At 57.6% G+C, this 115343-nt stretch carries 107 protein-coding genes (2 of these 107 cut by a window edge); 73 read left to right on the forward strand and 34 right to left on the reverse strand.

Features of this window, described 5'->3' with window-relative positions; translation table 11 throughout:
* On the forward strand, window positions 1-165 hold the 3' portion of the coding sequence (locus G411_RS0109015) for a hypothetical protein (RefSeq protein ID WP_022958868.1). It extends 150 nt beyond the left edge of the window; the window shows 165 of its 315 coding nt (coding positions 151-315); its start codon lies beyond the left edge, outside the window; it ends in the stop codon at window positions 163-165.
* A gap of 54 nt (window positions 166-219) precedes the next feature.
* On the opposite strand, the gene G411_RS19935 is transcribed toward G411_RS0109015, so the two are convergent.
* Window positions 220-1128, reverse strand: a complete 909-nt coding sequence (locus tag G411_RS19935) for a LysR family transcriptional regulator (RefSeq protein ID WP_022958869.1) — start codon at window positions 1126-1128, stop codon at window positions 220-222.
* Between the two features lie 179 nt (window positions 1129-1307).
* Here G411_RS19935 and G411_RS0109025 point away from each other — a divergent pair, with 179 nt between their 5' ends.
* The 8 genes from G411_RS0109025 to G411_RS0109060 all read left to right on the forward strand — a co-directional run bounded on the left by G411_RS0109025 (window position 1308) and on the right by G411_RS0109060 (window position 7462).
* Window positions 1308-2828: a carboxylesterase/lipase family protein gene (locus G411_RS0109025; protein ID WP_022958870.1), complete on the forward strand. Its 1521-nt coding sequence runs from the start codon at window positions 1308-1310 to the stop codon at window positions 2826-2828.
* Between the two features lie 133 nt (window positions 2829-2961).
* Complete coding sequence (locus G411_RS0109030; protein WP_022958871.1) at window positions 2962-3567, forward strand: FMN-dependent NADH-azoreductase; 606 nt, start codon at window positions 2962-2964, stop codon at window positions 3565-3567.
* A gap of 29 nt (window positions 3568-3596) precedes the next feature.
* Window positions 3597-4463, forward strand: coding sequence for a pirin family protein (locus G411_RS0109035; RefSeq protein ID WP_022958872.1), 867 nt, complete (start codon window positions 3597-3599; stop codon window positions 4461-4463).
* 69 nt (window positions 4464-4532) lie between these two features.
* Window positions 4533-4946 carry a CBS domain-containing protein gene (locus tag G411_RS0109040; protein WP_022958873.1) on the forward strand — a complete coding sequence of 138 codons (414 nt, stop codon included), beginning with the start codon at window positions 4533-4535 and terminating at the stop codon, window positions 4944-4946.
* Entirely contained in the window at window positions 4931-5101 is a 171-nt protein-coding gene (locus G411_RS22105) for a hypothetical protein (RefSeq protein WP_022958874.1), read from the forward strand. The genes G411_RS0109040 and G411_RS22105 overlap by 16 nt, the downstream gene beginning before the upstream one ends.
* A gap of 132 nt (window positions 5102-5233) precedes the next feature.
* Window positions 5234-6457, forward strand: a complete 1224-nt coding sequence (locus G411_RS0109050; RefSeq protein ID WP_022958875.1) for a saccharopine dehydrogenase family protein — start codon at window positions 5234-5236, stop codon at window positions 6455-6457.
* 9 nt (window positions 6458-6466) lie between these two features.
* A complete protein-coding gene (locus tag G411_RS0109055; RefSeq protein ID WP_022958876.1) occupies window positions 6467-6886 on the forward strand; it encodes a CBS domain-containing protein in 420 nt (139 codons plus the stop codon).
* 126 nt (window positions 6887-7012) lie between these two features.
* Complete coding sequence (locus tag G411_RS0109060) at window positions 7013-7462, forward strand: c-type cytochrome (protein ID WP_022958877.1); 450 nt, start codon at window positions 7013-7015, stop codon at window positions 7460-7462.
* Here G411_RS0109060 and G411_RS0109065 read toward each other — a convergent pair.
* The 4 genes from G411_RS0109065 to G411_RS0109080 all read right to left on the reverse strand — a co-directional run bounded on the left by G411_RS0109065 (window position 7452) and on the right by G411_RS0109080 (window position 11040).
* Window positions 7452-8144: a cytochrome b/b6 domain-containing protein gene (locus G411_RS0109065; protein ID WP_022958878.1), complete on the reverse strand. Its 693-nt coding sequence runs from the start codon at window positions 8142-8144 to the stop codon at window positions 7452-7454. The two genes, G411_RS0109060 and G411_RS0109065, sit on opposite strands and share 11 nt — an antisense overlap.
* A gap of 79 nt (window positions 8145-8223) precedes the next feature.
* Entirely contained in the window at window positions 8224-8607 is a 384-nt protein-coding gene (locus G411_RS0109070) for a SpoIIAA family protein (protein ID WP_022958879.1), read from the reverse strand.
* Between the two features lie 103 nt (window positions 8608-8710).
* Window positions 8711-8998: a YheV family putative zinc ribbon protein gene (locus tag G411_RS0109075; protein WP_022958880.1), complete on the reverse strand. Its 288-nt coding sequence runs from the start codon at window positions 8996-8998 to the stop codon at window positions 8711-8713.
* The gene (locus G411_RS0109080) at window positions 8998-11040 is read right to left on the reverse strand and encodes a M3 family metallopeptidase (RefSeq protein ID WP_022958881.1); all 2043 of its coding nucleotides are present in this window, start codon (window positions 11038-11040) and stop codon (window positions 8998-9000) included. Before G411_RS0109080 ends, G411_RS0109075 begins: the two co-directional genes overlap by 1 nt.
* Before the next feature lie 138 nt (window positions 11041-11178).
* On the opposite strand from G411_RS0109080, the gene G411_RS0109085 reads away from it, so the two are divergent.
* A complete protein-coding gene (locus G411_RS0109085) occupies window positions 11179-11757 on the forward strand; it encodes a gamma carbonic anhydrase family protein (protein WP_022958882.1) in 579 nt (192 codons plus the stop codon).
* Here G411_RS0109085 and G411_RS0109090 read toward each other — a convergent pair.
* From G411_RS0109090 to G411_RS0109115, 6 genes are all read right to left on the reverse strand, one after another.
* The gene (locus tag G411_RS0109090; protein WP_022958883.1) at window positions 11725-12699 is read right to left on the reverse strand and encodes a calcium/sodium antiporter; all 975 of its coding nucleotides are present in this window, start codon (window positions 12697-12699) and stop codon (window positions 11725-11727) included. The genes G411_RS0109085 and G411_RS0109090 overlap by 33 nt on opposite strands.
* Window positions 12700-12723: 24 nt before the next feature.
* Window positions 12724-13557, reverse strand: coding sequence for a shikimate dehydrogenase (aroE, locus tag G411_RS0109095; RefSeq protein ID WP_022958884.1), 834 nt, complete (start codon window positions 13555-13557; stop codon window positions 12724-12726).
* A 4-nt stretch (window positions 13558-13561) separates the two neighbouring features.
* Window positions 13562-14458 (reverse strand): oxygen-dependent coproporphyrinogen oxidase, encoded by an 897-nt coding sequence (gene hemF, locus G411_RS0109100; protein WP_022958885.1) that lies wholly within the window; start codon window positions 14456-14458, stop codon window positions 13562-13564.
* An 8-nt stretch (window positions 14459-14466) separates the two neighbouring features.
* Window positions 14467-15033, reverse strand: coding sequence for an L-threonylcarbamoyladenylate synthase type 1 TsaC (gene tsaC, locus G411_RS0109105; protein WP_022958886.1), 567 nt, complete (start codon window positions 15031-15033; stop codon window positions 14467-14469).
* A gap of 71 nt (window positions 15034-15104) precedes the next feature.
* On the reverse strand, window positions 15105-16223 hold the full coding sequence (gene dprA, locus G411_RS0109110; RefSeq protein WP_022958887.1) for a DNA-processing protein DprA: 1119 nt from the start codon (window positions 16221-16223) through the stop codon (window positions 15105-15107).
* 59 nt (window positions 16224-16282) lie between these two features.
* Window positions 16283-17308 carry a LysM peptidoglycan-binding domain-containing protein gene (locus G411_RS0109115; RefSeq protein ID WP_022958888.1) on the reverse strand — a complete coding sequence of 342 codons (1026 nt, stop codon included), beginning with the start codon at window positions 17306-17308 and terminating at the stop codon, window positions 16283-16285.
* 203 nt (window positions 17309-17511) lie between these two features.
* Here G411_RS0109115 and def point away from each other — a divergent pair, with 203 nt between their 5' ends.
* The 7 genes from def to G411_RS19940 all read left to right on the forward strand — a co-directional run bounded on the left by def (window position 17512) and on the right by G411_RS19940 (window position 25692).
* Window positions 17512-18024, forward strand: a complete 513-nt coding sequence (def, locus tag G411_RS0109120) for a peptide deformylase (RefSeq protein ID WP_022958889.1) — start codon at window positions 17512-17514, stop codon at window positions 18022-18024.
* Between the two features lie 10 nt (window positions 18025-18034).
* Window positions 18035-18988 (forward strand): methionyl-tRNA formyltransferase, encoded by a 954-nt coding sequence (gene fmt, locus G411_RS0109125; protein WP_022958890.1) that lies wholly within the window; start codon window positions 18035-18037, stop codon window positions 18986-18988.
* Window positions 18985-20280, forward strand: a complete 1296-nt coding sequence (rsmB, locus tag G411_RS0109130; RefSeq protein WP_022958891.1) for a 16S rRNA (cytosine(967)-C(5))-methyltransferase RsmB — start codon at window positions 18985-18987, stop codon at window positions 20278-20280. Before fmt ends, rsmB begins: the two co-directional genes overlap by 4 nt.
* 69 nt (window positions 20281-20349) lie before the next feature.
* Window positions 20350-21723, forward strand: a complete 1374-nt coding sequence (gene trkA, locus G411_RS0109135; protein ID WP_022958892.1) for a Trk system potassium transporter TrkA — start codon at window positions 20350-20352, stop codon at window positions 21721-21723.
* Window positions 21724-21738: 15 nt separating this feature from the next.
* Window positions 21739-23187: a TrkH family potassium uptake protein gene (locus G411_RS0109140; protein ID WP_022958893.1), complete on the forward strand. Its 1449-nt coding sequence runs from the start codon at window positions 21739-21741 to the stop codon at window positions 23185-23187.
* A complete protein-coding gene (locus tag G411_RS0109145) occupies window positions 23187-23768 on the forward strand; it encodes a class I SAM-dependent methyltransferase (protein ID WP_022958894.1) in 582 nt (193 codons plus the stop codon). The genes G411_RS0109140 and G411_RS0109145 overlap by 1 nt, the downstream gene beginning before the upstream one ends.
* Before the next feature lie 61 nt (window positions 23769-23829).
* Window positions 23830-25692: a putative bifunctional diguanylate cyclase/phosphodiesterase gene (locus tag G411_RS19940; protein ID WP_022958895.1), complete on the forward strand. Its 1863-nt coding sequence runs from the start codon at window positions 23830-23832 to the stop codon at window positions 25690-25692.
* A gap of 9 nt (window positions 25693-25701) precedes the next feature.
* Here G411_RS19940 and G411_RS0109155 read toward each other — a convergent pair whose 3' ends face one another.
* Window positions 25702-28473 (reverse strand): PKD domain-containing protein, encoded by a 2772-nt coding sequence (locus G411_RS0109155; protein ID WP_037508458.1) that lies wholly within the window; start codon window positions 28471-28473, stop codon window positions 25702-25704.
* Between the two features lie 73 nt (window positions 28474-28546).
* Window positions 28547-29347 carry a co-chaperone DjlA gene (gene djlA, locus G411_RS0109160; protein ID WP_022958897.1) on the reverse strand — a complete coding sequence of 267 codons (801 nt, stop codon included), beginning with the start codon at window positions 29345-29347 and terminating at the stop codon, window positions 28547-28549.
* Between the two features lie 151 nt (window positions 29348-29498).
* Between djlA and glyQ the strand changes: the two genes are divergently transcribed.
* The 3 genes from glyQ to G411_RS0109175 are packed head-to-tail and all read left to right on the forward strand — an operon-like array spanning window position 29499 to window position 33273.
* Entirely contained in the window at window positions 29499-30449 is a 951-nt protein-coding gene (glyQ, locus tag G411_RS0109165; RefSeq protein ID WP_028968297.1) for a glycine--tRNA ligase subunit alpha, read from the forward strand.
* Window positions 30449-32533, forward strand: a complete 2085-nt coding sequence (glyS, locus tag G411_RS0109170; RefSeq protein WP_022958899.1) for a glycine--tRNA ligase subunit beta — start codon at window positions 30449-30451, stop codon at window positions 32531-32533. The genes glyQ and glyS overlap by 1 nt, the downstream gene beginning before the upstream one ends.
* Window positions 32534-32541: 8 nt before the next feature.
* The gene (locus tag G411_RS0109175; protein WP_022958900.1) at window positions 32542-33273 is read left to right on the forward strand and encodes a lysophospholipid acyltransferase family protein; all 732 of its coding nucleotides are present in this window, start codon (window positions 32542-32544) and stop codon (window positions 33271-33273) included.
* Between the two features lie 67 nt (window positions 33274-33340).
* Here the strand turns inward: G411_RS0109175 and gyrB are convergent, their stop codons facing one another.
* From gyrB to dnaA, 4 genes are all read right to left on the reverse strand, one after another.
* Window positions 33341-35761: a DNA topoisomerase (ATP-hydrolyzing) subunit B gene (gyrB, locus tag G411_RS0109180; RefSeq protein ID WP_022958901.1), complete on the reverse strand. Its 2421-nt coding sequence runs from the start codon at window positions 35759-35761 to the stop codon at window positions 33341-33343.
* A 39-nt stretch (window positions 35762-35800) separates the two neighbouring features.
* Window positions 35801-36949: a DNA replication/repair protein RecF gene (gene recF, locus G411_RS0109185; RefSeq protein WP_022958902.1), complete on the reverse strand. Its 1149-nt coding sequence runs from the start codon at window positions 36947-36949 to the stop codon at window positions 35801-35803.
* Window positions 36950-37028: 79 nt separating this feature from the next.
* Window positions 37029-38141 (reverse strand): DNA polymerase III subunit beta, encoded by a 1113-nt coding sequence (gene dnaN / locus G411_RS0109190; protein WP_022958903.1) that lies wholly within the window; start codon window positions 38139-38141, stop codon window positions 37029-37031.
* Window positions 38142-38242: 101 nt separating this feature from the next.
* Entirely contained in the window at window positions 38243-39715 is a 1473-nt protein-coding gene (gene dnaA, locus G411_RS0109195) for a chromosomal replication initiator protein DnaA (RefSeq protein WP_022958904.1), read from the reverse strand.
* A 570-nt stretch (window positions 39716-40285) separates the two neighbouring features.
* Between dnaA and rpmH the strand changes: the two genes are divergently transcribed.
* Genes rpmH through mnmE form a run of 5 tightly spaced genes read left to right on the forward strand, consistent with a single transcriptional unit; the run spans window position 40286 to window position 44138 of the window.
* Window positions 40286-40423: a 50S ribosomal protein L34 gene (gene rpmH / locus G411_RS0109200; RefSeq protein ID WP_022958905.1), complete on the forward strand. Its 138-nt coding sequence runs from the start codon at window positions 40286-40288 to the stop codon at window positions 40421-40423.
* A 29-nt stretch (window positions 40424-40452) separates the two neighbouring features.
* Window positions 40453-40830, forward strand: a complete 378-nt coding sequence (gene rnpA, locus G411_RS0109205; RefSeq protein WP_022958906.1) for a ribonuclease P protein component — start codon at window positions 40453-40455, stop codon at window positions 40828-40830.
* 4 nt (window positions 40831-40834) lie between these two features.
* Window positions 40835-41095 carry a membrane protein insertion efficiency factor YidD gene (yidD, locus tag G411_RS21860; protein ID WP_211218299.1) on the forward strand — a complete coding sequence of 87 codons (261 nt, stop codon included), beginning with the start codon at window positions 40835-40837 and terminating at the stop codon, window positions 41093-41095.
* A complete protein-coding gene (gene yidC / locus G411_RS0109215) occupies window positions 41092-42783 on the forward strand; it encodes a membrane protein insertase YidC (protein ID WP_022958908.1) in 1692 nt (563 codons plus the stop codon). Before yidD ends, yidC begins: the two co-directional genes overlap by 4 nt.
* A 2-nt stretch (window positions 42784-42785) precedes the next feature.
* On the forward strand, window positions 42786-44138 hold the full coding sequence (mnmE, locus tag G411_RS0109220) for a tRNA uridine-5-carboxymethylaminomethyl(34) synthesis GTPase MnmE (RefSeq protein ID WP_022958909.1): 1353 nt from the start codon (window positions 42786-42788) through the stop codon (window positions 44136-44138).
* A gap of 4 nt (window positions 44139-44142) precedes the next feature.
* Here the strand turns inward: mnmE and arsB are convergent, their stop codons facing one another.
* From arsB to G411_RS0109235, 3 genes are read right to left on the reverse strand one after another with little or no spacing between them, the layout of a single operon-like run.
* On the reverse strand, window positions 44143-45165 hold the full coding sequence (gene arsB, locus G411_RS0109225; RefSeq protein WP_022958910.1) for an ACR3 family arsenite efflux transporter: 1023 nt from the start codon (window positions 45163-45165) through the stop codon (window positions 44143-44145).
* Between the two features lie 9 nt (window positions 45166-45174).
* Window positions 45175-45882 carry an arsenical resistance protein ArsH gene (arsH, locus tag G411_RS0109230; RefSeq protein ID WP_022958911.1) on the reverse strand — a complete coding sequence of 236 codons (708 nt, stop codon included), beginning with the start codon at window positions 45880-45882 and terminating at the stop codon, window positions 45175-45177.
* Complete coding sequence (locus G411_RS0109235) at window positions 45879-46349, reverse strand: arsenate reductase ArsC (RefSeq protein ID WP_022958912.1); 471 nt, start codon at window positions 46347-46349, stop codon at window positions 45879-45881. The genes arsH and G411_RS0109235 overlap by 4 nt, the downstream gene beginning before the upstream one ends.
* A 188-nt stretch (window positions 46350-46537) precedes the next feature.
* Between G411_RS0109235 and G411_RS0109240 the strand changes: the two genes are divergently transcribed.
* The 27 genes from G411_RS0109240 (at window position 46538) to G411_RS0109375 (ending at window position 77066) form a co-directional block, all read left to right on the forward strand.
* On the forward strand, window positions 46538-48523 hold the full coding sequence (locus G411_RS0109240) for a TonB-dependent receptor plug domain-containing protein (RefSeq protein WP_022958913.1): 1986 nt from the start codon (window positions 46538-46540) through the stop codon (window positions 48521-48523).
* Window positions 48524-48565: 42 nt separating this feature from the next.
* On the forward strand, window positions 48566-49447 hold the full coding sequence (locus tag G411_RS0109245; protein ID WP_022958914.1) for a type 1 periplasmic-binding domain-containing protein: 882 nt from the start codon (window positions 48566-48568) through the stop codon (window positions 49445-49447).
* A 1-nt stretch (window position 49448) separates the two neighbouring features.
* Window positions 49449-51323, forward strand: a complete 1875-nt coding sequence (locus G411_RS19945; RefSeq protein WP_022958915.1) for a response regulator — start codon at window positions 49449-49451, stop codon at window positions 51321-51323.
* 416 nt (window positions 51324-51739) lie between these two features.
* Window positions 51740-53629: a tRNA uridine-5-carboxymethylaminomethyl(34) synthesis enzyme MnmG gene (gene mnmG, locus G411_RS0109255; RefSeq protein WP_022958916.1), complete on the forward strand. Its 1890-nt coding sequence runs from the start codon at window positions 51740-51742 to the stop codon at window positions 53627-53629.
* Window position 53630: 1 nt separating this feature from the next.
* A complete protein-coding gene (rsmG, locus tag G411_RS0109260; protein WP_022958917.1) occupies window positions 53631-54287 on the forward strand; it encodes a 16S rRNA (guanine(527)-N(7))-methyltransferase RsmG in 657 nt (218 codons plus the stop codon).
* Between the two features lie 10 nt (window positions 54288-54297).
* Window positions 54298-55113 carry a ParA family protein gene (locus tag G411_RS19950; RefSeq protein WP_022958918.1) on the forward strand — a complete coding sequence of 272 codons (816 nt, stop codon included), beginning with the start codon at window positions 54298-54300 and terminating at the stop codon, window positions 55111-55113.
* The gene (locus G411_RS0109270) at window positions 55106-56014 is read left to right on the forward strand and encodes a ParB/RepB/Spo0J family partition protein (protein WP_028968299.1); all 909 of its coding nucleotides are present in this window, start codon (window positions 55106-55108) and stop codon (window positions 56012-56014) included. Before G411_RS19950 ends, G411_RS0109270 begins: the two co-directional genes overlap by 8 nt.
* 266 nt (window positions 56015-56280) lie before the next feature.
* A complete protein-coding gene (locus tag G411_RS0109275; RefSeq protein WP_022958920.1) occupies window positions 56281-56700 on the forward strand; it encodes an ATP synthase subunit I in 420 nt (139 codons plus the stop codon).
* Between the two features lie 31 nt (window positions 56701-56731).
* Entirely contained in the window at window positions 56732-57670 is a 939-nt protein-coding gene (atpB, locus tag G411_RS0109280; protein WP_022958921.1) for a F0F1 ATP synthase subunit A, read from the forward strand.
* A 54-nt stretch (window positions 57671-57724) separates the two neighbouring features.
* Entirely contained in the window at window positions 57725-57964 is a 240-nt protein-coding gene (gene atpE / locus G411_RS0109285) for a F0F1 ATP synthase subunit C (protein ID WP_022958922.1), read from the forward strand.
* A gap of 57 nt (window positions 57965-58021) precedes the next feature.
* The gene (locus tag G411_RS0109290; protein ID WP_022958923.1) at window positions 58022-58492 is read left to right on the forward strand and encodes a F0F1 ATP synthase subunit B; all 471 of its coding nucleotides are present in this window, start codon (window positions 58022-58024) and stop codon (window positions 58490-58492) included.
* 11 nt (window positions 58493-58503) lie between these two features.
* Window positions 58504-59040, forward strand: coding sequence for a F0F1 ATP synthase subunit delta (locus tag G411_RS0109295; protein ID WP_022958924.1), 537 nt, complete (start codon window positions 58504-58506; stop codon window positions 59038-59040).
* A gap of 32 nt (window positions 59041-59072) precedes the next feature.
* Window positions 59073-60617, forward strand: a complete 1545-nt coding sequence (atpA, locus tag G411_RS0109300) for a F0F1 ATP synthase subunit alpha (RefSeq protein ID WP_022958925.1) — start codon at window positions 59073-59075, stop codon at window positions 60615-60617.
* 52 nt (window positions 60618-60669) lie between these two features.
* Window positions 60670-61536: a F0F1 ATP synthase subunit gamma gene (gene atpG, locus G411_RS0109305; RefSeq protein ID WP_022958926.1), complete on the forward strand. Its 867-nt coding sequence runs from the start codon at window positions 60670-60672 to the stop codon at window positions 61534-61536.
* A gap of 53 nt (window positions 61537-61589) precedes the next feature.
* Entirely contained in the window at window positions 61590-62987 is a 1398-nt protein-coding gene (atpD, locus tag G411_RS0109310; RefSeq protein ID WP_022958927.1) for a F0F1 ATP synthase subunit beta, read from the forward strand.
* A gap of 39 nt (window positions 62988-63026) precedes the next feature.
* Window positions 63027-63452: a F0F1 ATP synthase subunit epsilon gene (locus G411_RS0109315; protein WP_022958928.1), complete on the forward strand. Its 426-nt coding sequence runs from the start codon at window positions 63027-63029 to the stop codon at window positions 63450-63452.
* Between the two features lie 517 nt (window positions 63453-63969).
* Complete coding sequence (locus G411_RS19955; protein WP_022958929.1) at window positions 63970-64995, forward strand: hypothetical protein; 1026 nt, start codon at window positions 63970-63972, stop codon at window positions 64993-64995.
* 170 nt (window positions 64996-65165) lie between these two features.
* A complete protein-coding gene (locus G411_RS22110) occupies window positions 65166-65315 on the forward strand; it encodes a hypothetical protein (protein ID WP_211218300.1) in 150 nt (49 codons plus the stop codon).
* 85 nt (window positions 65316-65400) lie between these two features.
* Window positions 65401-65778, forward strand: coding sequence for a hypothetical protein (locus G411_RS21425; RefSeq protein WP_022958931.1), 378 nt, complete (start codon window positions 65401-65403; stop codon window positions 65776-65778).
* Between the two features lie 232 nt (window positions 65779-66010).
* On the forward strand, window positions 66011-66736 hold the full coding sequence (locus G411_RS0109340) for a spermidine synthase family protein (protein ID WP_245542376.1): 726 nt from the start codon (window positions 66011-66013) through the stop codon (window positions 66734-66736).
* Window positions 66737-66740: 4 nt separating this feature from the next.
* Entirely contained in the window at window positions 66741-67337 is a 597-nt protein-coding gene (locus G411_RS0109345; RefSeq protein ID WP_022958934.1) for a DUF2238 domain-containing protein, read from the forward strand.
* Window positions 67338-67490: 153 nt separating this feature from the next.
* Window positions 67491-68852, forward strand: a complete 1362-nt coding sequence (gene glmU / locus G411_RS0109350) for a bifunctional UDP-N-acetylglucosamine diphosphorylase/glucosamine-1-phosphate N-acetyltransferase GlmU (RefSeq protein ID WP_022958935.1) — start codon at window positions 67491-67493, stop codon at window positions 68850-68852.
* 25 nt (window positions 68853-68877) lie between these two features.
* Window positions 68878-70707, forward strand: a complete 1830-nt coding sequence (glmS, locus tag G411_RS0109355) for a glutamine--fructose-6-phosphate transaminase (isomerizing) (RefSeq protein WP_022958936.1) — start codon at window positions 68878-68880, stop codon at window positions 70705-70707.
* 285 nt (window positions 70708-70992) lie between these two features.
* The gene (locus G411_RS0109360; RefSeq protein WP_022958937.1) at window positions 70993-72174 is read left to right on the forward strand and encodes an acetyl-CoA C-acyltransferase family protein; all 1182 of its coding nucleotides are present in this window, start codon (window positions 70993-70995) and stop codon (window positions 72172-72174) included.
* Window positions 72175-72596: 422 nt separating this feature from the next.
* On the forward strand, window positions 72597-74993 hold the full coding sequence (locus G411_RS0109365; RefSeq protein ID WP_157581196.1) for a TonB-dependent receptor: 2397 nt from the start codon (window positions 72597-72599) through the stop codon (window positions 74991-74993).
* A gap of 168 nt (window positions 74994-75161) precedes the next feature.
* Window positions 75162-76019, forward strand: coding sequence for a TIGR03619 family F420-dependent LLM class oxidoreductase (locus tag G411_RS0109370; protein WP_022958939.1), 858 nt, complete (start codon window positions 75162-75164; stop codon window positions 76017-76019).
* Between the two features lie 135 nt (window positions 76020-76154).
* Window positions 76155-77066 (forward strand): pirin family protein, encoded by a 912-nt coding sequence (locus tag G411_RS0109375; protein ID WP_022958940.1) that lies wholly within the window; start codon window positions 76155-76157, stop codon window positions 77064-77066.
* Between the two features lie 3 nt (window positions 77067-77069).
* Here the strand turns inward: G411_RS0109375 and G411_RS19965 are convergent, their stop codons facing one another.
* Window positions 77070-78842: a monovalent cation:proton antiporter-2 (CPA2) family protein gene (locus G411_RS19965; RefSeq protein WP_022958941.1), complete on the reverse strand. Its 1773-nt coding sequence runs from the start codon at window positions 78840-78842 to the stop codon at window positions 77070-77072.
* Window positions 78843-78936: 94 nt separating this feature from the next.
* On the opposite strand from G411_RS19965, the gene G411_RS0109385 reads away from it, so the two are divergent.
* The 3 genes from G411_RS0109385 (at window position 78937) to G411_RS0109395 (ending at window position 83041) form a co-directional block, all read left to right on the forward strand.
* Complete coding sequence (locus G411_RS0109385; protein WP_022958942.1) at window positions 78937-79890, forward strand: quinone oxidoreductase family protein; 954 nt, start codon at window positions 78937-78939, stop codon at window positions 79888-79890.
* Between the two features lie 86 nt (window positions 79891-79976).
* Window positions 79977-82580, forward strand: coding sequence for an ankyrin repeat domain-containing protein (locus G411_RS21430; RefSeq protein WP_022958943.1), 2604 nt, complete (start codon window positions 79977-79979; stop codon window positions 82578-82580).
* Window positions 82577-83041: a hypothetical protein gene (locus G411_RS0109395; protein ID WP_022958944.1), complete on the forward strand. Its 465-nt coding sequence runs from the start codon at window positions 82577-82579 to the stop codon at window positions 83039-83041. The genes G411_RS21430 and G411_RS0109395 overlap by 4 nt, the downstream gene beginning before the upstream one ends.
* A 38-nt stretch (window positions 83042-83079) precedes the next feature.
* On the opposite strand, the gene G411_RS0109400 is transcribed toward G411_RS0109395, so the two are convergent.
* Entirely contained in the window at window positions 83080-83601 is a 522-nt protein-coding gene (locus tag G411_RS0109400) for a MarR family winged helix-turn-helix transcriptional regulator (protein ID WP_022958945.1), read from the reverse strand.
* Between the two features lie 218 nt (window positions 83602-83819).
* On the opposite strand from G411_RS0109400, the gene G411_RS0109405 reads away from it, so the two are divergent.
* The 8 genes from G411_RS0109405 to G411_RS0109440 all read left to right on the forward strand — a co-directional run bounded on the left by G411_RS0109405 (window position 83820) and on the right by G411_RS0109440 (window position 91278).
* A complete protein-coding gene (locus G411_RS0109405) occupies window positions 83820-85160 on the forward strand; it encodes an aldehyde dehydrogenase family protein (RefSeq protein WP_169530653.1) in 1341 nt (446 codons plus the stop codon).
* Window positions 85157-86416, forward strand: a complete 1260-nt coding sequence (locus G411_RS0109410; RefSeq protein WP_022958947.1) for a cytochrome P450 — start codon at window positions 85157-85159, stop codon at window positions 86414-86416. Before G411_RS0109405 ends, G411_RS0109410 begins: the two co-directional genes overlap by 4 nt.
* On the forward strand, window positions 86413-87246 hold the full coding sequence (locus tag G411_RS0109415; RefSeq protein WP_022958948.1) for an enoyl-CoA hydratase-related protein: 834 nt from the start codon (window positions 86413-86415) through the stop codon (window positions 87244-87246). Before G411_RS0109410 ends, G411_RS0109415 begins: the two co-directional genes overlap by 4 nt.
* On the forward strand, window positions 87243-87545 hold the full coding sequence (locus tag G411_RS0109420) for a 2Fe-2S iron-sulfur cluster-binding protein (protein ID WP_022958949.1): 303 nt from the start codon (window positions 87243-87245) through the stop codon (window positions 87543-87545). Before G411_RS0109415 ends, G411_RS0109420 begins: the two co-directional genes overlap by 4 nt.
* A gap of 10 nt (window positions 87546-87555) precedes the next feature.
* A complete protein-coding gene (locus G411_RS19975; protein WP_022958950.1) occupies window positions 87556-87951 on the forward strand; it encodes a nuclear transport factor 2 family protein in 396 nt (131 codons plus the stop codon).
* The gene (locus G411_RS0109430; RefSeq protein ID WP_022958951.1) at window positions 87941-88321 is read left to right on the forward strand and encodes a hypothetical protein; all 381 of its coding nucleotides are present in this window, start codon (window positions 87941-87943) and stop codon (window positions 88319-88321) included. The genes G411_RS19975 and G411_RS0109430 overlap by 11 nt, the downstream gene beginning before the upstream one ends.
* 57 nt (window positions 88322-88378) lie before the next feature.
* A complete protein-coding gene (locus G411_RS0109435) occupies window positions 88379-90745 on the forward strand; it encodes a TonB-dependent receptor (protein WP_022958952.1) in 2367 nt (788 codons plus the stop codon).
* Between the two features lie 101 nt (window positions 90746-90846).
* A complete protein-coding gene (locus tag G411_RS0109440) occupies window positions 90847-91278 on the forward strand; it encodes a hypothetical protein (protein WP_022958953.1) in 432 nt (143 codons plus the stop codon).
* Between the two features lie 62 nt (window positions 91279-91340).
* Here the strand turns inward: G411_RS0109440 and G411_RS0109445 are convergent, their stop codons facing one another.
* The gene (locus tag G411_RS0109445) at window positions 91341-92162 is read right to left on the reverse strand and encodes an ATP-grasp domain-containing protein (RefSeq protein WP_022958954.1); all 822 of its coding nucleotides are present in this window, start codon (window positions 92160-92162) and stop codon (window positions 91341-91343) included.
* Window positions 92163-92348: 186 nt separating this feature from the next.
* Between G411_RS0109445 and G411_RS0109450 the strand changes: the two genes are divergently transcribed.
* The 4 genes from G411_RS0109450 to G411_RS0109465 all read left to right on the forward strand — a co-directional run bounded on the left by G411_RS0109450 (window position 92349) and on the right by G411_RS0109465 (window position 95488).
* Window positions 92349-93782 (forward strand): SLC13 family permease, encoded by a 1434-nt coding sequence (locus G411_RS0109450; RefSeq protein ID WP_037508461.1) that lies wholly within the window; start codon window positions 92349-92351, stop codon window positions 93780-93782.
* A gap of 27 nt (window positions 93783-93809) precedes the next feature.
* Window positions 93810-94205, forward strand: coding sequence for an MAPEG family protein (locus G411_RS0109455; RefSeq protein ID WP_022958956.1), 396 nt, complete (start codon window positions 93810-93812; stop codon window positions 94203-94205).
* A gap of 11 nt (window positions 94206-94216) precedes the next feature.
* Window positions 94217-94639: a GFA family protein gene (locus G411_RS0109460; RefSeq protein ID WP_022958957.1), complete on the forward strand. Its 423-nt coding sequence runs from the start codon at window positions 94217-94219 to the stop codon at window positions 94637-94639.
* Between the two features lie 90 nt (window positions 94640-94729).
* Window positions 94730-95488 (forward strand): DUF3800 domain-containing protein, encoded by a 759-nt coding sequence (locus G411_RS0109465; protein WP_169530655.1) that lies wholly within the window; start codon window positions 94730-94732, stop codon window positions 95486-95488.
* A gap of 191 nt (window positions 95489-95679) precedes the next feature.
* Here the strand turns inward: G411_RS0109465 and G411_RS0109470 are convergent, their stop codons facing one another.
* From G411_RS0109470 to G411_RS0109500, 7 genes are all read right to left on the reverse strand, one after another.
* Window positions 95680-96999: a DSD1 family PLP-dependent enzyme gene (locus G411_RS0109470; protein ID WP_022958959.1), complete on the reverse strand. Its 1320-nt coding sequence runs from the start codon at window positions 96997-96999 to the stop codon at window positions 95680-95682.
* Window positions 96992-98380 (reverse strand): D-arabinono-1,4-lactone oxidase, encoded by a 1389-nt coding sequence (locus tag G411_RS0109475; RefSeq protein WP_022958960.1) that lies wholly within the window; start codon window positions 98378-98380, stop codon window positions 96992-96994. The genes G411_RS0109470 and G411_RS0109475 overlap by 8 nt, the downstream gene beginning before the upstream one ends.
* 9 nt (window positions 98381-98389) lie before the next feature.
* Complete coding sequence (locus G411_RS0109480) at window positions 98390-98785, reverse strand: c-type cytochrome (protein ID WP_022958961.1); 396 nt, start codon at window positions 98783-98785, stop codon at window positions 98390-98392.
* A gap of 139 nt (window positions 98786-98924) precedes the next feature.
* Window positions 98925-99755 (reverse strand): enoyl-CoA hydratase/isomerase family protein, encoded by an 831-nt coding sequence (locus G411_RS0109485; RefSeq protein WP_022958962.1) that lies wholly within the window; start codon window positions 99753-99755, stop codon window positions 98925-98927.
* Window positions 99756-99766: 11 nt separating this feature from the next.
* Window positions 99767-100528, reverse strand: a complete 762-nt coding sequence (locus G411_RS0109490; protein ID WP_022958963.1) for an SDR family NAD(P)-dependent oxidoreductase — start codon at window positions 100526-100528, stop codon at window positions 99767-99769.
* A gap of 41 nt (window positions 100529-100569) precedes the next feature.
* Window positions 100570-101817, reverse strand: coding sequence for a sulfotransferase family protein (locus G411_RS0109495; protein ID WP_022958964.1), 1248 nt, complete (start codon window positions 101815-101817; stop codon window positions 100570-100572).
* An 18-nt stretch (window positions 101818-101835) separates the two neighbouring features.
* Window positions 101836-102951 carry a DUF1214 domain-containing protein gene (locus tag G411_RS0109500; protein ID WP_022958965.1) on the reverse strand — a complete coding sequence of 372 codons (1116 nt, stop codon included), beginning with the start codon at window positions 102949-102951 and terminating at the stop codon, window positions 101836-101838.
* Window positions 102952-103221: 270 nt separating this feature from the next.
* Here G411_RS0109500 and G411_RS19980 point away from each other — a divergent pair, with 270 nt between their 5' ends.
* Genes G411_RS19980 through G411_RS0109515 form a run of 3 tightly spaced genes read left to right on the forward strand, consistent with a single transcriptional unit; the run spans window position 103222 to window position 106704 of the window.
* A complete protein-coding gene (locus tag G411_RS19980) occupies window positions 103222-105819 on the forward strand; it encodes a metallophosphoesterase (protein ID WP_022958966.1) in 2598 nt (865 codons plus the stop codon).
* Between the two features lie 16 nt (window positions 105820-105835).
* A complete protein-coding gene (locus G411_RS0109510; RefSeq protein ID WP_022958967.1) occupies window positions 105836-106285 on the forward strand; it encodes an SRPBCC domain-containing protein in 450 nt (149 codons plus the stop codon).
* Window positions 106282-106704, forward strand: a complete 423-nt coding sequence (locus G411_RS0109515; protein ID WP_022958968.1) for a GNAT family N-acetyltransferase — start codon at window positions 106282-106284, stop codon at window positions 106702-106704. Before G411_RS0109510 ends, G411_RS0109515 begins: the two co-directional genes overlap by 4 nt.
* Here the strand turns inward: G411_RS0109515 and G411_RS0109520 are convergent.
* The 4 genes from G411_RS0109520 to G411_RS0109535 all read right to left on the reverse strand — a co-directional run bounded on the left by G411_RS0109520 (window position 106701) and on the right by G411_RS0109535 (window position 111314).
* Entirely contained in the window at window positions 106701-106904 is a 204-nt protein-coding gene (locus tag G411_RS0109520) for a DUF2970 domain-containing protein (RefSeq protein ID WP_022958969.1), read from the reverse strand. The two genes, G411_RS0109515 and G411_RS0109520, sit on opposite strands and share 4 nt — an antisense overlap.
* Window positions 106901-108637 (reverse strand): SulP family inorganic anion transporter, encoded by a 1737-nt coding sequence (locus G411_RS0109525; RefSeq protein ID WP_022958970.1) that lies wholly within the window; start codon window positions 108635-108637, stop codon window positions 106901-106903. The genes G411_RS0109520 and G411_RS0109525 overlap by 4 nt, the downstream gene beginning before the upstream one ends.
* A gap of 79 nt (window positions 108638-108716) precedes the next feature.
* Window positions 108717-110405, reverse strand: a complete 1689-nt coding sequence (locus G411_RS0109530; protein ID WP_022958971.1) for a bifunctional protein tyrosine phosphatase family protein/NAD(P)/FAD-dependent oxidoreductase — start codon at window positions 110403-110405, stop codon at window positions 108717-108719.
* A gap of 18 nt (window positions 110406-110423) precedes the next feature.
* Window positions 110424-111314: an MBL fold metallo-hydrolase gene (locus G411_RS0109535; RefSeq protein WP_022958972.1), complete on the reverse strand. Its 891-nt coding sequence runs from the start codon at window positions 111312-111314 to the stop codon at window positions 110424-110426.
* Window positions 111315-111674: 360 nt separating this feature from the next.
* Between G411_RS0109535 and G411_RS0109540 the strand changes: the two genes are divergently transcribed.
* The 3 genes from G411_RS0109540 to G411_RS0109550 form a co-directional block, all read left to right on the forward strand.
* Complete coding sequence (locus tag G411_RS0109540; protein WP_022958973.1) at window positions 111675-113942, forward strand: TonB-dependent receptor; 2268 nt, start codon at window positions 111675-111677, stop codon at window positions 113940-113942.
* Window positions 113932-115236 carry a PepSY-associated TM helix domain-containing protein gene (locus G411_RS0109545; RefSeq protein WP_022958974.1) on the forward strand — a complete coding sequence of 435 codons (1305 nt, stop codon included), beginning with the start codon at window positions 113932-113934 and terminating at the stop codon, window positions 115234-115236. The genes G411_RS0109540 and G411_RS0109545 overlap by 11 nt, the downstream gene beginning before the upstream one ends.
* Before the next feature lie 77 nt (window positions 115237-115313).
* Window positions 115314-115343: the 5' end (the start) of a sigma-54 interaction domain-containing protein gene (locus G411_RS0109550; RefSeq protein ID WP_022958975.1), read on the forward strand. The gene runs 1287 nt beyond the window's last position; only the first 30 of its 1317 coding nucleotides appear in the window; the start codon lies at window positions 115314-115316; its stop codon lies off the right edge, out of view.

Consider the following 115343-nt stretch of genomic DNA (forward strand, 5'->3'; position numbering starts at 1 on the left):
GAACGTGTGAATGAATACATTGAAACGGCCAGCAAACGCCTGGAGTCTTGTCAGGCTCCGGATGCTTTTGTGTACAACTACGCCGTCGGACGCTTGGAAAGCTACGCCCAGCAGTACAACGGCCTAGCTCGCCAGTACAACCAGCGCGTTGCCGCGCTCGACTAAGTTTTTGCTCCACCCAGTGTCTTAACTTTATTTGAGGCCTTCGGGCCTCCTTTTTTATGCCTCTAAGCCGCAGTCCAGGCGACCAACTGCCGCTTTCAGTAATGCCTCTGCCCGGCGGGTCACCGGCCCTGCCAGTTCGCGATCAGGAAGCACGATAAACAAATCAGCAAAGCGTTCGCGGCCCTCTCGCAACGGCAATACCTGCAACTCACCACTGGCCAGCTGCTCATGCATGACCACTTCTGGCAGCCATGCAAAGCCCAAACCGCGGCAAACCGCCTTGAGCGACATATCCATGCGGCTAACCGTGAGACGCTGCGCAGCATCCAGCCAGCCAGAGTCCCGGCGGCGACGCACAGCCGAATCGCGCACAACGACCTGGCGGTGAGGGCGCAGGTCACGGTAACTCAGCTCTCGCTCCATTTGGTGAAGAGGGTGGTCTCGGTGGGCAACCGCCAGAAAGCGCACCCGCAGCAGGGGATCACCAAGAAACCCTGGCGGCACGATACCGGTGATCGCAATATCACAGCGTTGCTCAAGCAGCGCTTCTTCCGCACCACTTAACACGGTTTCAATGCTTTCAAGCCGAGTCTCCGGACATTCCTCAGCCAGCACAGCCAGGCAGTCCAGCATCGCACTCTGTGGAAACAACGTATCACTGACGATCCGCAACTGCGGCTCCCAGCCCGCCGACACAGCTTTGGCCGAGGTTTCCACCCGTACCGCCTCGTCCAGCAGCGCACGCCCGCGCCGATACAGAATTTGCCCAGCTTCCGTCAGCTCCGCCTTTCTGCCGCGAATTTCGAACAAAGCGACATCCAACTGCTCTTCCAGCTTCTGAATCGCATAGGTCACCGCCGACTGACTCTTGTGCAGGGCTTCCGCAGCACGGGCATAACTGCCTTCGTCCACGACGGCCATAAAGCAGTGCCACTGATCGAGGCTGGTTCGCGGTCCACGCATAATTAATCAACTTATTTGATATGAGATAGGCAAAAACTGCGCGCTTTGAACGAGAAAATCAATATTAGCAAGCTGGCATTACGCATCTTTTGGCTTTGCTCGCAAGATCAAACTTGCACACATGGTTAATATTATTCAGGATGTAGCGATTGAATAAGACAATAACAGGGTGCCATATCATGCCGATATTTCGAGCCAGCATAGCCGCTGTCGTGCTGGCTATTAGCTCAGCCACCATAGCCCAGAGTTCAGATCCGATCGTCGCCACGGACCTAGGAAAAGTCAGAGGCCGGGCGCTCGAGCAAGGTGCGGCTTATCTCGGTATTCCCTACGCGGCGCCCCCAGTCGGCACCCGGCGCTGGCAGGAAACCCAAGCCGCACAGCCCTGGGAAGGCATTCACGATGGCCGCGAGTTCGGCCCCGACTGCATTCAACCCCCGCGAAGAGGGAAAGCCCCGGCGCGACAGAGCGAAGACTGCCTGACGCTGAATATTGTTGTCCCAGAGCATGAAGGGCAGGACCTTCCCGTGTTGTTCTCCATCCACGGTGGCGCCTACTTTGTTGGCTCAGGCCGTTACATCGCCGAGCACATGCTGTCGCCCGTCGTGAAACGCGGCGTTATTCTGGTATCCCCAAACTATCGACTGGGGCGATTGGGCTTTTTCTCTCACCCGGCACTGACCGCAGAAGCTGGTCACGGCACAGGTAATTTCTGGCTCAGCGACCAGATCGCCGCTCTGCAGTGGGTAAAACGCAATATTCGCGCCTTTGGCGGTGACCCTGACAAGATCACCCTGCTGGGTTGTTCGGCCGGGGGCTCAAGCGTCAACGCACTGATGACATCGCCCGCCTCGCAGGGACTGTTTGCCGGTGCAGCCGCCCACTCTGCTGGCGGGCTTTTCAATGCCGCACGCCCGCTGGCGCGAGCCGAACAGGAAGGGCTGGCCTTTGCACAACGCGCCGGTATCGACGGGGAAGGTGAGGAAACATTGTCGTTACTGAGACAATTGAGCCCGACCGCCATCCTGAATGCCGACCCCGGCCCGCCAGACTACGGCGCCATTGTCGATCGCCACTTACTGCGCACATCGCTAGCAGAAGCCTTCGCCAGCGGACAGCAGTCTGCCGTGCCGTATATCTCGGGGTCGACCAGCGATGAAGCCAGCATCTTTGGGCTAATGGGCTTCGATGAGCAGGTGTTGAAGCAAAAGTTTGGCATTACGCTAAAAGACGTGGCGGAGATCTACCCAAATGCCTCATCGCCGCAAGACCTTCTGCGGCAGGTACAGACCGACTTCATGTTCACCTCAGCCGCCGTCGGCATGCCGGCTTTTGCCTCCCAGCGGGCACCAGCCTGGGCCTACCATTTTGACTATGTCCCGCAAGACAAACGCGAAACGCAAGCGGGGGCCGCTCATTGCGCCGATATGAATTACCTGTTCGGACTGACTCCAGCGACCAGTGACGGTGACCGCAAAACAGCCGAACGCCTGCGCGATTACTGGGCGGCATTCATCAAACACGGCAACCCTAATACCGGCTCAGAGCGCCCCCTTTGGCCTCAGGCGGCAGAACACCAAAGCCGAGTCCTCCTCATTGATCAAGATGGCGCCCACCCTCAAGCGAAATTTTCGCCAAAAGCGATGAATTTCTGGTGGCAGAAGTGGGCCAGCGATTCGGACTCAGACAGGCTGCCGTAGCAACAGATAGAGATAACGACCAGAAACAATCAAAATAATAGATCATATAGAGCATAAAAATGCGCTTTTTAACCAAATAAATAGATAGTTAACTAGTGCCATACCGACAGTGATTCCTCAGGAGGAACCTAGTATGAGCACACAGATTCTCTATCTCAGCAGCAGCCTGCGTGGCGCCGACAGCCAGTCTTCACAAATGGCCGACGAGTTCATCGCGCTGCGCAAAGAGGCCGGTGAAGACCTCACTATCGTGCATCGCGATTTGAATGCCGCACCTCTGCCACATATCGACGGTGAGCGCTTCGGCGCATTCACCACCCCCGCCAGTGAGCGCAGCAGCGCGCAGGCCGCCGTCGTGGCCGAGTCAGACGCGCTGATTCAGGAGCTGCGCGACGCCGATGAGCTGATTATTGCCCTGCCCATGTACAACTTTGGTATTCCTTCAACCTTCAAGGCATGGATTGATCACGTGGCACGGGCCGGGGAAACCTTCCGCTACACTGAGAACGGCCCGGTAGGCCTGGTGGGTGATAAGCCGGTGACCGTGCTGGCAGCCCGCGGCGGGCAATATGTCGGGACCGAGCTGGACACCCAAACGCTCTACGTGCGCCACATCTTCGGGTTGATGGGCGTCAGCAACATCCATTTTATCTACGCCGAAGGCCTGAACATGGGGCCTGAACACGCCAGCGCGGCTCGTCAGCAGGCCCGCGAAGCGATGCAGGCTCAGCTGCGCTGATATGGCCGCCCGCAGGAGGAGACAGTCCCATGAGTCACCGTAATATTGCACAGATCATTCCTGCCGTTGCGACATCCGATGGCGCCGGCGTGAAGCTCAAGCGCAGCCTTGGCCAATCGGCCGGGGTGAGGCTGGATCCGTTTCTGATGCTGGATGAGTTTTACTCCGACCAACCCGAGGATTATCTCGCAGGCTTCCCCTCACACCCTCACCGGGGGTTTGAAACGGTCACCTATATGCTCGCCGGCCACATGCTGCACGAGGACCATATGGGCAATCGCGGTGACCTCGGCCCCGGAGACGTGCAGTGGATGACCGCAGGGCGGGGCATTATTCACTCAGAAATGCCGCAGCAGGAGTCCGGACTGATGCGTGGCTTTCAATTGTGGGTCAACCTGCCTGCTGCCGAGAAGCTTTGCGCTGCCGACTACCATGATATTCCCGCCGCACAGATACCGTCCCTTTCCCCCGAAGCCGGCATCTCACTGCGGCATATTGCCGGGCGCTGCTGGCTTCCCGATTTCGGCCAGGAAAGTATCGGCTATGTAAACGGCCTGGACGGGCGGCAACTGCGCAGCGACCCACTGTATCTCGATATTGGGCTTGCGGCAGGTAACACCCTGAATATCGCGTTGAACCCGCAGCACAATGCCTTTGTCTATGCCTACGACGGCGAGATTCACATCGGCGACCGCCAACTTACAGAAGGACAGGCGGGCATCTTAACGCCGGGCGATCAGCTCTGCCTCAGTACCCCAAGCGGCGGCGGGGCATTAGTACTGGCAGGGCAGCCACTGAGGGAGCCGATCGTTCAATACGGCCCGTTTGTGATGAACAGCAGCGAGGAAATCGAACAGGCACTGCGCGATTATCGCGACGGCCGCTTGACCGCATAAGCTGATGAATAGCACTCACACTTTGCAGAAATAGCGGCGTATAGTGAACAGCAAAAGGAGGAGCATTCCATGAGTACAAGTATTCGCGTTCGGGACGTCATGATCAGCCCTTCGCCTTACGTTAAACACCATACGCCCCTGGGAGAAGTGGTAGACATTCTGCTGCGTAACCGCGTAATGGGCCTGCCCGTTGTAGCTGACAGCGGCGCAGTCGTCGGCTTTGTATCCGAGCAGGACTGTATTCACTCCATGCTGGTCAGCAGCTATCACTGTGAAGGCGCCCCCAATGTTGATGACGTGATGCATAACGAAGTACTGGCGGTATCTCCTGAGCAGAACATCGTCGATCTTGCGCAGAACATGGGCAAAAACAAGCCCAAGCTTTATCCGGTTATTGATGACGGCAAACTGGTCGGCCTGATCACGCGCAGCGCGATCCTTTCTGCTCTTTGGGAAAACCGAGCCACATGCGATATGCAGTAATCCTCTTCACACTGGCCAGCTGCGCAGGACTCAGTGCCTGCGCCAGCGGTCAGTACGATGCCGAGCGCGAATGGCGGCTCAGAGAGTGTGAAAAAATCCTCTATGAAGAAGATCGCTCTGCCTGCATGCGCAACACCCCCCACTACATTCAGTAAGCCATGACATACCGGGGCTGGCGCGCCCAGGACCAAACCGGACATCGCAGATCATGGCAATCGCAGCGGGTACAACTACACTGGCTGCAAACCCAAAAAGCATAGGGCTGAACCCCCACAGAGGAGTGATACGTGAGCGACACGCAATACGAGGTGATTGTTTTTGGAGCGAGCAGCTTTGTCGGACAGATTATCTGCGAATACCTGAGCAGCTATCGTGGAGAAGAACCCCCGCTCCGCTGGGCAATGGCGGGCCGAAATGAACGCAAGCTTCAGGAAACCCGCGACGCCCTGAGCGGCGACAAACCTGAATTGCTGATCGCAGACTCCAGCGACGAAGTTTCCCTGCGCGCCATGGCCGCCAAAACGCAGGTTGTGCTGTCTACCGTTGGACCCTATGCGCTGTACGGCGAGGCCCTGGTCAAAGTCTGTGCGGAAACCGGCACGGACTACTGCGATCTCACGGGTGAAGTCCACTGGATACGCGCCATGATCGACCGCTATCAGACAACCGCCAGCCAGAGCGGCGCCCGGTTGGTACACTGCTGCGGTTTCGACTCCATCCCTTCAGATCTCGGCGTGCTGTTTACCCAGACGCACTTCCGCGAGCGCTACGGCCACCCCAGCGAAGATATCCGCATGCGCGTCAAGGCAGCCAAGGGCGGCCTGTCCGGCGGCACCTTCGCCAGCCTGCTCAACGTGATGAAAGAAGCCTCCGAAGACCCCGCGCTGCGCAAGCAAATGGCAGACCCTTACCTGCTGTGTCCCGGTGCCGGCTTCCACGGCCGACAGCGCAACCCCGGCCTCGCCGAACTGGACGTCATCAGCGGCCGTTGGATGTCGCCCTTTATCATGGCGGCCATCAACACCCGAGTCGTACAGCGCAGCCATTATTTGCTGGGCAAAGCCTACGGCGATCACTTCCGCTACGAAGAAACCATGTTGACCGGTACCGGCCTTGCCGGACGACTGCGCGCCTCGGCTATCGGGGGCGGCCTCGCCGCCTTTATGCTGGGAGCCGCCATCAAACCGGGACGCTGGTTGCTGGAAAAACTGTTACCCGCTCCCGGTGAGGGTCCAAGTCCTGAAGCCCAGCAAAAGGGCTTTTTCGATATGCGCTTCTACGCACTGTCCGGCAACGGCGAAACACTGCAATGCAAGGTGACTGGCGACCGCGATCCCGGTTACGGCGCCACCGCCAAAATGATTTCCCAAGCCGCTCTCTGCCTCGCCCGCGATGTCAATGAATCACAGTGTGCCGGCGGCAGTTGGACGCCAGCCAGCAGCATGGGCGTTACCCTGATGCAACGCCTGGAACAACACGCGGGCATGCAGTTCGCCGTCGTCGAGGAATAGGGCGATACCATGCGGGTCGATGCGCTGATGAGCACCCCGGTGGTCACCGTCGACGCCGATGACCGCCTGGCAACGCTGAGGGAACTGTTTCAGCAGACGGGATTTCACCACCTTGTGGTAATGGACGCAGGGCAGGTGCGGGGCATTATTTCTGACCGCGACCTGCTCGCTGCCATCAGCCCCAATATCGGCACCCCCGCCGAGACGGCGAAAGACCTTGCCACGCTGAACAAGCTGGCTCACCAAATCATGAGTCGGGCACTGGTCACCCTGTGCCCAGACGAGGATTTGCAAACCGCGATCCAACGATTGAACGAACACCGGGTTTCCGGTCTCCCCGTTATCAACGACAAGAATCAGCCACTCGGCATTCTCACCTGGCGCGACGTTTTGCGTCAGGCGGAGAAAAGCGGCTTCAACGGCGACTGACTGCGGCATTCCAACCCACCCCAACGCCGCAGCGCTGTAGTATGGTAGGGCATTAATGGATTTGTTAGATCCGCTATCCAGTGGAGAGTGGATCATTTCCCTGTAATGAAGAGAGAGGAAATCACCATGAAGAAAATGGCCGTTCTCAGCCTAACCGCCGGCTTGCTGAGCGCCAGTACGCTGGCACTCGCCACTCCAGACCCGGAAGACGCCATCGACTACCGGCAGGGCATCTTTACCGCCATCTATTGGAATTTCGGTCCGATGGGCGACATGATGAAGGGCAAACTGGACTGGGATGGCAAAGATTTCAGCCGCCGCGCTGCGAATGTCGCCACCTTGAGCACCATGCCATTAGAGGGCTTCATTCCCGGCAGCTACAGCGATGATGACAGCGATGCACTGCCCGCCATAGAGAAGAACTGGGACGATTTCACTGAACGCATGACCGCTTTCCAAGAAAGCGCGGCCGTCCTCGCGGAAGCCGCTAAAAGCGGTGATAAAGCCAGTGTAGCGCCCGCGTTTATGGACGTCGCGAAAAGCTGCAAAGGCTGTCACGACAACTTTAAAGACTGATCAGCCCCCACACCAACAGCCCTGCCACAACGGCCACCACAATCCCCAAGCCGTTACGCGCTTTTGGCGCCGTGGCAGGCGCTGCGTCGACGGCGTCCGCCGCCGGCTTTCTGCCGTGGAGCATCGCCGAAATCAGATTTTCACGACGAATTACCTGGTGGTAAAACACCCCGAGAACATGCACAGCCACTACGGCCAGAAGGCCATTGAACAGTATTTCATGCCACTCGGTAATGGCGACGCTCAGGTCGTAATCCACCCAATGGGCCAGCGGGCCTTCATTGAAAATTTCATCGTTGGCGAACAGTCCGGTACCGGCCTGCAATGCACAGAACATCAGCAGCAAGATAACCGCCCAGCCGCCGACCGGGTTGTGCCCCACATAGTGAGGCTCACGACGCTTGATGAGTTCTCGCCCGTAGCGCAGCACGGTTGTTGGGGAGCGCACAAACTGGGCGAAGCGCGCGTAGAAGGGGCCAGCAAAGCCCCACACCAGTCTGAAGATCACCAGGCCCAGCACGGTATAGCCACAACGCATATGCCAAACCATCCACTCGCCGCCCTGCTCACCGCACCACCAAGCAAAAGCAACACAGGCCACCAGCAGCCAGTGAAATATACGGACAAAGCCATCCCAGACCTTGATAGAGGAATTCGCTGTTGCGGGAGAGGGAGATGCCATGCGGAGTCATTACCTTACTGCTGTCTGATTACTGCCTTGCGCCTTGCCATTCCGGCGGTTGATCGCGCCAGCGATCACATCAACCTGAAAACGCGCCAACATCGCGCTCGCTCACCCAAAGCAGCGCTTCGTCACGCTGGATATCGGTAAAGTGCTCAATTTCTGCATTGGGCATCCAGTGCGTTATCAACTGCGCCGCGCGGCTGTACCAGCGCGCTTCCCCCACCAGGGCCGTACGCGTAATCCGTTTAAAAAAGCTGGCGACAAAGCGCATCTCGCGCAACAAGCCACGCAGAGTGAAGCCCTGAAAATGCTCCAGCTCGATATAGATACCCAGATGATCTTCGCTCTCAAGTTTACGCGCCACACTGTCACGCAACTGCTCTACATCTGTGTGATTAACCTTGCCAGACACCCGCAGGCCCACCACGTGGGGAAAGGGAATAGGCAATAACTCCAACATGCTGCTACCTCCACAGCGGTCGAAACCGCGTCACGCCGTTACTCTAAGTATAGATAAGTGGCGCGGAAATACGTTCCACGGCGCAGAGCCTGCAATATTCCCATTAATGATCGCGGCGAGGCGGTTTTTCACGGGGGTCCAGCAAGGACACGATCGCGATTTCATCTTCGTGGGCCAATGGCTTTTCTCCCGGACGGGGCTGGTTCACACGCGTCGTCGGTTCGGCCACACCATCGGCATCATCGCGGATCGATTCCTTAAAGCCGCAGCGTACACACTCACGCACCTGCTCTACATCGGACACGCGGTACATGACCGTTTTATCCATTTCCGCACACTTGGGGCACACCGCTCCTGCGATAAACCGCCGCGGTCTGAATTCCGTCGCCATCACGCCGTCCCTCCCGAACGATTGGGTAGAATGCCACTGTGTCGCAGCAAGGCATCGTTCGCGGGCTCACGACCGCGGAAGTTGCGGAACAGTTCTTCCGCATCGCGCGCACCGCCCTGCTCAAGAATTTCCCGACGGAAGCGAGCCCCCGCACCGGGGTCCATGACGCCCTGCTCCTCAAACAGTGAGAATGCATCCGCCGACAGGACTTCTGCCCATTTGTAGCTGTAATAACCGGCCGCGTAACCGCCGGCAAAGATATGGGAAAAGCTATTCTGGAAGCGGTTGAACGCAGGCGGCAGCAATACAGCCACCTGGTCGCGGACCTCAGCCATGAGCTCGTCAATTTGCGCCTCATCACGAATGTCAGTTTGCATATGCAGGCGGAAATCAAACAGAGCAAACTCAATCTGACGCAACATCTGCATCCCCGACTGGAAGTTTTTCGCCGCCAGCAGTTTGTCCAGAAGGGCCTCAGGTAATGGCTCTCCTGTTTGATAGTGACCGGAAATCAGCGGGATCACAGATTTCTCCCAACACCAGTTTTCCAGAAACTGACTGGGCATCTCTACAGCGTCCCAGGCGACACCGTTAATGCCCGACACCGACAGGCAATCCACCTGGGTCAGCATATGATGCAGGCCATGCCCAAACTCGTGGAACAGGGTGGTCACTTCATTGTGCGTCAGCAGGGAAGGCCGCGATTCCGTCGGCGGGGTAAAATTGCATACCAGAAAAGCGACCGGGCGCTGTACAAGACCGTCCGCCAACTGTCGGCGCCCCCGGCAATCCGCCATCCATGCACCGCCTCGCTTGTTGGCCCGCGCGTAGATATCCAGATAGAACTGGGCGATCACCTCGCCATCGCGCAGCACATCAAAGCAACGGGCATCGGCGTGCCACAGCGGTGCTTCGCGCGGCGCAAAACTCAAGTCAAAGAGCTCGCCCGTCACCGTGAGAAGCCCATCCAGCACCCGCTCAGCAGGGAAGTAGGAACGCAGCTCCTCCTGGGATACCGCGTACTGCCTCTCGCGCAGTTTTTCGCTGAAGTAGGGCACATCCCAGGCCGCCAACTCGGCCTGCCCAAGGTCCGCAGCAAAGGCTTTCAACTCCGCCAGTTCGCGCTCGGCGACCGGACGACTGGCCTCGGCCAGCTCACCCAGAAAATTCAGCACGGTATCGCAACTCGGTGCCATTTTGCTGGCCAGCGAATCCTCTGCGTAATTGGCAAAACCCAGTAGCTGCGCCAACTCCTGCCGCAACTGCAGGATCTCGACCATCAGCGGGCCGTTATCCCACTGGGTGCCGCTGGGCGACAGGGCCGATGCACGGGTAACATAGGCTTCGTACAGTTCACGTCGCAATTCACGGTTGTTGCAGTACTGCATCACCGGCAGGTAAGAGGGAATATCCAGGCTCAGGCGGTAACCGGATTTCTCTTTGGCCTTGGCTGACGCCGCCAGACATTCGAGCACCGAATCCGGCACGCCGGCAAGCTGCTCGCGATCGTCGATAAACTTTTCCCAGCCATCGGTAGCATCGAGAACATGATTGGAAAAGCGTGTGGACAGCTCACTCAAGCGATGCTGGATGGCAGTAAAGCGCTGTGCCGCTTCCCCCTCCAACGCGACACCAGAGAGGGTGAAATCCCGCAGCATATTGCGTACCGCCTGCTTGCGAGGCTGGGACAAGTCGTTAAATTCAGGGCTGTCGGCCAAGGCTTTAACGCGCTCGTAGAGCGGGCGATTCTGTCCCATTTCACTGTTGTAGGCAGTAAGCAGCGGCAGGCACTCATCGTAGGCGGTTCGCCATTTTTCGCCGCTGATCACCGAGTGCAGGTGACTGAGTGGCGCCCAGAACTGGCCGATGCGGTCATTTACGGCCTCCAGCGGCTCCATGAGGCTGTCCCAGCTCGGCGTCCCGCTTTCTTCCAGCAGCGCAGCCACCGCCTCTCGGCTGTCATTCAATAGGGCATCGCACTGCACGGGGTAATCGTCAGGATTCAGTGCAGAAAAGTCGGGGAGTGATTGCTCGGCATACATATTCAGCTACTCTCAAATTGCCGTATTCAGGTGTCCAGCTTACCAGATAGTCCGGTACGACGGCTGCCTTCAGGCCGATTTCCGCCGGGGATTTGGCTGGTTACAATGGAGCAAATGCTTAACAACCGGAGCCACACCATGCCGTATTGCGCCAACGACTATATTCGTCGCTTTAATGGACAGACACCCCAGCTTGGCGAGCGTGTATTTGTTGACCCCAGTGCCGTCGTCATTGGCGATGTACATATTGGCCGGGACAGTTCGATATGGCCGAATACCACCGTGCGAGGCGATATGCATCGCATCCGCATTGGCGAACGTTGCAGCATTCAAGACAACTCGGTACTGCATATCACCCACGCCGGCCCCTACAACCCCGACGGTTATCCGCTGAGCATCGGCAATGACGTCACCGTTGCTCACAGCGTCACCCTGCATGGCTGTGAGATTGGCAGTCGTGTGCTGATCGGTATGGGCTGTATCGTGATGGACGGGGCAGTTCTCGAGGATGATGTGGTGGTCGGCGCCAACAGCCTGGTGCCACCGGGCAAGCGCTTGGCAAGCGGCTACCTCTACGTGGGCAGCCCCGCCAAGCCGGTGCGCCCACTGAGCGAGAAAGAGTTTGACTACTTTTGCTACAGCTCCGCCAACTACAGCCGCCTGAAGGACCAGCACATTGCCGAGTTAGACGGCGATGGCACCGGTGTCGACGAGTAGATAGCCGAGATACGCCAGATACACCAGCAACAGCAGGCCGCCCTCGTAGCGCCGTATTTCCGGCGCCTTGCGCGGGCCGAAAGCCACCAGATAAAAAGCCGCCGTGAGCATGATCATCAGCGGGTAATCCCGGCTGACCACCGCGCTGTCAATGGCCCCTGGCGACAGCAGGCCGGGCAATGCCATCACCCCCAGCAGATTGAACAGGTTGGAACCGATGACATTGCCGATCGCAATATCGTGCTCACCTTTGCGCGCCGCCGCGACCGATGCCGCCAACTCCGGCAGACTGGTGCCGATTGCCACCACGGTGAGGCCGATCACCAGATCGCTGACCCCAAAAGCCTGCGCCAACTCCACCGCCGACCAGACCAGCATTCGCGCCGAGCCCATTAGCAGCAGCAAGCCCACCAGCAGCCAGCCCAACGCCACCGGCAGTGACATATCGTGAGGGATTTCCTCTTCAAACTCGGCTTCGATGGCATCGCCGGGGCTGTGTTTGGCTTCCCATAGCTGACGCAAGATCACCGCGACAAAGCCGCATAACAGAATCGTTCCGTCGAGCACATCCAACACACCATCGCGCAACAGGAAGTAGCCAATCACCATCACCAGTAACAGTAAGGGCAGTTCGCGGGTAATCAGCTTGCTCTGCACACGAAGGGGAATGTACAAGGCCGTCAGGCCGAGAATCAGCGCAATATTGGTGATATTCGAGCCCAAGGCATTACCGACGGAAAGCCCCGACTGACCATCCAGTGCTGCCAGTGCCGACACCAACATCTCAGGCGCGGAGGTGCCAATCCCCACCACCAGAATGCCGACCACCAGGGTGGAAACACCGAGAATCGACGCGGTTGCCGACGCTCCCATCACAAAGCGATCAGCACTCCAAACCAGCAACACCAGGCCGACAATCAGCGTGGCCACAACAAGCAACATAATGGATTTCCTTTAGCGCCGCGCTCAGTTTGACAGCGACTGGCGAATCATTTCGATAACAGGTTTGGTATCGGGGCGAACACCCCGCCAAATACAGAAAGACTCGGCGGCCTGCTCAACCAGCATCCCCAAGCCATCTGACACCGCCCAGGCGGCTTCGGAGGCCGCCCACCGCATAAAGGGGGTGGGATCGGCGCCGTACATCATGTCATAGGCGCAGCAGTCATTACTGAGAATACTGCCAGGCAGTGGCGGCAAGTCGCCACTCATACTCGCACTGGTGCCATTCACAATCAGGTCAAACTGGCCCTCTGACAACAGCTCGTAGCCACCACCGCTTACATCGCCCATGTCGGCAAACAGTTCCGCCAGCGATTCTGCCTTGGATGCCGTGCGATTAACGACCAGCAGCCGTTCTGGTCGCTGTTTCAGCAGCGGCCCCAGAATCCCGCGTACCGCACCGCCAGCGCCCAGTACCAACACCCGGCGGCCACTGATCTGCCAGCCGAGGTTGTCGTTCATGTCACGGACCATCCCCACGCCGTCGGTGTTGTCGCCGTAAATACGGCCATCCTCACCACTCGCCAGGGTATTCACCGCACCGGCAAGCCGCGCTCGACCACTGAGCTCGTCGGCAAACTCAAAGGCATCCAGCTTGAAGGGCACCGTAATATTGAGTCCGCGACCGCCGTTGCGAAAAAATTCCGCGGCCACTTCGGCAAAACGACCCAGCTCAACCTTGTGGGCGCGGTAGTGAAGCGTCTGTCCGGTTTGCTCGGCAAACGCCGCGTGAATCTGCGGAGATTTGCTGTGTTTGATGGGGTTACCAAACACCGCGTACTGATCGACTGTATCCATAGGGCTAGGCTAACCAATCCCGAGGTGGCAGAAAGTCCCTGTACAGAGCCTGTTCAGGGCTGTTGTCTTCGGGTTGCCAATTATACTCCCATCGCACCAAGGGTGGCAGTGACATGAGTATGGATTCGGTACGGCCGCCGCTTTGCAGACCAAATAGCGTGCCGCGGTCAAACACCAAATTGAACTCAACGTAACGGCCGCGACGGTAGAGCTGGAACTGGCGCTCACGCTCGCCCCAGGGCATGTCGCGACGGCGCTGCAGAATCGGCACATAGGCTTTGCAGTAAGAATCGCCGACCGCCTGCATAAATCCAAAGCTGCGTTCGAAGCCGCCCTCGTTCAGATCATCAAAGAACAGGCCGCCAACCCCGCGCGCTTCATCGCGATGCTTGAGATAGAAATACTCATCACACCACTGCTTGTAACGGGGATACACCTCGTCACCAAACGGCGCACAGGCCTCGAACGCGGTCTGATGCCAGTGCCGACAATCCTCTTCAAAACCGTAATAAGGGGTCAGGTCATAGCCGCCGCCGAACCACCACACCGGCTCTTCGCCGTCTTTTTCCGCCACAAAAAAGCGTACATTCGCGTGGCTGGTCGGCAAATAGGGATTGAGCGGATGAATTACCAGCGATACCCCCATTGCCTGATACCGGCGCCCGGCCAGTTCCGGACGGTGTGCCGTGGCACTGGCGGGCATGGTGTCTCCCTGAACATGGGAAAAATTGACGCCACCTTTCTCTATCAGCGCCCCATCCGTCATCACCCGGCTGCGACCGCGTCCCCAGTCGTCTTCCACAAAACGGGCCTGGCCATCGCAGACCTCCAGCTCCGCGCAGATATGATCTTGCAACGACAGCAAGTACTGCTTAACAGCGGCGATATCGACGTGACTCATAGGGACTCCTAACCCGGTCGAAGAATGTCGCCCGTGAGGGCGTCGCGGATACAGCTCGGTTGCAGGCGACCGCCCAGCCGACCCGGCAAATAATAATCCACCGCGGTGGCAAAATAGCGTTGCGCCTGCGACTGACTGCGGGCCGGCTCCAGGCCTGCCGGGTTGGCTGAGGTCGACACCAGGCAACTGCCTGTCGCACGACACAAGGCTCCCGTAAGTGAGTGATCACTTACCCGAACAGCCACGCTGTCAAAGCGACCACGAACCCATTCCGGCACAAACTCCCGGTCAGGAATAACCCAGCTCACCGGGCCAGGCCAGCTCTGCAACAATGCCTGCTGACGCTCCTCCGGCAAGCTGGACAGCAGCGGCGCTATCCTTGCCACGCTGTCAGCCACAATCAGCAGCCCTTTGGCCAGATCGCGCTGCTTGAGTTCGCAGATACGGGCCACCGCCGCCGCATCGCCGGGTAGGCAGGCAAGCCCCCACACCGCTTCCGTAGGATGGCAGACAACGCCGCCAGCCAGCAGCACATCGGCCGCACGACGCAGGCGAAACTGGGAGATAGCATTCATGGCAAGCGGAAACCTGCGACAAGAGATGAGTAAACGCGGGCAAGTTACCCAAAGGCGGCAACCATTGCAAATCAGCGACAGCGCTGCCAGCCGCCGTGGGCCTGTTCGGCCCAACCATCCAATTCCAGTTCACTGAGCGCAGACAATAACGCGGCGACCGTCAGACTACTTCGCTGCGCGAGTTGTTCCAGACTCTGGGGCGCGTCATCCAGCAGGGTATACAGCGGCGGCGGGGCCCCAGATGCCTCGTTGTCGACAAGCGCACGGCCTTGCATCCCACCGGGCTGTGGCGGCAACTCACTGAGAACATCCTCGAGGGTCTCCACCAGTTTGGCACCTTCGCGAATCAGCGCATTGCAGCCCCGACTGGCCGGACTGTGGATCGAGCCGGGCAGAGCAAAGACTTCACGATTCTGTTCCAGCGCCTGCCTTGCGGTGATCAGCGAGCCGCTCCGTGTGGTTGCCTCCACCACCAGCACCCCGAGCGATAGACCACTGATAATGCGGTTGCGGCGAGGAAACTGGTGCCGCAGTGGCTCCGCCCCCGGTGGGTATTCACTCAGCAGTAAACCGTTATCAGCAATCGCCCCATACAAGTCGGCATTGCGTCTCGGGTAGCAGACATCCACGCCGCAGCCCAGTATGGCCACCGTGCTGGCATCGGCATCCAGTGCACCACGATGAGCTGCCGCATCAATTCCCAGCGCCAGACCACTGACGATAGTGAAACCGCTGTCGGCCAGTGCGCGGGCAAAGGCCTGGGCATCCTGCTCGCCACGACGGCTGGCCCGGCGGCTTCCCACCATCGCCAGCATAGCCTTACTGAGCAACTCCCGACGGCCACGGAGGTAGAGCAGCAGCGGCGGATCGTGAATTTCCCGCAGCAGAGCCGGGTATTCACGGTCCCCCAAGGACAGCAGGGAGCACTCTGCTGACGTCAGAGCGTCGCGCAGGCTCTCTCGCTGCGCACGGTTGGCAAGCCGCTGTGCGAACTCTCGACGCAATCGATCATCCAGGAGCCGTGACGCCTGCGCATTGAGCGGAACGGGCAGCCGCGCTTCCAGCTCTGCACGACTCGCGGATATCAATTCGTCAGGGTGGCGGAATAGCAGCATGAGCGCACGCCAGTGCGCACTGGGGAGTTTGATACTGCGCTGCAACTGCAGCCAGCAGAGAGCGGCTTCGTCCATGGTCTGCATCCTTGCATGACGGTCCGGCTAGCCTGAGCGCGCCACAGCGCGCTCGTTTATCAGGGATTGCGGACTTTATCGCCAACCTTGAGTGTTTGCTCCGCCTTGAGCACCAGAGCATAGCTGACTTTTTCAAATGTGCGGAACACCATCAGCACCCCAGCGCGTACATCGGGGGTTTGCAGGCGCTCGCCCGTTACCGGATCGCGAACCACGACACCGGTGGTATAAATCGCCAACACATCGCCACTTTGCAGCTCGTTGCGATCCCCCAGATTCAGCGTCACTACATCCATACTGCCAATCTGGGTCAGGCCACCCTCGACGGCAATAATGAAGCCATTCTGTGGGTCTTGCGGCGCACTGGGTTCAAACCGAGCAACCAGCTCACGACTCTCCAACGGCAGGAAGCGGTCGGCCCGACGAATCTCTTGCGTACTGCGATTCAGCGCCAAGGTGGCAATATCGCCTTCGCTCTGCAGCAAGTGGGCGGAGCCGATATCCATGGCTTCAACACCGAGCAACTCGCGGCTGCGGGGATCGACATAGACCTTGCCACGGCGGTAAATGCCGTAATTGTCCTGGCCGGAAAAATCGCCGCGACCGAGGATTTCGTCACCGGCACCCGCAACGATATTGCCGCGCTTGCCCGACAGCACATACGGCGCCGATTCCAGCTCCTCATTACTGACCACCCGGCTGCGGGTCATAAACGGGGCAATGACGTCCAGCGGAATGGCAGGAATGGCGTCGGCAATATCGGAAATCCGCATCTGCGGACTGAGCTTGACCACCGTATTCCCGGCCTCGGGGTTGCGCACCAGCACCGGACGGCCATCGACCCACATCAGTTTGAGCACGTCGCCCGGATAAATCAGGTGGGGGTTCTCAACCTGAGGGTTGTAGTACCACAGTTCCGGCCAGAGCCACGGGTCGTCGAGGAACATCGCCGAGATATCCCACAGCGTGTCACCGCGCTTTACCACATAGGTCTGTGGATGACCGGCTTTCAGCGACAACACATCGCCGGCCTGGGCAACACTGACCAACACCGCTAACAGCAAACCCAGCACGGTATTTTTCATACTTTCGGTCCTTAACACAGTTCATCGGCAATTATGGCCGACGAATCAGGAAATTCCACGGCGCTCGCGGTATACTAGGCGGCTGCATCAGCGTGGCACAAACGCCCCGCCTGTCAGGCCTGCAACGCCGCGCGGCGTTTGCGAATAATCCTTATATTAGCAATAGTTAGGCAACATACACGACAACTTGGTCACAATCACTTATGGCTGTCCTTGAGATACTGGAATTTCCCGACCCACGCCTGCGCACCGTCGCAAAACCGGTAAGCGAGGTAGACGACCGCATTCGTGCGCTGATCGACGACATGTTCGACACCATGTACGAAGCGCCGGGTATCGGGCTCGCTGCCAGTCAGGTAGATGTTCACGAACAAATCGTGGTCATTGATATCAGTGAAGACCGCAGTGAGCCGCTGGTTTTCATCAACCCCGAGATCACCGTGCTCGATGAAGAGCTGTTCCAATACGACGAAGGCTGCCTGTCTGTGCCTGGCTTTTACGAGGCGGTACAACGTCCACGCCACATTCGCGTAAACGCGCTGGACCGCGACGGCAAGCCCTTCGAGATGGAACCGGAGGGCCTGCTCGCCGTATGTATTCAGCACGAACAGGACCACCTGCTCGGCAAACTGTTTGTCGACTATATTTCGCCCCTCAAGCGCAACCGCATTCGCGGCAAGCTGGAGAAAAAACACAAACGCGAGGCGAAGGTATAGGAGACCGCTGGTGCCCGACTCCCGATTGAAGCTGGTTTTTGCCGGTACTCCTGAATTCGCTGCCCAGCACCTGAAAGCCCTGCTGGACGACGGTCGCCATGACGTTATTGCAGTCTATACCCAACCCGATCGCCCGGCCGGGCGCGGCAAGAAGCCACGCCCCAGCCCGGTGAAAGTCCTCGCCGAAGCGGCCGGCCTGCCGGTATACCAACCCCTTAACTTCAAAGCGCAGGACGACCGCGATGCTCTGGCGGCGCTGGGCGCCGACCTGATGGTCGTGGTGGCCTACGGCTTGATTCTGCCTCAGGCCGTGTTGGACCTTCCCCGCCTTGGCTGCGTGAACGTACACGCCTCCATCCTGCCGCGCTGGCGAGGTGCGGCGCCAATTCAGCGCGCCATTGAGGCAGGGGATGCGGAAACGGGCGTCACCATCATGCAGATGGCTGCGGGCCTGGACACCGGTGACATGCTGCACATTGTGCGCTGCCCAATCGGCCCCGAGGACACCTCGGCCAGCCTGCACGATCAGCTGGCAGTGCTCGGCGGTCCGGCGCTGCTGGATGCACTGGATCAGCTTGCCAGCGGCACCGCGCAACCCGAAGTGCAGGACGACAGTCTGAGCAACTACGCAGCGAAAATCGACAAGGCCGAAGGCGATATCGACTGGACGCTCAGCGCGACAGAACTCGACCGCCGCATTCGCGCCTTTGTGCCATTTCCGGTCTGCTACACCCAACTCGGTGAAGATCGGCTGCGCATCTGGCGGGCAACGCCGGAAACCGGCAGCGGCCAGCCCGGAGAAATCCTCAGCAGCGATAAAAGCGGTATTGTGGTCGCCTGTGGCGAAGGCGCCCTGCGTCTGCTCAGCCTGCAACTGCCCAACGCCCGCCAAATGGATGCCGCCGAACTGCTCAACGGCCATGCCGCGCGCTTCCAGCCCGGCACCGTGTTGGGCGCACGATGAGCTGCCCCCGCGTCGCCGCCGCCCGCTGCCTGGCCGCCGTGCGCAACGGCGAATCCCTGAGCCGCCAGCTCCCCATTGAAGAACGCACGCTGCCCGACAACCAACGCCCCCTTTACCGGGAGTTGTGTTACGGCACGCTGCGCCAGTTCTGGCGTCTCGACGCCGCCTTGAAGCCCTGTTTCAGCAAGGGCCTGAAGCACCGCGACGACGATGTGCGCATGCTGATTTATATCGGTGCCTACCAGCTTTTCCATACCCGGGTTCCTCCCCACGCCGCGATCAACAGCGCAGTGGACGGCTGTCGCAAGCTGAAAAAAAAATGGGCAGCGGGGATGTGCAACGCTATTTTGCGCCGCTGCCAGCGCGACGGCGAGGCGCTGTTTGCCGGACTGCCCCCCGCAGCGGCCAGCGCCCATCCCGAGTGGCTGTATAAGGCCATTACGCGTGCTTGGCCAGAGCAGGCCGAAGCGGTACTTGCAGCCAATAACAGTCACCCGCCATTCTGCCTCCGCGTAAACCGCCTTCACGCTGATCGGGACAGCTACCTTCAACAATTGAGCGCCGCCGATATTAGTGCCAATTGCTGCGACTTTGCCCCGCTGGGCCTGCGACTTCCGCAAGCCTGTGCGGTCGATCGCCTGCCCGGTTTCAACGACGGCGCGGTATCGGTTCAGGACGAAGCCGCTCAGCTTTGCACCACACTGCTCGACCTTCAGCCCGGTCAACGCGTACTGGACGCCTGCGCGGCACCCGGCGGCAAAAGCGGTGCCATTCTGGAAGCTGAGCCGCAACTCGACTCGCTGCTGGCACTGGACGTTGACGCCTCTCGCCTGACCCGCATTGAAGAAAACCTCGAACGCCTCGGTCTTCGCGCCGCCTGTATTGCCGCAGACGCCGCGAAGCCTGACGAGTGGTGGGACGGCCAGGCTTTTGACCGCATCCTGCTGGATGCCCCGTGCAGTGCTACCGGCGTGCTGCGCCGCAATCCGGATATTCGCCTGCACCGCCGCGCCGACGATATCCCCGCGCTGGCCAAGCTTCAGTCCCGCATCCTCGACGCCCTCTGGGAGTGTCTGGCACCCGGTGGTCTGCTGCTGTACGCCACCTGTTCCGTGCTCCCGCAGGAAAACGAACAGCAAGTTCAGGCTTTCCTGAAACGCCAGCCGAAGGCGCTTGCAGAGACTATTGATGCCGATTGGGGACTGGATCGCGGGGTCGGCCGACAGCTGCTGCCCAGCGTCGACGGCCCCGATGGCTTCTTCTATGCCGCGCTGCGCAAGGTAAATGGCTGAGGAATTGCTTGAGCCGGAGCGGCGAAACACCGCACAATTGCGCCATTGGTGCAGGGCAACTGAAAGCTTATGAAAATTATTATCCTTGGCGCCGGTCAGGTCGGCGGCACACTGGCGGCAAATCTGGCCAGCGAGCACAACGATATTACGGTGGTCGATAAGGACGCCGAGCGCCTGCGCGAGCTGCAAGACCGGCTGGATATCGGCACCGTCTGTGGCTCAGCATCTCACCCCGACGTGCTCTACAGCGCCGGGGCTGAAGATGCCGACATGCTGATCGCCGTGACCAGCTCCGACGAAATCAATATGGTGGCCTGTCAGGTTGCCTACAGTCTGTTCCGCACCCCCACCAAAATCTCCCGCATCCGCTCCAGCTCCTACACCTCGCGGGCCAAACTGTTCGGTGTCGACGCCATTCCCATCGACGTGTTCATCAGCCCCGAAGAGCTGGTCTGCCGCTATATCAAACGCCTGCTGCAATACCCCGGCTCGCTGCAGGTGCTGGATTTTGCCGATGGCAAGGTGCAACTGGTCGGCGTAAAGGCCTATTACGGCGGCCCGCTGGTCGGCAACGAGCTGGCGACCATCCGCGAACACATGCCCAAAGTCGACACTCGCGTCGCCGCTATTTTCCGGCGGGGCAATGCCATCGTGCCCACCGGCACTACCGTGGTAGAAGCGGGTGACGAGGTGTTCTTTATCGCCGCCAAGAAAAACGTCATGCCGGTCATGAGCGAACTGCGGCGGCTGGATACCCGTTACAAGCGACTGATTATTGCCGGGGGCGGCAACATCGGTGAACGTCTGGCCAGTGCGGTCGAAGGCCGCTACAACGTCAAGATTATCGAGCGCAGCTATGAGCGCTGTCGCACTCTGTCAGAGCAGCTCCGCCACGCCATTGTGTTGCACGGCAGCGCCTCTGACCACGAGCTGCTGGCGCAGGAAAACATCGAGGAGACAGATGTCTTTCTGGCGCTGACCAATGACGACGAGGCCAACATCATGTCCTCGCTGTTGGCCAAGCGCATGGGCGCGCGCAAGGTGGTCACCCTGATTACCAATCCGGCGTATGTTGATCTGGTGCAGGGCGGCGAAATCGATATTGCCCTGTCACCGCAACAGATCACCATCGGCAGTCTGCTCACCCATGTGCGTCGCGGCGATATTTACAATGTGCACTCGCTGCGCCGGGGCGCCGCCGAGGCATTGGAAATTATTGCTCACGGCGACAGCCGCTCATCGCGCGTGGTGGGGCGCCGACTGGATGAAATCGACCTGCCCGACGGTGTCACTATCGGTGCCATTGTGCGCGGTGACGAAGTGATGATTGCCCACAGCCACCTGACCGTAGAAAGCGAAGACCACCTGATTCTCTTCCTGGTCGACAAGAGCAAAATCAAGCTGGTGGAGAAGCTGTTCTCGGTAGGCTTCACCTTCTTTTAAGTAGCGGAGACCGGCATGCACCTGATGACGATCTGCCGCATTATCGGCATGTTGCTGATGATTTTCAGCCTGACGATGGCAATGCCGGCCGCACTGGCATTGATCTATCACGACGGCGCATTGCACGCATTCAGCTCTGCCTTTGTCGTTACCTTCAGCAGCGGCCTGCTGTTGTGGGGAATCAGCCGCGGCCGCCAGCCCGATCTCGGCATTCGCGACGGCTTTCTGGTGGTTTCCCTGTTCTGGACGGTTCTGGGTTTGTTCGGTGCACTGCCGTTCTATCTGTCGGACAGTCCGGGCCTGTCGGTCAGCGATGCGGTCTTTGAGTCCATTTCCGGCCTCACCACCACCGGCGCCACGGTAATCGTCGGCCTCGATGAGCTGCCGATTTCCATCCTGTTTTACCGCCAGTTTCTGCAATGGTTGGGCGGCATCGGGATTATCGTGATCGCCGTAGCGATCTTGCCCATATTGGGCATCGGCGGCATGCAGCTGTATCGCGCCGAAATCCCCGGCCCGGTGAAAGACAATAAACTCACCCCACGTATTACCGGCACCGCAAAAGTGCTGTTTTTAATGTATGTGGCGATGACGGCTGCCTGCACGCTGGCCTATTGGTTGGCGGGAATGACGCCCTTCGACGCCATCGGCCACGCCTTTTCCACCGTGGCGATTGGCGGCTTCTCTACCCACGATGCCAGCATGGGCTACTTCGACAGCCCGCTGATCCTGATGATATGCAGCGTGTTCATGCTGCTGGCCGGCATGAGCTTTGCGATCCATTTCCATGTGTGGCGCGCCCGCAGTTTGCGCCACTACCTGGCAGACTCGGAAACCCGCTTCTACCTCGGCGTGATGCTGATCGCGATGATTTGCGTGTGCGCCTACCTGATTTTCACTGGCGACCAGACACCTGGCGACGGATTGATTCACGGTATTTTCCACACGGTCTCCATTGCCACCACCGCGGGCTTCGGCGCCGACGACTTTGCGTCCTGGCCCAGCTTCCTCCCCATCGGCTTGTTAATGCTCTCTTTTATGGGCGGCTGCGGCGGCTCGACCGGCGGCGGGATGAAAGCCGTGCGCATCATGCTGATTGCCAAGCAGGGCATCCGGGAACTGAAGCAGCTCATTCATCCCAATGCGGTCATTCCACTGAAAATTGGCTCCACGCGCGTTGAGGCGAAAGTGGTCAGCGCGGTGTGGAGCTTTGTAGGCGTCTACCTGATTTCGTTTATCGGCATTACCTTGTTCATGATGGCCTGCGGGCTGGATTTTCTCTCCGCCTTTTCCGCAACGGCAGCCTCTATCAATAATATGGGGCCGGGCTTGGGCGAGGTCGCCGCCAATTACAGCAGCGTGACCGACATCGGCAAATGGATGCTCTGTTACGCGATGCTGCTGGGGCGACTGGAAATCTTCACCTTGCTGGTACTGCTGATGCCGGCTTTCTGGAGACGTTGATGCCCGTTGCCGACAAATGGGAGCGGCGCTATCAGCAGGCGAACCTCCCCGTCGACGCCTGTGCACTGCTTCAGCAACAGCAGGCACGACTGCCGACAAGCGGCCGGGCACTGGATCTCGCCTGCGGCCTCGGCGGCAACGCGGTGCTGCTCGCCCGCCACGGATTAGCGGTCGATGCAGTGGATAAGGCCGCCACCGCCATTCGCAAACTGTCGGAATACGCCGCACAGCAACAACTGCCGATTAACGCCCTGTGCATCGACCTGGAATGCACCACCTCGCGCTGGCTGCTCGAGCAGCATAGTCGCTATGACGTGATCGTTGTCAGCTATTATCTTCACCGTCCGATTCTGCCATTGATTGAAGCCGCGCTGGCGCCGGGAGGCCTGTTGTTTTACCAGACCTTTAATTCGCTGCGCGCCAGCCCTAGCGGGCCGCAAAACCCCGATTTTTTGCTGACGGAAAATGAGTTGGCTGATCGATTTTCCTCGCTTTCCACACGCCTCCATCGGCAGGACATCAATGCCGAAGAAACGACGAAACCTCTACAAACGCAGTATATTGGCCAACGGGATGCATAATCTTCTGGCGCCCTGTCAGTAGCCCTGCCATGATAGCTACGTCCTGTTAACCGAGTTCACTATGGAGTATCTGCGCTTCATCGTCGCCATAGCGATTGCCGCGATTCTGGCTGCGGGCAGTCTGCTGCTGCCCGAGCACCGATTCGACAGCAATGTGGTCGCACTGGCGGTATTTTCGACCGCACTGGCACTGCTGCTCGCCTATAGCAGTTTCCGTCTTGCACGCCTCAAACAACGCGCTGCCAGCAGCATAGAGGAGGCCGAGCGACTGGCCACCTTGCTGGAACACAGTCCGGCGGCGCTGGTCTTGCTGGACCAGCAATTTCAGCCTCTTTATATCAACAAAAAATTCCGCAACCTCAGCCGCCTGCCCGATAACAGCCGCCGCGAAGATATCGCCGACATGCTGGCCCGCGTCAGTGAAGATACTCGCCAACAGGCGCTGGCCACGCTTCAACAAGGCCGCGACTGGGAAGGGGAGCTGCATATGCAGCTGCAGGGCCAGGACGAGTATATATCGGCCGTGGCCAGTGCTATTTACGATGCCGAAGGAAACATCGAGCAGTATCTGATCAGCTGCGAAGATATCTCCGAACACAAGGCGATTGCCAACCGGCTGTTTGTTCGCGAGCACTATAATGTGCTGACCGGCCTGCCCAATCGACAGCTGGCCCTGAAGAACCTCCAGCACAGTATTGAACAACGCAACGGCTTTGGATTGCTGCATATCGACCTGGATCGCGTTCGCTATATCAACGACTCGCTGGGTCACTGGGTCGTCGACCGCCTTTTCCGCAGCACGGCCGAGCGCCTGCAACGCTGCTTGCGTAACGACCAGTTGCTGGCGCACCTGGGGGCCGATGAATTTCTGGTGGTCCTTGGCGATAACAGCTGCCGCGACGAAGCCCGTATTTTTGCCGACAGCTTGCTCGAGATAATCAGCGAGCCACTCGCCATCGACACTCACGATATCACCCTGTCCGCCAGCATCGGCATTGCCCTGTATCCGGATGATGGCGACGGCGCCGAAACCCTGTTGCGCCGGGCAGAAGCGGCCATGTTTACCGCTAAAAGCCGGGGCGGTGGTCAATTCTGTTTCTATGAAGCGGGCATGAGCAGCCAGGCCGAGCAGCGATTGGAAACCGAAGCTCAACTGCGGCGCGCCATTGAAAAAGATGAATTCAAGCTGCACTACCAACCCGTCGTCGACCTGAGTACCAACAAGCTGATCGGTGCCGAGGTGCTGCTGCGCTGGTATAACAACGAGCTGAAAAACCCCGGCCCTGACCGATTTATTGGCATCGCCGAAGAGTGTGGCCTGATCAACGGAATTGGCGAGTGGGTGTTGATCAACGCCTGCAAGCAGGCGGTGCGCTGGCGGCACGCCGGACTGCCCGAGATGAGTATTGCGGTGAATATCTCCGCCCGACAGTTCGAGGGCGCACAGGTGGTGGAGAGTGTTAAGAAAGCACTGAAACAGTCTGGGCTGCCCGCCAAACAACTCGAGCTGGAGATTACCGAGGGACTGCTGATTAACGACGATCCCAAAATCCGCGAGTGCTTCCAGCAGCTCAAGGCACTGGGAGTGAAGCTGTCACTGGACGACTTCGGCACCGGCTATGCGTCGCTGAGCTATCTTAAGCGCTATCCCTTCGATATTCTCAAAATCGATCGCAGCTTTGTTCACGACATCGACCGCAGCGGCGACAGCATGACGCTGGTGAACGCCATTATCGCCATGGCCCACAGCTTCAATATGTCGGTGATTGCAGAAGGTGTGGAAAACCTTCAGCAGCGGCGCCTGCTGCGCGATCATCACTGTGACAAGGTTCAGGGCTTCCTCTACGCACCGGCGCTCAATGCGGAAAGTTTTGAAGACTGGGCGAGCCGCTACCGTGAAATCCAGCAGGCCCGCCACGTCTGAGCGCCAGCGCTACGGCAGGCGGGGATGCAAGGCGCTATCTCCAGACCATATTGCGGGCGGCAGGCAGAGGGGCAGGGGAGACGCGCCCGGCAACAGCCAGACAGGCGCCGCAAAGGCAACAGGGCGATCACCGGCATCGCCATCCAGAACCCGCACAAAGGCATAGCGTTTTTCCGCCGACACGGTGAGTGTGCCCGTCAGTGTGTCGCCACGCCCTTCTGCAATCACTTCATTCCCCGGCCCCACCAGTTGAATTCGGGCACTGCTCATCGGCGCGCCGCTGTGGCGACGCACCGTCACAGTAAAGGGCAGAGTCGTTCCGGCAGGACGCTGTAATCTCGCACCCATGGCCTGACCATCAACGTGGTAGTCGAGGCGCAAATCATTGTAATGCTGCGCCACGGCGTACATGCGCCGGGCAAGCATGGCGTCGCGCAGATCGTCCAGCTTACGGGAGCGAGCGACAATCACCGTTTTAGGCAGATCGGGGTCACCCCAGGTAACCCCGTGATGATCTTCCGAGCCCACCGGCGCAAGGTGCCAGCCCTTGTCCAGAGCGTAGCTGAACCAACTGCCGAGCGGGCCATCGCTGTCATATTCACTGCCCTTGCCAAACACCTCCAGCCCTACCACCCGATAGTCGGCGTGGGGAACGTAGCGGAAGTCATTAAAGGTAAAGCCCGGGTCTCCACCGGCAAACTCAAAGGCACTCTCCAGATCATCTTCCCGACCCGGATGATTGAAGCTGAGCAGGCCATCGCTGCCGCCGCCAAACTGCGCGGGATAGCTGAACCACTCCCAGAACAGTGCCATGGTCACGGCGTAGCCGGGCCCGGTTTTAGCATTGACGTAATTGCGCGAGAAGAAAATATTGGCATGCCCGAAACGGTCAGAGGTCCACTCAAAACCACGAAACGCGGTAAAGCTGTCGTCGCTAGCCGCCTCACTCTGCGTCAGCGTTGCCGACCACTTGGCAAAGGCGTCCTGTGGCCGGTCTTTATCAACCAGAATCAGACAGTAGAGAAAGTCCTCGGCACTGCACTCCGCGCGACTCAGCCCCACTGAAAGCGGAATACCGATATTGTCAGAGTGGTCGGCGCTGCCAACAAAATCAAAACCGCTCTGTTTTACCCGGCGATAAACGTCTGCCGGGCGGGTCAACGGCGTGCCATCTGAATAGGCCGTGTGCTCATGAAGGCTACCCGCATAGTGGTAGAAACTGTCGGCGTCATAGGCGGGCGTGCACGCATCGGCGGGCGCTTCCGGACCGATCTGTTCCAACACATAGCTCGGGTCCGTGACATCCAGAAAGGCGTCGTAGCAACCCGCAGCCGTCGGCTCACTCAAACAGTTTCTTACCGAGGGACCGATCAGGTCGCCCAGCAGGCAGTCTGGGCTGAGAGGGTCATCGCAGGCGGCAAACGCGTCGGGATTCAATAACGCCGACATGGGGTAGAGGGGACAACCCATCTGCAAGGGATCCATCAGACAATTCAATGGGTCAACATCCGCCGCCTGTCGCGGCAGCAGTTGCAGGCGGCGCACGGCCGTCGTGGTATCGACGCCGTCACTCACACGCAGGGCCAAATCGACTTCGATCGGTGCATCCAGTGCCGGCACCGTCAGCTCGGCGTGTGTCTCTTGCGCGTTTCGCACCGCCAAGGGAGGCTGGCCTTCTTCCTGTAAGGGCTCCCAGAAATAACTCAACGCATCACCATCGGCATCGCTGGCATCCGCCTGCAGGCGGATGGTCTCGCCGCTGTAGGCAACAGCACTGCTTACCGCGGCGGTATGGATCAGCGGGGTCGCATTGCTGGCCGGTTGCAGCAGAATGTGAATATCATCGTGGGCTTCCGCAGCCTCGTTATCAATCGCGGTAAGCCGCAGAAGCATTTCACGCGGCACAGCCGTCAGTGGCGCCACAAACCGCGCGGTCAGACTGTCGGCATCAACAATCTCCAGGTCAGCGTCTTCTCCCAACGCGCGCCAGAGTACGGCGCTGATACTCCCATCGGGGTCAGACGCACGCCCTGACAAGCGAACCGTGTCGCGACTTTTCGCCGTCATATCTTCGCCCGCATCGACCTCAGGTAACTGATTAACGAGGTTGTCCAATACGTACAGGCGCAGGGTTTTACGAGCAACAAAGCCTCCGCTGTCACGTACCGCAAGCTCGAATACCAGGGTCTCGGGCTGATCCACCTGCGGTAGCTGAAGCTGGAGAGTATCCTGGTCGCTCGCACCGATAACGCTTGCCGCAGGCCCGTTGAGCTGTGTCCACCGCAGGGCCCGCACGCTGCGTCCGCCACGCGCTTGCGCCGAAGCATTGAGGTGGATCGCTGAGGCTTCATCGACGGTTCTGTCTTCACCGAGAGAAATGAGGGGTTTTTCGGCGGGATGCTCGGACGGGTAAACGTGGACGGTCTTTGTGGACTCACCCACAGTCACCCCCTCTTGCCGGGCCGCAGCTCGCACAACGAGGCTACTCGCCGCACCGGGCTCAACACTTCGGTAGCTGAAGCGCTCACCGTCTATCTGCTGCAAATCAAGAAGGCCATTACCCTCGAGAACCTGCCAGCGCCATTCCACGGCCTCGTCGCCATCAACGTCGGCGATCAGCGTTTGCACGTGGCCGGCGGCAATAGTGCCCGCGCCGGATATCACAATTCGGCGTTCAACTGGGTCGGGAGTCGTCTCGCTATTTGAACCGCTTCCAGAACCCCCACAGCCCAGCAGCATCGCCACGACGACAGTCAGGCCGCTCCATGTATGCGCGCGCATGTCTCACCCTCAATCCCAAGCCAAATAGCCGCGCAGTGTAGAGGTGAATCGTGACAGCCGTATTAAAAGAGGGTCAGGACAGGCCCCGGTGCCGCCGAATCAAATCGTAGGCCGCTCGGATGTCCTGCGACTTCTCCGTTGCCAGCTTGATCATGTCCTCAGGCACTCCTTTGGCGATCAGCTTATCGGGGTGATGCTCGCTCATTAGTCGCCGGTAAGCCTTTTTCAACTCGGCATCGCTGACCTCGGCGTTAATCCCCATCGCCTGATAGGCATCAGCCAGTTCGTCGTGACGGTCACGGTGCGCCTGCTCACGGTTCGAGGAGTATTGATAGTGGAAGTGGTGCTGGGCGCGGGTCATGTTCAGCAGCTGCTCGAAGCGCGCGCTATTGAAGCCGAGAAAATGCGCCACACGGCGAAGCACCTTTTCCTCCGCCGGATCGATGGTCCCGTCAGCAACGGCCATCGCCAACAGTGCCTCAATCAGCATCTGTTTGAGCAGTGGCTGACGTCCGCAGTGCTCGATGAAGGTCGAGACACAAGTCTCGAGTTCGAAACCGGCTTCGCTACCCTCTTTAAACCGGGCTATCGCCTGACGGCGGCGCTCACCACTCAACCCCAGTTGCGTAAATATCGCCTCGGCCTGCTGAACCTCCATCTCGCAGACGCGCCCGTCGGCCTTGGCGAGGTAACCCATAATGCGGAAAGTGCTGTCAAAGAAGACCTTTTGCAGCTGCTCTCGCTCAGCGACGTAATTGAAGCCCATGGCCCGCTTCAGGCCTCGGTCAAACAGGTGCCCGATAAGCAGGCCAACGGCAGCCAGAATGAGGCCTCCCGAAAAGTAGCCCAGCAAGGCACCAATGATTTTTCCCATGTTTCCGCTCCGCGAGGAATTTTGGGAATCATAGCAAGCCGCCCCAACACAGAGCCAACTGCGATCTCGCGTCGCCCCGCTGCTCACAAGCCTGTATAATCGCCGTCTTTCTGACACCGATTTGAGCACAGCGCACGAAGTGGGGATCACTGTGAACCAGGCAGATGTAAGCAGCTTTCAGGGACTTATCCTGAGCCTGCAGCAATTTTGGGCCAAGCAGGGCTGCGTCGTATTGCAGCCTCTGGATATGGAAGTTGGCGCGGGTACGTTTCACCCGGCCACTTTTTTGCGGGCAGTAGGCCCGGAGAGCTGGAACGCGGCATACGTTCAACCTTGTCGCCGCCCCACTGATGGTCGCTACGGTGAAAATCCCAACCGTCTGCAGCACTACTACCAGTTTCAGGTCGTGATGAAGCCCTCACCGGACAATATTCAGGAGCTGTACCTGGACTCGCTGCGCATGCTGGGTATTGACCCCACGGTCCACGACATTCGCTTTGTTGAGGACAACTGGGAGTCTCCCACACTGGGCGCCTGGGGCCTGGGCTGGGAAGTCTGGCTGAACGGCATGGAAGTCACCCAGTTCACTTACTTCCAGCAGGTGGGCGGCATCGAGTGCTTCCCTGTGACCGGCGAAATCACCTACGGCCTTGAGCGCATTGCCATGTACCTGCAGGGCGTCGACAGTATCTATGACTTGGTATGGACCGATGGCCCCGAGGGCAAAGTGACCTACGGCGATGTGTTCCACCAGAACGAAGTGGAAATGTCGACCTACAACTTTGAGGAAGCGGACGTTCAGCAGTTGTTCGCCAACTTCGACCACTATGAAGCAGAGAGCCAGCGTCTGGTCGCCAAGGGCTTGCCCCTGCCTGCCTATGAAATGGTGATGAAAGCGTCCCACGTCTTCAACCTGCTGGATGCCCGCCACGCCATCTCGGTGACTGAGCGCCAGCGCTTTATTCTGCGCGTGCGTGGCTTGGCCCGTGCGGTAGCCAACGCCTACGATGAGGCGCGCAACCAGCTCGACTATCCGCTGGCCAGCGACGAACGAAAAGCACTTTGGCGCGAGCAGTTTCGCGCAGAACAAGGAAACGCGTGATGAGCAAGCGAGATCTGCTGATTGAGATTGGCACTGAAGAACTGCCACCCAAAGCCCTGAACACGCTGTCACAAGCTTTCACGCAAAGTATTGCCGAGCAGCTCCAGAGTGAAGCGCTGCACAGCGACGCCATTACGGCCTATGCCTCACCTCGCCGGCTGGCCGTGCTGATCAGCGGTCTGGACGAACAGGCACCGGACAAGGCCATTGAGAAATGGGGCCCGCCGGTCAAAGTCGCGTTTAAAGATGGGCAGCCCACCAAGGCCGCAGAAGCCTTTGCCAGCGGCAATGGCATTGCACTGGAAGACTTGAACAATTACATCGCCAACGATGGCAAGCAGGATAAGCTCTGCTACCGCAGCACGCAGGCAGGCAGTCTGAGCAAGGCGCTGGTTGCAGGTATCACCGAGCAGGCGCTGGCATCGCTGCCCATCCCAAAGCGCATGCGCTGGGGCGCCAAGCGCGAGCAGTTTGTTCGTCCGGTCCACTGGATCATTATGCTGTTTGGCGACGAGGTCATTAGCGACAGCGTGATGGGCATTGAAGCCGGTCGCGACAGCCGCGGGCACCGCTTTCACAGCCAGGGTGCGATCAGCATTCAGTCTCCCTCAAGCTATGTCGAGCAGATGGAAAGCCAGGGCAAGGTCATTGTGGACAGCGAACGCCGCAAGGCGATGATTCGCCGTCAGGTGGAGGCGGAAGGGGAGCGACTGGGCGGCCAAGCCGTCATCGACGACGACCTGCTGGACGAAGTCACCGCGCTGGTTGAATGGCCGGTAGCGCTGGCGGGTAACTTTGAAGAACGCTTCCTGAAAGTCCCCGCCGAAGCCTTGGTGTCTTCTATGAAGGAGCACCAGAAGTACTTCCATGTCGTCGACCCTGACGGCAAACTTATGCCGCACTTTATTACCGTCTCAAACATTGAAAGCAGCGACCCGAAAAAGGTCATTGATGGCAACGAGCGGGTGATTCGTCCTCGCCTCAGTGACGCCGCCTTCTTTTTTGAAACAGACTGCAAAAGCTCTTTGGCTGAACGCCGCGAGCGCCTGAAAAGTATCGTTTTTCAGGAAAAGCTGGGCAGTATTTTTGACAAAACCGAGCGCGTCGCGACGCTGGCCGCCGCGATAGCTAATCAGCTCAGTTATAGCGCTGATGATGCTCGCCGGGCGGCGGAACTTTGCAAAAGCGATCTGGTATCGGAAATGGTGCTGGAATTTGACGATATGCAAGGTATCGCCGGTTACTACTACGCTGTGAATGACGGCGAGAACGACAATATCGCGCAGGCGATGCAGCAACAATACCTGCCCCGTTTTGCCGGCGACGCGCTCCCAGAGTGCGAAGCGGGTATTGCCGTTGCTCTGGCCGACCGGCTCGATACGATCAGCGGTATTTTTGGCATCGGCCAGCAGCCCTCGGGCTCTAAAGATCCTTTTGCGCTGCGCCGCGCGTCACTCGCCGTCATGCGGATTATTATCGAGAAAGGCCTGGATCTGGACCTGGGTGAGTTGCTGGGTGTCGCGCTTAAACAGCATGCCGCCGCAGACAACAGCGCTGAACAGCAACAGACCATTCTCAACTATATGTTTGAGCGCCTGCGCGCCTGGTATGAAGACCAAGGCATCAGTGCGGAAATTTTCCTCGCCGTCGGTGCCAAAGGCGTTACCCGCCCGACCGATTTCGACCTGCGCGTAAAAGCAGTACAGGCCTTCGCGCAACTGGAAGAAGCCAGCGCACTGGCCGCCGCTAACAAGCGGGTGTCCAATATTCTGGCGAAATCCGAGCTGGCATTGGGCGATGCTGTAGACGAAGCACTGTTGCAGGAAGAAGCCGAGAAAGGCCTGTTCGTCGCGATGCAGGCGAGCAACCAGCAAGTCGAACCGTTGTTTGCCAAGCACGACTACACCGAAGGCCTCAAAACACTGGCGGTACTGCGCACCCCGGTCGACCGCTTCTTTGACGAGGTGATGGTCAATGCCGAGGACGAGGCCCTCAAGAAGAACCGGCTGACCCTGCTCAGCCAGCTACAGGCTCTGTTCCTGGAGGTAGCGGATATTTCGCTGCTGGTTCCAGCCAAGAAATAAGGCAAAGCATGAAATCGCTGTACACCGGGATATTGGCCATCCGTTCGGCGGCATTTTTTGCCGCCTATGCGTTCATTACCCTGTTCTTCAGTATCAGCGGCATTCTTTTCACCTGGTTTTTGCCGTTCAGGCTACGCGGCCGGTATTTTGTTATTGGCAACACCCTGATCATCCTCTGTCTGCGACTATTCTGCGGCGTCCGTACGGAAGTTATCGGCGCGCTGCCTAAGGCGTCAGATGGCCCCTACGTCGCCTTGGCCAAGCACCAAAGCCAATGGGAAACCTTTTATCTGCAGTGGTTTCTGTTTCCCGTTGCCACCGTCGTCAAGAAGGAGCTGCTGTCGATTCCCTTCTTTGGCTGGGCGCTGCGCATGATGAATGCCATTGGTATTGATCGCAGCAATCCACGTACAGCCATGCGCCAGACCATGGAGAAGGGCACGCAGCGACTGCGCGACGGCTACAACCTGCTTATCTTTCCCGAAGGCACTCGAGTGAATCATGGTGAGCGCGGCAAGTATGCGCGCGGTGGCGCCGGTATCGCGGTGAAAGCTGGAGCGCCTATATTACCCATCGCGCACAATGCCGGGCGCGTCTGGCCGGCGAAAAGCCTGATTATTCACCCCGGTGTGGTCACTCTGCATATTGGCGCACTGATCAACACACACGACAGAGACCCGAAACAGCTTTCAGAAGAAGTGGGGGAGTGGATCGAAGCACGCTGTTCAGAAATGCCGTGAACAGAAACTCCGCCCATAAAAAAGCCCGGCATGTGCCGGGCTTTTTTATTTCTGACAGATGTCAGCATTACACGTCGAGGTTGGCCACCTTCAGTGCATTGCTTTCGATGAAGTCCCGACGAGGCTCTACTTGATCGCCCATCAGACAAGTGAATATCTGATCAGCGGCAATCGCATCCTCAATCGTGACACGCAGCATTCGGCGGGCATCCGGGTCCATAGTGGTTTCCCAGAGCTGATCTGGGTTCATTTCTCCCAGACCTTTATAGCGCTGAATGTTCACGCCGCGCTCCGCCTGAGCCATCAACCACTGCATCACCTCGTCAAACGACTCGACTTCCTGAGTTCGCTCACCACGCTTGATGTAGGCGCCTTCTTCGAGCAGCCCCTTCAGGCTTTCTCCCAGTTCAGCAATAGCCTGGTAGTCTGCGGACTTGAACAGGTCTCGCCCAAACCGATAGTTAGTGCTCACTCCATGCGAAGTAATCTGCACTTCAGGCACAAAAATCTGCAGTTCGGCGTCTTCCACAATCCGCACGTCGTAACGGTGCTGCGCATCGCGGGTTTCCAGTTCTACCGTCATTTCAGCCATCGCGGTTGCCCAGCTATCCATCGCGCTTCTATCAGAAAGCTGCTCCGGTGTTACCGTTGGCAGATAAACCAATTCGCGCAACAAGCGAGCAGGGTAGATGCGCGACAGCCGCTGAGTAATATCCTCAACTTTACGATAGCTGTTAACCAGGGTTTCCAATCCAGCACCACTGATCGGCGCAGCATCGGGATTCACATACAGTGAGGCGCCTTCCAGGGCGTTTTGCGTCAAATAGTTCGCCAATGCCCCTTCGTCTTTCAGGTACTGGTGTTGCTTGCCGCGACCAATTTTATACAAGGGGGGTTGAGCAATATACACATAGCCATTTTCGATCAGCTCAGGCATCTGTCTGAAGAAAAAGGTGAGCAGCAGTGTGCGAATGTGGGAGCCGTCGACATCCGCATCCGTCATGATAATAATCTGGTGGTAGCGAAGCTTTTCCAGATTAAACTCTTCTTTACCAATACCGCAGCCCAGCGCGGTAACGATGGTGCCCACCTCGGCGGAGGACAGCATCTTATCGAAGCGGGCTTTCTCAACATTAAGGATTTTACCTTTGAGTGGCAAAATGGCCTGCGTTCGCCGATCACGGCCTTGTTTAGCTGAACCACCGGCCGAGTCACCCTCCACCAAGTACAGTTCTGATAGGGCAGGGTCTTTTTCCTGACAGTCAGCCAGCTTCCCCGGCAGCCCGGCAATATCCAGAGCCCCTTTGCGTCGAGTCATCTCGCGGGCTTTGCGGGCAGCTTCTCTTGCACGGGCGGCATCCAGCATTTTCTGCACAATTTGCTTGGCTTCATTCGGACTTTCCAGCAGGAAATCGCCAAATTTAGCCGTCATCGCCTGCTCGACAACCGTCTTCACCTCACTGGAAACCAGCTTGTCTTTGGTTTGAGAAGAGAATTTCGGGTCGGGGACTTTCACCGAAACCACGGCCGTCAGACCTTCACGCGCGTCATCACCGGTCGTTGAGACCTTGGCCTTTTTAGCCAGGCCCTCGCTTTCAATGTAGTTGTTGAGATTGCGAGTCAGGCCAGCACGGAAGCCCGCGAGGTGCGTACCCCCATCCCGCTGGGGAATATTGTTGGTGTAGCAGAAGATGTTTTCCTGAAAGCTATCATTCCACTGCAATGCGACTTCGACACCAATGCCATCGGCTTCGGTATTGAAATGGAAGACATTGTTAATCGCCGACTTATTGTTGTTCAGGTAGCCAACAAAGGCACTCAAGCCACCTTCGTAACAGAAGGTTTCCTTTTCACCGCTGCGCTCGTCGTGAAGCTCAATATTGATGCCGGAGTTAAGGAAAGCCAGCTCGCGAATCCGCTTGGCAAGGTAGTCAAAATGAAACTCGATGTTGGTGAATGTTTCTTTACTCGGCTTAAAGCGCACTTCGGTACCGCTGCGCTCAGTATCGCCAATCACCTCCAGTGGAGCTTGAGGAACGCCGTGTTTATAAATTTGCTCATGAACCTTGCCACCGCGGCGGATAGTCAGACGCAGCTCTTCTGACAAGGCATTGACCACCGACACCCCGACGCCGTGAAGACCGCCGGACACTTTGTAGGTATTGTCATCAAACTTACCGCCTGCGTGCAGAACGGTCATGATTACTTCGGCTGCTGAAACCCCTTCTTCGTGAATTTCAGTCGGAATACCCCGGCCATCATCGCTAACCGTAATAGATTCATCGGGGTGAATGGTAATTTGTATTTTGCTGCAGTAACCGGCCAGGGCTTCGTCAATGGAGTTATCGACGACCTCAAACACCATATGGTGGAGCCCGGTTCCGTCGTCGGTGTCACCGATGTACATACCTGGCCGCTTTCTTACTGCGTCCAGACCTTTGAGCACCTTGATACTTGAGGAGTCGTAGTTCTTGTTTTCGTCAGTCATTCTTTGCCTCTAACACCAGCGCCTTGCCCTGCAGCAAGCCTATTTTTCTGCCTCGGCATTGCCTCGACAGCAATGTTCCACGTGAAACCTTTTCACTTTTTCAGCGCAAGCAAACCACGCCTCGTCCAGATCGGACTCATCTATGGATGTTGCAAAAACCTGCGCGCCCAACTGGGACACCACCGAAAACAGAGCAGCTCTACGCTGTCTGTCCAGCTCAGCCGGGAGGTCATCCAGCAGCAACGCCACATCCAAACCCTCGGCGATCAACATCTTCGCCTGCGCCAATTTCAACGCGCAAACAACGGTTTTTATCTGCCCTCTGGATAACACATCCTGAGCGGGCAAACCGCTCATGGAAAAGCGGATATCGGCACGATGAGGCCCAACTCGGGTAAATCCCTGCCTGGCATCCTGCTCCCGAGCCTGCTCCAAAATCTGGAGAAGGGAACTTTCACCGCCTTCACCCTCGCGATCATCCCAGCCGGGCGAAAAGCGCATCGACAAGGACACATCATGCCCCTGGAAAGACGCGTCACCCAAGCTTGCCAGCAATTCGGCGGAAATTGCCTGATACGCCTTTTCCGTCAACTCGAACTGCCGCCTGCGCATGGCCGTAATTTTAGCCCCTGTCAGCGCGATTTCTTCTTCCCAGGGCGCCAGCATGGAAGGGGATAGTTTACCACGTCTGAGGAGGGCATTTCGCTGTTTCAACGCCTTTCTATAACGACTCCACTCCTGATAAAAGCCTAGATGTTTCACGTGGAACACTGACCAGTCCAAAAACTGGCGCCTAACTGCTGGGGCGCCCTCCAGCAACATAAAACTATCGGGATTGATCAACTGAACCGGCAACAGACCGGAAAGATCGGTAAAGGAGCGCAATCGCTCGCCGCCGTATTTAAGCACCAGCGACTTATCCTTCCCCCGTTGAATACCGAGATTCCGACGGTCTCCCCCCGAATCAAGCAACGCGCGGACGACCAATGCTGGCGAGTCAAACTGGATGATGCTTTCCACCTGCCGCGACCGAAACGATCGCGTCAACGAAAGCATATGAATCGCTTCAAGGATAGAGGTTTTCCCACTGCCATTACGGCCATGGATTAAATTGAACTGATCCAGATCTTCCAAACTGGCTTGTGCCAGATTGCGGAAGTGAGACAGATGCAACTCACGGATCAACATGAAAATAGAAGGGCTACAATACAAAAACGGCTGCCCGAAGACAGCCGATTGACGTTATTGCGGGTCGCAATCGCTGGCATTACAGCCTCATCGGCATAACAACGTACTGGCTGTCGCTGTTTTCGGCTTCTTCGACCAACGCCGAGCTATTGGAATCAGACATGGTGAACTTCACCGATTCGCTATTGATCGCAGACAGCACGTCCAGCAGATAGCTCACGTTGAAGCCGATTTCCAGGCTATCGCCCTCGTAGTCCACGGCCACGATTTCTTCGGCTTCTTCCTGCTCGGGGTTGTTAGCCACAATCTGCAGGTTGCCAGAGGTCAGCAACAGGCGGATGCCGCGGTATTTTTCGTTCGACAAAATCGCTGTGCGCGCAAATGCCTGCTTGAGATCAGCACGGCTACCGAGAACCACCTTGCTACCACCGCGTGGCAACACACGCTCATAATCCGGAAACTTGCCGTCGATCAACTTGGACGTAAACGTGAACTCCGGCGTGACAACTCGAATATGATTACTGCCCACGAATAACTCGGCGTCTTCATTTTCATTGATGAGCAGCCTGCCCAACTCGATAACGCCTTTCCTTGGGAGAATGACCTGAGCCGTGTTGCTGACATTAATATCACCTTTGAGGCTAGCCATGGCCAGGCGATGCCCGTCAGTGGCCACCACCCGCAACATCCCGTTGCTCACTTCGAACAGCATTCCATTGAGGTAATAACGGACATCCTGCTGAGCCATCGCAAAACTGGTACGCTCAATCAGACGCTTAAGATCGCCTTGCTTGAGGGTAAAACGCTGCCCCCCGTGTCCTTGTTCAACACTGGGGAAATCACTGGCGGGAAGAGTGGACAGCTGAAACCGGCTGCGGCCGGACTTGATGATCAGCTTCTGTTCGTCTTGGCTGACATCAATAACCGCTCCATCAGGCAGCGCTTTACAAATATCCACCAGCTTTTTGGCAGGAACGGTAATTTCGCCCGTTTCCAGACCCGCTGATGCTTCACCCAGATCAACGCGACCGATAAGCTCAACCTCAAGGTCCGTCCCTGTCAGTGAAAGCTGTTGACCATCCAGCACTAGCTGCACATTGGCGAGAATGGGAAGGGTCTGGCGGCGCTCCACCACACCGGCTACTAGGTTCAGGGGTTTGATGAGGGCGTCCCTGGATATGGAAAATTTCATCGTCTATCGTCCCGTTATTCGTATTAACCGCCAAGCGCCGAGCTGCGCTGGTGAAAAAGCTGGAATCTCTACACTTTATTACAAAAAGTGCATTAAAAACATCATGTTGTCAGCAGCCGGATCAAATTCTTGTAGTCCTCGCGAATGTCACCATCGCTATCCCGCAACTCTTTGATTTTCCGGCAGGCATGAAGCACAGTGGTGTGGTCCCGACCACCAAATCCCTCGCCAATTTCCGGCAAGCTATGGTTCGTCAGCTCTTTTGACAGCGCCATGGCCAACTGACGGGGCCGCGCCACCGAACGACTGCGCCGCTTTGACATCAGATCAGAAATCTTGATCTTGTAATACTCCGCCACCGTCCGCTGAATATTATCGAGACTCACCTGTTTATCCTGCAAGGCAAGCAAATCTTTGAGGGATTCCTTAATCAGCGGAATATCAATGGGGCGCGCCATGAACCGTGAGCTGGCAATCACGCGCTTCAGCACACCTTCCAGCTCCCGCACATTGGAACGAACACGCTGCGCAATAAAGAAAGCCGCGTCGGAGGGTAGGGCGATCTTCTCTTGCTCGGCCTTCTTCAACAGAATCGCCACTCGGGTCTCAAGCTCCGGCGGCTCCACCGCTACAGTGAGCCCCCAACCAAAGCGCGATTTCAAGCGCTCCTCCAAACCCTTTATCTCCTTGGGATAGCGATCGCAGGTCAAAATCATCTGCTGACCACCCTCCAACAGGGCATTAAAGGTGTGGAAAAACTCTTCCTGAGACCGCTCCTTGCCGGAGAAGAACTGAATATCGTCAATGAGCAGCGCGTCCACCGACCGGTAGTACCGCTTGAATTCATTGATCGCATTAAGCTGTAGCGCCTTCACCATGTCGGCCACAAAACGCTCAGAGTGCAAATAGACAACGCGGGCATTGGGGTTTTGCTGCATCAGTGAATTGCCCACTGCGTGCATCAAATGCGTTTTACCCAAACCGACACCCCCATATAAGAACAAAGGGTTATAGGCTCGCCCGGGGTTTTCCGCTACCTGACTGGCAGCAGCTCTCGCCAACTGGTTGGATTTGCCTTCCACAAAGGTTTCAAACGTATAGGCATCCATCAGGGAGCTCTGGTGACGGATCCCCCCCTCAACCTCTACCTGGCGCTGAACTGCCGGCGCGACGGGCGAGCTTGCAACAACAGGCTCAGGTTCACGGTATCCGGGATCCTCTATAAATTCGTCCTGAACAGATGCTAGGGGTGCCATCGCCGCGCCAGGCGTCGACGCTAGCGCTGTGGTCACCGGGGGAGCGGGGGGCACAGAGACCGGCGGCGGCTGACGATCAGCGACTGCAAGCTCAATATTGATGGGCATTTCTTCGGGAGAAAACTCCGATACCAGCTCCCGAATACGTGCAAAGAAACGGTCATTGACCCAATCGCGCACGAAGCGGTTTGGTGCCAGCAAGCGGATCCAGCCGTCGCCAACTTCAAGCCGCAACGGACGAATCCAAGTGTTAAATTGCTGAGCTGGCAGTTCTTCTTGCAAATGACCGACGCAACGCTGCCATGTACCCTCAGACAAAATTTCGCTCCTACTTTCTTATATCCACGATAGACCCCGCCGTAAGCCCTGCGGCCAATAATCAAAGGGCCCAACAATCACAGGCGATACGGTCGGTCGGGTCGGGCTGTTCACTTTCGCTTACATGCCAACCCGGCATCCTCAATGCCCTGAAAACCCCAGAGCAGACCGCTGATTCTACGCCCAAGCAATGGGGTTATCCACACTTATCTTGATTTTATCAACAGCAAGAACAAACAAAAAAAGACTATTTTTTCAATGAGATATAGTAACAAAAAGGCGTTCACCAACGACGACACTAACAAAAATGTGGATAACTCTGTGACCTCCCTGTGGATACAATGTGCAAAGCATGTGACAAGGCGATATTCTGAGCAGCACAGGCGCTGCCCAGTCTCTTGCAAAAACCCCGCAGGCCGCAAAATTAAAGGCTCTGCAGGCATTGCTATTCCCTCAGCCCTCCACTAAAATTCGCGATCCGATTTTTTGCCGCCCAGGCCCGGCTTCCGGTCTGGCGTCAGCAAGCACGAGGTGCTCCTGGCGAATCCGACACCACGAACGGACAGAACGATGAGCAAAAGAACTTTTCAACCCAGCAACCTGAAACGCGCCCGTACTCACGGTTTCCGCGCTCGTATGGCAACCAAAAACGGCCGCAAGGTGATCAACCGTCGTCGTGCCAAAGGCCGCGCCGTACTGTCAGCCTAATCCATCACGCAGGTAATGCTGGTATTGCAGTGGACTTCTGCTTTGATAAATCACTGCGACTACTCAATGCCGGCGATTACCAGGCGGTCTTTGATCATTCTCGTCTGAAGGTCTCGACCGCCGAGCTGCTGTTTCTCGCCAACAATAATGGTCTGGATCACCCGCGTCTGGGCTTAGTGATTGCCAAAAAGAATGTGCGCCTTGCCGTTCAACGCAATCGCGTAAAGCGCATTATTCGAGAAAGCTTCCGCCTACAGCGGTCGCGATTGCCCGGTATCGATGTTATTGTGCTGGCTCGTCGGGGAGTAGACCAACTCGACAACGCCGAGCTTCACCGCTGCTGCAAGCAGTTGTGGCGACAGCTTGAAAAACGCGCCGAGAAGCAGCTTCGCCAGCGAGAGGACTGACGCCTTGCAGCGCCTATTAATTGCCTGCATTACGTTTTACCGGCTGTGCATCAGTCCGCTGATGGCACCGCACTGCCGTTTCTATCCCACGTGTTCACACTACGCTGCCGAAGCCATCTCCCGCCACGGCGCCTTGCGAGGCACCTGGCTCAGTGTGCGCCGCATCGGGCGCTGCCACCCCTTCCACCCCGGTGGCTATGATCCGGTTCCACCCTGTCCGCACTGCGACAACCATTCCAATTCCACCAAGGCTATCAAGCAATGATTGATATTCAGCGCTACCTTCTTATTGCCGCTATCGCCGCCTTATCGGTGATGCTGCTCGTCGAGTGGAAAAACTTCGACGTTTCACCGAACGCGCCGCTGGCGGCCGCCGCCGATGTTGATACAAACACCTCTGAGCCGGCAGCGGACCTGCCATCCACCGAGGCCAACGGCGAGCTGCCCGCGGCACACGATGATGTGGCCGAGGCAATGCCTGAGCTCTCGAGCGGCACCACCAGTAACGCCCGCTATGTGACGCTGAAAAGCGATGTGCTGGATCTGAAAATTGACCTTCAAGGCGGCGACATTGTGTACGCCGCCATGCTTGAGCACAAAGACGGCCTGGAATCAGACGATGCCTTTGTCCTGCTGGAGAACAACCAGCGCCGCCGCTTCACCGCCCAGAGCGGCTTGATCGGCAAAAATGCCACGGATACCGCTGATGGCCGCCCCCGCTTCCGCGCCGCCGAGGAAAACCTGACTCTCGCCGACGGTGAAGACAGTGTGAGCATTGACCTTCACTACGCCTACAGTGACGACATCAGCATTATCAAACGCTTTACCCTGCAGCGCGGTGACTATCTGATCGGCATGAAATACCTGATCGATAACCGCTCTACTGAGCCGTTCTCTGCGCAACTGTTCGGCCAACTGAAGCGCGGCAACAGCGCTGACCCCAGTGTCAATAACGACGGTCTGTTCGCCATGAAGCCGTTTATCGGCGTGGCCTACGCCACCAGCGAAGACCCCTACAATAAGCGTCCCTTCCAAAAACTGCGCGACAAGCCTGTTAAGGAAGAAATGGAAGGGGGCTGGATCGCTATCATTCAGCACTATTTTGTGAGTGCGTGGGTACCCGACCAATCGGCCAGCAACCGCTTCAATACCGTTGTCACCAGCAACGACATGAATATTGCCCGCTTTACCTCCCCCGCAACTAGCGTGGCAGCAGGCACGCAGGGTGACATCGACGCCGCTATTTATATCGGCCCCAAAGACCAGTATCGACTGGAAGAAATATCCCCCGGCCTCGAGTTGACCGTGGATTACGGCTGGCTATGGTGGATTGCCCAACCCCTGTTCTGGCTGCTGACAAAAATCCACGGTGTGTTCGGCAACTGGGGCTGGTCGATTATCGTACTGACGCTGATGGTGAAGATTGCCTTCTTCCAACTCAACGCCAAAGCCTTTACCTCAATGGCCAATATGCGTCGTGTTCAGCCCAAACTCATGGAATTGCGCGAGCGCTACGCCGACGACCGTCAGAAACAGTCGCAAGCCATGATGGAGCTGTATAAGAAGGAAAAAATCAATCCCATTGGCGGCTGCCTACCCATGCTGGTGCAAATGCCCGTGTTCATTGCGCTCTACTGGGTATTGATGGAGAGTGTAGAACTTCGCCACGCCCCATTCATGCTGTGGATTAACGACCTCTCGGCGATGGACCCTTACTTTATTCTGCCGCTGATCATGGGCGTCTCCATGTTCATACAGCAGAAGCTTAATCCGCCACCGGCTGACCCGATGCAGGCGAAGATCATGCAATGGATGCCCATTGTGTTCACCTTCTTCTTCCTGTTCTTCCCTGCGGGTCTGGTGCTGTACTGGGTCGTCAACAACACCCTGTCGATTGTGCAGCAATACATCATCACGCGGCGCATTGAAAAAGCCGGTCTTTCGACCCGCTGATTATGAGCCGCAGCGATACCATCGCCGCCATTGCCACGCCTCCCGGCAAGGGCGGCGTCGGCATCGTGCGTATTTCCGGCCCCGACGCTCTTCGCATTGCCCAGGCGCTGATGAGCCGGGCACCGGAACCACGCCGCGCCCACTTTGCCCACTTCCGGGAAGTGCTCGACGGCCAGACCGATGTGATCGATCAGGGCCTTGCGCTCTACTTTCCCGGCCCCAATTCTTTTACCGGCGAAGACGTGCTGGAACTCCAGGGTCACGGTGGCCCGGTAATTATGGATCGGCTGCTGAAAGCCTGTCTTCGCGCTGGCGCGCGCATGGCCCGACCCGGAGAGTTCTCCGAACGCGCCTTCCTCAACAATAAAATTGACCTGACCCAGGCAGAAGCCATTGCCGATCTGATCGACAGCGCGTCAGAACAGGCCGCCCGTCAGGCCATGCGATCGCTGGACGGCGCCTTCAGCCGCGAAATTGATCAACTGGTGGAAGCCGTTACCGTCCTGCGCATCTATGTTGAGGCCGCCATCGACTTTCCCGAAGAGGAGATCGATTTTATCAGCGACCGTCGCATCGCCGACGACCTCGACAACATCAAACACCAATTGGACCGGGTAAGGGCGTCCGCTCGACAGGGTAGCCTGATGCGCGATGGTATGACCGTTGTCATCGCCGGCAAGCCGAATGCCGGTAAATCCAGCCTTCTCAACGCCTTGGCCGGGAGAGAATCGGCCATCGTCACGGATATTGCAGGCACCACCCGGGATGTTCTGCGCGAAAATATTCTTATCGACGGTATGCCACTGCACATCATCGATACGGCCGGTCTCCGCGACAGCGATGATCCGGTAGAACAGGAGGGCATTCGCCGCGCCTGGCAGGAAATCGACAAGGCCGACCGCATTCTGTTGATTGTGGACAGCAACCAGAGCGACAACGCCAGCATACCGGAGGCGTTCCAAGCTCACGCCAACAACGGAAAACTCAGCCTGATTTTCAACAAATGCGATCTCAGCGGACAGACGCCGAGAGAGGAAGAGGGCGAACCACCACGACTCTACCTCAGCGCGAAGCAGGGTGACGGTATTGAACTGCTGCGGGAACATCTGAAAAAGTGTGTTGGCTTTGAAGACGGCGACAGTCCCTATATCGCTCGCCGCCGTCATATCGAAGCACTGGAGACCGCCCAGCAGCACCTCCAGGAAGGCGAGCAGCAACTGCGGGAATTTCAGGCCGGAGAGTTACTCGCCGAAGAACTGCGGCTGGTCCAGCAAAGCCTGTCGGAAATCACCGGCGCATTTAGCTCTGACGACCTGCTGGGCAGAATCTTTTCCAGTTTCTGTATCGGTAAATAAACAGCTATTTCTCGACAAAATACTGACGGCTGCGATTGGCAAAGGCCACCAGCGACAGCATCACCGGCACCTCCACCAAGACCCCGACGACCGTCGCCAGTGCAGCACCGGAGTGCAGTCCGAACAGGGAAATGGCAACAGCCACGGCCAGTTCAAAGAAGTTGGACGTGCTGATCATACTGGCGGGCGCCGCCACATTGTGGGGCAAGCGCAGACGCCAGGCAGCAAAGTAGGCGAGGGCAAAAATGCCGTAGCTTTGTATTAGCAAAGGTACGGCAATCATCAAAATAATCAGCGGCTGGGCAAACAGGCTCTGTGCCTGAAAACCGAACAACAACACAACGGTTGCCAGCAAGCCGATGATTGACCAAGGTTTCAGGCGCGCAACAAAACCATTGAGGCGCTGATGGTCGTCTGCACTATCCAGATGACGACGCGTGAGAATCCCGGCAACCAACGGCAACACCACATACAGACCCACTGATAACAGCAGGGTTTGCCAGGGCACTTGAATATCACTGATACCCAGTAAAAACGCGGTAATCGGCGCAAAGGCAAACACCATAATCAGGTCGTTCACCGACACCTGTACCAACGTGTAATTTGGGTCACCCTTGGTCAGTTGACTCCATACAAACACCATCGCGGTGCAGGGAGCTACGCCCAGCAGAATCATCCCGGCGATATATTCCCCGGCAGATTGCGGGTCAACCCAGTCGGCAAACACATACCGGAAAAACAACCAACCCAACAACGCCATGGTAAACGGCTTAATCAACCAGTTGATGGTCAGGGTTAACGCCAGCCCTTTGGGTTTTTTACCGACATCGCGCAGCGATGAGAAATCCACCTGAATCATCATGGGATAAATCATCAACCAGATCAGTGCCGCCACCACCAGATTGACGTGTGCATACTCCAGCGCAGCTATCTGCGCAAATGCTTCCGGCTGCCAGTTTCCCAACAGCACACCCACCACAATACACAGTCCGACCCACAGCGACAGATAGCGCTCGAAGATGCCCATAATCGTTCCTTAAATATCTGCTTGATTTACACGCGCCATTAATTGCTCTGCACTTTCCACACGTTCGGAATAGCGGTCCAGCAAGTACGGGTTATTGTCGCGAGTCAGCAGCGTAAACTTCATTAGCTCCTCCATCACATCCACGATTCGGTTGTAATAGGGTGAGGGCTTCATTCGATCGTTATCATCAAATTCCAGAAATGCCTTGGGTACCGACGACTGGTTGGGAATCGTCAACATGCGCATCCAGCGGCCCAGTACCCGCAGCTGGTTGACCACATTAAACGACTGAGAGCCGCCGCAAACCTGCATCACCGCCAGCGTTTTACCCTGTGTCGGCCGCACCGCGCCCAGTGACAGGGGAATCCAGTCAATCTGCGCTTTCATAATACCGGTCATCGCCCCGTGTCGTTCCGGGGAACACCACACCTGGGCCTCTGACCACATCACCCCCTCCCGCAACTCCTGCACCTTGGGGTGCTCGGCATCCTCGCTGTCTGGCAGTGGCAGGCCCGTCGGATCATAGATCCGCGTCTCCGCCCCCATCGCAGCTAGCAGACGGGCACATTCTTCTACGACCAGACGGCTGAATGAGCGGCTTCTCAACGAGCCATACAACAACAGGACCCGGGGCTTGTGACGACTAGGCACTTTGGCAAATCCATCCTGACCCGGCATATGAAATTGATCGGTCTGAATGTTGGGAAGTGCCGTCATGATGATTTGGCCCCCAGAGCCTGTAAGGCCGCGGACCAGCGCTCGGGTGGCAGCGAGGCGACATCCATCAAAACCTCCAGCCGTTGCCGTATCAGCGCGATGCAATCGCCAAAGGCCTGCAAACGATCTTCTTCCGTGCCGTCGAGCGCCGACGGATCTTTCAGTCCCCAATGAAGCTTGGGCGTAGCGCCCATCCAGAGCGGACATACCTCACCGGCAGCAGCGTCGCAGACGGTGATCACCACATCGGGATTGAAGTCGCTAAGATCCTGCCAGGAATCGCTTTGTAAACCCTCGGTCGAAATACCTTCCGCTGTCAGTGCCTTAAGCGACTCTGGGTGGACCTCTCCGGCAGGATCGCTGCCTGCACTGCGAGCTTCAATAAGCCCCTGACCAAAGTGATTGCTGACAGCCTCAGACAGAATGCTTCGGCAGCGGTTATGGGTACAGATATAAAGAATTTTCAAAACGCGTTCTCTGCTAACAGAAAATAGCCGGATGCGGGCCATAGCATGACAAGGGGAAAGCTATATATACGATATTACATATATGAAAAATCAAATACTATGGGAAAATGAGATTGCACAGTCATGCACCAGAAATGACGTAAGGCGCTACAATTAGCGTATCGATGTAGACGCATTCAGGATGAAATATGCCAAAGAATTCTCGCAGCGCCGCTTACAGTGCCCTATGCATTTGCCTTGGGACGACGGTTTTCACCGCACCCGACAGCCGCGCCCAGCTACTCAACGACCAACTGCCCGTTGTATTAACCCCAGCCCGCCTGAAGCAGAACCGCAGCGAAGTTCCCGCCAGCGTCAGTGTTATTGATAGAGAGATGATTGCCGCCTCCGGGATACGCCGCATTCCCGAGCTGTTTCGGCTGATTCCCGGAACGGCTGTCGGCGCCCGTGACGGCTGGAACCATGTTGTCAGCTACCACGGTACCAACTACCGCGACTCGCGCCGTATGCAGGTGCTGATTGACGGTCGCAGTATCTATCAGGCGGGCCTCGCGACGGTGAACTGGAACGATATCCCGCTGGCAATCGAGGATATTGAGCGCATTGAAATCGTGCGTGGCCCGTCCACCGCCAGTTATGGCGCCAACGCCTTCCTCGGGGTCATCAACATCATCAGTCGCCATCCGGAAGACAGTGACCGCTGGGCCGTAATGGCTCGACGTGGCAGCGGTAAGACTGAAGATTACCTGCTTAGTCATGCCGGCGACCTTGCCGACGGACAATTTCGTATCACCGCCCACAGCCGTCGTGACGACGGTTTTGATAAAAATGCCGACGGTGAGGATCGCCGCGACAGCGACAACAGTGATATGGCCAACCTCCGCTATGAAAAGAATTTTGGCAATGGCACCGCGCTGAGTTTCGGCAGTGGTTTCAAGCAGGGCTGGAATACCGATGACTTCGACGACGTCGATGTCACCTCGCCAGACACGCAGCACAAGAACCACTACCTCTCCGCCAAACTCAGCTGGGATCTTAATCGCAACCACAGCCAGCACCTGCGGCTCGACTATTCAGGTCAAAAGCAGATAAAAGAATGGCAGGCGATGATTCCGCCCGCGTTTATCGGTCGACCAGACCATCCCTCTCCGCTGGTCTTGGTGTCACCCAATGAAAACAGCAGACAATCGCGGCAAGACGTGGAGTTTCAGGACACCATGATCTGGAACAAGGCATTGCGAACCGTGGCGGGCGTCCACTATAAACACAATCGCGTCAGCTCCGACACCTATTACAATGGCAGCCGACGCAGTGACAGTGTTCAATTGTTCGGCAACTTGGAATACACCGTTAACGACGCGATCAGCAGCAACATCGGAGCCTCCTGGGAGCGCGACAGCAACGAAGGCCGCAAGCATTTTTCTCCGCGCGTCGCAGTTCACTACCACTTTACCCCCAATCACAGTATCCGCGCGGTGTACTCCGAAGCCGTCAGAACCCCCGACCTGCTGGAGACGTCGGCAGACTGGAGCTACCGGATCACGGATATCCAGCCATACGTTCCCGGCATAGATAGTGGCGAGTATGTGATCAAGGCCACAGGTAACCCTGATTTACGTGCTGAGCGCATTGCATCCAGCGAGCTGGGCTACTACGGTAATTTCCAGCAATGGGGACTGCAGTGGGACGTCAAAGTCTTTAACGACCGATTGAAGCGACTGGTTTCCGATTCCACATCACTGGAAAAATTTACCCCGGAAAACAACAACACGCTGCGCCAGCGAGGGATTGAAACAGAGATTGACTACCGTCCCAGCAGTGCATGGCTGATTCACGCCAGCTATGCCTACATCAATTCCGACAGCAGCAACTCAAATGAAGAGAGCTTTACGCCACAAAACTCGGGCAGCCTGTTAGTCAGTTACCAATGGCCGACACAAACGCGGCTATCGATAGCGCGGTACTACAGTGAAAACACGCGGCAATCCAAGGGACGAAACAATACCTTCTCCCGCTCGGATGTGCGCCTTGCCCAAAAGGTGGATGTTGGCCGCAGCGAACTCGAACTGGCCTACGTGCTGCGCTACCGACACGACCAGAACAGCGAGTTGCTGGCCGATAACTTTTACGATGACAGCACACGTCATCTAGTGAGTGTAAGCCTGCGCTTTTAACGCCATCACGGGATTCGATGGCATCGTCGACAAGGATGAGCCATGTTGAAAGGAGTGCAACACTGTCTGAGGATCGTCGTCTTCCTGTTTGCGACCAGCCTCAGCGTTGCCGGCGACCTGACTCAGGCCGCCGTCGACCTGATATTGCCTGCCGACACGCCCAACCTGCAATCACTCGCTAATGGCATTCAACAAAAAGCCAACTTCCCCATTAACACCTACATCGCTCAGCTTCCACCAGCCGAGCAGGCGGGCGATATTCTTCTCATCATCTCCGACGAGCTACTACACTTACTCGACAACAATCCGCCATATCGGGCCCGATTTGCGATGTATATCAACAGCGCCCGATTTGCCGCGTATCGAACCGGCACCAACAGCGCCGTTTATGCCGATCAGCCCTTGTCTCGACAGCTGAAACTCATCAACACGTTAATTGGTAAACGCCACGCCGATATCGCCATGGCATGGAAACATCCCGAGTACCGCATGCAGTATGACGCGCTGACCGCGCTTTATCCGGAGTACCGATTTGAAAGCCAGGAGGCCGCCAACAGTCCTGAACGCCAGATCAACCGGCTTATTCAACAGAGTGATGTTCTGCTCGCCACGCCGGAAACGGAACTGTACAACGCCAATAGTATTCGCAGCATTCTCCTCGCCGCCTACCGGCATAACACGCTGGTCATCGGCCCAAACAAAGCGTTTGTGACGGCGGGAGCACTGGCATCAGTAAACTCTGAACCTGAGCACTATATCGACGATATCGTCGATAGCATTCAACACTACATCGATACCGGAGAGATTCCCCAACCGCGCTACCCGAGCAAATTCAATGTGAGTATCAATCACCACGTCGCCGAGTCACTGGGCATCCCGATTCACAGTGAAACCGACTTGCTGCAGCAAATACGGCAGAACTGATATGCGCTGGCCCCCGCGACAAAGCCTGTTTCAACACATACTGCTGGTCAGCCTGCTGCCCATGCTGCTGCTGTTTATTGCCCTGTTCAGCTATACGCTCGCTGCAAGGCTTGACGACGCCAGACAAAGCCAGCTCGATATTGGCCACCGCATGACCGACAACCTGGCTGCCATGCTTGAGCTGCCGCTGATCAGCGGCAGTCGGGAACAGATTGAGGATATTATCGCCCCGGTACTTCGCGGCAATATCATCGCGATTCGGGTCTATACCAATGACAGTGAAAAACCCATAAGCATCAGTAAGCTCGAGTCGGAAGGCAGCGGCACCACGCTGGCTACCACCATCCGGCAAGCCCGTATTCCGCTGGAAGACAGCATCACCGGACAGCCACTGCCCGCCGGTCCGCAACGGGTACTGGGCCGACTGGAAATAGATCTATCTGACCGGGAGCTGGCCAACCTGCAGCAACGCATTGCTCTCGTCTCAAGCGCCATCGCCATCGTCACCGCCATACTCAGTATCTCGCTGGCGCTGTATTTCAGCCGCAAACTGTCCAAACCGCTCAGTGATATCGAACAGGTTACCGGGCGCATTGCCCGCGGCGACCACAGCAGCCGCATTCAGAAGTTGGCAACGGGAGAACTGGGCGAGCTGCAGAGCCATATTAACCAGATGGCAAGCAGCATCGAAGCCCAGCAGCGCGCCCTCAGCGAATACGTCGACGAGCTGAAACAAGCCAAGCAGCACGCCGAAGAGGCCAGTCAGGCAAAAACCCTGTTCCTCGCCACCATGACCCACGAACTGCGCACCCCAATGAATGGCGCCCTGGGCATGCTGCAACTGCTGGCCAACAGCCCGCTGGATGACGAGCAACGCCGCTACGTTAATATCGCCAAAAGTTCTAGCCAACACCTCCTGTATATCGTTAACGATATTCTGGACTTCTCCCGAATCGAAAAAGGCGATATGCAGCTCGAAGAGCGCTACTTTGCCGCCGACGAGCTGCTGGGTGATTACCTTGAACCCATGCGTCTTGAAGCCAGCACCAAGGACATTCAACTACACAGCGAACTGGACCCCGAGCTGAGCAGCATGGAGCTGTACGGCGATGAAACGCGCCTCCGTCAAATAGTGATCAATCTCTGCGCCAATGCGGTGAAATTCACGCACCGTGGCGAGGTCAGCCTGAAGTTGAGCATCAACGGCAAAACCGACCGACAGCTAGCCCTGCAACTGCAAGTGACCGACACCGGCATCGGCATCAGCCAGGAGCAACTTCCCCACATTTTCGAAAGCTTCCATCAGGCAGATAGCTCAACCGCAAGGCGCTACGGCGGTTCGGGGCTGGGACTGGCCATTGTCAAACGCCTGTCAGAGCTCATGGACGCCGAGGTCCGGGTCATCAGCCAGCCCGGCAAAGGCAGCCGATTCACCGTTCAATGGCGGTGTCCTTACCGCCAGTGCTCCCCCGCAAGCCAATCAACATACGCACACCCGCTGAAAGGTCTGCGGGTATTGGTGGTGGAAGATAATCCAGTCAACCAAATGTTGATCATCCGCAGTCTGGAGCAGTGGCAAGTGAATCACCTCGCGGCCAACAATGGGCGTGAAGCGGTGGAGCTGCTGGAAAAACAAGCCGTTGACCTGATTATCATGGACTTGCAAATGCCTGAAATGGATGGCTTTGAAGCCACTCAGGTGATCCGCCATAAGCTTCGAAAGATCACACCGATTATCGCCCTTACCGCCAATACTGACAGCGACACGCAACAGCGCTGTATTGAAGCCGGGATGGATGCCTTCCTGAGCAAACCTGTGTCGCTGAGCCGCTTGCAGGAAAAAATCAAAGAACTGCTGTCCCGTTCCACCGCCTGAACCCCAAAAAACTCGCCGGGATAACATCGGGACAGCTGCCCCCGAGACTGTGAACAAGCCGTCAGTAACTTGGCATTTACCCACAAGGTGAAAAAACCGACGAACTTATCCACATTTCATCCCCACGCAGGGCACAGGGAGGCAACAGGAAAATTGTGGATAAATCACCCATTTATACATCAAATTTTTCGAATAAAAACATAGCGTTAAATAACTTACCCACAAAAATAGCTATTCCTAATAGTTACATCAAAAATAAAAAAACATAAATCTATCAACATATATATTCATAAATTCTTTATTCCTTTTTTTCACAAGAAAGAGAATTGGCTAAAATTTCACCAATTCATTGCAGCCAAAGCAGAAGGCCGTATAATCTCGCTCCCCGAGAACTCTTCTTAAAAATCAGGTGCACCGTGGACTATCCGCAGCGTTACGATGTCATTGTTATAGGTGGCGGCCATGCCGGTACCGAAGCCGCGCTGGCTGCAGCGAGAATGGGCTGTGCCACCCTGTTGCTGACCCACAACATCGAAACACTGGGACAAATGTCCTGTAATCCGGCTATTGGCGGTATCGGAAAAAGTCACCTCGTAAAAGAAGTCGACGCCTTGGGCGGTGCCATGGGCCTGGCCACTGACCACGGCGGTATCCAGTTCCGCACCCTGAACGCACGCAAAGGTCCCGCTGTTCGCGCAACCCGTGCCCAAGCCGACCGCGTCTTGTACAAAGCCGCTATTCGGGAAATGCTGGAAAACCAGCCGAATCTGGCCATATTCCAACAGGCCGTCGATGACCTCATTGTTGAAGGTGACCGGGCCCGTGGTGTCGTCACCAACATTGGTCTGAAGTTTTACAGCGAAACGGTCGTTCTTACGGCGGGCACCTTCCTTGGCGGCAAAATTCACATTGGCCTGGATAACCACAGTGGCGGACGTGCCGGCGACCAGCCCTCTATCGCACTCGCCCACCGTTTGCGCGAGCTGCCCTTCAGAGTCGATCGCCTGAAAACCGGGACACCACCGCGGATTGATGCCAAAACCGTCAACTTTGAAGGCCTGGAGCAACAGTGGGGAGATGAACCTCGCCCGGTAATGTCCTATCTCGGCAGCCGCGACATGCACCCCGAACAAGTGTGCTGCTGGATTACCCATACCAATGAGCGTAGCCACGACATTATTCGCAGCGGCCTGGATCGCTCACCCATGTACACCGGCGTCATTGAAGGCATCGGCCCGCGCTACTGCCCGTCGATCGAAGACAAAGTTCACCGGTTTGCCGACAAGAACTCCCATCAGGTGTTTATCGAGCCTGAAGGTCTGAATACTCACGAGCTCTACCCCAACGGCATCTCCACCAGTCTGCCATTCGATGTGCAGCTGAATCTGGTGCGCTCCATCAAGGGCTTTGAGAACGCGCACATGACGCGTCCCGGTTACGCGATTGAGTACGATTTCTTCGAACCACGGGATCTGAAAAACTCCTTGGAAACCAAGTTCATCGGTGGCCTGTTCTTCGCCGGGCAAATCAACGGCACCACGGGTTACGAAGAAGCCGCCGCACAAGGCCTGTTGGCCGGTGCCAACGCGGCACTGCTTGCCCAGGGCAAAGACGCCTGGTGTCCCCGTCGCGACGAAGCCTACATTGGCGTACTGGTCGACGATCTGATCACCATGGGTACCAAAGAACCCTACCGCATGTTTACCTCCCGCGCGGAATACCGCTTGCTACTGCGGGAAGACAATGCCGATCAGCGTCTCACCGAGAAAGGTCGCGAATTGGGTCTGGTCGACGATGCCCGCTGGGCGGCCTTCTGCGAAAAGCGCGAAACCATTGAACGCCAGCGTCAGCGCATGGCCAGCACCTGGATTCAGCCCAACTCACCCCAAGCTGAACAATTGGCCGCCAAATTCAACAAGCCGATCAGTCACGAGTACAATCTGCTCGATCTGCTCAAGCGCCCGGAGTTGGGCTACGCCGATCTGGCCTCGATGATTAACGATGGCGAAACGGTTGACGCCACCGTGGCCGAGCAATTGGAAATCGGTGTGAAATACGCGGGCTACATCGAGCGGCAGAAAGACGAGATCGAGCGCCTGCGTCGGCATGAAGAAACGCCATTGCCGCTGGATTTCGATTACAGTGCCATCGACGGCTTGAGTAACGAAATCAAGCAAAAGCTCAGCGATTCCCGGCCGCAAACGCTGGCACAGGCTTCGCGCATTCCCGGCGTCACGCCTGCGGCGGTGTCGCTGTTGCTGATCACACTGAAAAAGCGCGGCCTGCTGGAACGGAAATCAGCCTGAGGTGAGCAGCGATTTTTCCCAAGCCCTCACCGACGGCGCCCGTCAATTACACCTTGAGCTCAGTCCGGTGCAGCAGCAATTGCTGTTGGATTATCTGGCGCTGCTGCACAAATGGAACCGCGCCTACAATCTGACCGCCGTGCGCGACCCCGCGCAGATGTTGAACCGCCATCTGCTCGACAGTCTCAGTATTGCCAGCTTGGTGCAGGGGCAACGAGTGCTTGATGTTGGCACCGGACCTGGTTTGCCCGGCATTCCCCTGGCGATTCTGTTTCCCGAGCGACAGTTTGAGCTGCTCGACAGCAATGGAAAGAAAACCCGTTTTCTGATTGAAGCCCGTGCGCAGCTTGGCCTGCGAAATGTCGAGGTGCACTGTGATCGGGTGGAAGCCCTGTGCGATGAACGCGGCTTCGATGCCATCACCTCGCGAGCCTTCGCCTCGCTGGCCGATATGGCTCAGGGGTGTGAGCACCTGCTCGCGCCTGGCGGCAAAATGTTTGCCATGAAGGGACTCTACCCCGAGCAGGAGTTGAGTCAGTTGCCAAAACGCTTTATCGTCGAGACCTGTCATACGCTGTCTGTTCCCGGTGTCGACGAGGCCCGCCATCTGCTGGTGATCTCGCCCCGTACCGGCGAACCCGCTGCAAGCGAGCAATAGGATCCGGGCCGTGGCCACCATATTCGCAATCACCAACCAGAAAGGCGGGGTGGGTAAAACCACTACCAGCGTCAATCTTGCGGCCTCGCTGGCGGCGACGAAACGCCGCATTCTGCTGATTGATCTCGACCCCCAGGGCAATGCCACCATGGGGTGCGGTGTCGACAAAAATGCCGTGGACTACAGCGTTTACGATGTACTGGTTGGTCAGCGCGGTATTGCCGAAACGGCGGTCCCCACGCCCGAAAGCGGTTTCGATGTGCTTCCTGCCAATCAGGATCTCACTGCCGCCGAGGTGGAGCTGATCAATGAAATCGGCCGCGAGTTTCGCCTTCGCGAAGCACTGACGCCGATCGCCGATCAGTACGACTATGTGTTGATCGACTGTCCACCGTCGTTGAACATGCTCACCGTCAATGCGCTGGCAGCAGCTCAGGGCGTCATCATCCCCATGCAGTGCGAGTACTACGCGCTCGAGGGGCTGACAGCGCTGCTCAACACCGTGAACCGGGTGACCCAGCTGATCAATCCGACGCTGCGCATCGAAGGCATTCTTCGAACCATGTTTGACGGCCGCAACAGCTTGACCAATCAGGTCACCGATGAACTGCGCCAGCACTTTGGTGACAAACTCTACAGCACGGTGATTCCCCGCAATGTCCGGCTGGCCGAAGCGCCCAGCCACGGACTGCCGGTGCTCTACTACGACAAGCAATCCAAAGGCGCGCTCGCCTATCTCGCGCTGGCTGGTGAAATTTTGCGCCGGGCACAACGCAGCAATAATGACAACCCGCAAGAACAACAGGTCGAACCGATCAATGGCTAAGAAACGAGGTTTGGGTAGAGGACTGGATGCCCTGTTGGGCGCTACAGCGGAACCGGTTGCAGTGGCTGACAGCAGCCCGGCATCGGAACCCGCGGCGACTGCGCAGAGCGAGCCTGTCGATGGTGAACTGAAAAACCTGCCCATCGAGTTTCTGCAGAGCGGTCGCTACCAGCCCCGCCGTGAAATGCCGCCGGAAGGTCTGGAAGAGTTGGCTAACTCCATTCGTTCCCAGGGTATTATGCAACCTATTGTGGTGCGCGGCGTCGGTCAGGATCGCTACGAAATTATCGCCGGTGAACGCCGCTGGCGTGCCAGCCAGCTGGCCGGGCTGGACACGGTTCCCGCGCTGATTCGCGATGTACCCGACGAAGCGGCGGCGGCCATGGCGCTGATCGAAAACCTGCAGCGCGAAGACCTCAATCCCATGGAAGAGGCCCAGGCACTGCTGCGCCTGCAGAAAGAATTCGAACTGACCCACGCCGAAATCGCCGGTCTGGTCGGCAAGTCCCGGACTACCATCACCAATCTCTTGCGCCTGACCGGCTTGCGTGACGATGTGCAAACTCTGTTGGAAAACGGTGATATCGAAATGGGTCATGGCCGAGCATTACTCGGTTTGCCACTGGAACAACAAAGCAGCGCGGCGGCGATGGTTGTCAGCCGAGGCCTCTCGGTGCGCCAGACAGAAGCGCTGGTGCGCAAACTGGTGGACGAGGCCAAACAGGGCAACAAGTCAGCCCCTGCCAAGCTCGATCCCGATATCAAACAACTTCAAGACAAGCTGTCGGAGACCATTGGCTCGCCAGTGCAGATTCAGCACGGGGCGAAAGGCAAGGGTAAGGTCACCATCAGCTACAGCAGCCTCGATGAGCTGGACGGGATTCTCGCCCATATCAAATAAACGGTTTCACCCAGGCTGATGGCCTATCTGGTGTACCGCGATGCGGAACGATACAGGATGTGGTGGTTGGCCGGCGACAGCCGCCAAATGGAAGTGCTAAATTCCTGATATTTATAGCGAATTGTGAAAAATTGTGGCATGTGCTTATTGCCGACTTTCGTCGCAATGCGACCCAAATCGGTTGATCCTTAGCCAGTGACCACCTATAATTCGCCCCGCTTTTCGGACAAGCAAAAGACGCGTTGCAGCAACAGGTGTAGAGGGCAATGACAGCGACACCACGGCGGCCGATTTCGGTGCGCGACAAGGTTCGCCCTCCACTGGCCACAATATACGGTTTGCAATGTGCCTTACTGCTAATGGCGAGCGGCATAACATATTTCGTCAACGGGGTTGCCGCCTATTCCCTGTTGATCGGTGGGCTGATTTCCGTTTTACCCAATGCGTATTTTGCGCGCCAGGCGTTTCGCTACGCTGGTGCGGCTTACGCGCGCGAGGTAACTCGTGCTTTTTACCGGGGTGAAGCGGGCAAGTTTCTGGCAACAATCGGACTCTTTGCCGGTGTGTTCGCCACAGTCAGGCCCCTGCATGTGCCAGTCTTATTTCTGGCATATGTGCTGGTTATGCTACTGAACGCCGCCCTCCTGGCAGGGTTTGCACAGCGGCGTCGGAAAAGCCGGGTTTAAGGTCAACGCTTAACAGAGTCGAGAGTGACACATGGCAGGGGAATCGCAGTCTACAGTTGGGTATATCCAACACCACTTAACCAATCTCACGTACGGTAAGCTTCCTGCTGGCTACGAGCGCCTCGATGCTGAAGGCCACGTACATGAAGTTTTGCCCGAAGCTACTTGGACCTTGGCACACAGCAGCCAGGAAGCAGCGGATATGGGCTTTATGGCCATTCACGTTGACTCCATGCTTTGGTCTATCGGCCTGGGCTTTTTGTTCCTGCTGATTTTCGCCCGCATCGCTAAACGTGCGCAAAGCGGCGTACCCCGCGGCGCACAGAACGCGATTGAAATGATCATTGGTTTCATCGACCAGACTGTAAAAGACGGCTTCCATCACAAAAATGCCATGATCGCGCCGATGGCGCTCACCATTTTTATGTGGATTTTCCTGATGAACACCATGGACCTGGTGCCCGTCGACTGGATTCCTCAACTGGCCGCCCTGATCAGTGGCGACCCACACTTCTTCTTTAAAGTCGTACCCACTACCGACCCCAACGTTACCCTGGGTATGGGCTTCACAATCTTTGGCTTGATGGTGTACTTCACCATCGCGAAAAAAGGCTTTATGGGCTTTGTTAAAGAACTTACCTTGCACCCGTTTCACCACCCCAAGTGGTACGTGAATATTCTGCTGGTGCCGATCAACTTCGCGCTGGAAGCCATTTCCTGGGTGTCCAAGCCGATCTCACTGGGTCTGCGACTGTTCGGCAACATGTACGCGGGTGAGATGATTTTCATTCTGATCGCCACTATGTTCGGCGCCGGACTGATTTTGGGACTGTTTGCAGGTGTATTGCAGTGGGCGTGGGCGGTATTCCACATCCTCGTTATCACCCTGCAGGCCTTCGTCTTCATGGTACTGACCATCGTCTACATGGCGACGGCACACCAGATCGAAGAAGAAGACCAGTTCCACTGAGGTAATTTGTTTTAACCAACTTTTCTTAACTTAAATAGATGTAGGAGAACTACCATGGGTTTGGCTCTGATTGCTGTTTCACTGATGATCGGTTTTGGCGCACTGGGTACTGCCATCGGCTTCGCTCTGCTGGGCGGTAAGCTGCTGGAAGGCTCTGCTCGTCAGCCCGAACTGGCTCCCATGCTGCAAGGTAAAATGTTCCTGATCGCCGGTCTGCTTGACGCCGTTCCGATGATCGGTGTTGGTATCGCTATGTACGTTCTGTTCGTTGTTGTTCCCGGCCTGCCCGCTTAATTTGCACGCATTCGGAATACGACACGTTCAGCAACTTGATATAGCAGAGGTATCGGCGTGAATATTAATCTCACACTGATTGGACAATCGATCACCTTCCTGTTCTTCATTTGGTTCTGCCACGCTTTTGTGTGGGGCGCCATTCGCAAGGCCATGGAAGAGCGTGAAAAGCAGATTGCTGACGGTCTTGATGCCGCTGACCGCGCGGGACGCGATCTTGAGCTTGCTCAAGAAAAAGCTGCCAAGCAGCTTGGCGAAGCGAAAGCGGAAGCGGCTTCCATCATTGATGCTGCCAACAAGCGCGCCAATCAAATTATTGATGAAGCGAAAGAGTCGGCACGAGCTGAGGGCGACCGCCTGAAAGCCGCTGCCCAGGCTGAGGTAGAGCAGGAAGTGAACCGTGCGAAAGAAGCACTGCGTTCACAGGTTGCCGCTCTGGCTCTGGCTGGTGCTGAGAAAGTGCTGGAAGCATCTATCGATGAGTCTGTTCATAAAGACATGGTCGACAAGCTGGCCGCTGGCCTGTAAGCGAGGTTGACATGGCTGAATTGAGCACGATGGCTAGACCCTACGCCAAGGCGGCTTTCGAGCACGCCCTGGCTTCTTCGGCATTAGGTGAGTGGTCACAAATGCTGGCAACGGCAGCGGCTGTCGCCAGCCAGGAAACGGTAGCCAAGCTGCTGTCTTCACCGGCCATCACCACCGAGCAGCAAGCGCAGAAATTTATCGACGTCTGCGGCGATGCACTCAATGCCGGCGGTGAAAATTTCATCAGGATTCTCGCAGAAAACAAACGCTTGGCACTGCTGCCAATCATCAGCGAGTTGTTCGAAGCCCAGAAAGCTGTCCAGGAACAGTCTGTCGACGTTGAGCTGACCACAGCCTTCGCCTTGGATTCAGAGTCCGAGCAACGTCTGGCCGATGTTCTGAGTAAAAAACTGAATCGTCAGGTAAAAGTCAGCAGCCACGAAGACCGCAGCTTAATTGGCGGTGTAGTGATTCGCGCTGGCGACCTGGTTATCGACGGCTCGGTGCGCGGTCGCTTGGCGAAACTCGCTGAAGCAGTGAACTCCTGAGCGTTATAGAGAATAGGATTGAGGAACAGAGCATGCAGCAACTGAACCCCTCCGAGATTAGCGATATTATCAAGCAGCGCATCGAAAAACTGGATGTGACCGCTGAAGCCCAAAATGAGGGCACTATCGTCTCGGTTTCTGACGGTATCGTACGTATCCACGGCCTGACCGATGTGATGTACGGTGAAATGATCGAATTCGAGGGTGGCCTTTTTGGTATGGCCCTTAACCTCGAACGCGATTCAGTGGGCGCGGTCGTCCTGGGCGATTACTTCGGTATCGCCGAAGGGCAAACCTGTAAATGTACCGGCCGCATTTTGGAAGTGCCGGTAGGCCCCGAACTGCAAGGCCGCGTTATCGACGCACTGGGTAACCCCATCGACGGTAAAGGCCCCATCGACGCCAAACTGACCGACGCTGTCGAGAAAGTTGCCCCCGGTGTTATCTGGCGTCAATCGGTAGACCAGCCCGTGCAAATCGGTCTGAAAGCCGTTGACTCCATGGTACCCATCGGCCGCGGCCAGCGTGAGCTGATCATCGGCGACCGCCAGATCGGTAAAACCGCCATCGCCGTCGACGCCATCATCAACCAGAAAGACTCTGGTATTAAGTGTATCTACGTTGCTGTAGGCCAGAAGGCCTCTTCTATTGCTGCCGTTGTGCGCAAACTGGAAGAGCACGGCGCCATGGATCACACCGTTATCGTTGCAGCGACCGCTTCTGATCCCGCGTCAATGCAGTTCATTGCACCGTTCACCGGCTGTACTATCGGCGAATACTACCGCGACCGCGGTGAAGACGCGCTGATCATCTACGACGACCTGACCAAGCAAGCTTGGGCTTACCGCCAGATCTCCCTGCTGCTGCGTCGTCCGCCGGGCCGTGAAGCTTACCCCGGTGATGTTTTCTACCTCCACTCGCGTCTGCTCGAGCGCGCCGCGCGCGTCTCTGCTGACTACGTAGAGAAGTTCACCAACGGTGAAGTGAAAGGCAAAACCGGTTCATTGACCGCCCTGCCGATCATTGAAACCCAGGCAGGTGACGTATCGGCCTTCGTACCGACCAACGTTATCTCCATCACCGACGGTCAGATCTTCCTCGAAACCGATATGTTCAACGCCGGTATCCGTCCGTCGATGAACGCCGGTATCTCGGTATCGCGGGTTGGTGGTGCGGCACAGACCAAAATCATCAAGAAACTGTCCGGCGGTATCCGTACTGCACTGGCACAGTATCGCGAACTGGCGGCCTTCTCTCAGTTTGCCTCTGACCTCGACGACGCCACCAAGGCTCAGCTGGATCAGGGTGAGCGCGTTACCGAGCTGATGAAGCAAAAGCAATACAGCCCGCTGAGCATTGCCGACATGGCACTGTCACTGTACTGCGCTAATGAAGGTCACCTGAAAGACGTTGAAGTCGCCAAGGTGCTGGACTTCGAATCTGCGATCCAATCCTTCGCGCACGCCGAGTACGGCGACGTGATGAAACAGATCAACGAGTCCGGCAACTGGAATGACGAGCTGGAAGGCAAGTTCAAAGAACTGGTCGAAAAGTTCAAGTCTACCCAGACTTGGTAAGACGGATAAAGCGTCCCTTCGGGGGCGCTTTGCTGCTTGAGGATTTTTAAACATGGCAGGTGCAAAAGAAATACGCACCCAGATCTCCAGCATCAAGAGCACGCAGAAAATCACCAGCGCCATGGAAATGGTGGCGGCGAGCAAAATGCGCAAAGCTCAAGATCGCATGGAAGTGGGTAAGCCCTACGCGCAGCGTATGCGCGCAGTGGTTGGGCATATCGCCAATGCCAATCCGGAATACCGCCACCAGTATATGGAAGAGCGGGAAGTCAAGCGCGTCGGTTTCGTTATCGTCTCCACAGACCGTGGTCTCTGTGGCGGTTTGAACACCAACCTGTTCAAAGCGGCCCTCAAGTCCATGCAAAGCTGGTCCGAGAAAAACGTCGACGTTGACCTCTGCCTCATTGGCGGCAAGGCAGCCGGCTTTTTCAAAAACTACGGTGGCAACACTGTGGCTGCAGTGCGCGACATGGGTGAAGCACCCAGCGTTTCCGATCTGATCGGCAGCGTGAAAACCATGCTGGACGCCTACAGCGAAGGCAAGATCGACCGTCTGTACTTGGTGGGCAATGAGTTCATCAACACCATGACGCAGAGCCCCTTCGTGCGCCAACTGCTGCCACTGGAAGCCGAGCAGGACGACAGCCTGAAACACCACTGGGACTATATCTACGAGCCCACTCCGGAAGAACTGCTGGAAGGACTGCTGACCCGCTACGTCGAGTCACAGGTTTACCAGACAGTGGTTGAAAACGGAGCCTGTGAACAGGCGGCCCGGATGATCGCGATGAAAAACGCCACCGACAACGCGGGCGAAATCATCGACGGTCTGCAATTGGTCTACAACAAAGCCCGTCAGGCAGCCATCACGCAAGAGCTGTCCGAGATTGTTGGCGGTGCGGCGGCGGTATCGTCTTAAGACGATACCGGCAACGGATTTTGAATTTTTAAGGTTTTTAAGAGGAACCTAACATGAGTAGCGGACGTATCGTACAAGTCATCGGCGCCGTTATCGACGTGGAGTTTCCGCGCGATGCCGTGCCTCAGGTTTATGATGCACTGACAGTTACCGACAGCGGTCTGACCCTGGAAGTACAACAGCAATTGGGTGATGGCGTAGTACGCGCGATCGCACTGGGTTCTTCCGAAGGTCTGCGTCGTGGACTGGACGTTGACAACACCAAAGAAAAAATCAAAGTACCCGTGGGTATCGAAACCCTGGGTCGCATCATGGACGTACTCGGCAACCCCATCGACGAGTGCGGCCCCATCGGCGAAAAAGAGCGCATGGAAATCCACCGCGCTGCGCCCAAATACGAAGAGCTCGCGGCCTCTGCCGACCTGCTGGAAACTGGAATCAAGGTTATCGACCTGGTTTGCCCGTTCGCCAAGGGTGGTAAAGTCGGTCTGTTCGGTGGTGCCGGTGTAGGTAAAACCGTCAACATGATGGAACTGATCAACAACATCGCTACCGAGCACAGCGGTCTGTCAGTCTTCGCCGGTGTGGGTGAGCGGACCCGTGAAGGTAACGACTTCTACCACGAAATGCAGGAAGCTGGCGTTGTAAACGTCAAAGAGTTCAGCAAATCGAAAGTAGCGATGGTCTACGGCCAGATGAACGAGCCGCCGGGCAACCGTCTGCGCGTGGCCCTGACGGGTCTGACCATGGCTGAGAAATTCCGTGACGAAGGTCGTGACGTACTGCTGTTCGTCGACAACATCTACCGTTACACACTGGCCGGTACCGAAGTATCTGCACTGCTGGGTCGTATGCCTTCAGCGGTAGGTTACCAGCCCACCCTGGCGGAAGAGATGGGTGTTCTTCAGGAGCGCATCACCTCAACCAAAACCGGTTCTATCACCTCTATCCAGGCGGTATACGTACCGGCGGATGACTTGACTGACCCGTCACCGGCCACCACCTTTGCTCACTTGGATTCAACGGTTGTACTGAGCCGTGATATCGCCGCCAAAGGTATCTACCCTGCGGTAGATCCGCTGGACTCCACCTCTCGTCAGCTCGATCCCCTGCTGGTCGGTCAAGAGCACTACGAAGTGGCCCGCGGTGTACAGACCGTACTTCAGCGCTACAAAGAGCTGAAAGACATCATCGCCATCCTGGGTATGGACGAACTGTCTGAAGAAGACAAAATGACCGTAGAGCGTGCGCGTAAAATCGAGCGCTTCCTGTCACAGCCTTTCCACGTTGCGGAAATCTTCACCGGCAGCCCCGGTAAGTACGTGTCGCTAAAAGACACCATTTCCAGCTTCAAAGGCATTCTGAACGGTGACTACGACCACCTGCCAGAGCAGGCTTTCTACATGGTCGGCACCATCGAAGAAGCCATCGAGAAAGCGTCTAAACTGTAAGTCCGCGCAAGCGGGCTTCACGCCTAAGAGGCAGAAGATATGGCTATGACTATACATTGCGACATCGTAAGTGCCGAAGAAGAAATCTTCTCCGGCCGCGCCAAACTGATCGTTGCCAATGGTATCCAGGGCGACCTAGGTGTGACCTACGGCCACGCGCCGCTACTCACCTCACTCGAGCCGGGTCCGGTTCGTGTCGTCATGGACAACGGTGAAGAGCAAGTTTACTACGTGTCCGGTGGCTACCTCGAAGTGCAGCCCAATGTGGTCAGCATTCTGGCTGATACTGCATTGCGTGCCGACGACCTCGACGAGGCAGCCGCGCTGGAAGCGCAGAAACAAGCGCAGCACGATATGCTGAATCAGAACGCGGATATTGATTATTCGCGGGCGGCAGCGCGGTTGGCGGCAGCCACGGCGCAGTTGCGGACCTTGCAGCAGATTCGCAAGGCGATGAGCAAGTAATTCCTTTATTGGAATTGCATGAGAAAGGCGGCTTCGGTCGCCTTTTTTTGTGTCTGGGTTTTGTGGAGGGGGGGTCGAAGGGGTGAAAGCGTTGTAGCGGGTATGTCGCGTTTCGGGGCTCCTAACCGGACAGGTTGATCAATCGCTTTATTCCTTCCTTGGATCATATTTTTTGTTTCGCCCTGCTGGGCGACTCACTTTCTCTTTGCGTGCCCAAAGAGAAAGTAAGCAAAGAGAAAGGGCACCCCGCATCACTGTCGTCGGCTAATCGCCGCCGATCCCTTGCGCGCGGCGCGGCCAGCTCGGGCGCTGCGGAACTCACCTGTCGGCTCAAACAGTCCTCGCGCAATTCCCGAACTGACCGCGCCGTGCTCAGCAGTGCTGAGGGGAGGGGAGAGCGAGTCCGTGCAAAGTTAGAGTAAGGCGAAGCAGTCTATGCAAGAAAAAACATCTGCATTAAGCTGAACTTAACAAAGGACTGTACGCGATATATAAGTGTTAGGAGACAGGAGATATCATGCCAAAGGTCGTTTATCCTAATTCATGCGACGCAAAATCCGTTTTCCAATTTTGCTCAGAGATATCCTCACTGAAGGGTGAAGATGAAGTCAAAATCGACTTTACCTCGATGGGAAGAATAGAGCCCTTCACAATGATTTACATTGCAAAATTTATAAGAGAGTTCAATCGGGCTAATCCGAAAACCTCTGTAAGGTGTGGTGGATTTCAAAACAAAGAATACGCCGCCAATATGGCCTTTTTTCGAGCATTTGGTTTGAAGCATGGAAGGGAACCGAATTGTGTAGATGGAAATGATCGATTCGTCCCTTTCACTATTTTAAGAGTTCAGACGATAGTTGATGAAGCAACTGAAGAGTGGAAAAACGAACAAGACATTATTGAAAAAAGAGCGGAGCATTTATCTAAAATACTATCTCAAAGCCAGACTGGAAATCTCGTTGATGCACTAACATTTTCAATCAGAGAGATCATGAGGAATGTATATGAGCATAGCAAATCGAAAAGCATAGAATATTGTGCGCAATATTGGCCATCGTATGAAAAAGTTGAAATTGCAATTGGTGATTCCGGTATTGGGCTACGGGAATCTTTGCAAGACAATCCTTATATACAGGTATCAAATGATAGCGACGCAATACAGCAGGCCTTAATGCCAGCTATATCAAGTAAGAATTATGAAGGTGCCATTATTGATACTAATGATCCTTGGCATAATTCTGGTTTTGGACTTTATATGATTAATCGAATATGCCGCCTTGGTGGTAATTTTCTAATATGCAGCGGTGATCATGCGATCAAACTGGATGAAAACGGTAAGGAGCATATTGATCTAGGGCATCGATGCAAAGGTGTCGTTGTCAGAATGGTATTAAATACAAGTAGGCTGATCGCATTATCGGAAATGCTCAAGAAATTTAGAAATGAAGGGTACGAGACAGCCAAAAAAATAAAGGGTGTTGGTCTATACGAAGCATCTGCGGCTTCACAAATGCTTTCTAGAGACTTTGATAACGGCGCTTAACAATGCCAAGTCCTATAGGGACAAAAAGTTGTTGCCGGAACTCATTTCAGTCCGCCCGTATTGTCGGTGTTAATCGCTGTCTCGTCGTTTAGAGCGGTTTTTCCCATCGCACTCTGCTATCTTCCCTCCGTGATTTCCACTGCCAATGAGCATACCCGCCTGTGTCGCTGATGTTTGAAGAGATTGATAGTCAGAAGTCGCCAATTGAGGAGATTTCGCTTCGCCGTCGCCGGATTCCGGCATTTGGGGAGCGGGACATCTATGAGGTGAAGCTCGGCGATGAGTTTTTGATGGTGTGTATGTTTTACACGGCAGATTAGGTTTTGTCGACGTTGGCGCTGCGGTGTTAAGCGTAGTATTTTTAATAATTAAATAGTCTTATTAGAGTCAGCTAAGGAGAGCGAGATGAAGAAGGTATTTGTACTAGCGATGCTTGTCGTTGTTACGGGCTGTACAACCTTGAAAGATGCCCAGAGCGCAAAGGGCACGGGGGAGTTTCGGAGTTACCCGCATTCCTATGACCGGGTATGGGGCGCCGCGCGGCAGGTGGTTGAGTCGTCTAAGTTGGATCTTATCGTCGCAGACAGGGAAGGGGGGAAAATCCTGGCGCAGAAGGGTATGTCGGCATTTAGCTATGGGGAGAATGTTGCGGTATTTGTTGATCCGGAGGGCGCTGATTCAACGAAGGTTGAGGTGGTTTCCAAGCGGTCGCTGCAAACGAATATTACGGCCAAGAACTGGAGCAGTTACATTCTCGATAAGATTTCGGAGATGCTTCAGTAGTCGGTCGCAGTCCCGAGACTTGGTTGGCGATGCAGGACATGTTTGACCTCTGGGCGGCGCGCAGGACGGTGAATCTCGATCAGCTGCAGCCTTTGGATTTTCAGGCCGCCTAGTCGCTGGCCCAATGGCGGCAAGCCTCGGCCTCCCGGTTCGGGGCGGCTTTCCTTGCTGCACTCTGTTATCTTCCCTCCGTGATTTCCACTGCCAATGAGAATACCCGCCTGTGTCGCTGATGTTTGAAGAGATTGATAGCCAGGAGTCGCCAATTGGGGAGATTTCGCTTCGCCGTCGCCGGATTCCGGCATTTGGGGAGCGGGACATCTATGAGGTGAAGCTCGGCGATGAGTTTTTGATGTCGAGTATGTTTTACGCGGCGGAGGAGGCATTGTCGACGCTGGGGCTGGCGGCGGTACAGGGGGAGGACTTACGTGTGGTGGTGGGCGGTTTGGGCCTCGGCTACACAGCGGTAAAGGCGCTGGAGGATGCGCGGATTGCCGAGTTGCTGGTGGTGGAGGCGCTGGATACGGTGATTGGCTGGCACCGGAATGAGTTGGTGCCGCTGGGCCGTGTGTTAAATGCGGATGCGCGCAACCGCTATGTGTTGGGCAGTTTTTTCGATCTGGCAACCTCGCCGGAGACCGGCTTTGATCCGGACTGTGACGGTCAGCGCGTCGACGCGATTCTGCTGGATATCGACCATTCCCCCACCGAGTATTTGAATTCGGCGAACGCGAGTTTTTATACGACGGATAATCTGTCGCTGATGGCGCAGCAGTTGCGGCCGGGCGGGGTGTTTGCGATGTGGTCGCAGAATTTGCCGGATGCCGAGTTTGAGGCGCTGTTGAAAACGGTATTTCCGTCGGTGGAATCCCATGTGGTGGCGTTCTACAACCCTTTTCAGAATAACGAAGCGACGAATTCGGTGTATGTCTGCGTAACGGCAGAGCAGGGGCGTTAAGACGATGGCAAAAGCACTGTGGTTGATCGTGTTTTTCGCGGTGCTGCTGTGGTCGGCGGTGAACCCCCACGATCGCATCACCTGGTGGTTGGAAGTTGCTCCGGCGCTGATCGGTTTTGGCTTGATAGTGACGACTTACAAACGCTTTCCGCTTACCCCACTGCTGTACGGCCTGGTTCTGGCGCACTGTGTGGTGCTGATGGTTGGCGGTCATTACACCTATGCCGAAGTGCCCGGTTTTACCGGTTGGTTCGGCAGCGAGCGCAATAACTACGACAAGATCGGTCATTTCTTTCAGGGCTTTGTTCCCGCCATCCTGGCGCGTGAAATCCTCATTCGTAAACAGGTAGTGAACGGTAGCCGCTGGCTGGCGCTGTTCGTGGTGTCGGTGTGCCTCGCCTTCAGCGCCTTTTACGAGCTGATTGAGTGGTGGGTGGCCGAACTGAGCGGCGAAGGCGCCGAGGCGTTTCTCGGTACCCAGGGCTATGTCTGGGATACCCAATCCGATATGGCGCTGGCGCTACTTGGCAGTATCGCGGCGCTATTGAGCCTGTCGGCAGTTCACACTCGCCAGTTGCAGCGATTGCCAAAAATGGCTTGATGCGTGGCCGTAGGCACTAACGCCGACGTTTTTGCTGTTAAATTCCGCCATTGTTACCGATTTTGCCCGCCTGCAGCGGCCTGCGCTGGTCGCCATGAGCCGCATTCGCTACCATTCACCCCTGTTTTTCAAACGCCTCGATAGGAAAATTCTGTGTCTCTGGAAGTGATTATTTTGGCAGCGGGTCAGGGCACCCGCATGCGCTCTAAAAAGCCGAAGGTATTGCACCCACTGGCGGGCAAGCCGATGCTTCAGCACGCCATTGATGCGGCCGCGCAAACGTCGCCGGCGGCGATTCATGTGGTGGTGGGGCACGGCGCCGAGCAGGTGAAGGTGGCGGTGGCGCATCCCGCCCTGCAATGGGCCTTGCAGGCCGAGCAAAAGGGCACTGGCCACGCGGTGGCGCAGGGGCTGGATGCGGTTGCCGACGAGGCCACGGTATTGATTACCTACGGCGATGTGCCGCTGGTGCGCGCCGAAACTTTGCAGAATATGGTGGATCGCTGTGCCGATAATTTGGTGCTGCTGACCGCCACGCTGGATAACCCCACGGGCTACGGCCGGATTATTCGCGATGCCTCCGGCGCGGTGCAGGCGATTGTCGAGCAGAAAGATGCGACCGCTGAGCAGTTGGCGGTGCAGGAAGTGAATACCGGCATGATGGCGCTGCCCGCCAAATACCTGCGCGAGTGGCTGCCAAAGCTGTCGGCTAACAATGCCCAGGGCGAGTACTACCTTACCGATATTATTGCCATGGCCGTGGCCCAGGGCGTGGCCGTAGAGGTGGCGCAACCGGCGGCGCTGTGGGAAGTGGAGGGGGTGAACAACCGCCTGCAGTTGAACGCGCTAGAGCGCCAATACCAGCGCCTGCAGGCCGAGGCGCTGATGACCGAGGGCGCGAGCCTGGCCGATGCCGATCGCATTGATATTCGCGGCGCGCTGCACATCGGCCAGGATGTCAGCATCGACGTGAACTGTGTGTTTGAGGGTGAGGTGACCCTTGGCGACGACGTGCAGATTGGCCCCAACTGCGTGATCAGCAATAGCCGCGTGGCGTCGGGCAGTGTGATTCGCGCCAACTCGGTGCTGGAAGATGCCGTGGTCGGCGAGGACTGCACCGTCGGGCCCTTTGCGCGGCTGCGTCCCGGCACCGTGCTGGCCAAGGCCGCGCGTATTGGCAATTTTGTCGAGACCAAGAACGCGCAGGTGGGTGAGGGCAGCAAGATTAATCACCTTAGCTATGTTGGCGATGCGACGCTGGGCAGCAACGTGAATATCGGCGCGGGCACCATTACCTGCAATTACGACGGGGTGAACAAATCCCGCACCGAAATCGGCGATAATGCCTTTGTCGGCTCAAACACCTCGCTGGTGGCGCCGGTGTCGGTGGGCCAATCGGCCACTGTGGCCGCAGGCTCGACCATCACCGGCAATATTGCCGACGGCGAACTGGGAGTGGCCCGGGGCCGACAGCGTAATATACGGGGCTGGAAGCGCCCCCAAAAGCGCTCCTGACAGCGACCAATAGAAGGCAGTAATTATGTGTGGAATCGTCGGGGCAGTCGCCCAGCGTGACGTGGCCGATATTCTGTTAGAGGGCCTGCGCCGCCTGGAGTATCGCGGTTATGACTCGGCCGGCATGGCGGTGATTTCCCCCGAAGGCTACAACGATCGCCGCAAGCGCGTGGGCAAGGTCGAGGCGCTGGCAGAGGCACTGAAAGCGCAGCCGCTGCCGGGGCGCATTGGGGTGGCGCATACCCGCTGGGCCACCCACGGCGAACCCTCCGAAGTGAACGCTCACCCCCATAATTCGGGCAAGCTGTCGCTGGTGCACAACGGCATTATCGAAAACCACGAAGCCCTGCGCGCGCGCCTGCGCAAGCTGGGCTACGAGTTTGTCTCGGCCACCGACACCGAAACCATCGTGCACTTGGTTCACCATTACTACCAGCAGCAGCGCGACCTGCTGGGCGCGGTCAAACTGGCCGTGACCGAGCTGGAAGGCGCCTACGGCCTGGCGGTGATTCACGCCGATCAGCCCGATAAATTGGTGTGCGCCCGCAAAGGCAGTCCGCTGGTGATTGGCATTGGTATTGGCGAAAACTTTATCGCCTCTGACCAGCTCGCATTGCGTCAGGTCACCGACCGCTTTGTGTATCTGGAAGAGGGCGATATTGCTGAAGTCAGCGCCGGTCATTACCGCATCTGGGATGCCCAGCAGCAGCCGGTGGTGCGTGAAGTCAGTCAGATTGATACCGCCGCAGAGTCGGCGGATCGCGGCCACTACCGCCACTATATGCTCAAGGAAATCTACGAGCAGCCGATGGTGATTCAGCGCTCGCTGGCGGCGCGTCTGGGCAGCAAGAAAATTCTGGTCGAAACCCTGGGCGCCCGCGCCAATGAGTTGTTGTCGACCGTGTCGTCGGTGCAGATTGTGGCCTGTGGCACCAGTTACCACGCGGGTATGGTCGCCAAGTATTGGATTGAAGGTGTGGCGGGCGTGCCCTGCCGCGTCGAGGTGGCCAGCGAATTCCGCTACCGTAAATTCAAGGTGCAGGAAAATACCCTGTTCGTGACCATCAGCCAGTCCGGTGAAACGGCCGATACCCTGGCGGCGTTGCGTCTCGCCAAAACATTGGGTTACTCCGCCAGTCTGGCAATCTGTAATGTAGCGCTCAGCTCACTGGTGCGCGAATCCGATATGTACCTGATGACCGAGGCCGGGCCGGAGATCGGTGTGGCATCGACCAAGGCGTTTACCACACAGTTGGTGGCGCTGCTGCTGCTGACCGTCGCGCTGGGTCGCCATCACGACCTCAGCGAGTCCGACGAGGAAGCGATTGTTGCCGCGCTGCACCGCCTGCCCGTTCAGCTCGACGAAGCCCTTGCGCTGGACAGTGCGATCCAGCAGATGTCCGAAGCCTTTGCCGACAAGCATCACGCCCTGTTCCTCGGGCGGGGTGCACAGTGGCCAGTGGCGATGGAAGGGGCACTCAAGCTCAAGGAAATTTCCTATATCCACGCCGAAAGCTATCCGGCGGGTGAACTGAAGCACGGCCCGCTGGCACTGGTCGACAGCGATATGCCGGTGATTGCGGTGGCACCCAACGACGAGCTGTTGGAAAAACTGAAATCCAATCTGCAGGAAGTGCAGGCGCGCGGCGGCCAGTTGTTTGTGTTTGCCGACAAGGCAGCGGGCTTTGAAGCCGCGGATGGCCTGCAGATTATTGAACTGCCCCACGTTATCGATATTGTCGCGCCCATCCTCTATACCCTGCCGCTGCAATTGCTCAGCTATCACGTGGCGATTCTGAAAGGCACCGACGTCGACCAGCCCAGAAACCTGGCCAAGTCAGTGACGGTTGAGTAAGCGCCTACTATCGGTAGTGTTTCCTTTTTATAAGGCTTTGTAGGGTGAGGAACACGTACGGCGCAGTGCATGCTCATCTTAGAAGTTTCACTGCCGGTGTATACTGAATAGTTGCGAACGTCCGCTGACTCGATAAATCCCGTGAATGCGCGGGATTTTCCCTGCTTATTGTATTGGTGTCGCTTATCGCTATAGTAGCGCCTATCCTTGTGACCCCCTCGTGCTGTATGCCTGCAGTGCTTGCGGAGCCTCTACGCTACCGTTGACCAAACAGGAGAAGAATTCATGACCCAGGAAGTAGTTGTATTAAGTGCGGCCCGTTCGGGTATCGGGACCTACGGTGGTGGCCTGAGCGGCATTGAGCCCCATGAGCTGGGCGGCCAGATCATGAAAGCGGCGATTGATCGCTCTTCTGTGGATCCGCAACACATCAATTACGTGACCGTCGGTAACTGCATTCCCACTGATTCCCGCTACGCCTACGTGGCGCGTGTTGCTTCCATCCAGGCTGGCCTGCCGATGGACTCGGTGGCGATGGGTGTAAACCGCCTGTGCAGCTCTGGCCTGCAGGCCATTGTGACCACCGCGCAGAACATCATGCTGGGCGACTGTGACTACGGCATCGGCGGCGGCGTGGAAGTCATGTCGCGCAGCGCCTACCTGTCCCCCAGCATGCGCAACGGCGCGCGCATGGGCAATGTCGAAATGCTGGACGCAATGACCTCGGCGCTGACCGATCCTTTTGGTGTCGGCCACATGGGCATCACCGCCGAAAACCTCGCCGAGAAGTGGGGCATCAGCCGCGAAGAACAAGACGCCTTTGCCGCAGAATCCCACCGCCGTGCAGCCGCTGCCATTGAAGCCGGTTACTTCAAAGAGCAGATTGCGCCGGTGACCCTGAAAACCCGCAAGGGTGACGTTATCTTTGACACCGACGAGCACGTTAAGCCGGGCACCACGGCTGAGACGCTGGCTAAACTGCGTCCGGCCTTCAAAAAAGACGGCACCGTTACAGCGGGCAACGCCTCCGGTCTGAATGACGGCGCGGCCTTCATGGTACTGGCCTCGGCGCAAGCGGCTGAGAAAGCGGGCCAAAAACCCATCGCGCGCGTTGTCTCCTACGCGGTAGCGGGCGTACCGAACCACATCATGGGCGAAGGCCCGATCCCGGCCACCATCAAAGCGCTGAGCAAGGCGGGCCTGTCTGTGGCAGATATGGACGTGATTGAGTCCAACGAAGCCTTTGCCTCCCAGGCGCTGGCGGTTGCCAAAGGCTTGGAGCTGGATCTCAGTAAAACCAACCCCAACGGCGGCGCCATCGCTCTGGGCCACCCAGTCGGCTGCTCCGGCGCGTTTATCGCCACCAAGGCGATTTACGAACTGCAGCGCACCGGCGGTAAGTACGCGCTGGTCACCATGTGCATTGGCGGCGGTCAGGGTATCGCGGTTATTTTCGAGCGCGTGTAAGCGCCTTTGCGGCGGCCACTCGGCCGCCGTGTCCCCCCATTTTTCCTGTCGGCCTCTGCCATAACGACTCTTCTCAGTCGTTAATTTTTGTATCGTTGCCTCCCTGTTTTGACGGTGTTACCGAAAACCAAGCAGCTAACGGAATAATTATTTCGCGTTACGTTGCTGGCAACTTGTGTAATCACGTTCCCTACTTGTTCTAACACTTTTGTTATTTATCGTGACATTTTCTGCACGAGTCGCTGCTGATGTCACTTATAAAACCGCCGCTATGTCACTCTAACGATCGTGGTTGTTCGTAAAACTACGTATGCCAATAGTGGTTACAGGTCAATAACTTGTGCCCCGCCTGAACACAAGCAGCCGCCGGCAAATGGCGGCTCGAATAAATCCATAGATTGCGGGCAGGGAGAAGCAAAATAATGAGAAACATGATGGGGACGCCGCGGTTGTTGGCCGCGGCGATATTGGCTGCGCCGATGGTCCAGGCTGCCGAGTCGGGTGCTTATGCATTGGAAGAGGTGGTGGTAACCGCGCAGAAGAAAGCCGAGTCTTTGCAGGATGCGCCTATTTCATTGACGGCCTTTGGTCAGCAGGAGCTGGAGACCAAGGGCATTAACAGCCTGTCGGATATTGGCGCGAATGTGCCGAGCATGAGCATTCAGCCGTTTCCGATTAACAACGCCACACTGCGAATTTTCATTCGCGGTATTGGTATTTCCGATGCGCAGATTACCCAGGACCCGCCGGTCGGCGTGTACATGGACGGGGTGTATATTGCCCGCTCCACCGGCACCGCGCTGGATGTGGCCGACCTGGAGCGCATCGAAATTCTGCGCGGCCCGCAGGGCACGTTGTACGGCCGCAACACGACCGGTGGCGCGGTGAACCTGGTCACACGCAAGCCCAGCACAGAGGCCTTGGAGTTTGAGCAGAAGTTCACAGTAGGCGACCGCAGCCTGTTTACCTCCAAGACCTCGGCCAATATTCCCGTAACCGACACGCTCGCGGCCAAGCTGGCATTCATGACGACACAGCAGGACGGTTTTATTGAGAACACCGGGCCGGGCGGCGACTATGGCGACCGCGAGGTACAGGGTTACCGCCTCGACGTGCGCTGGGATGTCAACGAGACCATGACGCTCGATTATGCCTACGACCGCTCAGAGCTGGATTACTACAACACCAGTTATCAGGCGGTGACCCGGCCGCTGGGTGACAAAGGTCAGGCCGAGCCGATTAAAGAACATGCCAGTGAGCAGACAGTTTACAGCAGTCGCCGCCTGGACAAGATGGCGACCGGCAAGCCACTGGAAGAGTCCAATACAGAGATTACCGGCCACGCGCTGACGTTCACCGCCGGTTTCGATGGCGGCGAATTCAAGTACATTGCGGCCTACCGGGAGTTGAGTGATGCGTCCTACGCCGATATTGGCGGTGGTGCCGGGTCCACCGAGTTTCGTCTGGATACGCACCGCTACAAGGGGCAGGCAACAAACGATGAGTGGACGCCCTTGGTAAAACCGCTGGTTACCCAGCGTCAGCGCTCCCACGAGCTTCAGGTGTCTGGCGATGCCTGGGATTCGCGTCTGGAGTATCTGGTGGGTGCCTATTATTTCAAAGAACGCGCGATCGAAGACAACTCGCCGCTGCACCACCAGTTGAGTGCTGATGCCCGCATTCCGGGGGTGCCGTTCCGGGTGCACGTGGTGAACCTGCTGTCGCAGCACTATGAGATTGAAAACGAGGCGATGGCCTTTTTCGGTCAGGCGACCTGGACGCCGAATGTGCTGGAAGATCGCCTGCAGCTGACATTTGGTGCGCGCCATTCCCGCGATAAACGCTCGGCCATTAAAAACCAGACCGACCTGAATATTGCCGAGCTTTACGGTCTTGCCCTCGACTTGCCCTGGGGCACCATCGACCAGAGCGATCCGGGGCGGCAATTCGACGATGTGGAAGCCTCGAAGAAGTTTGACGATAACTCCTTCAGCTTCGTGGCCGAGTACGACCTGACCGACAGTATCAATCTGTACGGCAAGGTCAACGAAGCCTACAAGAGCGGTGGTTTTAATACCCGCGATCCCCAGCGCGATGGCAATCAGGGTCCGGCCAGTGACGGCATCGACTATGGCTTCGGTTTTGTCGACGGATTTGATGAAGAGAAAGTGCGCTCCATGGAACTGGGTATCAAGAGCGAGCTGATGGATCGCCGACTGCGCATCAACGCCGATATCTTCAAAAGCGTCTACAGCGACATGCAGCTGAACTTCATTCTGGACGGCACCGTTGCCGATACCAAAATCACCAATGCGGGCGAAGCGGAAATGCAGGGGCTGGAAGCGGATATCACCTTTATGGCGACCCGCAATCTGCTGCTGATGCTCAACTACGCCTACCTCGATGCCGAAGTCACCAAGGCGCGCGATGTTAACGGCCAGGATGTGAGCGATCAGTTTGTGTTCTTTGCGGCACCGGAGCAGAGCTATACCGCCGTTGCCGACTGGACCATTGCCGATGCCGACTGGGGACGTTTGGGTCTGAACGTCAGCTACAACTACATGGATGAGCGCAACGGCGGCTCACTGGCGTCAAATGTGAAAAACACCCGGCTGGAGGCCTATGGCGTTTGGAATGCTCGCCTGGGTCTGAACGAGATGCCGCTGGCGGGTGGCATGCTGTCCGTCGCGGCCTGGGGTAAAAATCTGCTGGATGAAGAGTACGCGATCAGCGCTATCGACAATCAGCCCCAAGCCGACCGATCTGTGCTGTGGGGAGATCCGCGCAGCTACGGGGTAGACCTGATCTACCGCTACTGAGCTGAACTGGGTGTCCTTCACCCTCTTGCCGCCTGCGGGCGGCTTTTTTGTCTCTGCGCTACGGCCCTCTCCTCCATATGCCGTATTCCACCCGGCGGGGTCTTTCCCGCATGTTCTATGCTTGCACCGGCGTTCAACGCTGCGAATACATAATAATGGAGAATAACGATGCACCTGGGTTTCAGTTCCATGAACACGGTCCACGATCCTCGTCCGGCGGATCTGGCGAAAATCCTCGAAGAGGCCGGTTTCGAGTCGCTGTGGTACGGCGAGCACAGCCACATCCCCATGTCGCGTAAAACGCCCTATCCCCCCGGCGGAGAATTGCCCGAGCCCTACAAGGAAATGATGGACCCCTACATCTCGTTGATGGAAGCAGCTGCGGTAACCAGCAAGCTGAAACTGGGTACCGGCATTGCGCTGCTGCTGGAGCGGGAGCTGCTGTCCCAGGCCAAGACCATCGCAACCCTTGACCGTCTGTCTGAGGGGCGCCTGATCATCGGCACCGGGGTGGGCTGGAATGAAGAGGAATTCGAAAACGCGACAAAGCTGCCGTGGAAACGCCGTTATCTCGGTCTGAAAGAAACCGTCGCTGCCACTCGTGCGCTGTTCCGCGACGAGGCGCCGGAATACCACGGTGAGCTGATCGACTTCGATCCAGTGTGGTTCGAGCCGAAGCCCGTGCAGGCCGGTGGTCCCAAGTTTCTGTTCGGCGCAATGGGGCCGCTGGGCACCAAGCACGCCGCCATGTGGGCTGATGGCTGGATGCCCGTCGACGTGGTGATGCCGGATGTGGGCGAGGGCATTGCTGCCTTTCATCAGGCCGTAAAAGACTTCGGCCGTAACCCCGACGACGTGGAAATTACCATGGTCGCGATGGGCGAGATCACGGCCGACTTGCTCAAGCGCTACCGTGATTTGGGTATCCACCGCGTGAACATCGGTGTCGGCATGGAGAACTGGAACAAGCCCGAGATCATCATGCCGATGATCGAACAGTTCTCGAAAATCATCCCCGAGCTCTAGTCATACTTTTCCGCCGGGCGCGCTCTGCCCCCGGCTTTCGTTTTTTCGCTGGGGCACCGTTGGCAACAGTGGCGACCTGAAGCGCTTCGTGCACTACACTTTGTCCGGACAACTACTCTCTGGGGAGAGGAAACCATGAGTAACCTGGGCCGGGTGTGTGAACAGGATGGTGCGGTTCACGATGGCGGTGACCGCATCGAGATGGTTCTCGATGGCAAGGAGAAAGCACTGGGCGGTTTTTCCGTGCGTCGGGTGCTGCCGAGTGTGCGGCGCAAACTGGTGGGGCCGTGGATCTTCTTCGATCATATGGGGCCGGCGGATTTCCCCGCCGGGCAGGGGGTCGATGTGCGCCCGCACCCGCATATCGGTATTGCGACGGTGACTTATCTGTTTGAGGGCGAGATGCTGCACCGGGATTCACTGGGCAGCGAGCAGCGGATTCGTCCGGGTGATATCAATCTGATGGTTGCGGGCCGGGGTATTGTGCACTCCGAGCGCCAGCGCCCGGAAGTGCTGGCGGCTCCCCAGCGCATGCACGGACTGCAACTCTGGCTGGCGCTGCCCATTGGGCAGGAAGAGATTGATCCGGCGTTTTATCACTACCCCGATGCTGATATCCCCGCTGTTGATGTTGGGGGAGTGGCGGTGCGGGTGATGATGGGCAGCGCCTACGGGGTGACCGCGCCGGTGAAAACCTACGCAGAAACCCTGTACCTGGAAGCGCGGCTTGAAGCCGGTCAATCATTGGTATTGCCTGAGGCGGAGGAGCGTGCGGTCTACGTGGTGGAAGGGTCACTGACAGTTGGGGATCGTCATCTGCCCCAGCACAGCATGGCGATTCTCCGGCCCGGCGAGCAGTGTGTGGCGGCGGAGGAAGAGAGTCGGCTGGCATTGATCGGTGGCGAGTCCTTCGAGAAACGCTACATCGACTGGAATTTCGTTTCCAGCCGCAAAGAGCGGATTGAGCAGGCCCGCGACGACTGGCGCAACGGGCGCTTTCCCTCTGTACCGGGTGACGATGTCGAGTTTATTCCTCTGCCGGAATAGCCTTCAGTCCAGCGACAGGGGTTCAGGCTGCACCGGCCTGATGTGCAGTTTGTCGCTGCCGGCCATGATGCCTTCGTCCACTTGTTGGCGGAGGCGCTCCAGGTCACGGCGGCGAATGTCGGCGATAATGCGGCTGGCGAGTGCCTCGTCGGCGCCCATGCCGATCAGGGTTTGGCGGCTGAGCGCCAGTGCCGATTCAAAGCACTCCCGCACGCTGAAGTCGGCGTTCAGGGCTTTCAGCTCGATGGAGTGCAGGCGGTCGTAAGAGCGTACATAAACCCGCGCCTCCGGGTTCTCCTTTTTCACCAGTTCCACTATTTGACTGTTGCGCTGCGGGTTGTTGGTGGCGATCACCACGGCCTTCACATTGGCAATGCCCGCCGCCCGTAAAATCTCCCGGCGGCTGCCGTCGCCAAAGTGCACTCTAAAGCCAAAGCGGCGGGCGTCTTCAATGCGGCGACTGTCATTGTCCAGCGTGACCACTTGCAGGCCGTTGGCAAACAGCGGTTGCGAGACCATCTGCCCGAAGCGGCCAAAGCCGATAATCAGCACGCTGCCGACGGCGTCGGAGTAATCCTCTTCGGGGTCGCCGCTACGCTGCTGGCGCAGTAACAGCGGCAGCAATTTATCGGTGAGCCCGGCCAGTGCCATGGATACCGAGATGATGCAGATCAGCACCGATGACAGCTCGGCGCCCAGCAGCCCGGTTCCTGCGGCGGCGGCAAACAGCACAAAACCGAATTCACCGTGTTGGGACAGCCCCAGCGCGGTGCGCACCGAGGTATTGTGTTCGCTGCCAAACCATCGCGTGACCGCGTACAGGCCCAGGGCTTTCAGCGCCATCGCCAGCGGCGCGGCGGCGACAATAATCAACGCGTTGTCGAGGATGGTCTGAATATCGAGCGACAGACCGACGGCCATAAAGAACAGGCCGAGAAACAGCCCGCGAAAGGGTTCGATATCGGCTTCGATCTCGTGGCGGTAAGAGGACTCTGCCAGCATCACACCGGCGAGAAAGCTGCCCATCGCATAAGACATGCCCGCGACATCCATCAGCAGTGCGGCGGCGATGACAATGCCCAGGGCGGTTGCCGTCATAATTTCCGGCACGCCAGACTTGGACAGCAGGCTGAACATCGGGCTCAGCAAATACCGTCCGGTCAAAATCAGCAGCAGAATGGCAAGCAAGGCAATACCAATATTGGCAGCGCTGTCGGCCAGACTGAGCGAGTCGTTGGCGGGGGCCAGCAGCGCTGCCAGCAGCAACAGCGGTACGATGGCCAAATCCTGAAACAGCAGGATGCTGAAGGCCTTGCGGCCGTGCAGGGTATTGCGCTCGCGACGCTCATCCAGCTGCGTCATCACGATGGCGGTGGACGACAGCGCCAGGCCCAGGCCGACAATAATGGCGGCGGTGGGCGCAATCCCGCACAGCGCTGCGGCAACCGCGAGCAGTGCGCCGCAGCCCAACATTTGTGCGAGACCGAGTCCGAAAATATCGCCGCGCATTTGCCACAGGGTCTGAGGCTTCAGCTCCAGACCAATAACGAAGAGGAACAGCACTACGCCGAATTCGGAGAAGTGCAGCAGCTCTTCAGGGTGTTCAGAAAAATTGCCCGCATAGGCAAGGTTGACCACAATACCGGCTAACAGATAGCCGAGAATGGTGCCCAGCCCCAGCTTCTTCATCAGCGGGGTAAACAGGCAGGCCGCTGCAATCAGCGACAGGGTTTGCCAGAAGAGCAGTTCGAGGTGGCTAGGTTGGTAGTCGATCACGGGCGCGTCCTGAATGTAGGGTGGTGGGCTGGTGGGGGAAACGCAAAGTAAACAGGGTAGAAGTGTAGCCCGAGTACTGCCTCAGGGAGGCCGAATGAAAGCCGCAATTGTAGAAAAATTTGGTGAACTGCCGCACTACGGCGAGTTTGATGTGCCTCAGCCGGGTGATGGCCAGCAACGGGTATGGGTGAAAGCGGCGGCGCTGTCGCAACTGGTGCGCGCCCAGGCGGCGGGTCGTCACTACAGCAGTGCACAGCCGCCACTGGTGCCGGGGGCGGATGGTGTGGGTGTGCTGGAAAATGGCCAGCGGGTGTACTTCGCCTTTCCAGCGCCGCCGTTTGGCAGTATGGCAGAACAGGTGGTGGTGGACAGCGGCAATATCGTGGCCTTGCCGGACCACCTCGATGACATCACCGCAGCGGCGATGGCGAATCCCGCCATGTCTTCCTGGGCGGCGCTGGTGGAACGGCTGAATTTTCAGCCCGGACAGCGGGTATTGGTCAACGGTGCCAATGGTGCGTCGGGAAGGCTGGCGGTTCAGATTGCCCGCCATCTCGGCGCCGAACACATTGTGGCAACCGCGCGCTCACGCTCGGCGGAATCCGAACTGAAAGCGCTGGGCGCCGATGCCTTCATCAGCTTGGAACACCCCCACGACGAATTAACAGCCGCGTTCCAAGCGGTGCTCGCCGAAGGTATGGATGCCGTACTGGACTACGTTTGGGGGCCATCGATGGAAGCGCTGCTGGCGGCACTGCCGAAAGCCCGTGGGCGCGCGGCAGCGCCGCCGGTGCGAATCGTGAATATGGGCTCTCTGGCGGGGGAGCAGATTAGCCTCAAGGCGTCGATGCTGCGCAGTGCAGACCTGAAGATGATGGGCAGTGGCCTCGGCAGTGTTTCCCAAGCGGGTCTGCTGCGCAGTATCGCGGCCGCCTTTGCCGCCGCAGAAACGGCTGGACTGAAGATTGCAACCCAGGTTTTGCCTCTGGCTGAGGTTGCGCAAGCCTGGCGGATAACCGGACCCGAACGCGTGGTGCTGCGACCCTGACAGCGGCAGCGTATCCCCAATATAGGGGTTTCTTGGTGTTATAGCGCTGCTATGATGATTTTTTACCCTCCATAAAGGACCCTGCCATGACCCGCCTTGAGGACAAGCTACTTAAGGGACTGACCCTCCTGGCTTTCGCTCTCATTTCGGCCTGTGCCAGTTTCTCGCCGTATACCACCGCCGCTAATCAGGGCGATCTCAGTTTTATCGACAGCTATCTAGCCGAGGGTGGTGAGGTGGATCAGCGCGACGGCTTTGGCAATACCGCGCTGTATCAGGCGGCCAAGACCGGGCAGCTTGCCGTGCTTGAGCGCTTATTGGAGGCGGGTGCCGATCCGGGGCTGACGGTCGGTGAGCAGGGGGATACGGCATTATTGGCCGCGGCGGCTTCCACGGTGGATGGTGACAAGATGGTTGCCGCCCTGCTGCATGCGGGTGCGAATGCCGAACAGAGCGACATTTCCGGGGTCACGCCGCTGTGGTCAGCGGTGGAGGCGAACAACCTCGATGCTGCTCGCCTGTTGATCGATGCCGGTGCGAACCCCAATGAGATGGTGCACGGCTATACCCCGCTGATGCTGGCGGCGCATAACAAGTACAGCGATATGGTGAAATTGCTGCTGGTGCGCGGAGCGGATGTAGATGTGCTGAGCGATGGCGTAGAGGTGGGCTACAACGCGCTGTACTTTGCGGTTGAGCTGCGTCACTGGGAACAGAAAAGTGGCTGGCAAAGTGCCACGCCGCTGGGTCGTGTCAGCAAATACTATGATGGCAGCAATGGCGCAAATGCCATTTTCCTGCTCGACCAACAGCAGAAGGTGGTGGATATACTGCTGGCGGCGGGCTCTGACCCCGACGCGACTCGGGGGGAGTGGACGGCACTGACCCGTGCGGCGCGGCAGGGCGCTGATGCCTCGGTGGTTGAGGCGCTGCTGTTGGCCGGGGCCAATCCGAATTTGAAGTCGCGGGAAGATTATTCGCCGCTGTATCTGGCAGCGGGCTGGAATCGCGCGGCGCAGGTCGATGTCTTGCTGGCCTTGGGCGCGGATGTGGATCTGGGCAATGACAACGACAATGAGACGGCGATTTACAATGCGGCGAACAACGGCCACCTGGAGCCGGTAAAAAGTCTGCTGGCGGCAGGTGCCGATGTGAATATCGCTGATGGCAAGGGCTTCACCGCGTTGTACCTTGCCAGCTATGACGGCTATACCGAGGTGGTGCAGTACCTGATTGCGGCGGGTGCCAACATGGATACCCGCAGTGGCAAAGGGGGCTGGAGCCCGCTGCATACGGCGGCGGATAAGGGCAAAGAGGGTGTGGTCCGAGAGCTGATAGCCGCCGGTGCTGATGTCAATTTCCGCAGCAGCGGGGATTACTCCGCCATGTATTACGCCGCAAAATCCGGCAAGAAGGCCGCTGAAGATATCATTAAAATGCTGGCGGTGGCCGGTGGCGATGTGAACGCGCGCTGCAACGGCTACTATCCCCTGCACATGGCGGCCGATAACGGTTACTACGACGTTGTTAAAACACTGCTGCAATACGGTGCCAATCCCAATCTGCGTGACAAGGACGACGATTCGGCGCTGGATATCGCCATGCGTCACGGCTACCAAAAAACCACCAACTACATACAGCAGTACGGCGGGCAGACCAATTCCTACAGCAAGTCCTCCGGCGGCGGCGACATGTTCGGCAAGATTTTCGCTACCGTTGCTATTGGGGCTATCGCGGGCAGTGCCGATATTCCAATAGAAAACTCTCTCGATATTATGGGCGCCGCCGTGGGAGATATCTGGGTGGACGATGGTCAGGGCAGTCGGCTGGCGACCATGCAGCAGCAAATGGCGCAGGGCACTTATCAAATCAAAGATCCGGCGCTGCGCAGTCTGGCGGAAACCCGCATGCAGTTAGAAAAACAAAACCGCGACATTCAGCAGCAGGTCGCGGCCTATAACGCCGAGCAGAAGCGCCGTCAGGAAGAGCACCGACTGGCGATGGCGCAGCGACAGGCGGAATATGCCGAGCAGAAAGCGGCCTACGAACAGCGCCAGCGCGAAGCCGCTATTGCCCGGCAGGAAGCGGCTCGCGCTGCGGAGCAGGCCCGGCGCGACGCGGAAATTGAGCGCCAGAAACAGCGTGCCGAGGAGCAGGCGCGCCGTCAGCAGGAAGCCGATGACGCCCGGGAGCGGGAGCTGGCAAGACGTGCCGCCGAAGCCGCAAAACCCAAGCCCCTCAGTGGCAGTATTCGCAGCGGCCGAATGAATGAGGGTGAAGGCGCGGATTGCGACTGCGAAGGCACGCTGACCATGCAGAGCTTCAGTGTGGGTAGCTGCCAGGTGTCCTCGCTGGTTGTGGCCTATGAGGTCAGCCATTTCTTCGGTGAGCCCACCGTTAACGGGAAGTATAAATGGCAGACCAGTGGCGCCGATGATGATTGTCTGCCCAGCGACTTTAATCTCTGGCTGAAAATCCAGAACGGCGATGCCTACGGCTACATCGAAATCGATCCGGCCATTCCGCGTGCGGGTGCGGTGTCCTATTCGGGGACATCGGGCAGCCCCAACTGGGACAGCTTTATCTGCGGCTATCAAGGGGGTAAAGCGACAGCCTGTTTCGATGCAGCCAGCGCGAAAACGCTCTATAAACACGGGCGCATTGTCGGCGTGGAGGCATCACACCAGTGAGTGGCGATCCGATACCGTATGCACCGAGGCGCTGCCGGTTTCTGGATATCTGGGAGCTCGGCGACTGGCAGCTAAAGGTCTATGGCATTGTCTATGACGACGCGCCACTGTCCCCCGATCTGGTAGCGGCGGCCCGGCAGTTGGCTGAGGAGCGGCTGGCCCTGTCCGCCGAGCAGACGGGCCACTACAAGGTGGGATTTGTGGGTGTTCATCAGGGAAAAACATCCCACTTTGTTTTCGTAGACTGGTGGGCGGACAGCAACGAACTGCATCACCATGTGTATGTTGCGCCCCTCGATGCGCCGACGGCGTTCAGCTACACCAGCCCATCAGGCTTGATTGCCTGTGTGTGGGATTTGGAGTTGATGGCGTTTGAGCGAAAGGCCTGGGTGCACACCGCGATGTCACCGCAGGGCGATATCGCCGCGTATCTCAATCGTCACTTTAACGGTGATCTGTGAGGCGGTGTTTTGTAGGGCAGTGTTTTGTAGGACAGGGCTCAGTGGTCATCCGCTGAGGCCGAAAACTCTTCATCCATACGCATAAACATATAGACGCCCATCCGGTTTTCCTCGTCTGAGAAATTGTCGGTAATGCGTCGAATCACCTCACAGGCGCTGGCGATCATGGTTTTGCAGTGCTGTTTACCCGCAGGGGTCATGGTGACCAGTTTTTCGCGACCGGAGTTCGGGTCTTCGGTCAGCTCGATATAGTGCAGGGGCTCTTTCGCGAGTGCGCGCAGGGCCTTGGAGACACTGCTGCTGGTAATGTCGTACCAGTTGGTCATCAGCCGCACAATGTCCTTGCGGCTGATCGACGTTTCACCACTGCGCTGCATCTCTGAGCGCAGTATCCACATGATGACGGTCTGGTGGCGATCCAGTTGCCCGCAGCTCATCAATCCGGCTTCTATCTTCATGCCAATAGAGAAGTGGATGGGATAGAAATAATCCAAAAACATCTCTGGAGCATTGGCGCTGGTGGCCGGTACATCCTCGAATTTTTGCCATTCCTTGTCCAATTTTATCTCCAACGCACTGATTTTAAGCGCATTTTTAACCTGGAAACTGTTTTTGTCAAGAATAATGTCTTTGTAACGACTGTTGTGTTTTATTAATAGTGTCGAGTTGACACTGTTTCTAAAAGAAAATAATATCGCCTCAACAATAACAAACAGAGACGGTATTTCTGGTGGATGCTTCATCGCTTCATGCTGCGTATACAGGCCTGAAAAAGGGCGTGGCCAAAACGCCATACCCGACGGCGGCCCTGCGTCGTGACCGGCTGCGGCGGCTCAAACAATTGCTGGTGGAAAACGAGCAGGCGTTCTGTGATGCCCTGTCGGCAGACTTCGGTTATCGCTCGGCGGATCAGTCCCGCTTCGCGGATATCACCACTACGATCAAATCGGCGAATCATGCGCTGGATAATCTCGGCTTCTGGATGCAGCCCCAACGCCGCGTGGCGGACCTCAGCCTGCGCCTCGGCGGCGCTCGATGCCGCGTGCACTATCAGCCCAAGGGTGTGATCGGCATTGTCAGTCCCTGGAATTTTCCGGTGAATCTGGCGCTGTCGCCCTTGGTAAGTGCGCTGGCGGCAGGCAATACGGCCTATATCAAACCCTCAGAGCTGGCTCCGCGCTGTGCAGAAGTATTGGCTGAAGGCGTTCGCCAGCACTTTTCGCCCGACGAGGTGAACGTGGCCTGCGGCGATGCCGACGTGGCCCGCGCGTTTGTGAGCCTGCCTTTCGATCACCTGATTTATACCGGCGGCGAACGCATCGCCAAATCGATCATGCGCGATGCCGCCGACAAACTGACGCCGCTGACGCTGGAGTTGGGTGGCAAGTCGCCGGTTGTCGTGGGTCGAGGCAGCAATTTGCCGCGACTCGCCCAGCGCCTGATGTTCGGCAAGTTCTTCAACGCTGGTCAGGTGTGTATTGCACCGGACTATCTGATGATTCAGCCGGAGCAACTGCCCGTCTTGCTGGATGCCCTGCGGCAGGCGCTGGCAGAGATGGATCGCGCAGCCGGTGCCGACGCCGTGCAGGTAATCAGCGATGCGCACCGGGCGCGCCTCAAGCAGCTTTGCGACGACGCCGAGCAATACGGTGCGACGCTGCACCGCCTGAAACTGGACGGCTCGCCTTACGAGCTCACCGTGGTGGTCGATCCGGGTGAAGATGCCTTGATCCAGCGCGAAGAAATCTTCGGGCCGGTGTTGCTGGTCAACACCCACGCCGACTTCGCCGAGATGCTCGATGAGCTGCAACACCGCGACTCACCGCTGGTGTCTTACTACTTTGGCAGTGCCGACCAGGAATTTGCCCAGCTACGCCAGCACAGCCGCTCCGGCGCGCTGGTGAAAAACGATGTGGTGTTTCAGTACGCCAACGACGACCTGCCCTTTGGCGGTATTGGCAGCTCCGGCATGGGGCGCTATCGGGGCATTGATGGTTTCCGCGAATTTTCCCACGCCCGTGCCGAGTTCCACGCACCGCGTATCGACCTGGCTGCAATGGTGACGCCACCGTTTTCCAGCCTGTTCTCAACTGTTAACAAAATGATGAGGTGGCTATGAGCGCTATCACTGCAGCGCCGCAGAACGCGGCAAGTATTCTCGACAATATGCTGTCGCCGGAATGTATCCAGAATCCCTATCCGGTGTACAAACAACTTCGTGAGCTGGGACTGGTTTACGGGCTGCGCGACTTCCCGCCCGGCACGGTACCCGGTGTCGACACGCCGTTTCCCGCCTGGGTCGTGACGCGTTACGAAGACGTTGATTTCGTATTGAAGAACGCCGATCTGTTTTCCTCGGAAGACCCGATGCAGGCCAATTCCAGCGCCCCGAGTCTGATGCTGGTCAACCATGACCGGCCGCGCCACACCGCGTTGCGCAATCTCGCCAAAGCGGCTTTTACCCCCAAGCGAATTCACGACGATATCGTCGATCGCCTGCGCGCCGACGTGCAGAAAATTGTGCAGGACTGTCAGGGCGAAACCGTCGATTTCATGGAGCGTGTCGCCGGGGTCATTCCCGCGATGGTGATGACCTACCTGTTCGGTCTGCCGCGTGAGGACTACAAAAAGCTGGTCAACTGGGCCAATGCCTTCATGGTGTCGTCGGACTTTACCCCCGAGCAGCGACTGGCCTGCAACGAAGAGCTGTTCCACTACTTCGTCAACAAGGTCGAGCTGCGCAACCAGGCCATCAACAACGGCGAGTCGGTGCCCGACGATCTGATGTCGGCGTTCATTCGCGCCGAGTGTGATGGCGATGTACTGACCAAGGACGAAGTCGTCCTGTTCTGTATCACCCTGGTGGTGGCGGGTGCAGAAACCACCACCTATTTCCTCGGCAACCTGATGGGCGTGCTGCTGGAAGATGCCGAATGGTTTGACCGCCTGAAAGAAGACCGCACACTGATTCGCCCGTTTATGGAAGAGTGTCTGCGTCGTGACGGACCGCCACAGCGCCTGTTCCGCGTGGTGAAGCAGGACTGTGAAATCAACGGCCAGCCGATCAAGGCCGGTGACTGGATTGCTTTCTTCATGGCGGCAGCCAATCACGACGAAAGCATGTTCCCCGAGCCGGAAAAATTCATTATCAACCGCTCGAATATCTCCCGCCATCTCACCTTTGGCCGAGGAATCCATCACTGCCTGGGCGCACCGCTGGCGCGAGTGGAAGCCGAGATCATGCTCAACACGCTGTTTGATAGCTGCGTGGGGCTGGGGGGTTCACTCAGCGAGTCGCGCCGTCAATCCGGCGGTCTGCTGGCCTATGGCTTTGCCTCGCTGCCGGTACGCCTGCTGGCGGAGGGCCAGGCATGAGTGACTGGCAGAATTTTTCCCTGCAGAAAGACGGCGGCCTTTACCGCCTGACGCTGCACACGCAGTGCAAGGGAAATGCCTACAACCGTTTGTTCTGGCAGGAGATGGACAGTCTGCTGGCGGATTTGAAGCACGACAGCGCCTGTCGGGTTCTGCTGATTGATGCCGAAGGTCGACACTTTGGCGCCGGCATGAACGTGGATTATCTGGCCGAGCTGAATGTCAGCAAGGGCGATGATCCGGCCCGTTACAACCACTGGATTCGCGAAAAAGTGCTGTATCTGCAGGCGGTGATCAGCCGCCTGGAAGCACTGCCCATGCCGGTAATTGCTGCGGCGCGCGGCGCCTGCATCGGCGGATCGCTGGCCATCTTTGCGGCCTGCGATCTGCGCCTGGCTGACAGCAGTGCCTTCTTCTCTATTCACGAAACCCAGATCGGCATCATGTGCGATCTCGGCACCATCCAGCGCTTGGCCTGCCTCTGTGGCGAGTCGGTGGCCACGCGAATGTCGCTGACCGGCACCCGTATCGACGCTGAAGAAGCCCTGCGCGTGCAGTTGCTGAGTGCGCCGGCCGCCGCGCCGGAAGCCCTCGACGCTGAGGCCCGGCAGTTGGCTGAGAACCTGATGGCACTGTCGCCGCTGGCCCTGAGCGGGGTGAAGCGCACGCTGATTGAGGGGCGCGACATGAGCTTTTCGGCGTCGCTGTCGATGTCGGCTAGCTGGAATGGCGGCATGTATACCAGCCCGGAAATCCGCGAAGCCATTGCCGCCCAGCGTGAGCGCAAGGCGATGGACTACCGCCCGCTGTATGGGGAGGTCGCGCAATGAGAGTGCTTGTTACCGATCGCCAGCAGCAGTCTGCCGAATATCTGGTGGAGGACTTCCAGGAGTTGTTCGACGAGTTGTCGTCGCAGATGAAGATCGACGCCCTGTGTGGCGGCTGCTGTTCCTGCGCGACCTGCCACGTGTATCTCGACGAGCCCGAGGTCGCCGTTCCGGCAGAAGACCAGGAAAAGGAGGTGTTGGAGGGACTGATTCACCACCGCGATAACAGTCGGCTGCTCTGCCAGTTGGAAGCCAGCCAGGACATCACCGAACTGAAAATTCAGATCGCCCCCGCAGAATAAGGAGAAAATAATGCGTAATCTTGAAGTGACTCAGGAAATCTTCAGGTGCTTCGGCGCCCACGATGTCGACGGCATTGTGGAGCTGCTGCACCCGGAGTGTGTGATCGATTTCTACGGCCCCGAGGTCATCCCCTATGCGGGGCACTACGAGGGGCTGACGGAGTGTCGGGGCTTTTTCGACACCGTGTTGTCCTCGGTCGATATTCATGTTTTCGACGCCGATCAGTTCATCTGCGAGGGCGAGCATGTCGTGGTGGTGGGCAAACTTCGCCTCACCACCAAGCGCGATGGCAGGGAGATTAAGTCGCCGTTTGTTCACGTGATCCACTGTCAGGATGGCAAGTGGAAACACTTCCGCGACTTTATGAATACCGCGGTGGCTCAGGATGCCTTCCGTGAACGTTGAGAACCGCCACCGCCTGGTCTACCACGCCGACCTCGGTCTGTTCCTGTTGCTGGCGACCCCCTGGGTCAACCAGCAGTTGCTGACGCTGATTTTTTCCTTTGGTCAGCAGGAGCTGTATCAGGGCGCTGCCGCCCAAGCCATTACTGTGTTTGTGGGACTGATGGGCGTGCTCGGCTTTGGCCTGAGTTATCTGCGTCTTGGCGTTGATGACAGTCGCACGGTGGTTGCACGCAGTGCTTTGGTCAAAGCGCTGGCCGCGCTGTGGCTGTTCTACGCCTATCTCTGCGGACTCTCTCCGATATTTCTTTTGCTGGCTGCGATGGATGCGGCGGCGTTGCTTTTGTTGCTGTCGAGCCTGCGCCGACGGTAGCCCACAGGACGTGCTCTAACAACTGACGAATAACGATTAAAACAGGGTACACAGACAATGAAGACAAAGACCCGCTTACTGGCGACCTCGGTGTTGCTGGGCTCTGGCGTGATAGCGCCGGTCGCAATGGCTCAAGAGGGCAGTGCTTCCCGTGGCAGCCGCCTGCTGGAAGAGGTGATGGTCACCGCCCAGAAACGCGAAGAAGATTCGCAGGATATACCCATTATGATCAGCGCCTTTGGCGCCGATAAACTCGACGCCTTTGGCATTGAAGCCACCGCCGATCTGCAAAAGATCACGCCGGGGCTGACCTTTACCTATGCCTACGGCTATACCGTTATCTATCTGCGCGGCGTGGGTACGGATGCCTTTCTGCCGAACGCTGACCCCAGCATTGCCACCTACATTGACGGTATTAACATCGGCCCCAGCCAGGGTAAGCAAGATACCCTCGGTGCCGTACAGCGGGTAGAGGTATTGAAGGGACCGCAGGGCACACTGTTTGGTCGGAACGCCACTGGCGGTGCGATCAATATTGTGACGGAAGATCCGCCGGAAGAATTTGTCGGTACCCTGAAAACCGAATTCGGTAACTACAACGCCGAGTCCTATCAGTTGTATTTAGGGGCGCCGATCACCGACAGTATCGGGGCGACGGTCTCCTTGTTCAAAAGCCATCAAGACCTGTACGGGCGCAATGAAATCTTTGGCGAGCCGGGTCCGATGCGCGATGAATTTGCCGAGGGTGCGCGGGTAAAAATTCGCTGGGATATTTCCGATACCTTTAACGCCACCTTGATTGGCTCCTACGGAAACCAGTTCACCAGTAATTCGCTGTCGCAGGAAAATACCCGTCCCTCACCGTTGCTGTTAGCCGGGACCGAGCCGGACGAACTGGATCGTGTCTGGCACAACAATAAGCTGGGCGGTAACTCGACCATGAACGAGCTGTACGGCGGGATTTTCGAATGGCTGCCGGGCCCGGTCGATATCAAGTTTATCTACTCGGAAAACTATGCCGATGTGGATGAAGCCCACTACGATCTCGATTCGACCGAGTTGTCGGAGGCTTACTTCTACAGTGCAGACCAGTTCAACAATCAGAAGACCTATGAACTGCAGATACTCTCCAACGAGGATACCTGGCTGTCGGAGCATATTGAGTGGGTGGCGGGTCTGTATCGTCTGGAAGGTGAGGGCGGTTTCGGCAGTCTTTATCTGACACTGAACGCGGCGGGACTGGCGACCAATCTGATCGGTTTGCCGCTGCCCGATATACTCGGTCCGATTCTGGGGCCGATCATTAATATGACGCCCGATGTGGTATTGGGCAACGGCGGGATTCTGGAGACCGAGTCTAACTCCGCGTATATGCAGGCCACCTGGTTTACAACAAGCTGGCTGAATATTACCGCCGGGGTGCGTTATCAGGAAGAAACCCGCGGTATCACCAACAGCTATCTGGATGTGGTGAATCCGCTGGTCGGTAATCCGCCGAATGAATACTACAAGTCGGGTGACCAGTCGCAGAATATTCGCTTGGCGGATTTCTCTGCGCCGGATCTGGAAGATAAAACCATTTCTCCGCGTATCGCAATTCAGCTTTTCCCGACCGAGAACCTGCAATTGTTTGCGTCGGCGCAGCGTGGCTATAAAAGCCCCACGTATAACATCGTGAACTTCTTTACCGACCCTAACCCGGTTGAGCGCGAAGAAGTCACGGCGTTTGAGCTGGGCTTCAAGTCCGATCTGTTCGACGGTGCGCTGCGCTTGAATGGTGCCGTGTTCAAAACCGAAACCGAAGGCTTGCTGACGGCACTGGTGGCCATTCCCTCAGGGGGTATTGTCAGCTTCCGAAACGCCGGTACTTCTGAAATTGAAGGTGCGGAAGTGGACTTCCAGTGGCAGCCGATGCCCAACTGGAACGAGGGCCTGGTGATTACCGGTGGCGCGACGTATCTCGATGCCTACTACACCGACTATAAAGACGGTGCGGGTTTCGATGACGATACCGGCCTGTATTTCGGCTCCGACAGTCTGCTGGGTGACACCGCACGGGACTTCTCCGGCAACCGGATTGTGCGCACGCCGCGCTTTACCTCCAGCGTATCGCTGAACCAGTTTATCCACGCCGGTGACTGGGGGGCATTCGAGTTCGGCCTGGATTATTACTACAACAGCGGCTACAACACCACGCCGCAGAATTCGCCGTTCTACGAACAGGACCAGTACGAGTTGTGGGATGCGCGCCTGTCGTATTTCTACGATCCGCTAGGCATTCAAATTACCGGCTTTGTTCGCAATGCCAAAGACAAGGAATATACCCAAGCCATGATCCAGCAGGATTTCGGTCGCACCGTGACGCTGGCGCCGCCGAAAACCTATGGGGTGAAACTGAAGTGGGACTTCGACACGCTGTTTTAAGCCGAATTATGTAACGAGTTGAACTAGCGCTTTGCCGGGATCCCTGCGCTGACATATCCCGGTTTTTTTCCCATCATTAATTAATAACAAGAGGAATTGCTATGAACCCCTATCGTCGGACTATTTGCCGTCTCGCATTGGCCGCGTCACTCGCTGCCAGCTCACTGGCTGCTCAGGCGCAGCAGGGTCTGCTGGCTATTTTGCCGATTGGTGGCGAGGCGCCCACGCTGGCAATACTCGACCCGATTGTACAGCCCCTGACGGATGCCGGTGTGCTTCCCCAGGGTGTACAGAATCTCGATTTGCTGATTGGTATAGGGATGGAAGTGCTGACCAATGAGAACGGCCTGATGGATACACTGGGTGGACTCGGTGGTCCGGTGACTGCGCAGTTTGTGCCGGTCTTGGATGTGCTGATGACATCGCCGCTGAGCACTCCCGGTTATCTGTTCTTCGAGGGTGGCACCATTATAGGTCCCAACCTGTCGGTCGTGCCGGTCGAGATTCCGATCGTTAACGCGCCACTGAATTAACCCAACCTCTAGGGTCTTGACGCCAGCACCTCGGTGCTGGCTTTTTTGCGTTTGGTTCAGCGCTACGCAACGCGCTGCAGGCGCCGCGGTGGATTGCGCGGGTAGTTCGGCCCGGTCGGTTCCGACTGGGCCAGCAGATAGGCCTGCACCGCTTCGCGCACGGCTTTATCGCCACCGGCCACTGCCTGGTTGCCAAACAGGCGATTAAATTCCAGCACGTAGGGATGTTCGCCCACCATCGCAATATCAAAACCGGCGTGATTGATATCCAGGCTGCGTGCCAGATGCAGTGCCAGCTGAATGGCCGCGTCGGGTATCGGGCTGTGGTCACTCTGACCGCCCTTGGCGATGTTGTTATAAAAGCCCTGTTCGGCCTGCAGACGCCAGTAGGCGGAAATGACCTCATCACCGACGATCACCACGCGAATATCCCGGTCGATGGGCAGGTATTCCTGCACATAAATCACCTCGCTGCGCTGCAGGTAGGCGTTCCAGTCATCGCGATTATCGATCAACCACACGCCGGCGCCCTGCGAGGCTTTGGGCAGCTTTGCCACAAAGGGCAGCAGCATGTCCTGCCAGGCCTGTTCGGCATGTTCCGGGGTATTCGACAGAATCAGGGTATGGGGCGTGTTGGCGGGCGCGACCAGTTCAAAGGCGCGGCTCATCTCGATTTTATTGTGGCCCAGCCGATAGCTCGCCTCGCTGGGAAACACGCGGGCTTTCAGCCCGTACACCAGCGCGTTGAGTTGCCAGTACTCCGGGTAAAGAACCCAGTCGGCGGCACTGATCTCATCCCGGCAGCGGAACACATCGCCGGGTTTTAAGCACAGCGTGTCGGCAAAACCGAGCGTTCGGAAAACATCAAAAGAAATCCATGCCATGATAGTACACGCGAAATTGAACGGCGGATTTTTAAGCCCAAACCGTCGCGCCGTCAATAGCGGCAAACGGGGAATTTTCCGACGTACCACACGCCCTATTCAGCGGCTCTATTGATCTCAGCGCTGGCACGCGGCTAATTTCAGCCGCTACACTTCTGACTCGTGTTTGATTTTGGAGAGTCGCCTGTGACTGAACCCCGGCACAGCCCTGTGAAATGGCCCGCCTTGCTGGCGGGACCGGCCCTGCTTCTGGTTGCGCTACTGTTGCCGCCACCGGCGGGCATGGCCCCGGCCGCCTGGCTGTGCGCGGGCATGGGCCTGTGGATGGCGGTGTGGTGGGCGACTGAGGCGATTCCCATTCCCGCGACCGCGCTGCTGCCGCTGGTATTGGGGCCGCTGCTGGGCCTGACGACGATGACGGGCGCGGCTCAGCCCTACGCCCATCCCATTGTGTTTCTGTTTATGGGTGGTTTCATGCTGGGGCTGACGATGGAGCGCTGGCAGCTTCACCGCCGTCTGGCATTGGTCATTCTCTGTAAAGTTGGCGGTGAACCGCGCCGCCAGATAGCGGGATTTATGCTGGCTACGGCATTTTTGAGCATGTGGGTCAGCAATACGGCGACCTCGGTGATGATGTTGCCCATCGCGATGTCGGTAGTGGGTCTGCTGCCGCTTGAGCTGGGTGATCAGCGCCGCCGGTACGCGGTAGCCCTGTTGCTGGCCATTGCTTACAGCGCCAGCATCGGCGGCATTGCCACGCTGATCGGCACACCGCCCAATGCGCTGCTGGCCGCTTATCTGCACAGCAGCCACGGCATTGAGCTGGGCTTTGCCCAGTGGATGATGTTGGGCCTGCCGGTATCACTGGCCATGTTGCTGTGCTGCTGGTGGCTGTTGTCCCGAGGGGGCTTTGGCGATATCGAGCGTTACTGCGGCGCCGATATCAGCCGGCGCGCGCTGGCCGATATGGGCGCAATGAGCCGCCCCGAACGCCGTATTGCCGCGGTGTTTGCCATCACTGCCGCGGCGTGGATTTCCCGTCCGCTGATTACCCAGTGGTTGCCGGGCCTGACCGATACCGGCATTGCCATTCTGGCGGGGGTGATGCTGTTTATCCTTCCCGCTGGCAAGGATCACCACCACTTGCTTGACTGGCCCACGGCCCAGCGCCTGCCCTGGGGCGTGTTAATGCTGTTTGGCGGCGGCCTGTCGCTGGCGGCGATGATCGGCAGTTCCGGGCTGGCGGAGTGGATTGCCCAGCAGTTTGCGTTGCTTGAGGCACTGCCGACATTGGCGCTGGTGGTGCTGATTGTGGTGGTGATGATTTTCCTCACCGAACTGACCAGCAATACCGCCACCACGGCTGCCTTTCTGCCCTTGCTTGGCGCCCTGGCGGTGTCGCAGGGTCTGTCACCGATCCTGTTCTGCGCCGCGGCGGCGGTTGCGGCGTCCTGCGCGTTCATGATGCCGGTGGCCACGCCGCCCAATGCCGTAGTGTTTGGCAGCGGCGAACTGGAAATCCGCGATATGATGCGCCAGGGCTTTCGCCTCAACCTGTTGGGGATCGTGCTGGTCTCCCTGCTGGCTTACGGCGTGATCAGTCTGTTCTGGCTGGCCTGAGCCAACAATAACGACAAGGAGTAAATCATGAGTACGCCGCTGGTTTGTATCGCTATTCTCGGCGCCCTGTGTTTTGTACTGGGCTTGAATGTAAGCCTTGCAAGAATGCGGGCGGGGGTGGGTTCCGGTTGCCCGGATGACCCCAAAGACCCGCTGCACAAAGCGGTGCGCGCTCATGCCAATACCATTGAGTACGCACCGGCGCTGATGCTGCTGATATACATTGCCAGCCAGGCGCAGATTGCCAGTTGGGTGATGTGGACCATGGTCGCTGCTACCGCCTGCCGCGTGTTAATCGTGATTGGCATTATCGGCACCCGCAGCCTCGCACGGCCGAATCCCATGCGCTTTACTGGCGCGCTGGGCACCTATATCACCGGCCTGATTCTGGCCGGTGTCGTGTTGAACATGGCCTTTGTGTAGGCCGCTATCAGATGGCGGGTCCTCACGCGCTAAGCGGGCGCTGCCACTGCGGCGATATTGCTGTAAGCGTGCAGCTTAGCGGCGCTGCTGAACGCTATTCTCCCCGTGCCTGCGACTGTGATTTCTGCCGCTTGCACGGCGCCTCGTACCTCTCTGACCCGAAAGGGCAGCTGCGCTTTACAGTGCAGTCGGGGGCGGTGCTGAACCGCTACCGGCAGGGTGCCGGAGAGGCCGACATGCTGCTCTGCGGCCGATGCGGTGTGCTGGTGGGGGCCTGCTATGAGCGTGATGGTAGCTGCTATGGCACTGTGAATGCGGCGGTATTGCCACCGGTATTTGCCGCGCCACAGCCGGTATCGCCCAAGCAGCTGTCGGCGGATGAGAAGACCCGTCGCTGGATGCTGCTGTGGTTTCCTGATGTGGGGATAGGCTAGCGTTGTCTCCCGCCTCCCCTGTTTGGCGAAATTTTGTGGCTATACTCGTTACTTAAAACTTAGCTAATAACAGGGATGGTTATGTATTTCATGTATGTAGATGAAAGCGGTGATTGTGGTTTAAAGAACAGTCCTACCCGATACTTTACCCTGTCTGGTCTTGTCGTTCATGAGTTGAGGTGGAGTGAATTTCTGGAGAGGATAATTGAATTTAGAAAAAGGATGAGGAATAGCTTTGGTTTGCTTATGCGAGAAGAGATTCATTCTGCGCATATGATCAATAATCCAGGAGATCTGGTTCGTATAAAGAGAAATGATCGTCTAACGATTATCAAGTATTTTTTGAATGAAATCGCCGGAATGCCAGATGTGAGTGTCATCAATGTCGTTGTTGATAAAGAAGGCAAGGCGGAAGACTATGATGTTATGGTCAGGGCTTGGGAAGCTTTGATTCAGAGGTTTTCAAACACGATGTCTTATAGAAATTTCTCCGGTCCGGCAAATGCTGATGATAGAGGAATGATTATTCCCGATAATACCGATGTCAAAAAAGTACAGGGACTTCTCAGAAAAATGAGAAAATTTAACCCAGTACCTAATCAAGGCATCTATGGCCGAGGCTACCGAAATTTAACGATTGGAAACTTAGTGGAAGATCCTTTTTTTAAAGACTCTAGAGATTCATACTTAGTACAAGCTGCCGATGTGATTGCTTTTTCACTATATCAAAAGCTTTCACCGTCTTCTTACATTAAGAAGAAGTCAGCACACAGGTTTTTCGACAGGCTTGATCCAGTGCTTTGTAAGGCAGCATCAAGCATGGATCCAGAGGGGATAGTAAGGCTATAAAAAATAAAGGGGCCAAAAGGCCCCGGATGAATCCTACTAGCCGATTGAGTCGACGTTCAGATTCACTTGGAATGCTACCGTTCAGACAGTAAAAGTCAAGTTGGTAGTTGCCTTATCTTTGTAGTAGCTGGATACCTTGTTGTCGGAAAATATAAAAACAAATATTTACAAAAAATATACGCTACCTATAGTCAGGCCCCCTGCTGAAACACCGGCCAAACCTCGCTGATATGCTCGCCGTCGAACACAGCAATATCGCCGAATTGCAGGAAGACAAATTCGCTTTGTGAGGGGCGCAGAAATACGAAGTCATCCCGCTTCAGTTGAACGCTTTCCGACCCGTTGAGCATTTCCTGGTTGGTGGAGCGGCCGAACAAGCTGTTGGTCTGTAAGCCTGCGGGGGATTCCGGTCGGGATTTCCAGTAGCCGCCGTAGGTGAAGAACGTCCGGGCGGTGTTGGGATCCCAGGCAGAGAGCAGACCGGCGGCGCTTTCCAGGCCGGGAATGTGGGTCTTATCCAGCGCCTTGATCACCGGGGTAGCGATAAATGCAGCAGGGACATGGTCGTTGAGGCTGGGCACGTCGAAGTCAGTGGGCATGACCAGCGCCGAGCCGGTGGCGAGTTCGTTACAGGGTGCCGGGCCGCCGAACATCTGTGGCTGGTACATCTGATAGGTTGAGCTGCCACCCGCATTCAGGGTGAGGGTGGCGGGGTCGAAGGCGTCTTTCAGCACGTCCTGCGCAGCGGCGACACAGTCGCGGTAAAAGCCCATGGCCGCCTCCAGCGCCTTCGGTGGGCCGCCGACAATGCCCGGCATTTTCGACACATGGGCCTCGTAGCCCATAAACCCGGAGAAGCTGAGCAGTGGATCAGCCTGCAGTACCTCAATGGCCTTGGCGACGTCCCGAGCGTCGGTGAAGCCGCCGCGGTGCAGGCCGACATCCAGCTCCAGATTGATGCGCATGGGCTGCTGCAAGGCCTGAGCGAGCTGGCGATATTCCTGCAGGCGCTCCGGGCCTTCGATCAGCCACTGCAGTTGCCGGTCGGGCTGAAATACCGAGTCCGCGGGGTGAAACTCATAAAAGCGCTGAGCCATTTTCACCGGCATGGGTTTGCCCAGCAGCAGCTTGGCATCGGGCATGTCCCGGGCCAGCAGGTTGAGAAACGGCTGGTGGAATACCATCACCCGGTCAGTGCCGGTCTGGGCGCGAACGGTATTGATCAGCGGCAGGCTGGGCAGGGATTTGCCGACGATGCGGTAGTCAAAATTGCCGTTGATATGCTGCGTGAGCTTGCCGATATTGCTGTCGAGCCGGGCCTTGTCGATGACCAGTGTCGGCCGGTAGAGACCGGCCTCGGCCAACGCCGCCTGCAAGGCGAGAAAGTAGGGAGTATGCGCACCACCGTGATCGCCGGGACGCAGCAGGGCTCCTCCCGCGATCAGTGCGCCCAGGCCGCCACCGGCCCAGAGTAGGCGGCGACGGCTGGGGTTGCTCGGTGCATCAGACATCGGTAAATACCTTTCGCAGGTGGTCGTTGAGCATCACGCCCTTGGGATCGAGGCTCTGGCGAATATCGTTAAAGTCTTTCCAGCGCGGGTAGCGCGCGGCGAGTGTGGCGGCATCCAGCGTGTGCAGTTTGCCCCAGTGGGGGCGGCCTTCCATCGGCTGGTAAATCGGCTCGATGGATTTGAAGTAAGGCAGGAAGTCTTCTTCGTAGTAGCGGTGGGTCGCCAGCGACGCAGAGGGTCGTTTGTAGAAGGGGCTTAACCAGGCATCATCTTCCTGCACGACGCGGACTTCCACCGGGAAAAACACATCGGGGTGTTGGGTCTCGGCAATTTCACGCACCTTGCGCAGGGCGGGCACGATGGCCTCGCGGGGCAGGTGATACTCCATTTCGTTGAAACGCACCGCGCGATCAGAGGGGTAGATGTTCCACCACCAGTCGACGCTTTCGGTGGGCTCGGTCATGGCCGCCACACTGCTGACCAGCTTGCGGCGCAGGCCGGGCCACCAGGCGGTGTAGTCGCGGAGCTTCTGCAGGTCGCGCACCGAATCATTGTCGGTGTCTTCGCCACGGGGGCTGACCGGCTCGTCGCTGAGGTCGGTGGTAATGACCAGCGCGTAGTCGCAGTGCGGGATGTAGTACATTTCGAAGTTGCGGTGATTATTCGCCAGCTCGTGGAAGTTATCGAACACTTCTTCGATGGGCCGCATCTCGGTGCGCAGCTTGAGCTTGTAGGGCTCGACATTCTTCAGGGTGTATTCGGTGATCACGCCAAGGCTGCCCAGCGAGACGCGGGCGGCATCGAAGATATCCGCATTCTGTTTGCGGCTGCAGTCCAGAATGTCGCCGCGCGGGGTGACCAGTCGCAGCGATTCCACGTAGCTGTGCATGGCCCCAAAGTTGGCGCCGGTGCCGTGAGTGCCGGTGTTGAAGGCACCGGCCACCGTCTGCTGGTTGATATCGGGCATATTAGGCAGGGCCTGCCCCAGTTCATTAAGCTGTCCGGCCAGTTGCCCGAGTTTCACGCCGGCACCGACGCGGGCACGGTTGCCGTCCAGTGCCTCCACCGAAGAGAAGTGGCGTGTTGAGAGAATGCTGCCGTCGGTGGGTACCAGCGCCGTGAACGAGTGCCCGGCGCCCACCGGGCGCACGGTCAACTCGCTGGTTTTCAGCAGCTCTGCCAGCTCGTCCTCGGTTTTCGGACTGAGCCGCGCGGCGGGCTTGGCCTTCTGATAGCCCGACCAGTTCTGCCAGGGAATGCGGCGTGCACTGCTGGCCGCTTTGCCGTCGTTCTCTGCCAAAGCGTGGAGAGGTTTCAGGGTCAGTTGGCCCGCAAACAGGGCCGAGAGCAGACTCGCTCTATTAAAGTCGCGTCGTTTCATTAGGGGCTGTTATTCCTGGCCGGCCATAAAATTAATAAGGGCAACAAATTCTTCTTCGCCGCAGTCCATGCACATTCCCAGCGGAGGCATACCGTTAAAACCGTTGATGGTGTGATCCAGCAGGGTGTCCATGCCCTTGGCCAGTCGCGGTGCCCAATCCCCGCTGTTGCCCGTGCGTGGTGCGCCTGCCGCGCCGGTTCCGTGACAGCTATAGCAGCTTTGGATGTACAGCGATTTGGTGTCGGGGTCGGTGGGCATCAGCCGCTTGCTGTCGACAGCCGCAGTGGTATTGCCGGTGGTTCCGGTTGTTGCGGCACTGTTATCCGGGGCCTTTGAGCAGGCGGCGGTCAGCGCGAGAACAGCAATGGAAACAAGGGAGAGCGAGCGGAATACAGGGCGTATCATTGAAGTACCTTTTACCAGAGGTGGTGGCCGGGCAATCTGCATTCCCCGTGCCATATCCTTATGTTTTCACCAGAAACTTTGATTACATACGGGAATGCACGCCAATTGCAAGTCTGTGTCGTTTCTTGTCATGACAAGATCAGTCAAAGCGCGGCTTGCGTTTCTCGAAGAAGGCTGCGGCCGCTTCCTCAACATCGCCGCTGAGGCCATTGAGAATCTGGTTGCGGTTTTCCAGCATCAGCGCCTGTTGCAGCGAGGTGGCATTGAGGTTTTCCCACATTGCCTGTTTGGTGGAGATCAGGCCGTAGGGGCTGAAATCGCAGAGGCTTTCGGCCAGTACGGTGGCCGCGTCGCGCAGCTCGGCGTCGCTGGTGTGTCGTGTAATGAGTCCCCAGTCCAGCGCCTGATGGCTGTCGACGACGCGGGCGGTCAGCATCATATCGTGGGCACGGCTGCCGCCAATCAAACGTGGCAGGGTGTAACTGACACCGAAGTCACAGCCGGACACTCCGAGGCGAATAAACTGCGTACAGAATGTGGCGCTCTCGGCGGCAATGCGCAGGTCGCAGGCCAGCGCCAGCGCCAGACCGCCACCGTAGGCATGGCCGTGAATCGCGGCGATGATCGGCTGTTGAATACGCCGCATCAGCAGGGCAATTTCGGCCATATATTCCTGAGCGCGCATGCCGCTGCGACTGCCCGCCTTGATATCGCCGATGGTGGCGCGGAGGCTGTCGGGGTTGTTCTGGTCCAGCAGGTCCAGACCGGCGCAAAAGGATTTACCGGCGCCGCTCAGAATGACCACCCGACACTGGTTGTCGCGATCAATCAGTTCGAAAGCGGTTTTCAGTTCGCGAATGAGTTGCCAGTTCAGCGCATTGCGGGCGTCGGGGCGATTCAATACCAGCCGCACGACGGGCGGGGCAGGACGCTCTAATCGCAGGCAATCAAAGGTGGGCTCGTTCGACATCGTACTGCTCCTCAAGACACCATAAAGCCGCCATCGGCCACCACGGTGCTGCCGGTGGTATAGGCCCCCATATCGCTCACCAGGTAGAGCAGGGGGCCGACGATTTCCTCCGCATCGGCGATGCGCTTCTGCACATTGCTGTTCAGCGTGGCTTCTTCAAAGCCGGGAATACCAAAGCTGTTGCTCAGCATGTCGGTCATATAACTGCCCGGCGCCAGCGCGTTTACGCGAATATTCTGTGCGGCCCATTCGGCCGCCATGACTTTGGTGAGTGTTTCCAGCCCGGCCTTGGTCATGGCATAGAAGCCCATAAAGGCGCTGGGCTTGAGGGCGCTTACCGAGATCACGTTAACAATACTGCCGCCGCCGTTTTCCGCCATGTGCGGTGCCAGCCGTGATGCCAGGTACCACGGTCCTTTCAGATTGACGTCCACCATCTTGTCGAACATGGCCGGCGCCAGTTCCGACAAGCCGCCAAAGGCCGGATTGATACCGGCGTTATTGATCAAGATATCCACCTTGCCCATCTCGGTGATGGCGGTGTCGATCAGTGCGTCGAGACTGTCGCAGTCGCCGGTGTGTGCGGCGACGGCAATCGCTCGGCGTCCCATACCGATGATTTCTGAAACAACCGCTTCGCAGGCCCCCTGCTTGCGGCTGGCAACGACGATATCGGCGCCCGCTTTAGCCAGCCCGAAGCACATGGCGCGCCCCAGTCCCCGGCTGCCACCGGTGACCAGTGCGACCTTGCCACTGAGGTCCAGTTGATACATGTGTTTTCCTCTTCCGGGTGATTGGGCGTTGGGGCGGCGATCTAAAATTCTGACGCGACGCCGAAGTAGTCCTGATAGCTTTGGCAGCGCTTGCGCTCGGTCTGGTAGTCGAGGCCACTGTCTTCGAAGCGGTGTTTATGACCACCATCTTTGTCGTGAGGATTGCTGGCGATATAGCGGCGAATGCTCTCGGCAAAGGTCTCGCTGAAGGGCAGCTCAAAGGTGTCATAGATGCGTTTGACGGCGCCCGCCTGATCCGCCATGAACTCACTGAACTGAATATCCACTATCTGCTCCGGGGCAATGCGTCCGGACTGGCGAACGACCACGGAATTGTCCAGCGCTTCCATATTGTTGTCGGCCCATTCCCGGGCAATCTCCAAAGGGCGAATATCGTCGCTGCCCATTGAGCGCAGCGTAGGCAGCATGGACGCCATCGATGAGGCAATTTTCAGCGGGTCGCGGTGGGTCTGAATCAGCTTGGCGTCCGGGTATTCGTCCAGCAGTGCATTGAGATGCCAGAGATGGCCGGGGGATTTCAGCACCCAGCGCTTGCCGGGGCAGCGCCACTGCAACAGTTGCAGCAGGCAGCGGTGGTAGCGGTAGATGGGAGCCATATCGGCCTCGTGACTCAGCCAATGCTGGTAGCCGGGAATGCGATAAATGGTGGAATTCACCATGCTGTGAAACGCGTGCCGCGTGAGGATGATGCACTCCTGAGGCAATTGCTCGCCCATGCGGTGCATCTTGGTAACCTCGGGAATGAGGTAGTGGCTGAAGCGCAGTTCCTTGGCGGCGGCGCGAATGCGCGGGTCGCTTTGATAGCTGGCGGTCTCCGGCGGCGGACAGGGTGCGTCGGCTTCCCAGGTGAGGGGCAGGCGGTTGTCCGGGTCGAGCTGCATCAGTTCGTGCAGAATGGTGGTGCCGGTGCGCGGCATCCCGATGATGATCAGTGGCGCTTCAATTTTCTCGTCGGCAATTTCCGGGTAGCGGTTGAACCAGTCCTGTACCTGAAGCTGCACGCCCAGCGCTTTGATGATGTCGGCGCGGGCCATCTGGCGGCCCAGTGGCGTCAGCGCGGCTTCGTTTTCCAGTGACTCGATCAGCGCGTCCATGCCCTCGGTAAAGGGGCCGGGGCCAAAGTCGCTGAGCTTGAATTTGCGGCAGGCCTCGTCGATCAGCTGCCCGGCGTCCAGCGGCTTGCCTTTGAAGCCGAGACTGGCAAAGCCGCGGCCCAGATGGTTGAGCGCGCGAATGGGAAAAGGCGGTTTGGGGGCGATGGCGTTCACTTCGGTTTTCTCCGCGGCTCAGGATGACAGGCTGTCGATGTCGACGACGTCGGCCTGCGGGGTGTCGATATCGCCTTCGGGCAGAAAGAAACGCCAGAACACGATGCCCAGTGCGCGACCTTCGGTATCCAGCCAGTTCGGCACCCCCGGATCGCGGTGCGCGATGACCATACGGAAGTTGCCGTCGGCATCCGCTTCGGTCTGGGCGCGATTCAGTGACACCTGCCGGTGCTCGTAATCGAAAGTCTGCTGGTGGCGGGTCCACAGGTTGACGTTGGCAAAGCGGCAGCTCGGCCAGCGCCCGGTGATGACCAGTGCCTGATCGGGGCCCAGGAAATAGGGCGCCATGGAGTAGGCGGCGTCGAAGGCCGACAAGCCGAAATCACCGGGTTTAACCGGCTTGGGAAAGGCGTTGGGCACAATCGAGACAAAGGCCGGATTGTCGGCGTTCGCCATGGGCGGCATACCCAGTGTGCGGCTGCGGACGAACCCGGCAACGCGGCGAATGCCGGCTGCAATACTCTCGTCATTGGGGGCAGTCGGTGGCGGTGCCTGATCGAGTCGACGAATCGACAGTACCGGCTCCCGGGCCGGGTTGCCCGCTGCGCACTGCGCTTCTTCAAAATAGTGCCGGGTGGTCAGCCGCGAGGCGCCCTCCGGCAACGGCAGCCAGTTGCGCTCGGCGGGCTCGCCACCCACGCGCAGGGTGAAGTTGCCGTCGGCATCCACATCGAACTGGGTATCGTTGATTACGCCCGCCGTTCGGCTGGCCATGCTGCCGTCTTCGGTGCCCACCTCGACGGTGATCGACACATAGACGGCGCTGTTCATCGAGCCCTGTACCTCGTACTGGAAGTCCGGGCTGACCGGCGTATCGAAGTAGATGGCGTCGCTGTTATCGCCGGTAAATTTGCGCTGCGGCGTGACAATGCGTCGAAAGCGCGGGTAGGCGGGGTCGGATTCAAACATGGTCGCAAGGCCGCCCTCCAGCACATGCATCAGCGAGCGGTGGGCGGCGGCGACATCGTCCTCGCTGTGCAGATTCCATTCGGGACCGGCCCAACGCTGGTCAATTTCTTCAAGTAAATCAATTAATTCCCGCAGTGCGCTGCGGCTTTCTGTGCTGATGGTCATGGCGTCTTCCGCTGTTATTGTTGTGGGCTTGATGGCTGTCTGAGCGAGTAACGAATTAATTAATTAAGCCATAAGTTAAATAGCAGAGTACGAGTGTGACGTAGCGCCGGTCATCGTCCTTTTGGATGAGCCTGAGGGAATGGTGCCCGGGAAGTCGGCGGACGGCTGTGGCAATTACGCATGATATAGTGGCGCCGCTTCAAATAGGATTTGGGCCCCGACCGAGGTTTTCGGTGCGGTGAAGATTTTAAATAAACAGGGGCAGGCATCGTGGGGCGGGTTGGCTTTTTATTCTGGTGTGGAACTCTCATTGCGCTGGCTGCATGTGGTGGCGGTGGCAGCAGCAGTGGAGGCAGTGCGGATGGCGGCGTGCAGGAGGTGCTGGTTCAAGCTTCCGAAGCACGAGATATTTCCTTTGGTGACGGGGCTATGCTGAGCCTGTCTGCCACCAGCCTGGATAGCCAGCAAGCACTTCGTTTTGAAGTAGTGGGGGAGGACGGCGAACTTTTGTATCGCCTCGGGCCGGTGTCTCTCTCGGTACTGACTCCTGCGAGACTGACTTTACCGCTGTTGTCGGGTGGTTCGGGGCGCTGGGTGATTGCTCGGCAGGAGGGCGAGGCTTGGCGTCCGCTGCTCAGCTCGGTGCAGGGCAGCGAATCAGTATCAGCCAGTATTACCGAGTTTGGTCACTACCGACTGATTCCACAACCCCAGTTGAATGCAGTGCGCAACATTGGCCCGGCCTGCGATGAAAGTGCGTCGGAGCAGGATTTGCGCATTGTGCATGTGGCTGACCTTCACGCCCGCTATGGCAGCCCGGAGAAGCTGTTTGGCCGGATCAAGGCCTATCATCGGCAGGCGCTCAGCGATACGCCATATACGCTCTTTACCAATGGTGGCGACGATTTTGAAAAAGGCAGTGTCGCCGAGATGGTATCGGAAGGTGCTGCCACGGTTGCCGCGATTCAGGCCATGGAGTTCGATGTGCGGGTGGTCGGTAACCATGACTTTGCCTGGGGCGCCGATACGTTGCTGCAGCACGCAGAGGATGAACGTGCTGCGGTAATTGCCAGCAATAGTCACTATCAGGGCGATGCTCAGCCTTTTGCTGCCCGCGATATTGTTGCCATACAGCTGGGCTGTCTGAAAGTGGGTCTGTTTGGTATGAGCTCTGTGCCCTGGAATGAGCTTGATGAGCCACTGGAAAGCCTGCCGATCCCAGATTTTGTGCCCGGTATCCGCATGAACTGGCATTGGCAGCAGATTGCCGAAGGTGCCATCAGTCAGTACCGCGACCAGGTTGATGTACTGATTATGCTCAGTCACTTGGGTGTTGGCGCCGACCGGGAACTGCTGGAGCAATATCCGGAGATCGATATGGCGCTGGGTGGGCACACTCACGGTGGTACCGCGTTCGAGCTATTGGACGGCGGTAATATTCTTCTGCAGCCGGATTTCTATGCCGATGGTCTAAGTGATTTGGTGCTGAGCTATTCCCTGCCAGAAAAGCAGCGGCTATCCGCAACCGTAAATCATGTCCCAAGTCGCGATATCTCTGATATAGACCCCGCTGTTGATACCGCCGTTGAGGCGCTCATGGCTCAGTATGCGCCGGACGCCTATGCTGAAATCGCACTTGTCAGCGCCTATGCAGATGCGACAGCCGTGAGCGAAATAGCTGCTCGTGCGGCCAGATACCACCATGGCGCCGATGCCGCTCTGCTTGATCCTGCTTTGGTAGTACAGGCTTGGCTACCGGGCAGTGTGACGCAAACGGATTTTCATCGGGCGTATCCTGTCGAGCGCCAAGTGTCAGACACGCCCGGATTTAACGCTTTTTATCGTGTTCAGGTAAGCGCTGCAGAATTTGCTGCGATGCGTGCAGCGCAGCCAACATGGGTGGTTGATGCTGCTGATCTTGATGAAAAGGTAACGGTATCAGTGATTTTGCAGAAAGGCGCTGCGCTCAATATGCCGCGCTTTTTTAGCAATGTGGCACAGGCCGAAGCCAGTTTCCTGTCAGAGGCTTGGGAGAGTCTAGACAGCTATGCGCGCTATCGCACCAGCGAATGCCTATATATGGATCGTAATCTCGTTCTCCATGCCTGTACAGAAGATACGCTGACCACTACCTGGCAGTTTTTTGACGACGACGATCCCCTGAGAGCGGATAGCGGTCCTTCGAGCCTGAGTTTTTATCAGCAGGGCGGCGATGACACGGTATTTGCTCTGGCGTCGGCACTGGGATTGCCAGCCCTGCCCGGTGGTGACTCGGTGGTGATGGCCTTTCCTGGCTACGCTCCGGATGAAGGTCTGTTAGTAACGGCCGCCGTGCCACCCAATGCCCAGTTTGGCGCTCGCGTCAAACTGGGGGAGTACTCTCTGGTAATGGACCTCTTGTGGCCCGCTGCAAGCGATGGTCGTTGGCGGGCAGTATTGCAAACGGCACTCGATAACAGTGACGATGCGGACCTGTTTTTCCAGAATGCCGAGGCTGGCGGTATTGGCATTGCCAGCGGCAATTCCGGTTATTTCGGTAGGATACCCGCCGAGCAGTGGCACCGCGTTGCGGTGGTTTTTTACGCGGGTGAAACAAACGGTACGTTTAAAGTCTATATCGATGGTGAACAGATCGGCGCCAAAGCTGCCGGTGACGTTGGTGAGCGCTGGGCCATCGACGAACAGCTACTATTGCTAACCGACAATGGTTACGAAACGGAAGCAGGCTATGTGAATGCCTTGCTGTTTTCCGGACGAGCGCTCAGTGACAGTGAGTTGCAGCGCTTGGGCGGCCCCAAACAGCAGTTGCAACTCACATTGCCCACGGAGCAACTGCAACAGCGCGTGCAGCGTGCTCTACGGTTTTAAAGCAAGGCAAAAGCGTATGTTTCAAATTGTGCAACGGGAGCGCATCCGGGCACCTCGCCAGCGGGTTTGGGAGGTTATCTGCAAAACGGATGACTACCCGGAGTGGAACCCCTTTGTGGTGGCCTGTGATTCCAGCTTTGCCGTGGGCAGCCCGATTCGGATGCGGGTTCGGGTGCTGCCGTGGTTTGCCATGCCTCAGACCGAAACGGTGCGTGCCAATCGCGAGGGCGAGTTTCTGGAATACGGTATTCGCCTGCCGCTGGGCCTGCTGGAAAGTTCACGCCAGCATTACCTCAGTGAACTGAACGCCAATACCTCCCACTACGAGTCACGCTTCTGCCTGCGCGGCCCGCTGGCGCCGCTGGTGAGTGTGTTGCTCGGGGCGCAGTTGCGACGCGGTTTTCGCGAGATGACCCTGGGCATTGTTGCGCGTGCGTCAGAGCGCTCGGCGGAGGCGAAGGGATGATCCGGGATTATCACAGCGATGATTGCGACGAGGTGCTGAGAATCTGGCTGGCGGCGTCCATTGAGGCACATAACTTTATCGATGCCGCGTATTGGGAGGCCCGTGTCGAGGACATGCGGACGGTATACCTGCCCGCCGCGGAGAGCCGTGTGCTTGTGCACGATGGTCGCATCCAGGGCTTTTACTCCCTCTGCGAAAATGTGCTGGCGGCCCTGTTTGTCGATCCGGTGTTTCAGGGGCAGGGCGTGGGCTCGGCACTGCTCGACGACGCCTTGCAACACCGGGCGCCACTGAGTCTGGCGGTGTATAAGTCGAATACCAAGAGTGCCCGCTTTTACCGCTCCCGCGGGTTTTTAGTTGTGCAGGAGCAGGGTGATCCGCAGACCGGACAGGATGAATACCTGATGCGGAGCAGCTAGCCCGCCTGGCTGAGAATGAGCCGTACCAAGCCGTTCACGGTGAGCAGAAACAGCGCGATGAAACACACCGCACCCAGCACATAGTGATGAAACTTGCCGGCTTCGCCGGTTTCCTCCATGCCTTTGCGGCTGCGCACGCCAAAGGCCATGGAGGCGATATTGCGCAGAATCTTCAGGGGTTTGACGCGTTCTTGGCTCATGATTGCTCCTCGTTTGCACCAGCCAGAATGCCGGCAATGGCCTGGTGGTGAGACAGCCATACACGGCCTTTCAGGTGCTTGAGGAAATCGGTTTTCTCCAGCACATCCGTCACCGGGCCTTTGAGTTCAGAAAAGTGCAGGGCAATGCCCTGTTCGCCCAGTCGCTCGTTGATCGATTCCAGTGCTTCCAGCGCGCTGAGGTCAATTTCATTGATTGCCGTGCCCATAATCACCACATGTCTGGCTTTGGGGTATTCCTCCAGCAGGGCGTAGATGCGGTCTTCAATAAATCCGGCGTTGGCAAAGTACAGGCTCTCGTCGATGCGCAGTGACAGGATCTCCTCGTGGGTTACCACCTGATGGCGGTTGATATTGCGGAAATGCTCGGTGCCCGGCACTTCGCCGATCACCGCCATATGCGGCTTGGACGTTTTGTACAGATGCAGTGCCAGCGAGGCGAATACGCCACAGGCAACACCGGCCTCTACGCCAACCATCAGGGTAACCACCAGGGTGCTGGCGACGGCGATGAAATCGGAGTAACCGTAGTTCCAGGTCTTTTTGAGAATCGACAGATCGACCAGCGACAACACCGCCACAATAATGGTGGCGGCCAGCGTGGCTTTGGGCAGATAGGCCAGATAGGGCGTGAAGAAAATCGCCGCAAGCCCGATGCCCACGGCGGTAAACATACCTGCCGCCGGGGTTTCCGCACCCGCGTCGAAGTTCACCACCGAGCGCGCAAAGCCGCCGGTGACCGGGTAGCCGCCAGAGACTGAGGAGGCAATATTCGATGCGCCGAGGCCGATCAGCTCCTGATTGGGCGAAATTTTCTGCCGCTTCTTGGCGGCCAGCGTATGGCCTACAGAGACCGACTCGACAAAGCCGATGATGGAAATAAAGATCGCGGAAATCAGCAGCTCCTGCCAGGCCGGGTGGTGCAGCGGCGGCAGCGACAGCGTTGGCAGACCGCTTGGCACGCTGCCAACCAGCGCCACACCGCGATCGCCGAGATTAAACACCACGGCGGCGACACTGGTCAGCACCACGCCAACCACCGGACCGGCTTTGCTGACCATGGCAGCAGAGAACGGTGACATGCCCAGCTTTTCCAGCACGGGCTGCAAGCCTTTGCGCACCCAGAACAGAAAGATGACCACCGGCACGCCGACCGCCAGCGTCGCGAAATTGGTATCGCCAAGGTGCTCCGTCAGGCTCATGACGATTTCATAAAGGTTGTCGCCGTGGGCCTGTACGCCCAGCAGATGGCGAACCTGGCTGATGGCGATGATAATGCCCGAAGCGGTAATAAAGCCCGCGATGACCGGGTGCGACAGGAAGTTCGCCAGAAAGCCCATGCGCAACAGACCCATACCGAGGAGGAACAGGCCCGAGAATGCGGCCAGCAAGGTGGCGGCTTCGAGGTAGCCCATGCTGCCGACCTCGGCTACCCGCCCCACCGCAGATGCGGTCATCAGCGAGGCGACCGCCACCGGGCCGACCGACAGGCTGTTGCTGCTGCCCAATAAGCCATAGGCCACTAGCGGCAGCATCGATGCATACAGTCCCACCTCCGGCGGCAGCCCGGCCAACAGAGCATAGGCCAGCGACTGGGGGATCAGCATGATCGTCACAATTACTGCGGCCAGCAGGTCTGAGACCAATTGGCTGCGGTTGTACTGACGACCCCAGCTGAGAATAGGGAAGTATTGGCTGAGCGAGGCTTTCAACACGCGGTCCTCTCCGTAAGCATGGCATTACCCTGATCCCCGAAGGGAAAACAGCGCCACGAGAGTGGCGCAACAGGGTGGGTTATTTCTTGGCCGGGGCGTCTTCGCCGATGACCGGTTTCACCAGCCACTCGTGCCCCTTGAGCATGCCCTGCCAGTAAATCGGTGGCAGCAGCTTCTCTTTCAGCAGCCAGGCGAGACGGGTGGGTTGAGTGCCGTCGAGCAGGAATTTTGGGAAGCTGGGCAGCAGCTTGCCGCCGTAGCCGAACTCCGCCAGTACGATCTTGCCGCGCTCCACGGTCAGCGGGCAGGAGCCGTAGCCGTTGTAGTGGGAGATCTGGTCGCCGCGACCGGCAATGTCAGCAGCAATATTGTTGGCCACGATCGGCGCCTGCATACGGGCTGCCGCTGCGGTTTTGGCGTTGGGCGCATTCATCACGTCGCCCAGCGACCAGATGTTGGCGTAGGTTTTATGGCGCAGTGTGCTCTGGTCGACATCCACCCAGCCGGCCTCGTCTACCAGTGGGCTGTTGCGAACAAAGTCGGGCGCGACTTGCGGCGGTACGACGTGAATCATGTCGAACTCGCGGCTGACTTCGATATCGTTACCAGCATCATCCTTGGTGGCAAACCATGCGGTCTTGTTGGGGCCGTCGATGCGGGTCAGCGTGTGGCCAAAGTTGAGCTTGGCCTGGTATTTGTCGATGTACTTCATCAGCGCGGGCACGTAATCGGCCACGCCGAACAGCACCGCACCGGCGTTGTAGAATTCCACATCGATGTTGTTCAGACGGCCTTCCCGATACCAGTGGTCGCAGGACAGGTACAGCGCCTTCTGCGGTGCGCCGGCGCATTTGATGGGCATGGGGGGCTGGGTAAACAGCGCCTTGCCGCCTTTGAGGTTTTCCACCAGCTCCCAGGTATAGGGCGCCAGATCGTAGCGGTAGTTGGAGGTCACCCCGTTCTTGCCCAGCGTTTCGCTCAGGCCTTCGATGGCGCCCCAGTTGAGCTTGATCCCGGCGGCCACTACCAGCCGCTTGTAGTGCAGCAGTCGACAGCCTTCCAGAATGACCGTGTTGTGGTCGGGATCAAATGCCGCCACTGCCGCCTTGATCCATTCCACGCCTTTGGGGATCAGCGACGCCATGCTGCGCGCAGTTTGCTCCGGTGTGAATACGCCGCCGCCGACCAGCGTCCAGCCGGGCTGATAATAGTGAGTGTCGGCGGGGTCGATAATGGCGATGGAAATACCGTGGCAGCGTTTTTTCAGGCTGGCGGCGGTAGAGATGCCAGCCGCGCCGCCACCGACAATCAGCACGTCGTAGGTCGCCATGCCCTCGGCTTCTGTACCGCCGTTTTTGGCGGCAATCCGTGATACCACACCACTCATGTCGTAACCGGCTTTGGCGGCAGCATCGACGATGTCCGTCAGTGATTTTTGCTCGCCCCGGCTCAGTGCCCACAGGGTGGTGCAGCGCATACCGCTGCGGCAGTAGGCGTGCACGGGTTCGGTCTGGGCCGCCAGCAACTCGCCAAACGCTGCGGCGTCTTCATCGGTAACGCGACCGCTGACCACCGGCAGATAGTGGCATTGAATACCCAGTTCGGCAGCCTTGGCTTCCAGCTCTTTGAAGCCGGGCTGATCGCCGCCCTCACCATCGGGCCGGTTACAGATCAGGGTTTTTACGCCGCGTTCGGCAAGCGCGGTGAGATCGTCGACCGTCAATTGGCCGGAGACGGTCAGATTGTTATCGAGTTGTTTGTAATCCATGGTCAGTCCTCGCGGCCCTTACAGTACGTTGAGTGGCAGTTTCAGATAGACAGTGCCGTTGTCCTCCGCGCCGGGCAGGTGGCCCGCCCGCATATTGACCTGCAGCGAGGGAAGGATCAGGCGCGGCATGCCCAGTGTGGCATCGCGGGCTTCGCGCATGGCAACAAACTGATCTTCGCTGGTGCCCACATGCACGTGGATGTTGGCTTCTTTCTCGGCGGCAACCGTGGTTTCGTACTCCACTTCGCGGCCATTGGGCATATAGTCGTGGCACATGAACAGGCGCGTTTCATCCGGCAGCGACAGCACCCGCTGAATCGATTTGTACAGGATGCGGGCATCGCCGCCGGGGAAATCGGCGCGTGCGGTGCCGCCATCTGGCATGAACAGGGTATCGCCGACAAAGGCCGCGTCGCCCATAATGTGCGTCATGCAGGCCGGTGTGTGGCCCGGTGTGTGGATGGCGTGGCAGACCATGTTACCCACGGTGTACTCATCGCCATCTTCAAACAGCTGGTCGAACTGTGAGCCGTCGCGGGCGAACTCTGTGCCTGCGTTGAAAATCTTGCCAAAGGTGTCCTGGACCACGGTGATCTGCGAGCCGATACCGACGCGCCCGCCGAGTTTTTCCTGAATATAGGGCGCTGCCGACAGGTGATCGGCGTGCACATGGGTTTCGATGATCCACTCGAGTTTCAGGTCGTGGCTGCGGATGTAGTCGATGATTTTATCGGCGCCGTCGAGTGACAGGCGGCCGGCGGCGTAGTCGATTTCCATCACGGAGTCGACGACGGCGCAGGACTTGGAGGTCGGGTCTTTGACCACGTAAGAAAAGGTGTTGGTGGGCTCGTCAAAAAACGGGACGACTTCGGGTTTGTGGTCGAAATCCACGCGGATATTGTCAGTCATGATGAAGTCCTCTTGCTGTCAGGGGCGGCCCGCTTTCAGGAGGTGCTCGCCATTGTCCATATTTAATTGGAATAAGCTTATTCCTTATGTGCTTATAAACAGGAATTATGCCAACCTCGCTGACGCGGCGTTTGATAGTTCCAACATATTGTTAACATTAAGTTTTTCCCCGAAATAAGCGGATTCTTGGCGACGCTCCCAAAACGGGCGCCGCGAAAAATGTCAAATTTGTCACTATTCGCGTCACTTTTGACACAGCTGCGCTGGGCGGCGGCGGTGGCTGCGACAATTTGCCACTTTGTCTAAATATTGATCACTGTAATAGGGTTCGCCGTTTTTGCGGATTAATGGAAATTGGGAATGACTTATCGCCTGTCGCGCGCCGCTCTGGTGCTGTTGCTGTTTCCCGCGCTGTCGGCGCTGGCGGACACCGCTGTTGAAGAGATGCGGGTGTGGGGGGAGCGTCGCAGCAGTGACGATTCGTCGTTCACCAGTCCCAACAGCATTCTTCGCCCGGAAGATATGCTGAGTATCAACGCGACGACCACCGAAGACCTAGTGAAATACGAGCCCAGCCTGGTGATTCGCCGTCGCTTCATCGGCGATGCCAACGGCACGCTGGGGATTCGCGGGAGCAATATGTTCCAGACCTCGCGGTCGATGGTCTTTGCCGACGGGGTGCCGCTGCATTATTTCCTCCAGTCCCGGTGGAACGGCGCGCCGCGCTGGACATTGGTATCGGCCAGCGAAATAGCGCAGGTCGAAGTGCTCTACGGCCCGTTCTCCGCTGAGTATAGTGGCAATGCCATGGGCGGCGTGGTGCTGATCGAAACCGCGATTTCGGAGCGCGAAGAATTCCACGTGGATGTGGGTTACTTCTCTCAACGCTTCGAGGCCTATGGTGTTGACGAGCAACTCGATGGCTACAAAACCTTTGTTTCCTACGGCAACCGGGTTGGCGATGCCAGTTACTACTTCTCCTACAACCGTCTGGAAAGTGATGCGCAGCCACAGACCTACTTCTATGGTGGCAGCGATACCGGCGCGCCGCCGCAGAGTGTCAGCGGGGCGATTCGGGCTCGCGATGAGTTGAGCAATTCGCGCCTGTACTTTGGCGATAGCGGCGTGGTGGCGACAACCACTGACAATATCAAAATGAAGCTGGGCTACGACTGGGAGCAGTGGTCGGTGCTGGCCAATATCGCCTACGAAGGTCGCGAGGGGTTGAGCACCCGCCCCAACAGCTATTTGCGCGACAGCAACGGCAATGCGGTTTGGGAGGGCAACGTCGAGCAAGGCGGTGAGGTATTCTCGGTGCCTGCTTCCCGGCTGGGGGTGAGCGAGCAGGACCGCGACAGCCTGTCGGTGGGGCTGCGCTTGCGCGGCGAACTGAGTGAGCGCAGTGCGCTGGAGGCCAACCTCAATCGCTTTGACATCTTGCGTGATGAAGCCCGCAGTTCGGCGGCAAACCCCAATGCGCCGTCGTTTGACGGCAGCGGGCAAGTAACGGATTTCGGTGATACCGGCTGGACAACTGCAGAGCTGAAATGGTCGGTGGACGGCGTGTTTGGCGAGGACGTGGATCTGGTCGCCGGTCTGCGTCACGAGCACTACGAACTCAATACCACGGTATACCGCAGCAGTGATTACCGGGCGGGCCGCAAAACGCAGGCGGTGGATCGCAGCGGCGGTGAAACGACCTTGAACGCGGCGTTCCTGCAACTGAGCTGGACCATCAGTGAGGCCTGGGATGCAACGTTGGGCGGTCGCTACGAGGACTGGAAAAGTCATGGCGGCTACTACGCTGACGATCAGGCGGCGACGCCGGGTCTCGACGTGGTGAAGGTGCCGTCTCGCGATGACAGCAGTATCTCACCCAAACTTTCGCTTGGCTTTCAGCCCGCTGAGCACTGGCAGCTGCGCTACGCACTGGCCCGGGCCTACCGCTTCCCGATAGTCGAAGAGCTGTTCAGTCAGTACCAGGCCTACAACAGCGTCAATGCCGCGAATCCCGATCTGAAACCGGAGCGCGGCCTGCACCACAATCTGATGATTGAGCGGCGGCTGGGCAGCGGCTATGTGCGCGTCAATCTGTTTAAGGAAACCGTTCGGGATGTCATTGAGTCGCAGACCACCATGCTGGCCGGAGGCACCTCGCTGCGTACCTTTGTTCCGGTCGATCAGGTGGAGACCGAGGGCGTGGAGTTGATCTTCAACGCCTACGATGTGTTTACGCCGGGTCTGAACCTGCGCGCGAATCTGGCGTGGACGGATGCCGAAATTACCCAGAACCGCGTTGACCGCAGCATTGTCGGTAATCAGTTTACTCGCATGCCGAAGTGGCGGGGGAATCTGCTGGCGAATTACCACGTGAATGCGCGTTGGGATGTGGGGGCGAATCTGCAATATGCCAGCGACAGCTACGGTCGCCTCGACAACCGCGACCGCGAAGACAATGTCTACGGTGCGCAAGACGGCTATCTGCGCTTGGGCGTAAAAACGCGTTACCAGTTTACGCCGCAACTGAGTGGCAGCATCGGCATCGATAATCTGCGCAATGACATCGACTATGTTGCCCATCCCTGGCCGGGCCGCACCGGCTATGTGAGCCTGTCCTATGACCTCTGAACCATCAGGGCGGCGCAGCGCTTTATACCGCCGTTTGTGGCGTTGGCATTTTTACGCGGGCCTGTTCTGTATCCCGTTTGTGCTGACGTTGGCGGCGTCCGGGGCCATCTATCTGTTCAAGCCGCAGGTCGAACAGTGGCTGGATGCGCCGTATCGAGAATTGCCCGTCAGCGGGCCGCTGGCCTCGCCTCAGCAGCAAATCGATGCCGCACTGGCGTCGTTGCCGGGCAGCCGGCTCATCAACTACGAATTGCCGCTTGAACCCAATGATGCGGTGAAAATCGCGGTGGGGCTGCATGGCATCAAGCATCTGGTCTATGTGCATCCGGAAACGCTGAGGATTCTCAAGCAGATTGAATACGAGGCGCAGTTCATGCGTCAGGTCAGGGCATTTCACGGCGAGCTGCTGGCAGGGAATGTGGGCTCGGTGCTGGTGGAGCTGGCCGCGTGCTGGGCCATCGTACTGATTCTCACCGGGCTGTATCTATGGTGGCCTCGCCACAGCGTTGGGCTTGCCGGTGTTCTTTATCCACGCCTGCGACAGGGACGCCGTGTGCTGTGGCGCGACCTCCACGCGGTGACTGGCATCTGGATATCGGCATTTGCGCTGTTCCTGCTGCTCACGGGCCTGCCGTGGGCGCTGGTATGGGGCAGTGCCTTTAAAGAAGTCCGCCAGTGGGGTCAGCCGACACTGCAGCAGGACTGGTCGGTCGGTCACAGCGAGCACCACGCTCACAGTGCGGCACCGAAAACGATGCCGGTACTCAGCACGGAGGTGATGGCGCGGGCTGTCGATCTGAATTTTGCGCCCCCCGTCGAACTCAGCCCCGACAAACAACAAGCCGGTGTCTGGAAGCTGGCATCCCAGAGCCAGAATCGACCCCTGCGTGCCGAGGCCTGGATTGATGGCCGCAGCGGTAGGCTGTTGAGCAGCCGCCATTTCGATGAGCGGCCGCTGGTCGATCGGGCGATTGGTATTGGGGTTGCCGCCCATGAGGGGCAGTTGTTTGGCTGGTTTAATCAGCTGCTCGGTGTACTCACGGCGGTAGGGCTGATGATCATAGCGACGAGCGGTTTCGTGCTGTGGCGACGGCGCAAACCTGCGCAGCGCCTGGGAGCGCCGTCATTCCCGGCGGAGCACCGGCTGGCTGTCGGCGTAACGGTCATGATCCTCGGGCTGGCCCTTGTGCTGCCGGTGGTGGGAATATCCCTTGTGTGCATGGCGCTCATGGAGTTTGCCGTGTTGCGTCATATTCCGGCTGCACGTCGCTGGCTGGGCTTGCCGACAAGGTGATTGAGCTGCGCCGGAGTCGCGGCGCTGCCAGTCTTATGCCAATATTGACAACCTGACTGTCAATATTGGCAAACACCATGCAACACATCGCGACCGACGCCGACCTC

This window comes from Spongiibacter tropicus DSM 19543, from assembly GCF_000420325.1.
Lineage (GTDB): Bacteria > Pseudomonadota > Gammaproteobacteria > Pseudomonadales > Spongiibacteraceae > Spongiibacter > Spongiibacter tropicus.

Bases quoted from the DNA above. Each gene is read 5' to 3' on its own strand.
- G411_RS19935 (WP_022958869.1), bottom strand. From the start codon at position 1,128: ATGCGTGGACCGCGAACCAGCCTCGATCAGTGGCACTGCTTTATGGCC.
- G411_RS0109025 (WP_022958870.1), top strand. From the start codon at position 1,308: ATGCCGATATTTCGAGCCAGCATAGCCGCTGTCGTGCTGGCTATTAGC.
- G411_RS0109030 (WP_022958871.1), top strand. From the start codon at position 2,962: ATGAGCACACAGATTCTCTATCTCAGCAGCAGCCTGCGTGGCGCCGAC.
- G411_RS0109035 (WP_022958872.1), top strand. From the start codon at position 3,597: ATGAGTCACCGTAATATTGCACAGATCATTCCTGCCGTTGCGACATCC.
- G411_RS0109040 (WP_022958873.1), top strand. From the start codon at position 4,533: ATGAGTACAAGTATTCGCGTTCGGGACGTCATGATCAGCCCTTCGCCT.
- G411_RS22105 (WP_022958874.1), top strand. From the start codon at position 4,931: ATGCGATATGCAGTAATCCTCTTCACACTGGCCAGCTGCGCAGGACTC.
- G411_RS0109055 (WP_022958876.1), top strand. From the start codon at position 6,467: ATGCGGGTCGATGCGCTGATGAGCACCCCGGTGGTCACCGTCGACGCC.
- G411_RS0109060 (WP_022958877.1), top strand. From the start codon at position 7,013: ATGAAGAAAATGGCCGTTCTCAGCCTAACCGCCGGCTTGCTGAGCGCC.
- G411_RS0109065 (WP_022958878.1), bottom strand. From the start codon at position 8,144: ATGGCATCTCCCTCTCCCGCAACAGCGAATTCCTCTATCAAGGTCTGG.
- G411_RS0109070 (WP_022958879.1), bottom strand. From the start codon at position 8,607: ATGTTGGAGTTATTGCCTATTCCCTTTCCCCACGTGGTGGGCCTGCGG.
- G411_RS0109075 (WP_022958880.1), bottom strand. From the start codon at position 8,998: ATGGCGACGGAATTCAGACCGCGGCGGTTTATCGCAGGAGCGGTGTGC.
- G411_RS0109080 (WP_022958881.1), bottom strand. From the start codon at position 11,040: ATGTATGCCGAGCAATCACTCCCCGACTTTTCTGCACTGAATCCTGAC.
- G411_RS0109085 (WP_022958882.1), top strand. From the start codon at position 11,179: ATGCCGTATTGCGCCAACGACTATATTCGTCGCTTTAATGGACAGACA.
- G411_RS0109090 (WP_022958883.1), bottom strand. From the start codon at position 12,699: ATGTTGCTTGTTGTGGCCACGCTGATTGTCGGCCTGGTGTTGCTGGTT.
- aroE (WP_022958884.1), bottom strand. From the start codon at position 13,557: ATGGATACAGTCGATCAGTACGCGGTGTTTGGTAACCCCATCAAACAC.
- hemF (WP_022958885.1), bottom strand. From the start codon at position 14,458: ATGAGTCACGTCGATATCGCCGCTGTTAAGCAGTACTTGCTGTCGTTG.
- tsaC (WP_022958886.1), bottom strand. From the start codon at position 15,033: ATGAATGCTATCTCCCAGTTTCGCCTGCGTCGTGCGGCCGATGTGCTG.
- dprA (WP_022958887.1), bottom strand. From the start codon at position 16,223: ATGGACGAAGCCGCTCTCTGCTGGCTGCAGTTGCAGCGCAGTATCAAA.
- G411_RS0109115 (WP_022958888.1), bottom strand. From the start codon at position 17,308: ATGAAAAATACCGTGCTGGGTTTGCTGTTAGCGGTGTTGGTCAGTGTT.
- def (WP_022958889.1), top strand. From the start codon at position 17,512: ATGGCTGTCCTTGAGATACTGGAATTTCCCGACCCACGCCTGCGCACC.
- rsmB (WP_022958891.1), top strand. From the start codon at position 18,985: ATGAGCTGCCCCCGCGTCGCCGCCGCCCGCTGCCTGGCCGCCGTGCGC.
- trkA (WP_022958892.1), top strand. From the start codon at position 20,350: ATGAAAATTATTATCCTTGGCGCCGGTCAGGTCGGCGGCACACTGGCG.
- G411_RS0109140 (WP_022958893.1), top strand. From the start codon at position 21,739: ATGCACCTGATGACGATCTGCCGCATTATCGGCATGTTGCTGATGATT.
- G411_RS0109145 (WP_022958894.1), top strand. From the start codon at position 23,187: ATGCCCGTTGCCGACAAATGGGAGCGGCGCTATCAGCAGGCGAACCTC.
- G411_RS19940 (WP_022958895.1), top strand. From the start codon at position 23,830: ATGGAGTATCTGCGCTTCATCGTCGCCATAGCGATTGCCGCGATTCTG.
- G411_RS0109155 (WP_037508458.1), bottom strand. From the start codon at position 28,473: ATGCGCGCGCATACATGGAGCGGCCTGACTGTCGTCGTGGCGATGCTG.
- djlA (WP_022958897.1), bottom strand. From the start codon at position 29,347: ATGGGAAAAATCATTGGTGCCTTGCTGGGCTACTTTTCGGGAGGCCTC.
- glyS (WP_022958899.1), top strand. From the start codon at position 30,449: ATGAGCAAGCGAGATCTGCTGATTGAGATTGGCACTGAAGAACTGCCA.
- G411_RS0109175 (WP_022958900.1), top strand. From the start codon at position 32,542: ATGAAATCGCTGTACACCGGGATATTGGCCATCCGTTCGGCGGCATTT.
- gyrB (WP_022958901.1), bottom strand. From the start codon at position 35,761: ATGACTGACGAAAACAAGAACTACGACTCCTCAAGTATCAAGGTGCTC.
- recF (WP_022958902.1), bottom strand. From the start codon at position 36,949: ATGTTGATCCGTGAGTTGCATCTGTCTCACTTCCGCAATCTGGCACAA.
- dnaN (WP_022958903.1), bottom strand. From the start codon at position 38,141: ATGAAATTTTCCATATCCAGGGACGCCCTCATCAAACCCCTGAACCTA.
- rpmH (WP_022958905.1), top strand. From the start codon at position 40,286: ATGAGCAAAAGAACTTTTCAACCCAGCAACCTGAAACGCGCCCGTACT.
- yidC (WP_022958908.1), top strand. From the start codon at position 41,092: ATGATTGATATTCAGCGCTACCTTCTTATTGCCGCTATCGCCGCCTTA.
- mnmE (WP_022958909.1), top strand. From the start codon at position 42,786: ATGAGCCGCAGCGATACCATCGCCGCCATTGCCACGCCTCCCGGCAAG.
- arsB (WP_022958910.1), bottom strand. From the start codon at position 45,165: ATGGGCATCTTCGAGCGCTATCTGTCGCTGTGGGTCGGACTGTGTATT.
- arsH (WP_022958911.1), bottom strand. From the start codon at position 45,882: ATGACGGCACTTCCCAACATTCAGACCGATCAATTTCATATGCCGGGT.
- G411_RS0109240 (WP_022958913.1), top strand. From the start codon at position 46,538: ATGCCAAAGAATTCTCGCAGCGCCGCTTACAGTGCCCTATGCATTTGC.
- G411_RS0109245 (WP_022958914.1), top strand. From the start codon at position 48,566: ATGTTGAAAGGAGTGCAACACTGTCTGAGGATCGTCGTCTTCCTGTTT.
- G411_RS19945 (WP_022958915.1), top strand. From the start codon at position 49,449: ATGCGCTGGCCCCCGCGACAAAGCCTGTTTCAACACATACTGCTGGTC.
- G411_RS0109270 (WP_028968299.1), top strand. From the start codon at position 55,106: ATGGCTAAGAAACGAGGTTTGGGTAGAGGACTGGATGCCCTGTTGGGC.
- G411_RS0109275 (WP_022958920.1), top strand. From the start codon at position 56,281: ATGACAGCGACACCACGGCGGCCGATTTCGGTGCGCGACAAGGTTCGC.
- atpB (WP_022958921.1), top strand. From the start codon at position 56,732: ATGGCAGGGGAATCGCAGTCTACAGTTGGGTATATCCAACACCACTTA.
- atpE (WP_022958922.1), top strand. From the start codon at position 57,725: ATGGGTTTGGCTCTGATTGCTGTTTCACTGATGATCGGTTTTGGCGCA.
- G411_RS0109295 (WP_022958924.1), top strand. From the start codon at position 58,504: ATGGCTGAATTGAGCACGATGGCTAGACCCTACGCCAAGGCGGCTTTC.
- atpA (WP_022958925.1), top strand. From the start codon at position 59,073: ATGCAGCAACTGAACCCCTCCGAGATTAGCGATATTATCAAGCAGCGC.
- atpG (WP_022958926.1), top strand. From the start codon at position 60,670: ATGGCAGGTGCAAAAGAAATACGCACCCAGATCTCCAGCATCAAGAGC.
- atpD (WP_022958927.1), top strand. From the start codon at position 61,590: ATGAGTAGCGGACGTATCGTACAAGTCATCGGCGCCGTTATCGACGTG.
- G411_RS0109315 (WP_022958928.1), top strand. From the start codon at position 63,027: ATGGCTATGACTATACATTGCGACATCGTAAGTGCCGAAGAAGAAATC.
- G411_RS19955 (WP_022958929.1), top strand. From the start codon at position 63,970: ATGCCAAAGGTCGTTTATCCTAATTCATGCGACGCAAAATCCGTTTTC.
- G411_RS22110 (WP_211218300.1), top strand. From the start codon at position 65,166: ATGTTTGAAGAGATTGATAGTCAGAAGTCGCCAATTGAGGAGATTTCG.
- G411_RS21425 (WP_022958931.1), top strand. From the start codon at position 65,401: ATGAAGAAGGTATTTGTACTAGCGATGCTTGTCGTTGTTACGGGCTGT.
- G411_RS0109340 (WP_245542376.1), top strand. From the start codon at position 66,011: ATGTTTGAAGAGATTGATAGCCAGGAGTCGCCAATTGGGGAGATTTCG.
- G411_RS0109345 (WP_022958934.1), top strand. From the start codon at position 66,741: ATGGCAAAAGCACTGTGGTTGATCGTGTTTTTCGCGGTGCTGCTGTGG.
- glmS (WP_022958936.1), top strand. From the start codon at position 68,878: ATGTGTGGAATCGTCGGGGCAGTCGCCCAGCGTGACGTGGCCGATATT.
- G411_RS0109360 (WP_022958937.1), top strand. From the start codon at position 70,993: ATGACCCAGGAAGTAGTTGTATTAAGTGCGGCCCGTTCGGGTATCGGG.
- G411_RS0109365 (WP_157581196.1), top strand. From the start codon at position 72,597: ATGAGAAACATGATGGGGACGCCGCGGTTGTTGGCCGCGGCGATATTG.
- G411_RS0109370 (WP_022958939.1), top strand. From the start codon at position 75,162: ATGCACCTGGGTTTCAGTTCCATGAACACGGTCCACGATCCTCGTCCG.
- G411_RS0109375 (WP_022958940.1), top strand. From the start codon at position 76,155: ATGAGTAACCTGGGCCGGGTGTGTGAACAGGATGGTGCGGTTCACGAT.
- G411_RS0109385 (WP_022958942.1), top strand. From the start codon at position 78,937: ATGAAAGCCGCAATTGTAGAAAAATTTGGTGAACTGCCGCACTACGGC.
- G411_RS21430 (WP_022958943.1), top strand. From the start codon at position 79,977: ATGACCCGCCTTGAGGACAAGCTACTTAAGGGACTGACCCTCCTGGCT.
- G411_RS0109410 (WP_022958947.1), top strand. From the start codon at position 85,157: ATGAGCGCTATCACTGCAGCGCCGCAGAACGCGGCAAGTATTCTCGAC.
- G411_RS0109415 (WP_022958948.1), top strand. From the start codon at position 86,413: ATGAGTGACTGGCAGAATTTTTCCCTGCAGAAAGACGGCGGCCTTTAC.
- G411_RS0109420 (WP_022958949.1), top strand. From the start codon at position 87,243: ATGAGAGTGCTTGTTACCGATCGCCAGCAGCAGTCTGCCGAATATCTG.
- G411_RS19975 (WP_022958950.1), top strand. From the start codon at position 87,556: ATGCGTAATCTTGAAGTGACTCAGGAAATCTTCAGGTGCTTCGGCGCC.
- G411_RS0109435 (WP_022958952.1), top strand. From the start codon at position 88,379: ATGAAGACAAAGACCCGCTTACTGGCGACCTCGGTGTTGCTGGGCTCT.
- G411_RS0109440 (WP_022958953.1), top strand. From the start codon at position 90,847: ATGAACCCCTATCGTCGGACTATTTGCCGTCTCGCATTGGCCGCGTCA.
- G411_RS0109445 (WP_022958954.1), bottom strand. From the start codon at position 92,162: ATGGCATGGATTTCTTTTGATGTTTTCCGAACGCTCGGTTTTGCCGAC.
- G411_RS0109455 (WP_022958956.1), top strand. From the start codon at position 93,810: ATGAGTACGCCGCTGGTTTGTATCGCTATTCTCGGCGCCCTGTGTTTT.
- G411_RS0109460 (WP_022958957.1), top strand. From the start codon at position 94,217: ATGGCGGGTCCTCACGCGCTAAGCGGGCGCTGCCACTGCGGCGATATT.
- G411_RS0109465 (WP_169530655.1), top strand. From the start codon at position 94,730: ATGTATGTAGATGAAAGCGGTGATTGTGGTTTAAAGAACAGTCCTACC.
- G411_RS0109470 (WP_022958959.1), bottom strand. From the start codon at position 96,999: ATGTCTGATGCACCGAGCAACCCCAGCCGTCGCCGCCTACTCTGGGCC.
- G411_RS0109475 (WP_022958960.1), bottom strand. From the start codon at position 98,380: ATGAAACGACGCGACTTTAATAGAGCGAGTCTGCTCTCGGCCCTGTTT.
- G411_RS0109480 (WP_022958961.1), bottom strand. From the start codon at position 98,785: ATGATACGCCCTGTATTCCGCTCGCTCTCCCTTGTTTCCATTGCTGTT.
- G411_RS0109485 (WP_022958962.1), bottom strand. From the start codon at position 99,755: ATGTCGAACGAGCCCACCTTTGATTGCCTGCGATTAGAGCGTCCTGCC.
- G411_RS0109490 (WP_022958963.1), bottom strand. From the start codon at position 100,528: ATGTATCAACTGGACCTCAGTGGCAAGGTCGCACTGGTCACCGGTGGC.
- G411_RS0109500 (WP_022958965.1), bottom strand. From the start codon at position 102,951: ATGACCATCAGCACAGAAAGCCGCAGCGCACTGCGGGAATTAATTGAT.
- G411_RS0109510 (WP_022958967.1), top strand. From the start codon at position 105,836: ATGTTTCAAATTGTGCAACGGGAGCGCATCCGGGCACCTCGCCAGCGG.
- G411_RS0109515 (WP_022958968.1), top strand. From the start codon at position 106,282: ATGATCCGGGATTATCACAGCGATGATTGCGACGAGGTGCTGAGAATC.
- G411_RS0109520 (WP_022958969.1), bottom strand. From the start codon at position 106,904: ATGAGCCAAGAACGCGTCAAACCCCTGAAGATTCTGCGCAATATCGCC.
- G411_RS0109530 (WP_022958971.1), bottom strand. From the start codon at position 110,405: ATGGATTACAAACAACTCGATAACAATCTGACCGTCTCCGGCCAATTG.
- G411_RS0109535 (WP_022958972.1), bottom strand. From the start codon at position 111,314: ATGACTGACAATATCCGCGTGGATTTCGACCACAAACCCGAAGTCGTC.
- G411_RS0109540 (WP_022958973.1), top strand. From the start codon at position 111,675: ATGACTTATCGCCTGTCGCGCGCCGCTCTGGTGCTGTTGCTGTTTCCC.
- G411_RS0109545 (WP_022958974.1), top strand. From the start codon at position 113,932: ATGACCTCTGAACCATCAGGGCGGCGCAGCGCTTTATACCGCCGTTTG.